The sequence below is a fragment of the Parapedobacter brassicae genome (assembly GCF_051400755.1).
Lineage (GTDB): Bacteria > Bacteroidota > Bacteroidia > Sphingobacteriales > Sphingobacteriaceae > Parapedobacter.
Genome location: NZ_JBLFFL010000005.1, coordinates 1 through 86,209 on the forward strand (window position 1 = coordinate 1; position 86,209 = coordinate 86,209).

Annotated in this window: 69 protein-coding genes; 36 read left to right on the forward strand and 33 right to left on the reverse strand. The window is 53.1% G+C overall.

What is annotated here, in order from left to right:
- The first annotated feature begins 227 nt into the window (after positions 1–227).
- On the forward strand, positions 228–998 hold the full coding sequence (locus ACMGDE_RS14135) for a hypothetical protein (protein WP_436833463.1): 771 nt from the start codon (positions 228–230) through the stop codon (positions 996–998).
- 11 nt (positions 999–1,009) lie between these two features.
- On the forward strand, positions 1,010–2,110 hold the full coding sequence (locus tag ACMGDE_RS14140; protein ID WP_436833464.1) for a formylglycine-generating enzyme family protein: 1,101 nt from the start codon (positions 1,010–1,012) through the stop codon (positions 2,108–2,110).
- A gap of 20 nt (positions 2,111–2,130) precedes the next feature.
- Here the strand turns inward: ACMGDE_RS14140 and cobA are convergent, their stop codons facing one another.
- The 3 genes from cobA to katG form a co-directional block, all read right to left on the reverse strand.
- On the reverse strand, positions 2,131–2,934 hold the full coding sequence (gene cobA / locus ACMGDE_RS14145; RefSeq protein ID WP_436833465.1) for a uroporphyrinogen-III C-methyltransferase: 804 nt from the start codon (positions 2,932–2,934) through the stop codon (positions 2,131–2,133).
- Between the two features lie 275 nt (positions 2,935–3,209).
- A complete protein-coding gene (locus ACMGDE_RS14150) occupies positions 3,210–3,941 on the reverse strand; it encodes a DUF2490 domain-containing protein (protein ID WP_436833466.1) in 732 nt (243 codons plus the stop codon).
- A 94-nt stretch (positions 3,942–4,035) separates the two neighbouring features.
- A complete protein-coding gene (katG, locus tag ACMGDE_RS14155) occupies positions 4,036–6,324 on the reverse strand; it encodes a catalase/peroxidase HPI (RefSeq protein ID WP_436833467.1) in 2,289 nt (762 codons plus the stop codon).
- A 418-nt stretch (positions 6,325–6,742) separates the two neighbouring features.
- On the opposite strand from katG, the gene ACMGDE_RS14160 reads away from it, so the two are divergent.
- The 3 genes from ACMGDE_RS14160 to ACMGDE_RS14170 are packed head-to-tail and all read left to right on the forward strand — an operon-like array spanning position 6,743 to position 12,321.
- Positions 6,743–8,551, forward strand: coding sequence for an alpha-L-fucosidase (locus ACMGDE_RS14160; RefSeq protein WP_436833468.1), 1,809 nt, complete (start codon positions 6,743–6,745; stop codon positions 8,549–8,551).
- 33 nt (positions 8,552–8,584) lie between these two features.
- Positions 8,585–10,903, forward strand: a complete 2,319-nt coding sequence (locus ACMGDE_RS14165) for a glycoside hydrolase family 95 protein (RefSeq protein WP_436833469.1) — start codon at positions 8,585–8,587, stop codon at positions 10,901–10,903.
- 26 nt (positions 10,904–10,929) lie between these two features.
- The gene (locus tag ACMGDE_RS14170) at positions 10,930–12,321 is read left to right on the forward strand and encodes an arylsulfatase B (protein WP_436833470.1); all 1,392 of its coding nucleotides are present in this window, start codon (positions 10,930–10,932) and stop codon (positions 12,319–12,321) included.
- Between the two features lie 2 nt (positions 12,322–12,323).
- Here the strand turns inward: ACMGDE_RS14170 and ACMGDE_RS14175 are convergent, their stop codons facing one another.
- From ACMGDE_RS14175 to ACMGDE_RS14195, 5 genes are all read right to left on the reverse strand, one after another.
- Positions 12,324–13,790, reverse strand: coding sequence for a glycine--tRNA ligase (locus ACMGDE_RS14175; RefSeq protein WP_436833471.1), 1,467 nt, complete (start codon positions 13,788–13,790; stop codon positions 12,324–12,326).
- A gap of 96 nt (positions 13,791–13,886) precedes the next feature.
- Positions 13,887–14,945, reverse strand: coding sequence for an AI-2E family transporter (locus ACMGDE_RS14180; protein ID WP_436833472.1), 1,059 nt, complete (start codon positions 14,943–14,945; stop codon positions 13,887–13,889).
- A gap of 37 nt (positions 14,946–14,982) precedes the next feature.
- Entirely contained in the window at positions 14,983–15,756 is a 774-nt protein-coding gene (locus ACMGDE_RS14185; RefSeq protein ID WP_436833473.1) for an enoyl-CoA hydratase/isomerase family protein, read from the reverse strand.
- A 9-nt stretch (positions 15,757–15,765) separates the two neighbouring features.
- A complete protein-coding gene (locus ACMGDE_RS14190) occupies positions 15,766–18,309 on the reverse strand; it encodes a DUF5686 and carboxypeptidase-like regulatory domain-containing protein (RefSeq protein WP_436833474.1) in 2,544 nt (847 codons plus the stop codon).
- Positions 18,310–18,402: 93 nt separating this feature from the next.
- Complete coding sequence (locus ACMGDE_RS14195) at positions 18,403–19,401, reverse strand: aldo/keto reductase (RefSeq protein WP_436833475.1); 999 nt, start codon at positions 19,399–19,401, stop codon at positions 18,403–18,405.
- Between the two features lie 127 nt (positions 19,402–19,528).
- On the opposite strand from ACMGDE_RS14195, the gene ACMGDE_RS14200 reads away from it, so the two are divergent.
- A complete protein-coding gene (locus tag ACMGDE_RS14200) occupies positions 19,529–19,885 on the forward strand; it encodes a winged helix-turn-helix transcriptional regulator (RefSeq protein WP_436833476.1) in 357 nt (118 codons plus the stop codon).
- 3 nt (positions 19,886–19,888) lie between these two features.
- Here ACMGDE_RS14200 and ACMGDE_RS14205 read toward each other — a convergent pair whose 3' ends face one another.
- Both ACMGDE_RS14205 and ACMGDE_RS14210 read right to left on the reverse strand, forming a co-directional pair.
- Positions 19,889–20,371, reverse strand: a complete 483-nt coding sequence (locus ACMGDE_RS14205; RefSeq protein WP_436833477.1) for a c-type cytochrome — start codon at positions 20,369–20,371, stop codon at positions 19,889–19,891.
- Complete coding sequence (locus ACMGDE_RS14210; RefSeq protein WP_436833478.1) at positions 20,358–21,635, reverse strand: PQQ-dependent sugar dehydrogenase; 1,278 nt, start codon at positions 21,633–21,635, stop codon at positions 20,358–20,360. Before ACMGDE_RS14210 ends, ACMGDE_RS14205 begins: the two co-directional genes overlap by 14 nt.
- Positions 21,636–21,828: 193 nt before the next feature.
- Between ACMGDE_RS14210 and ACMGDE_RS14215 the strand changes: the two genes are divergently transcribed.
- The 9 genes from ACMGDE_RS14215 to ACMGDE_RS14255 all read left to right on the forward strand — a co-directional run bounded on the left by ACMGDE_RS14215 (position 21,829) and on the right by ACMGDE_RS14255 (position 31,164).
- Positions 21,829–22,614: an NIPSNAP family protein gene (locus tag ACMGDE_RS14215; RefSeq protein WP_436833479.1), complete on the forward strand. Its 786-nt coding sequence runs from the start codon at positions 21,829–21,831 to the stop codon at positions 22,612–22,614.
- Between the two features lie 216 nt (positions 22,615–22,830).
- Positions 22,831–23,475, forward strand: coding sequence for a hypothetical protein (locus tag ACMGDE_RS14220; RefSeq protein WP_436833480.1), 645 nt, complete (start codon positions 22,831–22,833; stop codon positions 23,473–23,475).
- A 27-nt stretch (positions 23,476–23,502) separates the two neighbouring features.
- Positions 23,503–24,570: a sensor histidine kinase gene (locus ACMGDE_RS14225; protein WP_436833481.1), complete on the forward strand. Its 1,068-nt coding sequence runs from the start codon at positions 23,503–23,505 to the stop codon at positions 24,568–24,570.
- Positions 24,567–25,319, forward strand: coding sequence for a LytR/AlgR family response regulator transcription factor (locus tag ACMGDE_RS14230; RefSeq protein WP_436833482.1), 753 nt, complete (start codon positions 24,567–24,569; stop codon positions 25,317–25,319). Before ACMGDE_RS14225 ends, ACMGDE_RS14230 begins: the two co-directional genes overlap by 4 nt.
- 203 nt (positions 25,320–25,522) lie before the next feature.
- On the forward strand, positions 25,523–26,617 hold the full coding sequence (locus tag ACMGDE_RS14235; RefSeq protein WP_436833483.1) for a DUF4407 domain-containing protein: 1,095 nt from the start codon (positions 25,523–25,525) through the stop codon (positions 26,615–26,617).
- A gap of 45 nt (positions 26,618–26,662) precedes the next feature.
- A complete protein-coding gene (locus tag ACMGDE_RS14240; RefSeq protein WP_436833484.1) occupies positions 26,663–27,559 on the forward strand; it encodes a TlpA family protein disulfide reductase in 897 nt (298 codons plus the stop codon).
- 23 nt (positions 27,560–27,582) lie between these two features.
- Positions 27,583–28,992: a sensor histidine kinase gene (locus ACMGDE_RS14245; protein WP_436833485.1), complete on the forward strand. Its 1,410-nt coding sequence runs from the start codon at positions 27,583–27,585 to the stop codon at positions 28,990–28,992.
- Between the two features lie 19 nt (positions 28,993–29,011).
- Positions 29,012–29,701 carry a LytR/AlgR family response regulator transcription factor gene (locus ACMGDE_RS14250; protein WP_436833486.1) on the forward strand — a complete coding sequence of 230 codons (690 nt, stop codon included), beginning with the start codon at positions 29,012–29,014 and terminating at the stop codon, positions 29,699–29,701.
- A gap of 137 nt (positions 29,702–29,838) precedes the next feature.
- Entirely contained in the window at positions 29,839–31,164 is a 1,326-nt protein-coding gene (locus ACMGDE_RS14255; protein WP_436833487.1) for a TolC family protein, read from the forward strand.
- A gap of 20 nt (positions 31,165–31,184) precedes the next feature.
- Here ACMGDE_RS14255 and ACMGDE_RS14260 read toward each other — a convergent pair whose 3' ends face one another.
- The 6 genes from ACMGDE_RS14260 to porX form a co-directional block, all read right to left on the reverse strand.
- A complete protein-coding gene (locus ACMGDE_RS14260; RefSeq protein WP_436833488.1) occupies positions 31,185–32,240 on the reverse strand; it encodes an ABC transporter ATP-binding protein in 1,056 nt (351 codons plus the stop codon).
- Positions 32,241–32,302: 62 nt separating this feature from the next.
- Positions 32,303–33,217 carry an outer membrane beta-barrel protein gene (locus ACMGDE_RS14265; RefSeq protein WP_436833489.1) on the reverse strand — a complete coding sequence of 305 codons (915 nt, stop codon included), beginning with the start codon at positions 33,215–33,217 and terminating at the stop codon, positions 32,303–32,305.
- 21 nt (positions 33,218–33,238) lie between these two features.
- The gene (locus ACMGDE_RS14270; protein WP_436833490.1) at positions 33,239–34,045 is read right to left on the reverse strand and encodes a hypothetical protein; all 807 of its coding nucleotides are present in this window, start codon (positions 34,043–34,045) and stop codon (positions 33,239–33,241) included.
- Entirely contained in the window at positions 34,032–34,589 is a 558-nt protein-coding gene (locus tag ACMGDE_RS14275) for an RNA polymerase sigma factor (RefSeq protein ID WP_436833491.1), read from the reverse strand. The genes ACMGDE_RS14270 and ACMGDE_RS14275 overlap by 14 nt, the downstream gene beginning before the upstream one ends.
- 101 nt (positions 34,590–34,690) lie before the next feature.
- On the reverse strand, positions 34,691–35,110 hold the full coding sequence (gene tsaE / locus ACMGDE_RS14280) for a tRNA (adenosine(37)-N6)-threonylcarbamoyltransferase complex ATPase subunit type 1 TsaE (protein WP_436833492.1): 420 nt from the start codon (positions 35,108–35,110) through the stop codon (positions 34,691–34,693).
- Positions 35,111–35,131: 21 nt separating this feature from the next.
- Complete coding sequence (porX, locus tag ACMGDE_RS14285) at positions 35,132–36,685, reverse strand: T9SS response regulator signal transducer PorX (RefSeq protein ID WP_436833493.1); 1,554 nt, start codon at positions 36,683–36,685, stop codon at positions 35,132–35,134.
- 169 nt (positions 36,686–36,854) lie between these two features.
- Here porX and ACMGDE_RS14290 point away from each other — a divergent pair, with 169 nt between their 5' ends.
- The 7 genes from ACMGDE_RS14290 (at position 36,855) to ACMGDE_RS14320 (ending at position 43,432) form a co-directional block, all read left to right on the forward strand.
- Complete coding sequence (locus ACMGDE_RS14290; RefSeq protein ID WP_436833494.1) at positions 36,855–38,093, forward strand: HD domain-containing protein; 1,239 nt, start codon at positions 36,855–36,857, stop codon at positions 38,091–38,093.
- 64 nt (positions 38,094–38,157) lie between these two features.
- Positions 38,158–39,198, forward strand: a complete 1,041-nt coding sequence (gene lpxD / locus ACMGDE_RS14295) for a UDP-3-O-(3-hydroxymyristoyl)glucosamine N-acyltransferase (protein ID WP_436833495.1) — start codon at positions 38,158–38,160, stop codon at positions 39,196–39,198.
- A gap of 49 nt (positions 39,199–39,247) precedes the next feature.
- A complete protein-coding gene (locus tag ACMGDE_RS14300) occupies positions 39,248–40,657 on the forward strand; it encodes a bifunctional UDP-3-O-[3-hydroxymyristoyl] N-acetylglucosamine deacetylase/3-hydroxyacyl-ACP dehydratase (RefSeq protein ID WP_436833496.1) in 1,410 nt (469 codons plus the stop codon).
- Complete coding sequence (lpxA, locus tag ACMGDE_RS14305) at positions 40,654–41,448, forward strand: acyl-ACP--UDP-N-acetylglucosamine O-acyltransferase (protein ID WP_436833497.1); 795 nt, start codon at positions 40,654–40,656, stop codon at positions 41,446–41,448. Before ACMGDE_RS14300 ends, lpxA begins: the two co-directional genes overlap by 4 nt.
- Positions 41,448–42,068, forward strand: coding sequence for an ABC transporter ATP-binding protein (locus tag ACMGDE_RS14310; RefSeq protein WP_436833498.1), 621 nt, complete (start codon positions 41,448–41,450; stop codon positions 42,066–42,068). Before lpxA ends, ACMGDE_RS14310 begins: the two co-directional genes overlap by 1 nt.
- Positions 42,069–42,145: 77 nt before the next feature.
- Entirely contained in the window at positions 42,146–42,706 is a 561-nt protein-coding gene (efp, locus tag ACMGDE_RS14315) for an elongation factor P (protein WP_436833499.1), read from the forward strand.
- Between the two features lie 147 nt (positions 42,707–42,853).
- Positions 42,854–43,432, forward strand: a complete 579-nt coding sequence (locus tag ACMGDE_RS14320; RefSeq protein WP_436833500.1) for a 5-formyltetrahydrofolate cyclo-ligase — start codon at positions 42,854–42,856, stop codon at positions 43,430–43,432.
- Between the two features lie 8 nt (positions 43,433–43,440).
- On the opposite strand, the gene ACMGDE_RS14325 is transcribed toward ACMGDE_RS14320, so the two are convergent.
- Both ACMGDE_RS14325 and ACMGDE_RS14330 read right to left on the reverse strand, forming a co-directional pair.
- Entirely contained in the window at positions 43,441–44,733 is a 1,293-nt protein-coding gene (locus ACMGDE_RS14325) for an HAD-IB family phosphatase (RefSeq protein ID WP_436833501.1), read from the reverse strand.
- Positions 44,730–45,713, reverse strand: a complete 984-nt coding sequence (locus ACMGDE_RS14330) for an NAD-dependent epimerase/dehydratase family protein (RefSeq protein WP_436833502.1) — start codon at positions 45,711–45,713, stop codon at positions 44,730–44,732. Before ACMGDE_RS14330 ends, ACMGDE_RS14325 begins: the two co-directional genes overlap by 4 nt.
- 169 nt (positions 45,714–45,882) lie before the next feature.
- Between ACMGDE_RS14330 and ACMGDE_RS14335 the strand changes: the two genes are divergently transcribed.
- Positions 45,883–47,061, forward strand: a complete 1,179-nt coding sequence (locus ACMGDE_RS14335) for a formimidoylglutamase (protein ID WP_436833503.1) — start codon at positions 45,883–45,885, stop codon at positions 47,059–47,061.
- Positions 47,062–47,139: 78 nt separating this feature from the next.
- A complete protein-coding gene (locus tag ACMGDE_RS14340) occupies positions 47,140–48,504 on the forward strand; it encodes a DNA recombination protein RmuC (RefSeq protein ID WP_436833504.1) in 1,365 nt (454 codons plus the stop codon).
- 16 nt (positions 48,505–48,520) lie between these two features.
- Here the strand turns inward: ACMGDE_RS14340 and ACMGDE_RS14345 are convergent, their stop codons facing one another.
- The 10 genes from ACMGDE_RS14345 to ACMGDE_RS14390 form a co-directional block, all read right to left on the reverse strand.
- Positions 48,521–49,714: an AEC family transporter gene (locus ACMGDE_RS14345; RefSeq protein ID WP_436833505.1), complete on the reverse strand. Its 1,194-nt coding sequence runs from the start codon at positions 49,712–49,714 to the stop codon at positions 48,521–48,523.
- A 52-nt stretch (positions 49,715–49,766) separates the two neighbouring features.
- Positions 49,767–50,942, reverse strand: a complete 1,176-nt coding sequence (locus ACMGDE_RS14350; RefSeq protein WP_436833506.1) for a pyridoxal phosphate-dependent aminotransferase — start codon at positions 50,940–50,942, stop codon at positions 49,767–49,769.
- Positions 50,943–51,092: 150 nt separating this feature from the next.
- Entirely contained in the window at positions 51,093–53,030 is a 1,938-nt protein-coding gene (locus ACMGDE_RS14355) for an OmpA family protein (protein WP_436833507.1), read from the reverse strand.
- Between the two features lie 44 nt (positions 53,031–53,074).
- Positions 53,075–54,106 (reverse strand): PorP/SprF family type IX secretion system membrane protein, encoded by a 1,032-nt coding sequence (locus tag ACMGDE_RS14360; protein ID WP_436833508.1) that lies wholly within the window; start codon positions 54,104–54,106, stop codon positions 53,075–53,077.
- 128 nt (positions 54,107–54,234) lie between these two features.
- On the reverse strand, positions 54,235–55,788 hold the full coding sequence (locus tag ACMGDE_RS14365) for a T9SS type B sorting domain-containing protein (RefSeq protein ID WP_436833509.1): 1,554 nt from the start codon (positions 55,786–55,788) through the stop codon (positions 54,235–54,237).
- A gap of 7 nt (positions 55,789–55,795) precedes the next feature.
- A complete protein-coding gene (locus tag ACMGDE_RS14370) occupies positions 55,796–58,534 on the reverse strand; it encodes a DUF8696 domain-containing protein (RefSeq protein ID WP_436833510.1) in 2,739 nt (912 codons plus the stop codon).
- A gap of 10 nt (positions 58,535–58,544) precedes the next feature.
- Positions 58,545–62,270, reverse strand: coding sequence for a phage tail-like protein (locus tag ACMGDE_RS14375; RefSeq protein WP_436833511.1), 3,726 nt, complete (start codon positions 62,268–62,270; stop codon positions 58,545–58,547).
- A gap of 360 nt (positions 62,271–62,630) precedes the next feature.
- Complete coding sequence (gene fabF, locus ACMGDE_RS14380) at positions 62,631–63,869, reverse strand: beta-ketoacyl-ACP synthase II (RefSeq protein WP_436833512.1); 1,239 nt, start codon at positions 63,867–63,869, stop codon at positions 62,631–62,633.
- A 65-nt stretch (positions 63,870–63,934) separates the two neighbouring features.
- On the reverse strand, positions 63,935–66,619 hold the full coding sequence (locus ACMGDE_RS14385) for a carboxypeptidase-like regulatory domain-containing protein (RefSeq protein WP_436833513.1): 2,685 nt from the start codon (positions 66,617–66,619) through the stop codon (positions 63,935–63,937).
- Positions 66,620–66,634: 15 nt separating this feature from the next.
- A complete protein-coding gene (locus ACMGDE_RS14390) occupies positions 66,635–67,516 on the reverse strand; it encodes a GLPGLI family protein (RefSeq protein WP_436833514.1) in 882 nt (293 codons plus the stop codon).
- A gap of 287 nt (positions 67,517–67,803) precedes the next feature.
- Here ACMGDE_RS14390 and ACMGDE_RS14395 point away from each other — a divergent pair, with 287 nt between their 5' ends.
- The gene (locus ACMGDE_RS14395) at positions 67,804–69,120 is read left to right on the forward strand and encodes a MutS-related protein (RefSeq protein WP_436833515.1); all 1,317 of its coding nucleotides are present in this window, start codon (positions 67,804–67,806) and stop codon (positions 69,118–69,120) included.
- A gap of 1 nt (position 69,121) precedes the next feature.
- Here the strand turns inward: ACMGDE_RS14395 and ACMGDE_RS14400 are convergent, their stop codons facing one another.
- The 4 genes from ACMGDE_RS14400 to truA all read right to left on the reverse strand — a co-directional run bounded on the left by ACMGDE_RS14400 (position 69,122) and on the right by truA (position 74,100).
- On the reverse strand, positions 69,122–70,165 hold the full coding sequence (locus ACMGDE_RS14400; protein ID WP_436833516.1) for a hypothetical protein: 1,044 nt from the start codon (positions 70,163–70,165) through the stop codon (positions 69,122–69,124).
- A gap of 10 nt (positions 70,166–70,175) precedes the next feature.
- Positions 70,176–71,999 carry an ABC transporter ATP-binding protein gene (locus tag ACMGDE_RS14405; protein WP_436833517.1) on the reverse strand — a complete coding sequence of 608 codons (1,824 nt, stop codon included), beginning with the start codon at positions 71,997–71,999 and terminating at the stop codon, positions 70,176–70,178.
- Between the two features lie 70 nt (positions 72,000–72,069).
- Complete coding sequence (locus tag ACMGDE_RS14410) at positions 72,070–73,278, reverse strand: thioredoxin-like domain-containing protein (protein ID WP_436833518.1); 1,209 nt, start codon at positions 73,276–73,278, stop codon at positions 72,070–72,072.
- A 63-nt stretch (positions 73,279–73,341) separates the two neighbouring features.
- Positions 73,342–74,100 carry a tRNA pseudouridine(38-40) synthase TruA gene (truA, locus tag ACMGDE_RS14415; protein WP_436833519.1) on the reverse strand — a complete coding sequence of 253 codons (759 nt, stop codon included), beginning with the start codon at positions 74,098–74,100 and terminating at the stop codon, positions 73,342–73,344.
- Between the two features lie 623 nt (positions 74,101–74,723).
- On the opposite strand from truA, the gene ACMGDE_RS14420 reads away from it, so the two are divergent.
- From ACMGDE_RS14420 to ACMGDE_RS14455, 8 genes are all read left to right on the forward strand, one after another.
- Entirely contained in the window at positions 74,724–75,137 is a 414-nt protein-coding gene (locus ACMGDE_RS14420) for a 6-pyruvoyl trahydropterin synthase family protein (protein WP_436833520.1), read from the forward strand.
- A 29-nt stretch (positions 75,138–75,166) separates the two neighbouring features.
- Positions 75,167–75,799 (forward strand): GTP cyclohydrolase I FolE, encoded by a 633-nt coding sequence (gene folE, locus ACMGDE_RS14425; protein WP_436833521.1) that lies wholly within the window; start codon positions 75,167–75,169, stop codon positions 75,797–75,799.
- Positions 75,800–75,903: 104 nt separating this feature from the next.
- The gene (locus ACMGDE_RS14430) at positions 75,904–76,539 is read left to right on the forward strand and encodes an O-methyltransferase (protein WP_436833522.1); all 636 of its coding nucleotides are present in this window, start codon (positions 75,904–75,906) and stop codon (positions 76,537–76,539) included.
- Between the two features lie 22 nt (positions 76,540–76,561).
- The gene (locus ACMGDE_RS14435; RefSeq protein WP_436833523.1) at positions 76,562–77,245 is read left to right on the forward strand and encodes a glucosaminidase domain and LysM peptidoglycan-binding domain-containing protein; all 684 of its coding nucleotides are present in this window, start codon (positions 76,562–76,564) and stop codon (positions 77,243–77,245) included.
- Positions 77,246–78,130 (forward strand): glucosaminidase domain-containing protein, encoded by an 885-nt coding sequence (locus ACMGDE_RS14440; RefSeq protein ID WP_436833524.1) that lies wholly within the window; start codon positions 77,246–77,248, stop codon positions 78,128–78,130. It abuts the gene before it with no gap.
- 51 nt (positions 78,131–78,181) lie between these two features.
- Entirely contained in the window at positions 78,182–78,931 is a 750-nt protein-coding gene (locus ACMGDE_RS14445; protein ID WP_436833525.1) for a peptidase associated/transthyretin-like domain-containing protein, read from the forward strand.
- A 45-nt stretch (positions 78,932–78,976) separates the two neighbouring features.
- A complete protein-coding gene (locus ACMGDE_RS14450; protein ID WP_436833526.1) occupies positions 78,977–79,963 on the forward strand; it encodes a DUF3078 domain-containing protein in 987 nt (328 codons plus the stop codon).
- Between the two features lie 4 nt (positions 79,964–79,967).
- Entirely contained in the window at positions 79,968–80,852 is an 885-nt protein-coding gene (locus ACMGDE_RS14455; protein ID WP_436833527.1) for an N-acetylmuramoyl-L-alanine amidase, read from the forward strand.
- Positions 80,853–80,863: 11 nt separating this feature from the next.
- Here ACMGDE_RS14455 and ACMGDE_RS14460 read toward each other — a convergent pair whose 3' ends face one another.
- Positions 80,864–82,642, reverse strand: coding sequence for an AsmA family protein (locus ACMGDE_RS14460; protein WP_436833528.1), 1,779 nt, complete (start codon positions 82,640–82,642; stop codon positions 80,864–80,866).
- Between the two features lie 32 nt (positions 82,643–82,674).
- Between ACMGDE_RS14460 and ACMGDE_RS14465 the strand changes: the two genes are divergently transcribed.
- From ACMGDE_RS14465 to ACMGDE_RS14475, 3 genes are all read left to right on the forward strand, one after another.
- Positions 82,675–83,124: a hypothetical protein gene (locus ACMGDE_RS14465; RefSeq protein WP_436833529.1), complete on the forward strand. Its 450-nt coding sequence runs from the start codon at positions 82,675–82,677 to the stop codon at positions 83,122–83,124.
- Positions 83,125–83,305: 181 nt separating this feature from the next.
- Complete coding sequence (locus tag ACMGDE_RS14470) at positions 83,306–84,403, forward strand: vWA domain-containing protein (protein ID WP_436833530.1); 1,098 nt, start codon at positions 83,306–83,308, stop codon at positions 84,401–84,403.
- A 140-nt stretch (positions 84,404–84,543) separates the two neighbouring features.
- A complete protein-coding gene (locus ACMGDE_RS14475) occupies positions 84,544–86,025 on the forward strand; it encodes a sigma 54-interacting transcriptional regulator (RefSeq protein ID WP_436833531.1) in 1,482 nt (493 codons plus the stop codon).
- Positions 86,026–86,209: the final 184 nt, after the last annotated feature.

Sequence of the window (86,209 nt, forward strand, 5' to 3'; positions counted from 1 at the left end):
AGGCGTGAGAGTAGGTCGGCGCCGGATTTCACAGCGGCCCCGCTGCAGATGCAGCGGGGCTTTCTTGTTTACATGCAGCCCCCCATAGGGATGCCCGATTGCCGGGCATCCCTTTTTTGTTTGTTGTGATCGGCTATGACCGAAAGCGATATCGAATGGCAGCGACGATAGGATTGCATGCTTAAAACATTATATTTGTAAATGACCATCGGTATCAACGAGCAGAGATGAATAAAAAGAAGGCAATCGGACTGGCAGCGGCCTACCTAGGGGCACAGCTTGCTTTTTCTCAGACCACCCAGATCGTCATTCGGGCTAAGGCCAAGGACGCCAAATTTATTGGTACGGGCATCGGTGGCGCTTACGTCATCGTCCGAAAAAACACGACCGGCGAAATCTTGGACCAGGGATATACCACCGGAGCATCCGGCGATACGGAATTGATTATGAATACCCCAGCAGCAAGAGGCATGCGGCTGACCGATGATAATACTGCTAAGTTTGAAGCGAAGCTTGATATCCAGGAGCCCGTCTTGATCGATGTGGAAGTCGTTGCACCTGTTAATAGAAAGGCGGCGTCGGTCAAAGCCACTACCCAATTATGGGCGATTCCCGGCAAGCATGTGCTTGGGGACGGGGTGATATTGGAAATTCCGGGCTATATATTGGATATCAAATACCCGTCGACCCACCAGGCCATTTCCATGACCTCATTAACGCAAGGAAAATTGAAAGCAAAGGTGAATTTGGTCATGATGTGCGGATGTGTGATCAATAAAGGAGGAATATGGAACGCGGAGGACATTGAGGTAAAGGGACTCTTGCGACGGGATGGACAGGTGCTGGCTGAATTTCCATTTGATATCACAGAAGAGGACAATGTCTTCGAAGGGATATTACCCTTGACGGAAACCGGCAGTTTTGAACTGTTGGTATATGCTTTTGACGAGAAGACAGGTAATGCCGGGGTGGATAAAGTTAGCTTTGTGATTAAGTGAATTTGATTAGGATGAATACACGAATTATGTTGTTCGCGTTGTCGGCACAGGCGCTGTTGTCGGCATGTAATCCGCAAGCAGGTAAAGATGAGCAAAGAAGTGACGTATTGGAAAACGACAGTGCGGCATTTTGTGTGTCACATGGCATTCCCTCGCGAGCGGCTACGATAGCGGAGTCAAAGGCTGCACATAGCTTCCTTGGAGCGGACGATGCACAGATGGTCTATATTAAGGGTGGTACGTTTCAAATGGGGTCCGAGGGCTTTGCTGATGCAAGCCCGATTCATGAGGTAACCGTTGATGGTTTTTGGATGGATGAACACGAGGTCACCAACGCTCAGTTTGCCCGTTTCGTTGCGGCTACCGGTTATCAGACGGTAGCTGAACGGCCATTGGATCCCAAGGATTTCCCCGATGTACCGCTCGATGCGTTGCAGCCGGGATCAGCGGTCTTCACGCCGGCAAAACAAGAGGTGGGACTGCAAAATCATCTTCAATGGTGGCGATACGTCGTGGGCGCCAGTTGGCGTCAACCGGAGGGCCCAGGAAGTAGCATTAAAGGACATGAAGATGAACCTGTGGTACACATTGCTTATGAAGATGCTGAAGCCTTCGCAAAGTGGGCCGGTAAACGGCTACCCACGGAGGCTGAATGGGAGTATGCTGCACGCGGCGGGAAATCACGGACCTATTATTGGGGCGACGAGCTTAAACCTGGGGGAAAATGGGTGGCCAACGTGTATCAGGGAAAATTCCCAGTTCAGGACGTAGGCGAAGATGGATTTAAAGGCGTGGCGCCGGCCAAATCGTTTGCACCAAATCCATTTGGACTGTATGACATGGACGGCAACGTGTGGGAGTGGTGCTCGGACTATTACCGCCCAGACTATTACACGAATAAGCCGGCCACGAATCCAAAAGGTCCGGCAGACAGCCATGATCCGCAGGAGCCCGGTATGGTCAAACGGGTGCAGCGCGGGGGATCATTCCTGTGCAATGAACAGTATTGTGAACGGTATATTGCCGGTAGCCGCGGAAAAGGAGAGGTCAGTAGCGCAAGCAATAACCTCGGTTTTAGATGCGTGAGCGACGAGGCCCCAACGGGAGAATAATTAGGGGGTGCTTTGAGGAATTAATCCTCGCATTCGGGCAACCCAAAAAACTGTCGTATGTGCTGAAAATCATGGTGCAGTTCCACAGCAGACCCAAACACAAGCAGTACAGGTCCGGTGCTGTCAATCCCCTTTTCTTCAGCCACTTCAACAATGGTGTTGACCAGCCCGACAGCAATCTTTTCGTTGGCCATCGATCCGTTTTGGATGACAGCGGCGGGTAAGCCGCCCTTGCCCACCTGTTGGTATATGCCTGTAATTTCGGCCAACCGGTCTAATCCAAGGAGTACCACCACGGTAGCTTTGCTACGGGCGGCGTCTTCCAGCTCGGGAGACAGGTTGCCGCGGCTATCCGTGCCAGAGAGCACCCATAGGCTTTCGCTTAACCCCCTGTGCGTTACCGGAATGCCTTGCAGCCCGGGTACGGATATGGCGCTGGATATCCCGGGTACGATGGCGGTTTCAATGCTGTAAGATGCCGCATAATCTAATTCTTCATACCCACGACCGAAGACAAATAGGTCCCCCCCTTTGAGCCGTACCACATGGCCGAAATTCAAGGCGTAGTCTACCATCAGTTGGTTGACGATGTCTTGGGAAAAATTTTCATCACCTGAAGGATTGCCTACATAGACTTTGATGGATTCTTGAGGAGCATAATCCAATAGCCGCTCATCCACCAAGGCGTCGTATAACACGACATTGGCTTTCTTCAGGGCCTTTACCCCTTTTATACTGATTAAGTCGGGGTCGCCCGGTCCGGCACCTACGAGGGTGATTTTGGGGTCGACGTATTGTTTTTCAGTTGTTGCTTCTACAGCCATAGTGCCGCTGTTTTAAAATTGTCGTTTAATTAAGAAGCCCCTTCGGTTTCCGTTGTCGAAGAGGCTTTTCTGTGTCTTTGCAATCATCATAAAGCTTCTTCATTTGAGTCCGCGACCCATGGTCTTGGCATACATATACGTGTTATTCGCGATAGCCTTATATTGATTTATGATTTGCATGGGGACAAATATATACAAAGTCTACCAAATAAGTAGATTTTATTTATAATATTTTTAATATGTATTGTAACTGATTGATTTATAGCTAAATAATTTTATAGCCGGGTATAGCCAGCCAGTTGGAAAATATGGATTATGCCATTGGATGTGGTGTTTCTAAGCAAGAATTGATTCATATATCCAGCTTCCAAATCGTATTTTCCAGAAAACCGGAAACCGAGCGATGCATAAGCACGGTTTTGATCGAACAGCCTGCCGTTGAGCGCTTTTTGGTTGTGGATGTTGAAAAAGAGTTCATTCTGGAAGGACATATATACTCCTCGATGGAATGGTGCTTTCAGGGGTTGGCTTATCGGAATAATGCCGCGGATAAAATACCTTGCGCGTTTGGCAAATGCTGTCTCGTCGGGCCGTTTTAAGAATCGTTGTTCAAGTCGAAACCGATGTTGTACTGGGATGCTCAGCACCGGGCTATTGATAACGTATTGCTGCCAAATGCGATGTTCTGTAATTCTGGGGCCGTTTGCCTGCAACTCATTTGTGACCAACGTGGTGGCGTAACCCAGCGAGGCGGTCTGTTGCGTGTTGACATGGTAGTTGATGCCGGACCTCACCAGCAAGAGGGAGTTGGCACTCCAATCTCTTCCGCCACGAAACTGGATGTCATTGTTCATCCCCCACTTATCGTTAAATCGAACATTATTGAACCAGGCGGTCCAACTGCCAAATACATGGTCCTGGGCAAGGGAAAATTGAGGAAGGAATAGCACAAATAAAGTGAGCGCTGTCAGAAAGAGGCTCGCATAATTTAGTTGCAATGGTATCATTTTTTAGTATTGGATTGAAATGTTTACGGGCTCAATATATTAAAAAGAGGCGATCTACTAAAGAAACCGCCTCTTCGGACATCCGATAAGTTAATTAAGCCAAATCAAAACGATCAAGGTTCATTACCTTATTCCATGCCGCTATAAAATCTGTCACAAATTTTTCTTGAGCATCTGCGCTGCCATAGACCTCGGCCAACGCCCTAAGCTCCGAATTGGAGCCAAAAATCAGATCCGCACGGGTCGCAGTCCATTTCAGTTCTCCCGTAGTGCGATCATGTCCTTCAAACACTTCCTTTAATTCGGAGTTGGCTGTCCAGACCGTGCCCATATCAAGCAGGTTTACGAAGAAATCGTTGGTGAGCAATTCTGGGCGTTGGGTAAATACACCATGTTTCGATCCGTCAAAATTGGTGTCTAATACACGCATTCCTCCGATAAGCACCGTCAGCTCTGGAGCAGTAAGTGTCAACAATTGTGCCTTGTCAATCAACAGCTCCTCTGTCGATACGGTATACTTGGTTTTTAGGTAATTACGGAAACCATCGGCAACAGGCTCTAAGACAGCGAACGAATCTACATCGGTTTGCTCTTGTGAGGCATCCATGCGTCCAGGAGCGAACGGAACCGTGATCGCATGACCGGCATTTTTAGCGGCTTGCTCAACGCCCGCGCAGCCAGCCAATACAATGAGGTCGGCAAGGGATACCTTTTTTCCGTCAGATTGGGCATTGTTAAATGCTATTTGTATTCCTTCGAGTGTCTCCAATACAGTTGCCAACTGAGCCGGATTATTGACAGCCCAGTTTTTCTGCGGTTCCAACCGAATGCGCGCGCCATTGGCTCCCCCGCGTTTATCGGAACCACGGAAGGTTGAAGCTGAGGCCCAAGCGGTGGATACCAATTGTGCTACCGATAATCCCGAAGCCAGTATTTTGGCCTTTAATGCTGCGATGTCTTGTTCATTAATTAATGCATGATCCACCGCCGGAATCGGATCTTGCCAAATCAACTCTTCTTCAGGGACTTCAGGGCCAAGGTAACGTGCGCGAGGCCCCATGTCGCGATGTGTCAGTTTGAACCATGCGCGAGCAAACGCGTCTGCGAAAGCATCCGGGTTTTCGAAGAAATACCGTGAGATTTTTTCATAAACGGGGTCAGCCCGTAGCGCGATGTCTGTGGTCAGCATCGTCGGCAAGCGGCGTTTTGATGGGTCGTGGGCATCGGGAATGATAGCGTTGGCGCCCTTTGCTACCCACTGATGTGCACCAGCCGGGCTCTTGGTTAATTCCCAGTCGTATCCAAACAGGTTCCAAAAAAAGTTGTTGCTCCACTTCGTCGGTGTGGACGTCCAGGTCACTTCTAAGCCGCTGGTGATCGCATCGCCGCCCTTGCCTGTTCCATAGCTGCTTCGCCAACCGAGACCTTGTTCTTCGATGTCTGCGGCTTCGGGATCAGGCCCCACCAGCGCCGCATCTCCAGCGCCATGGGTTTTGCCAAAGGTATGACCGCCGGCAATCAGCGCAACCGTTTCTTCGTCATTCATCGCCATGCGTTTGAACGTCTCGCGGATGTCAAATGCGGCCGCGAGTGGATCCGGGTTGCCATCTGGACCTTCCGGATTGACGTAGATGAGTCCCATCTGTACGGCGGCAAGGGGGTTCTCCAAGTTACGCGTGTGTATCTTGCCATCAGCCGAGTCGTCTGCAGACAGCACTGCTCCCTCCTTCTCTACTCCTTCGGAACCTTGGGCATAGCGTACATCGCCGCCTAGCCAAGTGGTTTCTGAACCCCAGTAAACATCCTGCTCAGGCTCCCATACATCTTCACGCCCACCAGCGAAACCGAAGGTCTTGAAACCCATTGATTCGAGTGCAACGTTGCCCGTGAGAATCATCAGGTCCGCCCAGGATATTTTTCGACCATACTTTTGCTTGATCGGCCAAAGTAGTCTACGTGCCTTGTCGAGGCTAACGTTGTCGGGCCAACTATTGAGGGGAGCAAAACGCTGTTGTCCGGCGCCGGCTCCGCCACGACCGTCTCCTGTACGGTAGGTGCCTGCGCTATGCCATGCCATGCGGATGAACAACGGGCCGTAATGACCAAAGTCCGCCGGCCACCAGTCCTGCGAGTCGGTCATCAGCTTGTGCAGATCTTGTTTCACAGCCTCCAGATCGAGACTTTTGAACGCTTCTGCGTAGTTGAATTCCTCGCCCATCGGGTCAGATAATGATGAATGTTGGCGCAGAATGCTGACCTTTAATTGATTGGGCCACCAGTCGTGGTTACTTGTTCCCCGCCCGCCGACATTGTGTTTTTTTGGCGCCGTAGGCGCCCCGTTGTGAAAGGGGCACTTGCTGATGTCACTCGAGTTGTTTTCCATGATACATGATGCTTATTTGTGTGTAATTTAGTTTAGCTAATTTCCGTCTTTGTTCATCAAATTTAAGGGGGAACGCCGAATAAACAAAATCATAAAAAGCGATTAGCTATAGTTAAAATCTATAAATAGATAATTGGTTAATAGAATATCCGATTCTGTTTTCAAGACATTCGGGTCTGATAAGTAAAAAATAACAAACTATTCAGCTATTTTAGCAACGTTGTAGTTAGTTTACGGAAACGATTATCTTTAACCGCAAATAATCCCAATAAATATGATGTTTCGGAATACCCTGCGTTTACTTTCGGTTGCTTGCGTTGCCCTGTTAGTCAGCTGCGGTCCTTCGGGCAGCCAACTACGAAACGAACCAACCCCTTACGGTCCTCTCCCATCTGAAGCACAACTCAATTGGCATGAAATGGAGATGTATTGCCTTATTCATTTCACGCCCACCACTTTTCAAAATAAGGAATGGGGTTTTGGGGATGCACCTGCCGATTTGTTCAATCCCCAGCATTTTGATGCCCACCAAATTGCCGAAGCGGCCAGGTCTGCTGGCTTCAACGGATTGATAGCAGTGGCCAAGCACCACGATGGCTATTGCCTCTGGCCGACCAAAACGACCGATTATAACATTTCGCAGAGCCCCTGGCGTGAGGGAAAGGGAGATATGGTTAAGGAATTTATGGAGGCCGCACACCAGCAGGGCATGCAATTTGGCGTCTATGTGTCGGCATGGGATCGTAACCACCCAGACTATGGCAACGAGCGGTATGCCGAGGCTTATCGGGAGCAGTTGCGCGAATTGTATAGCCATTACGGTGAATTGTTTACCAGCTGGCATGATGGCGCAAATGGCGGTGATGGTTACTACGGCGGAGCCAACGAAATGAGGCGTATCGACCGGTCTACCTACTATGCGTGGGAGGAGAAGACCTGGCCCATCACACGGGAGATGCAGCCTAAAGCAGTAATTTTCAGTGATATCGGGCCAGATGTGCGCTGGATCGGGACAGAGGACGGGATGGCACCTGAAACCTCTTGGGCCACGTATACGCCTGTTGGTATCGATGGTACCAAGCCCGCTCCCGGCCATACGGATTATGCGTTTATTGGTACCGGCCAGCGCGATGGTCAATACTGGATCCCTGCGGAGTGTGATGTGCCGCACCGACCGGGCTGGTTTTATCATCCTGAACAAGATCATCAAGTAAAGACACCTGACGAGCTTTTTGAGATCTATCTCAGAAGCGTAGGAAAGGGTGCTGCATTCAATTTGGGACTCGCTCCCGATACCAACGGTGTCTTGCATGCCAACGATGTGGCGTCCCTGAGCGGTTTCGGTGAGAAGCTGTCAAAGACGTTCGATGAGAACTTCGCGAAAGGAAGCCAATTAGCGGCGTCAAATATCCGGGACGGCAATGAACGAAATTTTGGACCGGCTTATTTACTGGACGAGGACCGTTATAGTTATTGGGCTACCGACGACGAAGATACTTCACCGGAATTGGTGATTACATTGGAGGATGAGGTAACCTTTGACCTCATCCGTCTGCGGGAAAACATCAAATTGGGGCAACGAATAGACAGCATATGGGTGGATGTTTGGGAAAATGAATCCTGGAAACCCTTGGCCATGGCTACCAGTATCGGTTCGAGCCGGATTATCCCATTGGAGCGGCCGGTGATGGCCCAGCGCTTACGGTTGCGTTTGTTCGCTCCGGTAGCTGTGGCACTGAGTGATTTCGGGCTATTCAAGGAAGCTGAGGTAGAATACCGTGGGTCGGCTGTCGAACGGAAGGGAATCGATCGTTCGGGCTGGACAATTGTGGATAATGGCTTGCAGGGGGGCGATCCGACGCTTGCGGTGGATGGCGATAACGAAACGCTATGGTTGACCTCCGAAGTGGAGCTGCCTCAGTACGTTACAGTAGACATGGGCAAGACAGCGTCCATTACGGGCTTTGGCTACCTGCCAAGGCAGGACGGAAACACCGCAGGCCTGGTCAGCGGCTATCGGTTTGAAATCAGCGTGGATGGAAAAAATTGGGAGGTGGCAACCAAAGGGGAATTTGCTAACATCACGGCTAACCCTATTTTGCAGTACACAGGCTTTAGCAAGCAAGTGCAGGCGCGGTATTTCCGATTTACGGTAGCCGCCGTAGCCAATATGCGTGGCAACCGATCGGTGGTATCAATGGCCGAATTTGACGTGTATCAGGATTAATGAATCGAATGAGTGATGCCTTTTAATGAATCAATGAAATATCTATTGACGATCGTTTATGCAGGTATGTGTATAGCGGCTTCGGCTAAAGAACCCTTGCAGCTGTGGTACGATAAGCCTGCCGGAATCTGGGAAGAGACGTTGCCGCTGGGCAACGGACGCTTGGGCATGATGCCTGACGGCGGGATAAGCACTGAAAAGATCGTGCTGAATGAGATTACGCTTTGGTCAGGTAGTCCACAGGACCCTAATAATTATGAGGCCTATAACAGTGTGGCGGATATTCAGAAGCTGTTATTGGAAGGTCGCAACGATGAAGCCGAAAAATTGGTAAACGCCAATTTTGTATGTGTCGGCGAAGGGAGCGGCTTCGGTTCCGGCGCCAACGTGCCTTATGGGTGTTTCCAAACCTTGGGCGAATTGCGCATCCAATACCACAATAGGGAGGGAGAAGTACGCGGATACCGCAGGCAATTGGATCTGTCAACGGCGACAGCTGCTACTTCGTTTCAGATGGACGGAACACAGTACCATCGGGAATATTTTACGGCTTTCGACGGCGATGTAGGTATCATCCGGCTTACAGCCGACAGAAAAGGGGCCTTAGACTTTTCCGTCGCGTTGGCACGCGAAGACAACGGCAGGCTCCATATGGATGGTAACGAGTTGCAACTATCTGGAGCGCTTAACGATGGGCACGGAGGCACTGGAATGCGCTACATGGCGCGTGTGCGCATTCAACATAAGGGGGGTAAATTGGTCGCTGAAGGCAACACGCTGCGGTTGACAGGAGCTGATGAGGCCACCATATATTTGTCGGCCGCTACGGATTTCAGGGATAATGCCTTTGAGCAGCAATCGGCCGCGCTTATGGCCGAAGCCCTAACCCATCCCTATGGGAAACAGAAGAAAGCCCATATTACAGCTTTCCAACAACTGTTCAATCGGGTGTCTCTGGAGATCGAGGGACAAGAGACGGACCACATTCCTACGGATGAGCGGCTGAAGCGTTTTTTTGATGACCCGACGAGTGATAATGGGTTGGCTGCGCTATATTTTCAATACGGGCGCTACCTCAGTATCTGCAGCACCCGGCCAGGCCTGTTGCCACCCAACCTGCAGGGGCTGTGGGCGCACCAGGTACAAACACCTTGGAATGGCGACTATCATTTGAATATCAACGCGCAGATGAATCATTGGCCGGTGGAAGTGGGCAACTTGTCTGAATTGCACGGCCCATTCATCGATATGATCACGGCGATTGCGGAAGCCGGACGGAAAACGGCCAAAGCGTATTACAATGCGCCGGGATGGGTCGTTTATATGATGACGAATGTATGGGGCTATACTGCACCGGGGGAACAAGCGTCATGGGGTGCCAGTACGGCTTCGGGCTGGCTTTGCAACCACCTGTGGGAACATTACCTCTTTACGAAAGACACGGCGTATTTAGCGGAGGTTTTCCCGATATTGAAAGATGCTGCCCGCTTTTATCACCATACTCTCATTAAAGAACCACAGCACGGCTGGCTGATCACCGCGCCTTCGGTGTCACCCGAAAACGCTTTCGTGATGCCCAATGGCAAACGGGCTGCCGTAGTCATGGGGCCAACGATAGACAATCAAATCGTACGAGAGTTATACACCAATGTCATTGCTTCGGCGGAGGCATTGGGTATCCGCGATGCCTTTGTTGATACGTTGCGCAGCAGTTTGGCGCATCTACCGCCACCCGTGCAGATCGGCGGTGATGGCCGCGTGATGGAGTGGCTGGAGGAATATGAGGAGCCCGAGCCGCAACATCGTCACGTGTCGCACCTATATGGCTTGCATCCAGCGGCGTTCATCTCTCCGCAGACGACACCCGAGTGGGCCGAGGCTGCACGAAAAACCTTAAACACGAGGGGCGATGGCGGCACTGGGTGGAGCCGCGCTTGGAAAATCCTATTTTGGGCGAGGTTGCAGGATGGCAACCATGCCTTGGAAATCCTGCGGCAATTGCTGCAACCAGCAGTGGGCAATGAGACTAACTATGGCGGCGGCAACGCCGGCACATATCCCAACCTATTCTGCGCTCATCCGCCCTTTCAAATTGATGGCAATTTCGGTGGCGCTGCCGGCATCGCAGAGATGCTGCTCCAGAGCCATGCGGGATTCATTCATCTCCTGCCGGCATTGCCTAAAGCATGGGCAAGCGGTGAGGTAAAGGGCCTGAAGGCACGCGGCAACTACACCGTAGACATCAAATGGCGAGAGGGGAAAGTGGTGGATTACCGTATCCACTCACCCACAGGCGAACCTGTGGATGTGTTGGTGAACGGGGAGATGAGAAATCAAGGGGCTCAGGGATAGCTGATCGTCTGTTTAACGGATAAGGTATGGATATGAAAACAAGGGAATTTCAGGCACTGCTGCTATTATTCAGTCTATGGTTGCCTAGTTATGCACAACCCGTCGAGAAACCCAACATCGTCATCATCCTAGCGGATGATTTGGGATGGGGAGACGTGGGTTACCACGGAAGCGAAATCAAGACCCCCAATATCGATCGCTTAGCAAGGGAGGGAGTCATACTGGATCATTTTTATACTACCCCTATCTGTTCGCCCACTCGAGCTGGCCTGATGACGGGCCGATATCCCAACCGGTTTGGGCTGCGACAGACGGTGATCCCCCCGTGGAGTGATTTCGGGGTGGATACTTCAGCGGTATTTCTGCCGGAGATGCTGGCCCGGACAGGCTATCGGCATCGGGCGGCACTCGGCAAATGGCACCTTGGACATGCCAAGCGTGCATTTCTACCCTTGCAACGGGGGTTCACCCATTTCTATGGGCACTATAACGGAGCAATCGACTATTTTACCCATGAAAGAGAAGGGGAGCTCGATTGGCACCGTAATGAAGAGAGCTGCTACGATGAAGGGTATACCACCGACCTCATCACGCAGGAGGCGGTTTCCTGCATCAAGACCTATGCCCAAGCAGATGCCCCGTTTTTTCTGTATGTGGCTTACAATGCCCCTCATGCCCCCTTACAGGCTAAGCAGGAAGACCTATTAGCTAATGGCTATCAGGAAAACCAGTCCGCAGTTGCCACCAAACGGCAAACCTATGCAGCGATGGTTTCATCCATGGACGAAGGGATCGGCGACATCCTGTCGGCATTAGCGGAAATGGATATTGACACGAATACCCTCGTGTTGTTTTTCAGTGATAACGGTGCAGAAACTGCCCAGGGAGGGTCAAGTGGGGGACTTAGGGGAGCTAAATTTCTGGAATGGGAGGGCGGTACGCGGGCACCGGCAATCATCAAGTGGCCGGCCGGTTTTGTCGGTGGGCGAATCCTTAAACAGGTAACGGGTTATATTGACGTGGTACCGACCCTCCGGGAAATCGCCGGGTCGGATGAAAAACTGCCAGCCGCATTGGACGGCGTGAGCATATGGTCCGTGCTTTCAGGAGCGCGGGAAACCATCGATCGGGAGTTTTACTTGGGGTATGGCACGCTGGTGACGGGCAATCGGTGGAAGGTGGTCAAAGCCGACGCGGGAAACGCCAAGATGGACCACCCGGAGGACCTATTGTTTGACATTCAAGCGGACCCCCGTGAACAGCGGGACCTCAAGCAGGCTTATCCGGCCATCTACCGGAAGTTGTTGCAACGGGTCACCGAGGTTTATGATGAAATTCATCCCGGCTTCACGGTAGCGCCATTCGGACAGGGACGGGAAGGCTTTACCGCGCCGCCCGAATGGAAGATTAAGGAATAACCCTATAGGTCGGTAAGCAGGTTCTTCCAACCCACCAGGTTGCCAATGATGTTTTCCAGTTGCGAAGCCGCCACACGCTCCTGCTCCATGCTATCGCGGTGCCGGAGGGTCACGGTATCATCTTCCAACGATTGATAGTCAACGGTGATACAGAATGGCGTACCGATCGCATCTTGCCTACGGTAGCGCTTGCCGATAGAGTCCTTTTCGTCGTATTGGACATTGTAGTCGATCTTCAGCCGGTTGAGGATTTCCCTCGCTTTATCCGGCAAGCCATCTTTTTTCGTCAGGGGAAGCACGGCCGCTTTCACCGGCGCCAAGGTCGGGTGAAAATGCAGCACCGAACGCGAATCCTGTTTGTCGGCGGTACTGAGATCCTGCTCTTCAAAAGCATTGCAGAGCACCGTAAGGAACAGCCTGTCTAAGCCTATGGATGTTTCAATCACATAAGGCACGTAATTTTGGTTGATTTCCGGGTCGAAGTACTGAAGTTTCTTGCCCGAATATTTTTGGTGTTGGCTGAGGTCAAAATCGGTGCGTGAGTGGATACCTTCTACCTCTTTAAAACCGAAGGGAAAATCGTATTCGATATCCACTGCGGCGTTGGCGTAGTGGGCTAGCTTTACGTGGTCATGGTACCGGTACCTAGCCGCATCACCGCCGATCGCGAGGTGCCATTTTAGGCGGGTTTCTTTCCAATGGCGGTACCATTCGAGCTCGGTGCCGGGCCGCACGAAAAACTGCATTTCCATTTGTTCGAACTCGCGCATGCGCATAATGAATTGGCGGGCGATGACCTCATTGCGGAATGCCTTGCCGATCTGGGCGATACCGAAGGGGATTTTCATCCGGCCGCTCTTCTGCACGTTGAGGAAGTTGACGAATATCCCTTGCGCCGTTTCGGGCCGCAGGTATACCGTTTCGGCACCCTCGGCCGATGCGCCCATCTGGGTAGAAAACATCAGGTTGAACTGTCGCACATCTGTCCAGTTTCCTGTGCCGGAAAGGGGGCACACAATATGGTGGTTTTCAATAAGCGTTTTGAGTTTAGCCAAGTCATCGGCATTCAGTGCGGCATCAAGATCGGCCTGCAATTGGTGGGCCTCTTCGGCTTTGCCGTCGGCCTCATAACGCGCGATCTGGTCTTCGATCAGCTGGTCGGCCCGGTAGCGCTTCTTCGAATCTTTATTATCGATCATCGGGTCGTTGAAGCCATCTACGTGGCCGGAGGCCTTCCAGGTGGTCGGGTGCATGAAGATTGCCGCATCGATGCCCACGATATGCTCGTGAAGCTGTACCATCGCCTTCCACCAATAAGCCTTCAGGTTGTTTTTAAGCTCGGCGCCTAACTGACCGTAGTCATATACGGCGCTAAGCCCATCATATATTTCGCTGGAAGGGAACACAAAACCGTATTCCTTGGCATGTGAAATCACGTTTTTGAAGAAGTCGTCCGTCTGTTTGCTCATAAGACGGCAAACTTAGCTAAAATGCGCTGCATTCGCGAACACGGATTTAACAAAAATAGGAATGGCCGACAGCGGTATGAGCAGCGGCCAAAGCGGTCATGCCGGTGGCCGGTGGTCTTCTACCACGATTTCATTGTCTACGAGGTTCTGCCTTTTATTGGCCTCATAGATGCGCACCGTGATGAGAAAATAAGACAGCAAAAGCGGTCCGTACACCAATCCCATTAAGCCGAACAGCGGCAACCCGATAATAACACCCACGACGGTAATAATGGGGTGGATATCGCCGACCTTCTTCGCGATGACCAAGCGGAGGACATTGTCGATATTGATCACCACCGCAAATCCATAGACCAACAGGCCGATTGCCGCGAAATTATTGCCTTGCGTGAACGCAAAGATTGCCGCTGGCACGAAAACAAGCGGCGGACCTAACAGGGGGACGAAAGCTAGGATGGCGCAGATCACCCCCCAAAAAAGGGCGTCTTGGAAGCCGAATATCCAAAAACCCAAGGTAAGCACCCCTCCTTGAACGATGGCAATCAGCGTTTGGCCAATGACATTGGAATAGGTAATATTGCGCAATTCGCGCCCAAATCGTACGGCATTTTCGATCCGGAAAGGCGAATAACGGAGCAGTCCGCGTTCAAAACCTCGAAAGTTGGTCAGGATGAAATATAACAGGAAATACATAACGGCAATGTCAAGAAAGAGGCTCGCGGCTCCGCTGAGCAGCGACGTGAATAAACCACCAAGATAAGAGGCGCTTTTCTCCAATTGTTCCTGAATCAGATCCGGCCTGCCTAGTTTGTCTCCGGCAAATTCATTGATGGTGTTCACGATCCGCTGAATCCATTCGGGATTTCTGATCAAGCTGACGATCTTGTTAGTGAGCATCGTGCCGATACCCAAGAATGGCAAAATGATGATCAAAAATGAGCCGATGATGATGATGACAGCAACAATGGGCCGCCGCCACCGCAGCCGCTCCACCATCCACATATTCAGGGGTCTAAACAAGGTATACATGACCATGGTGCCCAGCAGCGCACCGATAATGTTCCGCACAGCATAGGCAATGATAGCCCCTAATATGATCAGGAGCACCAAAGTAATGGTATTTCGTTCCTTTTGGGAGAATATTGAACGGGACATATGCAAACGACTTAACACGCTATCCTTAAACGCTCAATCAGAAGTTTGGTTTTCGTTTCGCTAAAAAAGCGGCTACCCCCTCCTTAAAGTCGGGCGTATCAAAGCATTGACCGAATTCCTTGATTTCGGTTTCGAAGCCGTGTTGCGCCGCGCCGAGGCTGGCGTTTACGGCCCGGATGGCGGCGCCTATGGCATGCGGGGAGCGGGAAGCAATGCGGTTTAAAATGCTGATCGCTTTCTCCATCAGATCTGGTGGTGTCACGACATGATTAACGATGCCATAGGCCAACCCTTCTTCCGCCGTGATCATGTCTCCGGTGAGGATCATCTCCAGCGCCCTTCCCCGCCCTGCCAATTGGGTAAGCCGCTGGGTACCGCCATATCCGGGTATCAAACCCAGTGATACTTCCGGAAGCCCCAGTTTGGCGTGGCTGGCGGCTACACGCAGATGGCAGGCCAGGGCCAGTTCCAGGCCGCCCCCCAGCGCATATCCATTGATGGCTGCAACAATGGGTTTATGGGCCTGCTGGATCATATCGAATAGGCGATGCTGCCCTTCACGGGCCAGCCGTTCGCCCTGCTGGCTGTCAAATGAGGCAAACTCACTGATGTCTGCTCCGGCTACAAATGCTTTGTCCCCAGCGCCGGTAAGGACAATGCCCCGCACCGAAGCCGCGGCTAGCGCAGCGCTGATGGCATCATGCAGTGCTGCCAGGAGGAGTTTATTCAGCGCGTTGAGTTTGTTTTCGCGGTTAATGACGATATAGCGGATATTGCCCTCGTCATGGATCAACAAATGTTCGTATGTCATGGCCACTATTCAAAAATCTATCTTTGCACTGAAGCGTATCCCCCCTTTGTCAATATCGGGATGGTTAAGATACGACAATCGGCGAACATATTCTACCCGGAGCACATTCAAGATATTTTCCACCCCGACACTCGCTTCCATATACGGTCTGCGCGTCAAGGTAAACGTTGTCGCGTTTCCGTCCTGATCGGTTGGAAGCCGAAAAACGGATGGATTATTTTCAGGATGGTTTTCATCACGTATGCTGCCGTATAGCAATTTGAAACCAGCCAATTCGCGAATCTTCAATTTTTTCAGCAAAGGTATCTTATTGAGGATAAATCCGTGCGGCCGATACTCCATACTTAGCTTTATATACTGGTCACTCACGAATTCGAGATTGTTCATCAGGCTATATGAATCTGGTGTCATCACATACGTTTGGCTGGCGTTCGGGATGTCCAGCAGCGGGTAGGGCAGGGTTCCGAAGATATAGCCGGTCCCTATATTGACATCGGCCAACCCCAGCTGAGAAAGAAATACCCGTTTGAACACATTGAGCCTGAAGGCGTGATAGCTGTATTGCCCACCGAAAAGCCCTTTTATGCCCATGTTGTAGCGCACATTGAAAACAGGATATTCGTTAATTATCGGCGTACGCTCCAAGTTGCGCTGATAAAACTCTTCATTCGGTGCCCAGCGCAGATCAATGCCCAATTCCGATGTCTGCAACGTGCCTAAGGTATCCGTCACATTTCCCGCTTTGACGAAGTGCAGTCCGAGCGCGGGAGATTGTTGCAGCGACGAAAAAAAGGTCTGCAGCATCACGTGATTGCCAAATTCGATGATATGGTTAAGCCTAAAGGCATCGTGGTATAGCCATTTATCCTGGTTACCGCTGCGGAAGGAGCGCATAAAGCTGTCCCCATTGCGGAATCCCAGCAGTTGCCCCGGCTCCCGCGCATCCTGTTGGTACGTTGCATGGAGGTAATGCGAGGGGTATTCGCCCACCCGCCGCCCATTGAGCGTATAGGCGGCCCCACCGAAAAATTTAACCCGCGCATCCCGAAAGCCGTAGGCGACGTATGCTTCAGCATACAGTTTTTCAGAAAACTGCCGGGTTGTTCGTCCACTCAGCCTCGCCCGGCTGCCCTCAAGGTCGTTGAAGCTATACGAATATTCCAACGGACCAAATTCCACTGGCCCTGCGTTGAGGTAGCTTTGGGCGACGAGGTACCCTAGTTTCAATGTCCGCTTGAATTGGCGGTTCTGTTGCAGGCTATCGAGGTTGGTGTAGGTCTTGGCTTCTACCTCCCGCAGTTGCATGGGCCGTTCATGTTGCCAATAATCCACTGTTTGCTGGTCCGCATCCGCCGTTTTTACCAACGGTTGGCCGCCGAACACGCTCGTTGGAATGGTGGTTTTGGTGTCATAGTCGCTATAGACCAGCGTACGCTGCCCGAAAACCCCTCGTTTGCCCTCAAACAAGCCGAAATGGAGCTGCATATCAGAATAGGTAAGCAGGTAAACCCCACTGCTATGGCGGCTGAAGCGAAGCGCAATCTCCACTTTGCTTACCCAATTCACGTCGGCATGGCGGTCTATCCAGATGTCGGCGCGGCGGATACCATAATTGCCATCTAACGTGACTTGCAGTTTGCCTGCAAACAACCGGTCTTCCTCATTCCTCGGTACGAAGGTGAGCTCTACGAATTCTCCCTCGCTGCTCGATATGGTGTCCGTGATGAAAAACTTATAAAATAAGGGGGCCGCATCCGCCGTGGGGCTTAAGAAGGGTTTATTGAGGATGAGGATATTATTTTCATAAATATCCACATCGGTGTGGATGAATTTGAAATAGGCTTCGATATTTTCATTATTCACATAGCGCTTATCGAGCTCCGTTTTTTTGTGTGCCGTGACAATGGTTTTGTGCGCCGCCGGACTTAAGCGTTGATACCGATGTGAAAGATTTTCCTCCAAATAGACCGGCAGTAGGGAATGACCAGGCACTAACGTCGTATCGACATTTTCGAATGCAAACCGAAATCCTCGGGTCAATGGGCTATTGGTGACAAATTTCGGCGCATCACGCAGCGCCATCATGATCTTTTCATACGCATCGAACGATACATAATCAAAGCGGGCGAGGCGATTGACGCGCTTATGTTCGATCACCTGTTGGATGAGCGCCACCGCCGGATTGTCACGATTCCGGTATCGACCCTTGCCGCTCACCACCACTTCGTCGAGCGTTTGGAGGTCTTCTGCTAACGCCACGTCTATGGCCAAAGAGGTGTTTGGTCCGAGCGGTTTGGTGACAGTCCGATAGCCCAACGCGTTGAACTGGATATGGGTTGCCGTGGAATCGTAGGGTAGGGTATAATTTCCCGAGCTGTCCGTAGAGGTGCCGTGCGTTGTACGAAGCAGTGCCACGGTGGCGCCAGCGATACCTTCTCCCGACGCGGCATCGGTCACCCTCCCCTTAATGGCCGGCTGTGCAGATACCAGTGAAGAAGTGATTAACCCCGCCACGGCCAATATGCCCTTTAAAACCGCAAATCGTATTCTCATAGTAGCCCATTCCGTTTCGTACTTAACGTGAATAAACGTCCACAAGATACAATTTGTTGAGTAGGTTTAACATAAAAGTTGTTATTCACTCACCTACTTCACCAATTCCACCTTATCCAACTCGGCCGAAATCGCAGCCACCTCTGCCGGACTCAGACTGGCTTCCATTGTATTGGCATTTTGCGTGGCCTGTTCCACGTTCCTGGCACCAGCCAATGCGATGGTAATGCCCGGCTGCGCTAAGGTCCATAGCAAAACCAATTGGCCCAAGGAGATGCCTTTACCATCGGCTATGGGTTTGATGGTATCCAGAAAGGCATTCGTGCGGCGGAGGTTTTCATCGCTGAAGAAGTAGATCCCCGCACGATGGTCTCCTTCACTGAAGGCATGGCCTGGCTTCATCTTTCCGGTGAGCAGCCCCCTTTCCATGGGGCTATACGCCAATATGGATTTGCCTTCTGCGATACAATATGGCACTACTTCGGTTTCGATGCCCCGTTTGACCATGCTATAGGGCACCTGGTTGGATACCACATCTACAGAATTGGAAGCCTCAGCCAATTGCTCCACGTTGTAATTGCACACCCCCGCATACCTGACCTTGCCCTGCTGGATGAGCTGGGCTATCGCTTCCATGGATTCCTGGATGGGTGTGGTGCGCTCGGGCCAATGGATTTGGTAAAGATCAATATAGTCGGTACCTAATCGGCGTAGGCTATCTTCGCATTCCTTGATAATGCTCTCTTTACCCGCATATCGGTAGATATCGATCGCTTTTCCTGAATTATCTTTACTATGGGATGCAAACTCTCCCTTAGCCAGGTCCCAGCGCATGCCATATTTGGTCAGCACATATACCTTGTCACGCGGAATGCCCTTAATGGCTTCGCCAACAATTTCTTCACTGGTGCCCTGCCCGTAAATCGGTGCGGTATCAATAGCATTCACCCCTAGGTCGTACGAAGCTTTGATGGCTTCCACGGCATCCTTCCGTTCGGTGCCGCCCCACATCCAGCCCCCGGCAGCCCAAGCACCAAAGGTAATCACCGATAGGTTCATGTCTGTTCCCGCTATTTTTCTGTATTGCATCATGATCGAGTTTTTAAATGTAACATGTATCTTCGCTATATCGCCTTTCGGCGCCCACAAAATAAGACATCCCTAATTGCAACGACAATAACTACTAAAATAATGAGTTATTGATAAAGAAAGGACACCGATGAGAAAAGTAACATCCACTAACTATCAAAACCAGCTTTACCTCGAAGACAAATGCGCGTTGAATGAGCTCATCCACCTGCTCAGTAAGCGTTGGATGACGGACGTGCTATTCAGTATTGAAGAGGGTAATACCCGCTTTTCCGGCATCAAAGAAGACCTCAAACACATCAGCGACAATATATTAGCTGATCGGCTCCGGCTTCTTGAGCACCACCGTTTGATTTCGCGCCACGAGGACCTCGGGAGCGGACCCCTACGGGTAGCATACGCACTCACGGCAACCGGCGAAGCGTTAAGCGAACTGTTGGATCATCTTTGCCAGTTTGCCGAAGGCCGGATGGTTTTCCCCGATTAGCATTTACTTCAATGTATCCCTTATCTGGGCGACCTCTTCGGCCGTTAGGGTATCGGCGCGGTTTCCAAAGCTGTTTCGGATATATGACAATACCTGGGCGACCTCTTCATCCTTCAGGAAAACATGGGCTGGCATCGCGTTGCTGTAGACCATCCCATTGACTTCCAAACCTTCATTTGAGCCGTTGAGCACGATCCGGATAAGCCGTTCCTTATCCCCGGTCACATAATCCGTCTTGGTCAGCGGCGGGTTGAGGTTGGGCACGCCACTTCCGTTTTGCTGGTGGCACGTAGCGCAATATTGATCGTACACTACTTTTCCCGCTTTCATGCCCGGTGACAACTCCACCGGAGGTTCCGCTGCCGTTTCCATTTCCACTTTTGTCTGCTCTTCCGTTTGCTGGCCGCCGCAAGCGACGGCCAATGCTGATAGAAACGTTGCCGCAAATAGTCGGATGTGTATGCCTGGGCGGCTATTCACCCGCATAGACGATTCGATATATGGTGCCGTTCACATCGTCTGATACATACAAAGAACCATCAGGCCCTTGTGCCAATCCGCAAGGTCGATGTTTGGCGTCGCCGGGCGCAGCAATGGAGTCCACCTCCGCAAATCCATCGGCAAACACTTCCCAGTCGCCGCTAGGTTGGCCATTCTCAAAGGGTACGAAAGCAACCAGATAACCCTGCTGTTTAGGAGCCCTATTCCATGAGCCGTGGAACGCCACAAAGGCCCCATTTTTGTATCTGGCCGGAAATAAGTCTCCCGTGTAGAACAATAAGGCATTTGGCCCGATATGGCCGGGGAAAGCCACCACCGGATCCAGAATGCCGGCATCGCCTTCCTGCTTGCCGTCACCGCCATATTCCGGATTGACGATTTTTTTCTGTTGGTGATGATCATAATAGACATATGGCCACCCCGCATCGGCCCCTTCGCTCAATCGATACATCGCCTCAGCAGGCAGGTCGATGCCCGTCTCGCCGTCGTATTGTTCGGGGTAAAAATCGTGAAGGTTGTCGCGGCCATGCTGCATTACAAACAACGCTCCCGCTTGCTGATTCCAGTCGAGCCCCACCACATTGCGCAACCCGGTGGCGTAGCGCTGCCCATCGCCATAGCGTTGCTTGACCCCGTCTGCCCGAAAACGCCAGATGCCCCCGGCAGAATCCAATATAGGGCAGGGTCGCATACCCGGAGAGCTCGGTGTACGGTCTTTTTCCTGACATACGTTGGAATAAGCGCCGATATTGACATACAGGTTTCCGGCATCGTCCAACGCGATGGATTTGGAGTTGTGTTGGCGGCGGTCGATCAATCCGGTGACCACGGTATCAGGCGCATCGGGGTTGGCAACCCGCCCGTTTTCGTCCAGCGTGTAGCGAAACACCTCACTATTGGAAGAAGCGTAGAGGAAATTACCCTTGATAAAAATGCCCGTTCCGCCGTAGTCGCCAATTCCGGTGTGTTCCTCAGCTTTGCCGTCCCCGTCGGCATCGGACAGCATGATGATGCCTTGGCCGTCAACCGGCTGTTGCAGTTTGACAAAGATATCGCCGGCCGGATTGACGACAATATGCCGCGCCTCACCGATACTGTCGGCTACCTTCAGCGCACCGAAGCCTTCGGGTAGTGTGAGACCAGCGTTGTCCGCATCGGCGGCAATGCCAACCCCTTCCTGGCCGCAAGACGCGAAGGTGAGTGCGATAGCGCACGCGACGAGCCATTTGTTGTTTAATTGAGTTGCCATGTTTTTCATTCAGTTATGTCAGTAAGTTGCACTGTTCCATCTGATTACAGTACACAAAAATGGGTTTTTTGAATAGCATTTTCAATGACTTCTTAAATAATGAGTGGTTGAAAAAAAAGCAATATTACAGGATTGTTACCCAACGTTAACATAAATACGTTTACTTTGTGTGACCAAAGTAATACCATATTCAATGATGAACGCCAAAATACCCTCGCTTCTTGCAGTCGTTGTGCTGATGTCTTGTGCTACGTTTGCCACGGCTCGTGATTTTTATGAATTGAAGATTTATCAGCTAAAGAACGCCCAGCAGGTTGAGCAACTGGATGTTTTTCTGGAAAAGGCCTATCTTCCCGCCTTGCACCGGGCAGGAATCAGCAAGGTAGGCGTGTTCAAGCCAATCGCCAACGCCTCTGCCGAAGCAAGCGAAGGATTACGTGTCTATGTATTCATCCCCTATAAATCATATAAACAGTTTGCCGCGTTGGACAATCGGCTGCAGACGGACAACGTGTATCAAGAGGCTGGCAAGGCGTACCTGCTCGCTACCCATGAAAACCCACCGTATGACCGGATAGAGACCATCCTGTTGAATGCATTTGAGGGGAGTCCGCACATGGAAGCCCCTAACCTTACTTCTCCCAAGTCCGAGCGCGTATACGAACTCCGGAGCTATGAAGGGCCGACAGAGGCCCGCTACCGCAACAAAGTCGCGATGTTCAACAAAGGAGACGAAATCGGACTATTCAAGCGGCTTGGATTCAATGCCGTCTTCTATGGCGAAGTGATCGCCGGCAGCCGCATGCCTAATCTCATGTACCTCACGACATTCGAAAATAAGCAGTCGCGTGATGCACATTGGGATGCCTTTGGCAAAGACGCATATTGGAAAGAGCTTTCGGCCATGCCCGAATACCAGAATAATGTGTCGCGCAACCACCAGATTTTCTTGTACCCCACGGCATATTCGGATCTGTAAGCGACCGTTCGTCGGTCGTTTCCTACCGTTCGTCGGATAAGCCTTCGGTCTGCCATAGCAGGTAGCCATCTTTGCGTCATGAAACACATGACGACTCCTTCCGTACTGCTCATTTTAGCCCTACCCATCTGCTTTTCAGGCCAAACCACGTCGCATACCTGGCCCCGGTGCTCGGCGCGATCACGTTTATCCGTTAACTCTTAAATTCACACCATCATGAACAATTTCATCAAAACGGCCACCTTGCTCTTCCTCGTATGGGGCTTGCAGCAGACCGCCCGCGCGCAGGGAGCCTATGAAACCGCCATGGATACCGCCTTCCACGCACTGGGCGAAACCCATGAACCCGGTGCCTTTGCCACCTTGGCCAATCGCTTCGAACAGATCGGCAATGTAGCGGGCGATCACTGGGAGCCGCTTTATTATGCCGCTTACTGCCGCTTGATGGCCGGCATCATGCAGTCCGAACCTGCGCAAAAGGACCCTTTCTTCGACCAGGCCCTCAAGCTGGTGGAGGCGGCCGATGCCCGGCAGGCCGACAACAGCGAAATTCATGCGCTACAGGGTTATGTGCTATTGATGAAAATGACCGTCGACCCGCAGAACCGGTTCTACCTGATCGGCCAGGCCGAAGCGGTGCTTGAAGAAGCCATACAGCTGGATCCTGCCAACCCTCGGCCCGACTTCATTAAGGGGCAAAATACTTTCTATACACCCGAGCCTTTCGGTGGAGGCGCTAAGGCTGCCAAGCCGCTGTTGGAGCGGGCGAAGGAAAAATTCGATGCCTTCAAGGCCGATGGCAAATACGCGCCCAATTGGGGTCAGGACCGGTGCGAGTACCTGCTCGGGGAGGTTGAGTAAAACTTCGTATATTCGGACCAACGGTTTATGAAAACAGCAGCAGATTATACCCAAAGCCGTTACTACTGGCTATGGCTCAATTTGGCCTCCATCTTATTTGGCGTCTTCGTGTCGTTCGTCATCTCCACCTGCATTGCCCTCGTGAAGGGTAGCTGGCCGTTGCCCCAATACATGCTCCTCAGCTTGATGTTTGGCATCATCATTAGTCTTTGCATCGCCAATAGCATCCATATATTGGGGCTCTTCAGCAAGCGCAAGGCCGATTACGGTTGGGGGTTTTTGCTGATGTATTACGGGGTGAGCCTGGTGGGTATGGTCATCGGCGTAGAGCTTACCTATCTGTTGGCTTTCTGGCTGTTCGGCATGCCGTTCAAGCCGTTCCACTGGGCAGACCTCCAGTTCAGCGCCATCATCGTATTGATCATCTGCACGGCTATCTACATCTATTTCAGCATGCGCGAGCGGCAAAAGACAGTACTGCAGCAAAAGGAAATGGACATCATGCGCATGGGCAAGCTGAAAACAGAAGCCGAGCTGGCCGCTCTGCAATCGAAGATCAACCCTCATTTCCTGTACAATGCCCTCAACTCCATTGCCAGCCTCATCCCTTCCAACCCCGCCAAGGCTGAGGAGATGACCGTGAAGCTCTCCAGCCTGTTCAGACAAAGCATCAACCACGAACAGGGATATTGGGGTACGGTGGCCAGCGAAATGGACATCGTCAATACGTATATCGACATCGAACGGATCCGCTTCGGCGAGCGGATCCGTTTTTCGGTCAACGTCGCCGAACACTTGAAAGAGGCAAAAATCCCCCGCTTCCTCATCCAGCCCTTGGTAGAAAATGCCCTGAAACACGGACTAAAGGATGTCGTCAAAAACGGCCTGCTGGAGGTGCAGCTTATCCGGCAGGGCGGGCGCCTGCTAATCATCGTGGCCGATAACGGGCAGCCCTTCCCCGACGAGCTGAAGGCGGGCTATGGCCTGCAGAGTACGTACGACAAGCTGCAGCTGCTCTACGTCGACGATTACAAGGTCACCTTGGCCAACACACCACGCAAACAACTGACCATAACCATCCCCTTCGAAACATGACCATCACCTACAGCGCCCTGATCGTCGATGACGAACCCCTTGCCCGGCAGCGGCTTAGGCAGTTGCTGCACGCCCACCCGGCCATCCTAGTGGTGGGTGAAGCTGGTAACGGCGAAGAGGCCTTGGTGCTGATCAAGGCGCTACAGCCCGATCTGCTCTTCCTCGACATCGAAATGCCCGTATCCAACGGGTTCGAGCTGCTCAAACAACTGGAACAGCAGCCATGGGTGGTCTTTGTTACGGCGTACGACCAATATGCCCTCCAAGCCTTTGAACAGAATTCGGTCGACTACCTCCTCAAGCCCGTGGAGCCCGCCCGGCTGGAGAAAACCATCCGGAAACTCACCCAGGCTGCTACCCCGCCGGCATCGATCGATATTCAGCGCCTCCTCGATAGCATCCGCCCGCAGCAGGCCCTGGCCAGTCTCACCGTCAGGTTGGGCGATCGGATCCTACTCATCAAGGTGGATCAGCTAGTCGCCGTCGACGCCGAAGACAAGTACGTTCTTCTGCATACTGCGGATGGCAAGCGTCACCTGACCGATTATACGCTTGTCGACCTGGAAAACCAATTGCCGCATCAATTCCTCCGTATACACCGCAGCACGATCGTCAATACCGATCGCATCCGCGAGGTCCGCCGGGGGTTTAACGGTTCGTTTACCTTCGTAATGGACGCTGTGGATAACCCCCGATTCAAGTCGAGCCGATCGCATGGGGAGGCGATCAAAGCGCGGCTGGGGTGGTAAACCTGATGATGTACATGGCTATACTCCCGCTGCGGCGGTTGAAATGTCGGCAACATCAGCATTTCATTTCGTCACGCATTTAACCGCATTCGTCCCAGTTGGTACTGAATTTGTCACATAGACCGTAGCTTTGCGTGAATGATAGAAAGAATCTGTAACAATATGGTGTTCAAGCGGTCTTATAAACTGGATATCCAGCGGTAATGGAGAAAGTGACTCGATTTTTTTGGTGGTGCAGCGGTGTACACCAGGCGACTTTGGCGAAATACCCGGCCGAACATAACAAATATGTAGGTATCGGTGCGACCATTTTTTTCACGGGCCTGTTTGCTGCGTTGTCGGGTGGTTATGCGCTCTATTTCGTCTTCAGCGGGGGGCAATTGTCACTCTTATATGCACTCCTCTTTGGCTTGCTTTGGGGCCTGGCCATCTTCAATATGGACCGCTACATCGTATCAAGCATCAACAAAAACGCATCGGGATTCAGGCAGCTTCTGCAAGCCACGCCGCGCATCCTGCTGGCCATTCTCATCGGGATCGTCATTGCACGCCCATTGGAACTGAAGGTTTTCGATAAGGAAATACGTGAGCAGCTCCGGGTGACGTACCTCGACCGCCAGCGGGCCAATATTGATACGCTCAACAAGGCGTTTGAAAGCAAATACATCATCGAACTGGCGAAGGTGGCCGAACTGAAAGCCGAACGGGATTCGCTGGAAGCGACCATCAAAGCCGATCGCCTCAAACTTAAACTGGAGACCTTCGGCGAGAAGACCGTCGAAACCTCGGGTATCGTCGGTTACGGACCCTATGCTAAGCAACGGCAGGCCGACCTTGATAAACAAGAGCAATACCTCGATACGCTCCGTACCCGGGTTCAACAGCAGGAAGCGTTCATCCAGCAACGCAAACAATTTGACGGATTGTTGGATGAGCAATTGCTCACCGGCGCGCAGCTTGACAGTGCTGTCAACGTGGCTGGATTTGCCGACCGCAATGCGGCGCTGGGCGACCTGAAATATCATCCGGATGGTACCGTAAACAGCGCCAACTATTGGTCTATCACCTTTATCATGTTGCTTTTTATCTTCTTTGAATGCCTTCCGGTATTCGTCAAGCTGATGAGCGCCCGCGATGCCTATGATACGGATCTGAAAGACCGGCAAACCGCCGGCATCTACCGCTCGGGAAAGGATCGAGACGCCGACATCGCCGTCGAAGATGGCGTGCACGATACGCGCGTGCAGCAGGCCATCGAAAAGCGCAAAGCCCAGCTCTGGGAAGGCGAGGCGTTGTAGGTTTTATCGATTCATCACATAACTGCCCGGTTTCACCCCATTTTGTTGCCTGAGCTTTCGGAGACACCTATTATTGTCGAAGTTTTTATGTCGACTTATATGATTCAATCGAGAAATTTTTGGATAGCATCCGTTTTACTTGCTATTGTCCCGCTGCTGGCCGTTGATATCACCGAAAACCTGCTGGCTTGGCAGAAGGATGTAAGAGAGGAGTTGATCAACGTTGTACAGGACGTAGATAACGTTTTTGACCGACAACAGAAGGCCGTTATCTTGGATGAAGTGTTCGAGCGAAACCAGGAACTTTCCACATCGATTCTCCTGAACGCATTGGTCAGCGTCATGTTGTTGTTGGTCGCATGCTATTTTTTTAACCGTTACCGGAAAACAGGAAACGTTAAGCTCGTCAGCGCAGTTTTCATGTGCCTCGTCATGATTACCTTATTGATGGCGCTTAAAGTCTTTTCTGCATCGTTGTTCATAAAAAACCAAGGGATACAATTTGTCAATATCCCAAAAACAGATAGTACATTGCACGCATTGATTGGCACCCATTTTAGCGGTAAGGTCGTATATGTAGATTTCTGGGGGACGACTTGCGGGCCCTGTTTGACGGAGTTCCGCCATTTTACCAAGCCGCTGAAAAAAGCCTTCCCTATGGGAAGAGACGTGGAGTATCTGTATATCGCGAATGGCAATGAATACCTTTGGAAGAAGCAAATAGCCAAGTACGATGTCGAGGGGTATCACGTATTTTTGGATGATCGCCAATACGAGCAACTATATCGTCAATCCGTGCAAGATAAGAACGCACAGGTGCTCATGCCAACATATCTAATTGTGGGTAAACAGGGGGAAATTATGAAAACAAACGCCCATCGACCAAGTGAAAAAACAGCGCTTTATGCCCAATTGGAGCGCGTAATCCAATTAAACCGATAATCGCCTTTAAACAACTTATACATATGAAATTCCATCGTATCGAAAGCATTTTAGTAACGGGGATCTACCTTTTTATCCTGATTCTAATTTATGGCAACAAGGCTTCCTTTCTAAGTGTCCGGGAGGGGGTGGCATTGTTTGCCTACATCAGCGTCATCTATGGCGCATTCATGGTGTTTACGCAGTGGATTTCTCCGGTCTTATTCAGGCGTCAAAAAATTGAAAGCGGCATCCTGTTCACGTTGACCTTGTTTTTTGCTACATGGCTAGGGTTATCCCTCAGCATCTGGGTAAAAGAGCATCAGACCGTTCACATCCGTACATTTTGGGAATCCCTCCCTCAAATGGAATCGTTGGGCACCACACTACTGGTTTTCGCCATCGTCTTGATCTACGAAGGCATCAAACGGGTGATCCGCTATACGCAAGGCCAGCAAAAAACGCTGGCTACGCGAATTGCGCAGGAGAGCTTGGTGGTTCTGGGGGGTGGAACGCTGATTTTCCTGCTGCTGTTGGCCCTGGATGACGATTTAGCCGGACTTTGGCTCTCGGCTGTACCGTATGCCTATGTCTTGTTTGCCATCAATACCTATTGGTTGATTCCCGTGTGCGAAAAACACCGATATAACATCGCTAAATACCTGTTATTGGCCATCCCGCTGTCATTCATCTTGTTTATCCCCTTCGGGATTTTCTTTCTGGCGTTTACAAGATCCGACGAGCCGCTGTTTTTCTTGGAGTGGTTAGGCATTAGCTTGGCGGTGCTACCCTTTTCTTATTACTTGTACAGCCGTCAAAAGGTGCGCGGTGCTCAGTTGTTCAGCCTAAAGATGGAGCTTGGCCAAACATCGGCCGACCTGAGTTTCTTGCGTTCGCAGATCAACCCTCATTTCCTGTTTAATATCCTCAATACGTTGTATGGGACGGCACTGCAAGAGCATGCAGAACGCACATCGTCCGGCATCCAAAAACTGGGCGATATGATGCGCTTCATGCTCCACGAGAATAATCAGGACCGCATCTTGCTGGCGCGCGAGATCGAATACCTCAGCAATTACATCGACCTGCAATTGTTGCGTACGGCCACTTCTCCAGCCATTACGGTAGAGCGCGATATCAAGGATGTAATGGACGGCACGTATATCGCCCCCATGTTGCTCATCCCTTTTGTGGAGAATGCTTTTAAACATGGGATCAGCCTGCAAGATAAATCCTGGATAAAGATCAGCCTGAATGAGTCCGAAGGAGAGCTGTATTTCGATGTGCACAACAGCATCCACCGCAAAGCCGAATCGGATCCCGAACGGCGCCATTCAGGTGTCGGACTGGAAAATGTCAAGCAGCGGCTGGCAATGCTGTATCCCGGCCGGCATGAATTGGTGATACGGGAGACGACCCAAGAGTTTTTTGTGCACCTAACAATCCGATTGTAATGGCTATATTCGTGTCATAATGATGACCGCCATCGCCATAGACGACGAACCCATTGCACTTGAGGTCGTGAGAAGCCATGCATCCAGGGTGCCTTTCCTGGATTTGCGGGCCGCCTATACCAATGCATTTGAGGCATTGGAAGATTTGCAGCGGCAGCCGGTTGACCTGCTCTTTCTCGATATCAAAATGCCAGATATTTCGGGCATCGAGTTTTTCAGGAGCCTCAGCAAAAAACCGCTCGTCGTTTTTACTACCGCTTATTCCGAACATGCCGTGGCCGGTTTCGAATTGGATGCTGTGGACTACCTGCTCAAGCCGTTTTCGCTTCCGCGGTTTCTGAAGGCCTGCAACAAAGCGCAGGAATGGCTGCTCCTGCGCAATGCCAACGGGATAAAATCGGATTACGTATTTGTCAAGACGGGATATGACCAGGTCAAGATCGCCTTCAACGATATCGACTACCTCGAGGCTACGGGCAATTATGTCAACTTCGTGCTTGGTGACCGCCAGGTGCTCAGCCGGATGACCATCTCCGAATGCGAAGAGCTGTTGCCCGCTCATCGCTTCGTGCGGATACACCGGTCGTTTATCACCTCGGTTGAGAAGGTTCAGAAGGTCGAGCGCCATCAGCTTACCGTCAATGGGAGCATCCTGCCGATCGGCGCGTCCTATATGACGGTGGTCAGGCGGTTTTCGACCAACGCCTAAACTGTCCGTTTTCGGACACTTACTGCACGATATCGAACAAGGACTGTCAGAAAGCTATCTATAATTTATTTGTAATCTTTGAGTTATGAGTTTGGCGCAAACTATGTATATCCTTATGCCAAAAATGAAGCAACGAAATGTTTAACCGTATCCGTTATATCATTGGTTTGGCGGTGGCGCTCAATTTTGCCACCCAAGCTACCCAAGCACAGGACACATTGACCCTTGAACAGTGTATAGCACTGGCGCTGGAGAATAACCTCGACGCCCAGCAGGGCCAAATCCGCACACAAGTTGAGGGTGTCAATTTGCGGCAGGCCAAACAGAATCTATTGCCCGATCTGACGGGCCGTTTAAACCACACGTTTGAAGTAGGCCGTGCCATCGACCCCGAAACAAATCAATATCTGAATAACGTAACCAATCGATATGGAAATCAAAGCTTGAGCAGTTCCATGGTCCTGTTTGACGGGCTGCGCATGTTTCGTAACATTACCCAGCAGGCGTATGCATATCGGGCGACGCAATTTGATGAACAGAATATAAAAGAGCAGGTGGCACTCAACGTGACGTCGGCATATATCCAAGCACTCACGGCGAAGGATATGGTAGCCCAGGCAGACAGTCAAGCTGCCGTCACCTACCGGCAAGTACAGCGGAATACGCTGCTTCATGAACAGGGCGCCATCGCACCGGGTGATTTTTATGATTTGAAGGGGCAATATGCCAATGATCTGAATAGCCTTAACCAAGCCAGGAATGACTTTTACGAGGCGCTGGTTTCGTTGTTCCAACTGATTAACCTTCCTTATAACGAGTCGGTTAGCCTTACGGCATTACAGGAACTTCCGTTGAGTGATACGGGTGAGTTGACCGGCGAACAACTCTATCAAACGGCTGTGGAACGGCTGAGTTTGATTAAAGCGGCAGACAGTTGGCAAAAGCAAGCGCTGTTTAGTTTGAAAGCCGCGCGTTCATCTTATCTCCCATCATTATCTGTTGGGGCCGGCCTATCCAGTAGTTATATACATGGCAACGGCGCGTATATCGATCAGATCCGAGACCGTGTTGGGCAGAATCTGGGGTTCACATTAGCCATACCAATTTTCAACAAATTCCAAACGCGAAACAATGTGGCATTGGCCAAGCTCAGCTTATTGGATGCCGAGAACGTCGCCAAGACGCGCAGAAACGGGCTACAGCAAGCCACTAATCAGGCATTGTTCAACTTGGATGCGGCAAAGGAGCGTTATAAAAATTTGATTGAGCAGGTTGCTAACTATGCCGAGTCATTTCGGGTAGCCGAGATACAATTCAATGCTGGCGCCATCAATTCCGTTGAATTCCTGATTGCCAAAAACAAAATGGACAATGCCAACGCCAACTTGGTCATCGCCCGCTACCAATGGCACCTCCGCCAACGGGTCGTAGACTACTACAATGGGCAAATGCAAGTGGAGTAAACTGACCGCGGAATAACTCGTTACCCCAGCGGATGGAAATGGGTGGCTTGGATGCTAACGGGTGTGTGCAGCGGGAATGCCCCCATCCGTTGATTGATCACGTGGATGTGTATGGCATCGTTTCCCACGGTCAGCTCTTCATAAAACCCTTTGAATCGGGTGGCCAATACCGCAAAGGGGGAGTCCGCATCTTCGCGGAGGACAAACCACTCGGGGTGGATCGCTACCGCCGAGTTCGTTTTGATGCCGAGCAACGTCAACACGTCGGCTTCACTCAGAATATTACTTTTAGCAAGCAGCCGCGCGGTATAGGCATCGGGCGGTTGCCGATACAGCTGTGCAGGCTTGCCCGCCGCGACCAACTGTCCACGCCGCAATACCATCAGCGCGTCCGCCATCGCGAGCACTTCGGCCGGGTCATGCGACACCAGCACTACGGTGAGTCCGGTTTCTTTCACGATGGTGTGGATGTCCCGTTGCAGGGTTTCCCTGAATGAGGCATCCACTTGGTTGAATGGCTCATCCATCAACAATACCAGCGGGTCATTGACCAGTGCTCTCGCGATAGCTACCCGTTGTTTCTCGCCGCCGCTCACGTCAGCAATGCGCTGCTTCGCCAAGTGGTCGATACGCATGCGTTGTAAGATGCGTTCGGTTTTCTGGAATTTGGCATCCAGGTCGGTATTGGGCAGCTGGGATGCCACATTGTCCCATACGTTGGCATAGGTGTTCAGGTCATCGAAGCCTTGCGATACCATCCGCATCGCCTCGTGGCCGGGGATGAGCCGTTCCCTTGGTCCGGGCACCCGCCATCCCTGGAATCGCACTTCGCCACGATCGGGTTCTAGCAGCCCATAAATGAGCCGCAGCAAGGTGCTCTTGCCACTCCCGCTTTCACCGATGATGGCCGTGATCTCGCCGCTATTAATTCCGAAGGTCACGCCGCTCACCGCCACGATCGACTCTTTCCGCCGGAAAGAGCGACTCACATTTTCGCCGTGTATAAACGGGAGGCCCGCCCGCTGCACATCATTCGGTACCGAGCAGGACGGGGCATTTGGAGAAGCGATTGCCATAAAAAAAACCGTCCCGGTATATCGGGACGGCTCAAAATTACGAAAAATATATGGATAACGGGCTAGAAGCCAAGCATCAGCCCGAAGGTAAAGTTTTGTAAACCGGCTTGATCAGGGCTGTTTTCAAAGATATCATTGAAATAGTACTTGGCATAGATACCAAACGGACCGACACCGAACCGTGCAAACGCACCGTAGCGAAACTGGGTGAAGTTGTAGTCGTCTTTAAACTTCTGCCGACCCAGCTCCTCACTTTTGAAGCGCTGTGTCCCTTTTAGTAAAAATCCACCTTCCGGCCCGAAGGCAAACCGCATGCGCCCAAGCGCCCCATGGTGTTTGCTTCTTAATTCAAAGGTGAGGGGCAAACGGAGGTACGTGGCAGTCAGGCGGTTTTTGGAATAATCAACATCCGATAGTGCCCAGGTCAAGGGGGTAGTATCTTCCAGAAAGTCGATATCTTCCCTCAGCCGGATATAGGTCCAGTCAAACCCGCCCGATAGAAATACGCGGAAATGATCGTTGAATCGATACCCCGCCTGCAGCAGGTCAAAACCAAAGTTGACGGTTTTCCCCGGGCGATATTTGAAATCCCGATTCGGATCAGAGAGCGTGAAGCTTCCATTGTCCACCAACTTGACCAATCCAAGGTCAATCCGAGAAAACGTGACGCCGTATATGGGATATGATTTTCTTGGGTGATCGGTCGTTATCTTCACATCATGCCCCTTCCGGTGATCCTTGTCGTCCGAATCATACTCGTAGGTCTTCTCCGATTTTTCAATGGTGATCATGCCCTCGTCTTTCCCGGGTATGATGATGCGCACTTTGCGTTTCTCCCCAGTTTTTACGTCTTCCATAATGACGGTATCTGCCGGGATTCCACCGCTCCTCCGGAGGCTGTCTGTTCGTTTTTTTTCCTGTGCAGATGCAGTGAGTATCACCGCACACGCAACGATTGTTAGGCTAATGTATTTCATGTTATGGCGTAGTTAAAGGATTTATTTTAATTTCTTCTTTCGGTTTTTAGCCAAGCTAAAGTTAAAGTCCAGTTTCAGCGAGCCTTCATCATCATTGGTGAAGGTGACTAACTTTTCCTCGCGCGGGTCTACAGCGCCCACGACGTAGTTGAGGATATTGCTGACCCCAAAGGGTTGTTTTTTCGCTTCTGTTGATGCCAGTAAGGTTTCCTCTTCTTCCTCCAATGTGACCAACGGCTGCACGTCTGGCACGCTAGCCAGTGCCTCCTGAGGGGCCATTGCAGGGTCCACCGCGCTGTCGGCAGCCAGGGTTTCGGCCTTTTCCACATCTCCGGTTGCCCGCTGGTCGTTGGCCGCCAGCGTTGGTACAGGTGGCCTGCGGGCTGGGGTCACGGACGGGTTGTGAGCCAGGGTGTTCTGCTGTGCGGGGGCGTCAGCTGCTTTCCGCCTTTTTTTCGAAAACACTCTTTTCAGCCCCTCCACATCCAAGGGTTCGGGCGCGGGTGTGTGCGCTTCTTCCTGATCGATTGTAGGGTTATCCGGCATTTCCTCACGGGCGGTTGTACGGCCTTGCAAATAGGTCACTTCCACCGGTCGGCTGTACCAGTAAGTGACTCCACACACCACCAACAAGGCCGCGGCTACCGACATCCACCAGGTAGATAGCCGCTTTTTCCTTATCGTTACGACCGCGCTTTCTTCGCCACCCGCTTGCGCCTCGAGCTGCGAGGCGATCTTATCCCATAGGTCCACGGGGACCTTCGGGTTAAAATCCTCCAGCTTCTGCCGCAACTGCCTGTCAAATTCGTTCTTTTCATGTGGACTCATACGTTCCTCCTTCCAGTTGTTTTATTTTTTCCTTGAGCCAGCTCCTCGCCCGCGATAATTGGGACTTGGAGGCTCCTTCGGTGATTCCTAGCGCCGATGCTATCTCTTTGTGCGAGTAGCCTTCCAGAGCATACATGTTGAACACCAGGCGATAGCCGTCGGGAAGTGCTTGGATGATTTCCAATAGGTCCTTGCACTCCAAGCTATCCATTGAAAAGGTGTGTTGCACGTCGTCATCTACCGTGTCTATGTCCACCTGATGGCCGTTGCGCACATTGCGGCGGTAGGTTTCGATGGCCGTATTGACCATAATGCGCCGTATCCAACCCTCGAACGACCCCTCCCCGCGGTAGCTTTCCATGCTGCCAAAGACCTTTATAAATCCCGTTTGAAGCATGTCCTCCGCTTCAAACGTGCTCTTGGCATAACGCATACACACCCCTAACATTTTGGACGCCACGGTCTGATACAGCTTTTCTTGCGCTGGTCGGCTGCCTCGTTTACAGCCTTCGTACAAGCTTTCTATTGTATCGGTTCGTCCCAACTCGCGGTGTGTTTACTACTATGATGAAGGTTTTAATAAAAAGGTTGCACCTAGGTGATTATTTTTTCTGAAGCCGGCGCCGGGGTGATCATGCTTGTCCATCAGCGGGGCACCTGTACGTCAATACGCCGTTTACCGTCGGGCAGTACCTGCAAGTGCAGCACTACTGCATCGCCCGGCAACAATCCGGCGATCTTATCCGGCCATTCAACGAAACAGTAACGGCCCGAATAGAAATAATCTTCATAGCCTAGGTCAAAGGCTTCCCGCTCGGATCTGATGCGGTAAAAATCGAAGTGATAGACCGTCCCCGCCGCGGAGGCATACTCGTTCACGATGGCAAAGGTAGGGCTTGATGTGGCGTCGGTGACGCCCAGCTGCTGGCAAATCGACTTGATGAGGGTGGTCTTTCCCGCCCCCATGTCGCCGTAAAATAGAAAGATACGATGCCCGCCGGCAGCAGCCAATACCTGCGCTGCGGCATCGGGCAGTGCTGCCAAGTTTGCAACCTCGATGACCATACCGCAAAAATACGGTTTTTGCTATTTGGTCGTGTACGTCGCGAAGGGGATGATCATCTCTTCCATCGATATACCCCCATGTTGGAAGGTCTCATTGAAATAATTGACGAAATGATTGTAATTGTTGGGGTATACAAAATACGTGTCTTCCTTGGCAAAAATGAAGCTGGAACTCACATGGAGTTTTGGCAGCTGCGCATCATGCGGGTTTTTGATATGGAATACGTCTTTGGCGATATAGTTGAGGTTTTTTCCCTGCTTATACCGCAAATTAGTATTGGTGTTCCGGTCGCCGATGACCTTGCTGGCATGTTTCACCCGGATGGTGCCATGGTCGGTCGTGATGATCACCCGCACCGGTTTTTGCGAAAGCCACCTCAGCGTTTCTAACAGCGGCGAGTGCTCAAACCATGAAAGCGTGAGCGACCGGTAGGCGGCTTCATCATTGGCCAGTTCACGGATCATCGCCATGTCCGTACGCGCATGCGAGAGCATATCCACAAAATTGTACACCAGCACGTTGAGGTCATTCCCCATCAGGTTGCTCAGGTTGTCGGCCACATCCCTCCCCTGTTCAAGGGTCAGCACTTTGGTGTACGAATGCTTGCACTCTTTTCGGTACAGGCGCTTGATCTGGTCGGCAATGAATTTGTCTTCATGCAGATTTTTGCCGCCCTCATCCTCGTCGTTCTGCCAGAGGCCGGGGTACTGCTTTTCCATTTCCAGCGGCATCAATCCGCTGAAGATCGCATTTCGTGCGTACTGCGTGGCAGTGGGCAGGATACTATAATAACTTTCCTCCTCTTCGAGCCGAAAATAGTTGGTGATGACTTCATTGACGACACGCCATTGATCATAGCGCAGGTTATCAATCAGGAAAAAGAAGGTAGGCCGGTTCTCTTGCAGGATTGGGAATACCTTTTTGCGAAATAACTGGTGCGACATGATGGGTCCCTTTTCAGGTTCTTTCACCCACTTGAGGTAATTTTTCTCCATAAATTTAGAGAACTGCATATTCGCCTCCGCCTTTTGCAGGGTGAGCACCTCGTGCATGCCGGCATCTTCCAGTTTTTCGAGCGAAAGCTCCCAGTAGATGAGTTTTTTGTATACATCCGCCCACTGCTCATGATCCAAGTTGTCATTCAGGATCATGCCCAGGTTTCTGAAATCCTGCTGATAAGCCATCGATGTCTTTTCGCTGATCAGCCGCTTGTTTTCGGTCAGTTTCTTGATCGTCAGCAAAATCTGCTTGGGGTTTACAGGCTTGATGAGGTAGTCGTCTATTTTGGAGCCAATGGCATCCTCCATCAAGTGTTCTTCTTCGTTTTTGGTCACCAACACCATCGGCACCGCGGGGTTGATGTTTTTCAATTCGGAGAGTGTTTCAAGCCCCGTGAGGCCGGGCATGTTTTCATCCAGAAAAACCAGGTCAAAAAAACCTTTTTTGAATGCGTCCACCGCATCGTTTCCATTGGTCACCGTCTTCACGCTATAGCCCTTGTCGTTGAGCAGCATGATATGGGGTTTCAGCAAATCAATCTCATCGTCAGCCCATAGTATATTCGTCTCTTGCATTCCAGTTCCTCAGTTATGTGTGTGCGTTGCGATCATTCGCTAATACAATCGCGAACATAGCGAAAAGTTTGCCGGAGGCTGACATTTTTAACAAAAATTAACAGGCGTGTGCTGTATCTTTGCGCCGTAACACTTGTGGTTGGCGGTGTCGCCACCTTGAATACAGGCATTGAATAAAAAGAAGATCATCAACGACCCTGTTTATGGATTTATCTCCATCCCATCCGGTTTCATTTTTGACCTGATACAGCACCCGTATTTTCAGCGGCTGCGGTATATCAAACAGGTAAGTATGACGCACTTGGTTTACCCAGGCGCATTGCATACCCGTTTTCAGCATGCATTGGGGGCGATGCATTTGATGGCGCAGGCCATCGAAACGCTGCGCGGCAAAGATATCGCCATCACGGTAGCGGAGGAAGAAGCAGCGTTGGCCGCTATTTTGTTGCATGATATCGGCCACGGTCCGTTTTCGCATTCCTTGGAGCAGACGCTGGTCGAAGGGGTATCGCATGAGTTACTTTCGGCGCTGATGATGGACGAGCTCAATGAGACCTTCAACGGACGGTTGGATCTGGCCATCACGATTTTCAACAATCGCCACCCCAAGCGATTCCTCTATCAACTGGTTTCTGGGCAGCTCGATATCGACCGCATGGATTACCTCAGCCGCGACAGCTTTTTTACAGGAGTGGCCGAGGGGGTCATTAGTTTTGATCGCATCATCAAGATGCTTCATGTGGTAGACAACGAACTCGTGATTGAACAAAAGGGGATTTATTCCATCGAAAAGTTTCTCATCGCGCGTCGCCTGATGTATTGGCAGGTCTACCTGCACAAAACCGTACTCAGCGCCGAGCAGATGCTGCTCAAGATCCTGCAGCGGGCGAAGGAGCTGTACCAAAAGGGCACACCGCTTTTCGCGTCTCCCTCCTTGGAACATTTTTTGCGTAATAAAATAACCCGAGAGAATTTCACCGAAAATGTGTCACATTTAACGCATTTTTCGCGTCTTGATGATACGGACATCCTGTCTGCCGTAAAGACTTGGGCATTTCATGATGATCAGATATTACGGATGCTGTGTTCACGGCTTATGGCTCGGTCATTGTACCATACCGAATTGCATGGCTCCGCCCCGAGCGAACAGTTCATCGATGATTTGAGAGATCGGGCAGTGAGGTTTTTTGGTATAGATAAGATCCATGTGGATTATTATGTATGGACGCAGGCGATTGAGAATAGCGCGTATGAACTCAACAATAGCAGTATCAGAATTTTAATGAAAGACGGTACCATTCAGGATATTGCCGAAGCATCGGACTTATCCAACTTGGAAACCCTGTCGAGGAAAGTTCAGAAATTTGCCATTTCGTTTCCGAAAGAATTGCTAATTGCCTCTACGTAACTCAATTGACTGATAGCCAGTAATAAAATATTTGTTAATACTATTATAACTCATACATTTGCAGATGCAATTTTCCGCACATCAAATAGCAAGGCTCGTTGATGGTTCCCTTGAGGGAAGCCCAGATGTGATGGTGGAGCAATTGGCCAAGATCGAAGAAGCGTCAAGCGGCAGCTTGTCCTTTTTGTCCAACCCCAAGTACGAACAATACCTGTATACCACGAAGGCCTCGGTGATCATCGTCAATGATGACCTGAAGCTGGACCGTCCGGTCGCAAATACCCTTATTCGGGTAAAGAACGCCTATTCGGCTTTTTCCACCTTATTGGACCTGTTCAATAAAATGCGCTTGGATAAAACCGGTATCGAAGCCCCTGTGTTTATCCATCCGTCTGCCAAGATCGGTAAAAATGTCTATGTCGGCGCCTTTGCTTACATCGATAAGGATGTCGTCATTGGCGACAATTGTAAGATATACCCGCATGTTTACATTGGCGACAATGCCAAGATCGGCAAGGATACGACTTTGTTTCCGGGCGTATCGGTTTATTTCGACTGCGTCATCGGCGAGCACGTGGTCGTCCATTCGGGTACCGTTATCGGCAGCGACGGCTTTGGTTTCGCACCACTGGAAGACGGCACCTATAATAAGATCAGCCAGATCGGCAATGTGGTTATCGAAGACCAAGTAGAGATCGGGGCAAATGCGGTTATTGACCGGGCAACCATGGGTTCCACCATTATCCGCAAAGGGGTGAAGCTGGATAACCTGATCCAGGTAGCGCACAACGTCGAGATCGGCAAGAATACCGTCATCGCGGCGCAATCGGGGATTTCCGGAAGCACTAAGATCGGCGAACGTGCCGTGATCGGGGGGCAGGTCGGCATTGTGGGGCACATCGCCATTGCCAACGGCAGCCAGATACAGGCACAATCAGGTGTCAACCGCACCATCGCCGAAGAGGGCAAGAAATGGGCGGGCAGTCCCGCCACCGCGTATAGCGCGCAGATGCGTTCGCAGGTGGTTTATTCGCGCCTGCCCGAGTTGGAGCGCCGTATCGAGGAGCTGGAACAATTACTATTAACGAAAGAGCTATCTAAATAAAACCAAGTGCTTTGAGTCCGCCGAACCGCGGATAAGCCAATAAACAACGATGAACGTAAAACAACGAACAATCAAATCAGAAATTGTTATTTCAGGGGTAGGACTTCATACCGGTAAGCCTGTCACCATGACGTTAAAGCCTGCACCAGAGCACCATTGGTATCGATTCAGGCGTGTCGACCTTCAAAACCAACCGACCATTTTGGTCGATGCCGACAACGTATCGGATACTTCGCGGGGCACGACCATTTCTCAAAACGGGGCGAGCGTAAGCACCATCGAGCATCTGATGGCCGCATTGGTCGGGTTGCAGATCGATAATGTCCTCATCGATATTGACGGGCCTGAGGTGCCGATCATGGATGGCAGTTCAGACCCCTTTGTAAAAGCCATTGAAGAAGCCGGCTACGTAGACCAGGCGGCCGACCGTGATTACTACGAAATTCCGCATAATATTCATCACACCGAGCCGGAGCGAAAAGTGGAGATGGTGGCGATGCCGTTGGATGGGTATCGCTTTACGTGTATGATTGATTTCAATTCTCCGGTGTTGGGTAGCCAACACGCATCTATCAGTGGGATAGATGAGTTCTCTAAGGATATTGCCTCATCACGCACATTCTGTTTCCTGCATGAGCTGGAGATGCTGCTGCAAAACGACCTGATAAAAGGAGGGGACCTCAACAATGCGATCGTGGTAGTCGACAAGGAGGTGAGCAAAGATGAGTTGCGGCACCTGGCAAAGCTATTCAACAGGGAAGATATCGACGTGGCCAAAGAAGGTATATTGGACAATATCGAGCTTCGCCATCAGAATGAGCCCGCGCGTCACAAGCTGCTCGATATGATCGGCGACCTTGCATTGGTGGGGCGACCCATCAAAGGCCATATCATGGCTGCCCGGCCGGGTCACGCCGCTAACGTGTCATTTGCCAAAAAAATCAAGGCGCAGATTAAAAAAGAGAAAGGCCGGAAGTATATCAAAATCTATGACCCCAACATACCTCCTTTGTATGATACGATACAGATCATGAAGATCCTGCCCCACCGGCAGCCCTTCCTGATGGTCGATAAAATCCTGGAGCTGACCAAGAGCCATGTGGTCGGGTTGAAAAACGTGACGATGAACGAAGACCTGTTCATGGGCCATTTTCCGGGAGCGCCTGTGTTTCCGGGCGTATTGCAGATCGAGGCCATGGCGCAAACCGGCGGAATATTAGTGCTGAGTACCGTGCCAGACCCCGAAAACTACCTTACCCTGTTTCTCAAGATTGAAAATGCCCGGTTTAAAGCACAGGTCAATCCGGGCGATACCATCATCTTCCGCTGTGATTTATTGGAACCCATCCGCCGGGGGATTGCGCAGATGAAGGGTGTGGGCATGGTCGGCGAGAAAGTGGTTGTAGAAGCGGAACTGATGGCGCAGATTGTAAAAGTTAAAGAGGGCCAGGTATCATGATACAGCCGTTAGCATATATACATCCACAGGCCAAGATCGCCGGCAATGTGGTGATCGAACCTTTTGTCACTATCCATAAGGATGTCGTGATAGAAGAAGGCACGTGGATCGGATCCAACGTCACCATCATGGATGGCGCCCGTATCGGCAAGAATTGCCGGATATTTCCGGGGGCAGTCGTTTCGGGCATCCCCCAAGACCTCAAGTTTGATGGGGAGGAAACCACCGCCGAAATCGGCGATAACACGACCATCCGGGAGTGCGTCACGGTAAACCGGGGCACTAAGGATAAATGGAAGACCGTGATTGGCAAAAACTGTCTTATCCAAGCGTATAGCCACATCGCGCACGACTGCATCGTGGGGGATAACTGTATCTTTTCGAATAGCAGCACCCTGGCCGGCCACATCACCGTAGGCGACTATGTGGTACTCGCGGGGATGGTTGCGGTGCACCAGTTTTGCCATATTGGCTCGCATGCGTTTATTGCCGGGGGCTCATTGGTCCGTAAAGACGTGCCTCCCTTCGTCAAAGCCGCTCGCGAACCCTTGGCTTATGTAGGCATCAATTCCGTCGGTCTGCGTCGAAGAGGCTTTTCTTCCGATCAGATCAATGAAATTCAGAATATTTACCGGGTGCTGTTTGTCAAGAATAACAACCTGACGAAAGCATTGGACATCATTGAAGCCGAATACCAGCCAACGGAGATACGTGACGAAATACTAGACTTCGTCCGAAGTTCAAACCGTGGTGTGATGAAGGGTTTCGGCCAAAGCAAAGGAATATTGTAGTGGAGATCACCTTAGCGGATATCGGTAGACGATTCAATCGGGATTGGATATTCCGACAGTTGAATTACCGGTTCGCTGCGGGCCAACGTTATGCCATACTGGGGCCGAACGGCTCCGGCAAATCCACGTTGCTCCAGGTGATCGCCTCAAGCCTTACGCCTTCGGTTGGCCATATCCGTTATGCCATTGACGGGCGGACCATCGAGCCCGAGCAGATCTACCGATACCTTTCACTCACCGCACCGTACATGGAACTGATTGAGGAGTTTACCTTGATCGAGCAGATTCGTTTCCATTTTACGCACAAGCGATACCTGAGCGGTTATGATGAGCATCGGCTCATGGAGCTACTCGGCTTGCCGCATGCGCGAGACAAACAGATCCGGCATTTTTCATCCGGCATGAAGCAACGGGTCAAGCTGGCGCTGGCTTGCTGTGCAGATGTGCCCATTGTACTGCTGGACGAACCCACGACTAATTTGGATCAGCACGGTGTCGACTGGTATTTGGACCTCGTGAGGCAAACCGCCGGGGGGCGTTTATTGTTGGTCTGTTCTAACCAGGAGAAGGAATACGGGTTTTGTGATCACCTCGTCAACATTACCGAATATAAGGAGTAGCGGGCCGTTTCTTGTAAATCGTTTGCCCGTTTTGTACCTTTGCACGTAAATTAAGACACTGTAGTTAAATTTAAATCATGTCCAAAGCTTCAGAAGTAAAAACCGGCAACATCCTCCGCTTCAACGGCGAGTTGGTGTCTGTTGAAGAATTCATCCATCGCACTCCCGGCAACCTTCGCGCATTTTACCAGGCCAGAATGCGCAATGTAAAAAGCGGCAAACTCGTAGAATACCGTTTCCGTACAGACGAAGAAGTAGAAATCGCACGCGTAGAAACCAGCGATTATCAATATTTATATGAAGACGGCGATGCATTCGTGGTCATGGATAACAGCACCTTTGAGCAGTTCAATATACCCAAGCATCTTTTTGGTAGTTCGGCACGCTTTTTGAAAGAAGGAATGCAGGTGCTTGTAGCAATGGAAAGCGATGAACCGATCATGGCCCAGGCTCCCACAACCGTAGAATTAGAAATAACATATACAGAACCTGCGGTAAAAGGCGATACGTCGACCAACGCGTTGAAAAGCGCTACCGTCGAAACAGGGGTGGAGATACGCGTGCCACTCTTTGTGAACCAAGGAGATAAAGTAAAAGTTGATACCCGCTCGGGAGATTACATCGAGCGTGTGAAATAGAAAATATTCAAATTTTTAGGTTTAGGTTGATTATTCGGTCTTGGGGCTCCCCGCTTCAAGGCCGATTTTTTTGAAAGGTTTTTTGATTTTTCATGGTTAGCCAAGCCATCTGGTGTACCTTTGTCAACTGGTTTTGTAAACGCGACTATGCATCCGACCACCAAACATGAATTGCGCAAACTATACCGGGAGAAGCGGATAACCCTTTTGCCGGATCAATTTCAGCGCTTGAACGAGCAGCTGTTGACGCAGCTCCAGGAGGTCGATTTTGGCCCTTTTTCAACCATCCATCTATTTCTGCCTATTGAGGGCAACCGCGAGCCGGACACGCATGCTATTGCCGATTGGCTGAGGCAGCGCTACCCCCACGTTCGCCTGGTCTTATCAAGAAGCGATAAGGCAACCTATCGCATGCAACATGTTGTTTGGGATGAAGATACCAAGCTAAGTAACAACCACTGGGGCATCCCCGAGCCGGAGGGGGGCGTTTCCGTACTGCCCGAAGAATTGGACATTGTCTTCGTGCCCCTCCTCGCGTTCGATATACACGGAAACCGGGTAGGGTACGGCAAAGGGTTTTACGATCGTTTCTTGAGTGCGTGCCGCCCGGATGTGCTGAAGGTCGGACTGTCATTGTTCGAGCCGACGGGGACCATCCTTGATGCAGACCAGTATGATGTACCGCTGAGCATGTGCATCACGCCGCATTCCATCTGGCGGTTTTAGTCGCGCAGCTAATACAATACCCTGAACTTGATGGTATTATCGATCTGCCGGAGTTGCTTGAGCAATTGCTTGTCGTATTGCGTATCCACATCCGTCACCGCGTAGCCAATGTTGCCCTTAGTCATCAGAAACTGGGCAACGATATTGATCCGGTTTTCGGCAAATACCTGGTTGATCTGCGCCATCACGCCCGGCACATTGCGGTGGATATGAAGCATCCGGTGCGCTCGTTCGATTTGCGGCAACGGCAGCTTGGGAAAATTCCGGCTCATATAGGTGTCGCCCTTGTTGATAAAATCAGCCATACGCCGCGGGATATACTCGCTATTCCGCTTCTTCTCTTTTTTGTCATCAAACAGCACAATTCCTTTTTCGTTGCAGATGTCGCGGTTCACACGGTGCTTGCTGTCGCCCAGGTAACCAATGGTCTTGAGCTTGTCGGCTTTGGCCAGTTGGTCGTCATCCAGGGTCACATCCTTGCCCAATAACAGCATACCCACGTCTTTTACATATTTTTCCTCAAAGGTCTGTTTCACCCGGACGGAGAAGCCATCGCGTTTGAGGATATGCGCGGATAACTCGGGTACTTCTCCTACAATCAGACAAAGGATCCGGTTCTTCGGATAGGAGATTGCCCGCGGAAGATCGTTTACATACAGAAATTCATCAAAGCTGGGCGTCACGTGGTCGGCTTTTTCGGATACGCTTTTGCGCTCGATGTTTTCGGTAAAGGCAAAGAAACGCTCGATGAGGCCCGACTCCTTCAGTTGAAAATCAGAATACCCATCGCCGATGCCATAGATTTTGCCGGGCAGCTGCAACTGTTGCAGCAGCTTCACCTTGCCGCCCTCTTCCGATAGCGGATTGCCTTCATCATATCCCGTGATATTGCCCTGCTCGTCAAACGTAAACGTATTGGCATAGACGTTCTCCTTCTTGATATGGTACGGGATGACCACCGGAAAGATAAACTCCTTGAAGCCGCCGGAAACGATCAGTACACTGTCGGCATTTTTCCTGAAAAACTCCTTGTTTCGCGAAAAGGACAGCGACACTTTCTTTTTCAGCACCCAGATCAGTTGGGCAAGGTGCTCCCGATTGGCTTCTAAGAGCTTGACACGTCCGGCGAGGCTCTCGCGGAATGACAATTGCCCATTCATGGACATGTTCGTCAGCCGGTCGATTTCTTCGTAGATCAGTTCCTTTGCAGGGTGGTTGGCCAGCGAGATACGCGCCAGCTCGTCCAACGCCTCCACTTGCGTGAAGGTACTATCAAAGTCGATAATGTAATAGTTGCTCAAGGTATGACGTTTTTAACAGTTGTACATATTTCACGCAAGGTATCATCGATCGGCTTGAAGGTCATGCCCGTCGCCGTTACCACCTTCTTGTTCGAAAAACACATGCGTTGGGTCGCCGCCTTCGCGGTTTCCCGGGTAATGAGGGGGCGCTTACCGGTAAACAGGGAGGCGATCTTGGCCGCACGCCAGGCGAAGCTCAGCATCAGGGGCGTAGCCTTGAATTTCGGTGCGGGTCTTCCTAGGTATGCGCTGCACCGTTCCAGCAGCTCCCGGTGTGCCATGTTCACATTGCTCAGCAAAAACCGTTGCGCCTTTATCGCCGGATTTTCCATCAACAATACCATGGCTTTGGCCACGTCTTCTACATCGACGAGGCCCACGGCGCCGTCCGTATAAAAATTAAGGCCATCGCGAAGCAGGGCAAAGATGGTGCCGCTGGCACCGCTATCGGCCGTTCTCGCCGTCGGCCCGATGATCAGTGCCGGATTTACGATCACCGCATCCAGCCCTTCGGCAATCCCCCGCCATACCTCCATCTCGGCCTCATATTTGGCGATGGCATAGCCCGGCTGGTCGGGGCTGTACTCCCAAAGGTCACTTTCGGTGATTTCCTTATCCGCCCTGGCGCGCCCCACGGCGGCAATGGAGCTGACATGCAATAGGCGCACCCGCCGCTCCAGCGCCAGCGTGACCACGTTGGCCGTGCCTTGCACGTTTACGGCCGTCAGCCGTTTACGATCCGCAGTATGGTAGGAGATAAGCCCCGCACAGTGATACACGTTGGTTACCCCATCAAACGCATCTTCCAAAGCAAAAAAATCATTGATATCGGCCTCTACCCACTGCACCGGAAGCCCCGCTAATTCCGGCGGGGTGATTGATGTCTTCCGCTTCGTCGCACGGATAGGAGTACCCGCAGCGGTCAACTGCCTGATGAGTATGGAGCCAAGAAAACCAGTACCGCCTGTTACTAAAATCACCGTATTAGATAGCTGATCATAATGCTTCCAAAAGTAAGGGAATAAATGGAAAAATGAGAAAGCAAATCACAGCAAAGACCCCCTCTTCGGCTTACGCGCAAAAAAGCATTTGCCCTATGCTTATTTTGCGTAAGTTTGTGCGATATTTGCCGAACAACGTACAACAATCATGTCCCTATCCGTTTTTTTTTCTGCCATTTCCCCTCAGGATTTTACGCCGCCCGTTGGTTTTTACGGCTCACAGCTCGGGGCGACGATGCGGATTCACGATAGCGCGTTCCCGGATCTGGAGGATGATAAGCCGGACCTGGCCTTGTTCGGTGTGCTGGACGATCGGATGGCGATCAATAATAAGGGGTGTGCGGAGGCTGCCAACACCATACGGAAACAGCTGTATACCCTCTATCAGGGAGAATACCAATTGCGGCTGGCGGATTTGGGCAATATAAGGGCCGGTGAAACCGTGGCAGATACCTATGCGGCGGTAAAAACGGTCTGTGGCGAACTCATGCAGTCGGGCATTATTCCCATCATCGTCGGTGGCGGACAGGACATCACCTATGCGCAGTACCTCGCCTATGAAAAGCTCGAGCAGAAGGTGGAGGTCGCTGTGGTGGATGCCCGGTTTGATCTCGATCAGGACAACACCGAAAACGCACCGCTCAATTCGCAGTCGTACCTCAACCACATCGTTTTGCATGAACCGGATTACTTATTTAACCTAAGCAATCTGGCCTACCAAACCTATTTGGTGAGCAAAGAGTCCATCGCCATGTATGACAAGCTTTATTTCAATGCCATGCGCCTTGGTCTCCTCTCGGGCAAGGTCGATCAGGTCGAACCCATTATCCGCGCCGTGGATATGATGAGCTTCGATACCAGTGCGATACGGTTTTCCGATGCGCCGGGCAGTGCATTTGCTACACCCAATGGGTTGTTTGGTGATGAGGCTTGCCAAATCTGCCGGTATGCCGGTATGAGCGATAAGCTCACGTCGATTGGCTTCTACGAATATAACCCCGCGCTGGACACGCGTGAGCAAACGGCCACACTCCTAGCGGAGATGATTTGGTATTTCATCGATGGGTTTTACAGCCGGAAACACGATGCCCCCCTGATTCCGAAGTCCGCCTACATTACTTATCGCACCACCGTGCACGATGCGTATGAGTTGATATTTGTCAAGAGCAAAAAATCCGACCGCTGGTGGATGCAGGTGCCCTACGCCGGTTCCAAATCGGCGAATGAGCGCTACCACCTTGTCCCTTGCCGTTATGAAGACTATCAAACGGCGGTTTCCGGAGAGATGCCTGACCTGTGGTGGAAAACGCACCAGAAGTTGGTGTAAGGGAGTAAGGTTTCGTTTGCCGCTGTTTGAATGGGTTGTGTTGGGATGGGTGGCGGTTGGTTTTTAGTTGTTTTGGTTATGGATATATACCCGATTATTATTGCCATCGTGATCCTCCTCATCGCGGTCGTCTTGTTTGTCAAAAAACCGCGGCAGGCGCTTCATACCAATGAAGTAGAAGCGCTGCGCAAGGAAAAAGAACGCTTGTCCATCCAATTGGCCCGCGCCGAACAACAGGTCGAAAACCTGACCGCCGAAAAAGAGCGCATCATGACCATGCTTCGTGAGGAGCAGCAGCGGCTGCTGAGCGAATTACAACAGGAGCGCGAGCGCTTGGCGCAAGCCGATCGATCGCTGGAAAGCGCACGGGCTTATTATCAATCCCAACAGGAAAAATTGCAGGAGCAGAAAACCGAGATCGAAACCATCAAGCGGCAGTTCAACACCGAGTTTCAGGTCATCGCCAATCGGATATTGGAAGAAAAGACACAAAAGTTTACCGAGACCAACAGCAAGTCGCTCGATCAGATTCTCAACCCGCTCAAAGAACGGATCAAGACGTTCGAAGAAAAGGTGGAGAAGACCTACCAAACGGAGGCCGCAGAACGCAATACGCTCAAAGGGGTGGTCGAACAGCTGATGGAGCAGAGCCTGCGCATCAAGGACGAAGCCAATAGCCTGACCCGGGCGCTCCGGGGTGATAGCAAGAAGCAGGGCAACTGGGGCGAGGTCATCCTCGAGCGCGTGCTGGAGCGTTCGGGATTGGTCAGGGATCAGGAATACCGGTTGCAGGCGGCCATGGCTGATGAGGAGGGCAGGCGGCTGCAACCCGATGCCATCATCGACCTGCCCGACGAAAAACACTTGGTGGTCGACTCGAAGGTCTCCTTACTGGCTTACGAACAATGGGTCAATGCCGATACCGATGAGGAGCGCGAACGCTTTGCTAAGCAGCATGTCCAATCGGTGGAAAACCATGTCAAGGGCCTTTCGGCAAAGAATTATCACGACCTGTATCAGATCAACTCGCCGGACTTCGTGCTGCTGTTTATGCCCATCGAATCAGCTTTCAGTATGTCCATTACGTATAAGGCCGACCTCTTCAGTGATGCGTGGGACCGCAAGGTGGTCATCGTGAGCCCTTCAACCTTGCTGGCCACGCTGCGCACCATCGCCAGCATGTGGAAACAGGAGCGGCAGACACGCCATGTACTGGAGATCGCCAAAGAGGCCGGCGCGCTTTATGACAAGTTCGTGGGTTTCCTGCAAGACATGGAGAAGGTGGGCAAGCAGCTGGACGGTGCCGTGCGTGCACACGAAGATGCCACCAAAAAGCTCGGCACGGGTCCGGGCAACGTCATCAATAAAGTAGAGAAGCTGAAGAAACTGGGCGCGAGGGCAAGCAAGCAGATCGATAGCAACTTGCTTGATGACGGAGAATAACGGTTTTCCGCATGCGCTAAAGGATGATCCGCTCTTCCTGGCTTGTTGTGCTAAGGGCTTCTTCGTGGCTTCGCTTGGGCTGCCATTTGGCCATGTGCATGCGATGGAGCAATACCGGGATGATGGCCATGGCGAGTAATAAGCCGCCTACCATAAACAGGTTGGGCACTTCCATGAAAAACCCGTCCGTACTGAATACCGCCAAGGCAATCGTCGCCGAAAAGGGGAGTGATAAGGCCAGCACGTTCAAAGCCAATTGCGGGTTGAAAGTGGGCGAAGGGAGGGTTGCCGCATGTTGTTTTTCCATGGCAGACACGGTCGAAATGTGCGCCAGCGGCCAGAAACTTACGGCACTTTGAGGAAAAACGATCGCCACGATAGCCATCGCAGGGGATAGGTTGGGCAGCCACCATAGGCATAGCCCGCTCAGGAGGAAGGTGATGCCTGCACGGAACAGCAGCAGGCTGACGATGACCCGGAATTGCCGCCACTTGAACCGCACGGTGATGCCGATAAAGAGCAAGATGATGGGCGTCATCAACGCGCTCAGCATGGTGACCGGATCGCTTATGAATGCCGGAAGGTCCTGAAAGTGCATATTGAAACCCAGCAGCAGCAAGGCCATGAAGATAGCGAGGTTTACCGGCTCTTTCACCAACGTGATGAGCAATGCTTTAAGTCGCTGCGGTCCGCGTACCGTCGGTGTGGCGGCTTGCTTAAAATACCAGTTCATGGCCAATAGGTAGCAGAAGATCAATACATACACCTTGTTTCCCAGATCGGCTATACTACCCAGTGCAACGGCCTCTTTACCCACATATTCGAGTAAAAAGGGGAAGCACGACATCCCCGGGGCCAGCGAAGGGATCAGCAGCGACAATGTACGCATGTCGGTGCCGCCGCTGCGGATCCCATAAAGGCTCGGCAGCACCACCCACGTGACCCCCAATAACGCAAAGTTAAACGCCAGCGCCAATAACGGCAACCACACCAAGTCGGCGTTCATCTGTGTATTCATCAGCGCCACAAAGATGATGGCGGGCAGCGCTAAGTTTAAGATGAGGATCTTGAGGGCCTGGTGGTGTTCCGCCTTGTGGAGGACCCTGCGGAGCAAAAGCCCTACCGCAATGAGCAGCAAAAGCGATATGGTCTTGGCGATGGCAGCATTCATGCGCAACTCGTCTGTGTTTATTGCCTGATAAGCCAGCATGATCAACCCGCCCGTAAACAGCGGGGCGGGTTGATCATGCTGGTCTTAGACGTTAAACCGTAATCTTTTTCAACACGTTGGTAAACAGCTCCATCTCGGGCATGGTGCCCATGCTGACCCTGCACCAGGGTTTCTCATCGATTTCAAACATGCGTACGCTCACACCGCCTTCCCGCAGTGCTGCCTGAAAGGTGTTGGCCTCACCCTTGATCGGGAAAATGACAAAGTTGGTGAGCGAAGGGATATAGGAATACCCCATGGCTTTGAGCTCATCGCACAGGTATGATCGGCATTCCGTATTGAGTTTGCGGCTACTGTCCTGAAAGGCCAGATCTTGCATACTGGCAATGGCTCCGCTAAGCGAGGTGACACAAAGGCCCATGGTACCCCGTACGATGGAGGTAAGCGTTTTCACGCGTTCCGGCTGCGCAATGATATAACCGATACGCAATCCGGCCATGGAATGTATTTTCGAGAAGGTACGCGCCACGATGACGTCCTTGCCTTGCATGATCAATCCGGCCATGGTATTTTCCTCCGGATTGGGCAAAAACTCCAGGTAGGCTTCATCGATGAAGACAGGCACCTTGGTAGAGGCCGCTGCGCAAAACTGTTTGAGCGCCGCTGCCGGCGTGAGCGAGCCCAATGGGTTATTCGGGTTGCAAACGTAAACCAGGCGGGTTTGCCCATCGATGGCCGATGCCATGGCCTCTACATCGTGTGCATAATCCGCGGTGAGCGGCACGGGTTTCCAGGTACCGCCGATGGCACGCGTGGTATTGATCATCGACATGTAGGAAGGATCCGCCGAGACAATGTTTCCGCCTTTGAGGAAAAGCGATATAGCCGTCTTTTCCAGCAGATCGGTAGACCCCGGGCCTAGCATAATATGATCCGGGGTTACCCCTTCTTTCTTCGCGATCAGGTCAATCAGACGGGCAGCATCTTCGTGACCATATCGGTTGCCAAAGCCGATCGCATCGGATATCGCCTTGCGCACGGTCTCCGACGGTCCGTAGGGATTTTCGTTGGCTGATAGGCGAGCTTGCGCCGCCGGCGCACCTGCGTCCCAAGGCTGCGTGATGTCTTTCAATATACTTTTGCCCGAAGGGACGGTAGTAGCGCCGCTGCCCTTGGCAAGGGACAATGATGGGGCCAATGCTATGCCGCCTGCGGCCAGCAAACTGGATTTAATCCAGGTTCTTCTGTTTGTCGTTGTTTTGGTCATGACGTGAAATCATTGCGTTTTCATAAAAAAACCAGCCAAAACTCAATATCGGTATTAAAAAGCGGTTAGCTTACGCAATATTATGGATTTATTTCGGACAAATCAAGGTGTTTTCGTCGTTTTTTTGGTAACTTAACTGCTACGGTGATATTAATACGCCAATATGGCGATCACCGTTCGCCTATTAGCCTGATGATCTGCAGATGAGCACGGTATTCCGTCGTCACAGTGGTTTGCCAGGCGTGATTCGCCATAGCCTTGAGCGACCATCCGGTCGCGCGCAATGCCACGGCTCGCTAAGTAGTCCACCGCTGACTGTGCCCGTCGCTGCGAGAGCGCCATATTATACGTGTCGCTGCCCCGGCTGTCGGTATGGCTGGCCAGTTCAATACGCAAGGTCGGATTGTCGCGCATCGTCCGCACGAGTTCATCCAGCACGGCCGCCGCATCCGACCGGATTTCGTGCCTGTCAAAATCGTAATAAATGTTTTCCAGCTCAAACGTTTTGCCCACTTCTGATATCGGCTCTAATAGTAAGGCCACCCTGAGGGTATCCGATTGGCGGATGCCCGCGGTACTTACCGCCGCCGAATCCGCATGGTAACCCTCCCTGCGACCCAGTACCGTGTAAGACTGTTCCGGCTCCAGCGCAAAGGTGAAAAGCCCGGTTTCATCGCTGTATTGCTGGGCGACGATCTCGCGGGCGCCGTCATAGAGGGTCACCGCGGCCGGCAGTCGCTCGCCGGTGGACTTGTCTGATGTCGTACCTGCCAGCATGAGGATCGTCACCGGCTGCTCCCAGGTGAAGGAGTAGATGTCATCGCTCCCTACGCCCCCCTTCCGGTTGGAAGAAAGATAACCCGCTATACCGTCCGTTTCCGTGTTGGCGATGTACGCAAAATCATCCCCCGGGGAGTTTATCGGATACCGCAGGTTCACCGGCTTGCTCCAGTCGACCATCGCGCCGTTGCTTTGGAAAATATCCAGGTCACCCATGCCCGGCAGGCCGTCGCTCGAATAATACAGCGTGCCGTCCGCTCCGATACTGGGGAAGAGCTCGTTGCCGGGTGTATTGATAGTTGGTCCCGCGTGGGTATACGGGCCCCAGGTATCGTCGGCCTGCCGCTGGCAATACCAGATGTCGGTACCCCCTTGTCCGCCCGGCATGTCGCTTACGAAGTATATCGTATTGCCATCGGGACTGGGTGCCGCGTGGCCCACCGAATAGGCGTCTTTATTATTGTGTAAAAACGGGGTGATCTCCCATTGCCCATCCCGTTGTTGGTAAATATACAGCTCCAGTTTGTTCGTGCTGAACCGTTGCCCGTCCTCCTTCGTCCGTTGCCCGTCACGGCCAGGGTACGTGCGCGTCACGTACAGGGTCTGGCCTGCATCAGCCACCGCTACCGGTCCGGTGTGGTATACACCGCCATTGATGCTGTCTCCGGCAAGCAAACCCGCGCTCAGCCCATTGTCGCCACCACGTCTGGCGGTGTATACCCGCAGGAAGGCGTTGCCCGTCCAGCCATACGCCCCTTGCCCGGCGAGGGCTTCCGGTTCGCCGGTGTAGTACACCGTTTCCCCTTGCGGCGACACCGAAAATTCCGAACGCGCGGTATTGACCCCGTGTTCATTGCGCAGCTGATGCAAGGTAGGATCGGCCATCCACACCATCGCAGAGTCACATCCTGCGAGTTCCACTGCCACACGTTCCCGGTTTCCAGTCGCGCTTGCGTACGCTTCCAGCTGCGCCTTTGCTTCCCTGTATTTTCCGTTGGCCTTCAATACCGCCCCATACCGTAGCAGGTTTTCCGGGTCGCTGTCCGGGTGTTGGACCACCCGTGCAAACCAGTTTTCGGCGGCCTCATAGTCGTTCATCATCTGATAGCACGCTGCCAGCCGTTCCAGGTCGTACAGCCGCGGGTTTCGGGCCTCAGCCAGTTTCATATAGAGCGTTGCGGCGTTGGCATACTCATACTTGTTATAGCGGGCGTCAGCCCGGTCCCGCAGGTTCGGTTGCTCTTGTGCATGAGCCGTTATGATACCCAGCAGCAACGCTACCATGATATACAGGTATTGCTTGATCATTGTTTATTTTCCCTTGTTTGCATTTGGTAGCAGACTTTTCTTCATTAAAAAAACCGGGGACTCAATAAGCGTTGTTGGCGCTGTCCGAAAGTCACACCCAGCGTCACCTCATGCGATCCGTTCTGCACGCTGCTCAACCGGCTCACCACATGATCATACGAATAGCCGATACGCAGCCTGTCTGTCGCATAGAGCTGTGTCACCACCGAAAAGGAATTCCGCTGGCTAAGGCTATTCCCGCTCACCCGTTGGTATTCCCGCTCAAATACGGTCACGCCAGTCCGCCATCCGCCACCTATCCAAAAGCGATTGTCAAAGATCAGCATTGCATTCACATCCAGGCTCGTCGGTCCCCTGAAATCCTCTTTCACCAACAGGCTCGGCCGTAGCTTCAGCCCGCTGTCGAAATCAATCAACGCCCCGCCGATGAAATACACATGCCGCCTGCGGCGGATGTTATCTGTCGTCGTATTATCCCACCGAAAAATGTTATTGCTCTGATCGCCCGAAAGCAGGTCCATCACCGATAGCCCGGCATACCATTTAAGGTTGTAATAATATACGCCAAAACGAACATCCGGCACGAAATTGCTGATCCGGTTGGGCGGTACGCGGGGGTCATCCGGCGAAATAGGGTCCAACATCGTCCCGTCCAGGCTATACTGGGTTACCCCGGCACCGATGCCGAAACTCAGCCGTTGGGTATCTTCCTCATTCAGCCGCAGCCGAAACGCGTAGTTTGCATAGGCCGACGTGGCGGACTGGGGCCCCAGTCGGTCAGCGGTGAGCTGCACGCCGAATCCATGCAGCTTGCGGCCTTGGGGGTCCAGCAACCCATCAATAGACAGCAACCCCGTTTGCGGCGCTCCCTCCAGTCCCGCCCACTGGCTGCGCAGCCCCAGTTGACCAAACCATTCCTCCTTATAGCCCGCATAAGCGGGGTTGACGCTCATCGAGTTGAAGATGTATTGCGTGAATTGGATGTTTTGCTGCGCCCGAAGCACATTTGGCATGCCCATGAGCGTCATCAACAGCGCGAGAACCGCTATTGCCCATATGTTATTGCTATCCTTCATTGCTTTTACACCTTTTTTTTCGTTATTGCCCAACCCCATCACCCATCACCCATCACCGGCCACCAACCGCCCATCACCAACCACCCATCACCAACCACCGGCCACCCATCACCGTCCCCAAACCGCCATCACAGTCGTTTAATCAACACCCATCCATTATATCGCTGTTGCTCATTTCCCTTATAGGTTACGATCTGATAATAATAGGTCCCCTCGTTGAGGTTTCCTCCTCCCCAATCATTCCGGTAGTCGGTATTGCGGAACACCTCATTGCCCCATCGGTTTACGACGGTCAGCTCAATGCGGTCGAACCCTTCGATGCCTTCGATCTCGAACACGTCATTCTTGCCGTCCCCGTCGGGCGTAAATACATTCGGGATGCGCAGCGGCCTTGGAGTCACGGTGATCGTTACGGTGGCCACGGCCGTGAGGCCATATTCGTCCGTGATTTCATAGTCAAACGAATCAGTACCCACAAAGCCGTCATTTGCCGTGTACGTGATGCTGCCATCGGCATTTACGATTACCGTGCCGTTGGCCGGTTGCCGCACGATGCGTACGCTGCCCACCACGATAGGCGTGCTGCCAGGTTGGTCATTCTCCAGCACCAGCACCTGAACGGACTCCCCGGATTCGACGGTTCCGGTATCGTCACCAGCCTCCGGCCCTACCGGTTCGTTCAGCTTCGTCAGCCAGCTGCCATCGGCTTCCGACCCGGTAGCGGTGAGGATATCTGCCCGCGTATGGATGCCCTCGGCTTCGACGACCGTGACATCCCCGATCCAGTTGCCGCTGCCCGCATACTGTACGATCTGGGCCGTCGCATCCACATAGGCGTTGCCATTGGTGATGCTATTGTGCTGCAGGGTATACGTCATCGTCACGCCCTCATCGGCATAGATATGCCATATGCGGTCCATGCCCCGCTCCGGTTCGGGCAATTCAATTCCCGCCGCCTCGTAGTCTTGCACCCCTACATATAACCTGGCCGCCGCTGCGGGTGCCAGCGTGGCGGGGGTATAGTCGGCCTCGGCGATACCGATAGGGAATACAAATGGTTGCCCGTCGGCGTATTGTTTGACGACGTGGCCAGCCACGCTGTTGCCTGTCACGATCATCCGGCTGCTATTGTAACCTTCCAGGCGGGCCTCCTCACCCATACCCAGGTTATGCCCGCCCAATATGATGTCACCATCGTCCACCGCAAACTGCAATAGATTGCCAATGTTCAACGCTGCCGCCTCTTCGCCCGCAGGGTTGCTGGTGCCGTAGAGGGGGTCTTCCATGTCCTGGAGAACCAGGTTATTCGGGTTGCGGAGTTCGAGGGCCACCCCAATGAATTCACCCCCGTTGCCGTCGATCGCCGTCGGCGAGGAGGTCATACCTTCGTGGAAGGGGTTGGTCCCCGGATCGTGGATGATGATACGTCCCGTACCGCTGAAGGTCGCCGTTGGCGCGATCCAGATGCGCTTGCTCCAGATTTCCAGAGTGCCGTTGATCTCCCAATGCGTATTCGGCCCGAAGTAAGAAGCCTCGGAATACCGTAGCTCCACAGTGCCGGGCGCGATCGTCACGATGGAATTGTCGGCCGTATAGCTACCGGTCCCGTCATTGGTCTGGGCAACGGCAAGACGGGTCAAGCAGCACAGGCTTCCAAATATGTACGGTAGTAGATGCTTCATCGGGTTCTCATTGCTTATTTGTTGATGGCAGTGTCGGATTGGTGATGGATATATTCGACTCACACGCGGTTACCGTGATGACCGATTCATTCGAGGCGGCCTCGCAATCGCGCACCGGATCCATATAACTGTAATGTGCCATACGCCGATAGCGGGTGTCGACGCTTGTTGCCGGGGGTTGGTAGCTCGCCCCAGTAGCGCCTTCCACTGCCGTCCAGCTGGTGCCGCCGTTGGTCGACATCTCCCACCGGTAGGAAATGCCCGCCGGGTCATTCGTCCCCCCCGGGGCAGCGGCCGCTGTGGAGGTGATCTCCGCAGGGATATTTCCCGCACAGCTTTCCTGTGAACCGAGGATACTGCCCGGATTCGGTCCCATCACGATGACGTCTATGGACGCTAGGTCGCTCTCGCAGCCATCCATCGTCAAGCCCACATAGTAGGTGATCGTATCGATGCTATTGGTCGGCGGGGTAAACGGGATCTGCGAGGGAACGCCGCCCTCGCTGTGGTACCAAGTGATCACGCCGCCCTCCGGTACCGTGTAATCCGGATCGAGCTGCAGGGGTGAGGCCAGCTCATTCAGGCAGTAGTAGACCGGACCAGCCACCTCTGGCGGATCGGGATGGATAGACAGGCGTACCGTATCGATGTTATTTTCAAAATTGATCCCCGGAACCAAATCGCCGCTATATCCGTCATCGGTGCCGTCCGGCAACAAGTAGTGCGCCCAGGTAATGTCGTCGTAGTGTGTCGCGGTGTCCGGCGGGGTGATCGTATAATGGATGTGTAGCGGCAGGCCGCCCGTGATGGAATAGGGTTGCATAACCGTGGCGTCGTTGTTGTTGATCATGGGCCCCCGGGCGATGTAGGTGTACTTGGTATAGCCCCCATAGCCCCAATCAGACAGGAGGTTGTTGGGATCAAAGCCCGGCGCATTGGGATCCCGGATGGGCTCCGGTCCATCGTTGGCAGACATCGGGATGGGCTCCACGATCCGTATCCATCCGGAGCGCGGAGCGTAATATTGTCCGTCGGTCACGGCCTCATCATAGTCTTTAAAATTATCCGCCCATCCATTTTTTGGGGTCGCGCTGTCATCATAGCCATAGCCCGGAGGGATGCGCTTGATAACCAACACGCGTCGGTTATTGTAATTGCTCGTGGGTGAAGTGAGGTTTGGGTTCGCGGGGGTTTGATAAGGAAGCGGGTCCGTCCCGTTTGAATATACATTGACGACAAAGTTGTTTCGGCTGAGGCAGGTGGCATCGGTAGAAACCTGCACGCCGAGGTCTATACCCTCGGTGATTACCGGGGTTTGCACCGTATGTGTATTATTGCCCAGGTCGGGATCGATGATCTCGGTGGGGTCGGGGGTGGCCGTGGCGCTGTTGTAAACGAGGTTCCTGGGCGGCAGGCCAAGTAGGCGCCCGGTGATGGTGATGTAGCCGGTGGCGTCGGGTGCCAAAGCAAGGGTGCCCGTAACCTGGTTGCTACCCAAGGGGAAAGCCGTGGGTAGGTTTGCTGCGGTAAATCCGGTGGCCGTGATATTGGTCACCTGAAACAAGTCCGTATCCAATGTGTTGCCCGCACCATCAGTGACATGGTCTTCAAAGCTGATGTTGGTGAGGGGGCCGTGGGTGGCATTGACCACCTCGACCGTGTAGGTTACTTCGTTTTCGATTTCGGCCGTGGTTTCCTCATTGTCCACGATGTGGAGTACTTCTTTGTCAACAAACTTATTGAGCCGGAGGTTACCAGGCGTCGTGATGAGCACGTTGCGGATGTCGTGGTTATTGATCGCGCCGGCCGTGGATCCGGAAAAACCCACCTTCAGGAAAGGGGCGGGAGGTACCGATGTCGTGTAGGTAAACAGCGTGTCATAAGGCGCTGTAGGGTCATTCACTTTTTTCCACATGACCTTACCGGCATACAATCCGCCCGCGATGGGTTCCAGCTCCACTACGACCCGGCGGTAAAACTGATCGTCATCGGGTCGGGGGCCATAAGGCAGGGTGTTATAATCGATCTCGTTGCGCGTGCGGATCTGCTCGGACGTGCCGGTCCGATTGCCCAGCTTCACACCCGCCATGAACCGGTGGGTGGGAGGTACTCCGCCCACCGTTTGCCCGGTATTGTTGGTGGTTTCCCGTCCGCGCAGGATGACGGTATTGGGCACCACCTCCTCGCCGTTGGCGTCTCGTTGGATGCCACCCCAGCGTCCTTCGCCCTGCACGCCGAAATACCCGTATTCGTCAAAGCCCAGTCCGATATACCCCCCCGCCAGGCCGGGAGCATCGACTGCCGCATTGGGTGCATATCCGAGGCCGCCCCCATACCCTCCGATCTGGAAAGGCACCGAAGCATCAAAAAGGAATACGCTGAACCCGTCCCCTCCGTGGAAGACGCCATGGTTCCAGCTGTGCTGCGGTTCGTCGTTCGAAACACTGCGCCAGGTTTTGTATTCAAAATCGATGATCAGGCCCAAGGTAGAGGGGAAGGCCTCATCCAGGTAGGTATATCCTTCCTCGTTGGCATTATCAGCGGTAAGGCGCAGCCATCCCGCATTCAGGGGATCATCCCGGCCGGAGGTCAGGTAGGCGCTCCCCCCCATATGGAAGCCGGGTGCCGCACTGCTCTTAAAGTCATTGTATACCACAAATTGGGCCATCGCCATCCGAACCGTGAGTAGCGGGATGGCCACGCACAGCAAATACTTGGATACACACGTTAAAGTAATCGGTCTCATGAGCATGTGGCTATGGGGTGGCGGTGCTTTTGACGACAAGTACAATGTTCATGTACGAAAACGGTTTGGAGGTATTGATCACCGAATAGGTGAGCACGCCGCCCGACGTAATCGCGTTTTCTATGGAGAAAACCTCCGTGTCATAATAGGTGATGTAATATTCCAGATCATCCCGGTCCCATACGGGGATGCCGTCGGTAGCGCCCTCGCTGCTCACAACCGGGTTGCTAAATTGATCCAGGTATTCTTGATACAAGTCGCGCGTACCATTGGTTACGCTACTAGTGGTCTCAAAGGTGACCGACGGCATATAGAAGAATTTGGGCAATACCGCTCGGGCTTGCTGGAGCGTGCCATCGGGCGCCACCATCATGACACTGGGATTGTTGGCGTTGATCACGCTTCCCGTCATCTGCGGTGTGGCCGTTTGCAGCCCCGTTACTGCCAACGTATTGGTGGCATCTGTCGTGATTTCGGTGGGTTGGGTGAGCGCCCCTCCCAATTGGACGTTACCGTCGGTCTTTGTCAGGGCGTTGTCGGCCGTCACGGCGCTATTTATGGCACTGCTCAGGTCCAGGGGTGTAGTGGCCACCCCGTTGACCGTGCCGACCAGTTCACCCGCTTCGTTGAATGTAAGGGTATTGGCATTGATGATGGGGGCAGTGGCCGCCGTTCCGTTTACGGTGGATGTCATCGTGTTGGTGGCGCTGGCCAAGGTATTCGGGATGGACAAGCTTTCCAGCAAAGTAGCCACCGGTATGCTGACGGTATTGCCGTTTTCAATACTGATTTCGAGGTTTTCCCCGTTGATCTGGAAGTTCTGTAGTTGTTGTTCGTCGGTGTCGTTATCGGTAGACGATACCACATACGGATCGGCAACCGTGCCGCTTCCCGTGATGGTGACATTGGTTCCGGCCGAGGTGACCCCGCCTACGCCATCTGTTCCGTCGGCTCCGTTTGCTCCCGCTGGTCCCTGTGGACCAGTGAGGTCGGATGTGGTGGTGCTGGAACCATCAGAAAGGTCAATGGTTAAGGTGCCGTCGGGGTTATGTGTCACCGAAGTGATGCTGATGCCATCCGCACCTGCGGGGCCTGCTACGCCCTGGGGTCCTGTAGGGCCAGCAGGCCCCGTTGCTCCCGTTTCCCCAACGGGTCCCTGAGGCCCTGCCTCTCCCTGTGGTCCGATAGCCCCAGCAGGTCCAGCCGGGCCGGGTAGCCCTTGTTCGCCCTGTATTCCCTGAGCCCCTGCAACCCCGGTCTCCCCTTGTGGGCCCGTCAATCCCTGTTCTCCTTGAGGTCCCTGCGGACCGGTGGCTCCGGTTTCCCCTTGCGGACCTGTAGGCCCCGCGGGGCCGGTAAGGTCGCTGGTGGTATAACTGGTATTGTCCGACAGCACGATGGTAAAGGTGCCATCCCCATTGTCGACGATAGAGGTGATGCCCACGCCATCTGCACCTGTTGCCCCCTGTGGTCCAGCCGCGCCCGGTGGCCCGGCCGGGCCTTCCACGCCATTGATGCCGTCTACAGCCCCCACGTCGACAACAAATTCATAAGAAGATCCATTCCAGACGTATACATAGCCGTTTTCTTCGTCACCGGTATCACCAGTGGAAATGATCACGAAATCACCTACTTCGAGTCCTTCGGAAGATCCCGGTGCGTTGAGGGCGTCCGGTGAGTCGAATACGCGCTCGATAGTGAAGTCACGGCCCCGGTCGCCCTGGGGCCCTTGTGGTCCGGCTGGCCCTTGTGGTCCGGTGGGACCCTCCGGTCCGGTGGCCCCTGTAGGCCCTGTTGCCCCTGTCTCTCCCTGTGGTCCCACCGGGCCTGCCGGACCTATGGGACCCGCGGGTCCCGTAGGTCCGATTTCACCCTGCGACCCCTGTGGTCCTGCTGGCCCTATCAATCCTTGCTCGCCCTGAGGCCCCTGTATACCTTGGGGCCCTGTCGACCCCACCTCACCCTGTGGTCCTGTGGCTCCTGTAGGTCCCGCTGGCCCTGTTTCCCCCTGTGGTCCCACAGGCCCCTGCGCACCGGCAGGGCCTTGCGGCCCCACTTCACCCTGTGGTCCTGTGGCACCTGTAGGTCCAGCCGGTCCCGTTTCCCCCTGCGGTCCCTGGGGTCCGGTCGCCCCGGCAGCCCCTGCTGGACCCGCTGGTCCGGTGGTACCCTGTTCTCCTTGTGGTCCTGTTGTTCCCTGTAATCCGGTTTCCCCCTGCGGCCCGATGGGTCCTGCGGGTCCTGTTGCTCCCTGTGGTCCAGCTGGCCCTGTTGACCCCTGTTCCCCTTGAAGGCCCTGCGGCCCCTGCGGCCCCGGCTCCCCTTGCGGGCCTTGCGGCCCGGGCAGTCCGGTGATACCGTCAATGGCCGCTACGTCGACGACGGGTTCATACCCTGTGCCGGTCCAGACAAATACTTCCCCGTTTTCGGGGTCGGCGGTACTGCCAGTGGAGATGATGACGAAATCACCCACTTCCAGCCCCTCAGCCGAATCGGGTACGTTGAGGTCATCCAGCGAGCCGAAGACCTTCTCCAAATTGAAACCCCGGCCCTGTTCCCCCTGCGGCCCTATGCCCCCAGCCGGTCCCGCTGCCCCCTCGGCGCCCTGCGGCCCGAGTTGTCCCTGTGGCCCCTCTGCGCCCGTCGGTCCAGCTGGTCCGGCGGCCCCCTGTGGTCCGGTAGGTCCAGCCGGTCCCGCTACCCCTTCGGTGCCCTGCGGTCCGGGTTGCCCCTGTGGGCCCTCCGCGCCAGTCGGCCCCTCCGGTCCAGGCTCCCCTTGCGGACCCGCGGGACCGGAAGGGCCATTAGCCCCCTGCGGCCCCGCGGGGCCTACCGCCCCTTGGGCACCCGGTGGCCCTTCCGGTCCCGCTACCCCCTGTGCACCTTGACCCCCAGCCGGTCCCGTAGCCCCTTGCGATCCAGCAGGCCCGGTAATGCCCTGTGGCCCTGGCAGTCCGGGGATACCCTGTTCCCCTTGTGGTCCCACTGGCCCTTGCGGCCCCGGCTCTCCCTGCGGACCACGTAGGTCTCCTAAGTCGATGACCTGTTGATTGCCGGCTTCATCCACGTACGTAAAGCTGTCGCCGTCATAATATACATTGCCGCCCACATACGTGTTTTGCAGGGCATTGATCACTTGGTTCAATACACCTTCGTCACCGATGATGTCCGTGAAATTGCTGATGACAGAGGCGGGGATATCGATGGTCACACCCGTTCCCGGAATGAGATTGCCCTCGTTATCCACTTCGGATTCATTGTGATACGTATAAGTGCCATCGGTGTTATCCGTCAGCAGGGTGATCGTCTCCGTCTCCCGGACGACCTCCTCCAGGTTAATGGTCTGCGTGTCACCCTCCTGATCGATATACGTGATTACATGATCACCGGCGTTGTAGGTGATACCCGAGCCTGTGCCGGTAGCCTCTAGCAACACCCATTTTGAACCATCGTTGTAATAAAGCCCGGGCATCACGTCACTTACCGTAGCCATGTTATATATGACCATTCCAGCGATATGCTGGCTAAGCGGTGCAGGTTGTGCCGTGCTGGTCAAAAGTATCCGCGTGAGCAGCAATCCCTTGTTGGTACTTTCGAGCTCCAGGATGGCTCCATCCCGAGGGGGCAAAATGCCATTTTGCGCCGTGTTGTCTGCAATTTTCTGTTGGGCCCGTACCGTGGTGACGGCAAAAAGAGGCAGGATGAGTAGGAGCGAAAAAAAAGGTGAGATTTTCATGGCCAGGGATTATTATACATGTGAAGCGTGCGCTGACTTTATTAGGTTAGTAGTAGCTAGTAATCCAGTTAGTTTTATTTGCTGATTAAACACGATCCAGCACAAATATGTTTGCGCCGTCGATCAAAAAAAACAATAGCAGAATTAAGTAATGCTCAACAAGTTATGTTTTCTGAATATGATAGATGAACGGTCGAGATGAGGCTATACGGCACACTATTCATAACAGGTCAAAACGGTAGCGTACTTCGACTAGCAGCTAAGTTCTATAAAACAGTTGAAATAAACAAGCCCTTTTTCTTACTAATTAAGCAGAAAAAGGGCTTGTGATGTCGAAGTAGTCAAAAAATCGGGCCGCCGTTAGATCTTTTTGAAGACCACACAGGCGTTATGCCCTCCAAAACCAAACGCATTGCTCATCGCCACATCGACTTTCTGTGCCTGGGCCTCGTTGGTGACGATCCGGATGCCTTCGGGAATGGCATCATCAAGGTGTTCCACGTTGATGGTGGGCGGGATTACCTGATCATTGATCGCTTTTATGGCGATAATGGCTTCCACCGCGCCAGCGGCTCCCAAGAGGTGCCCTGTCATGGATTTCGTAGCGCTGATGCGGAGGTTTTCGGTATGGCCGAACGCTTTAATCACCGCGCGCAGTTCGCCGATATCCCCGATGGGCGTAGAGGTAGCATGCGGGTTGAGGTAATCCACCGCAGTGGGATCCAAGCCGGCTTCTTTCAAGGCCAATTCCATCGCTTTCGCCGCCCCGATCCCATCGGGATGCGGAGCCGTCATGTGATAGGCATCAGCGGTCATCGCTGCACCGACCAGCTCGGCATAGATATGCGCACCGCGCTTCCGGGCATGTTCATATTCTTCCAAGATCAGGGCACCAGCCCCTTCAGCCATTACAAATCCATCGCGTGCTTGGTCATAGGGCCTGCTAGCATGCAAGGGGTCGTCGTTGCGTGTAGACATCGCTTTCATAGCCGAAAATCCGCCGATGGAGGCCGGTGTAATGGGGGCTTCCGAACCGCCGGTTACGAAAACCTTCGCCTTACCCATCTTGATGTAGTTAAAAGCATCCATGATTGCGGTATTGGAGGTGGCACAAGCTGATACCGCAGTATAGTTGATGCCGCGCAGCCCAAATTTCATCGATATCATCCCCGAGGCGAGGTTCACAATCAGCCGGGGAACAAAAAACGGACTGAAACGCGGCACGTATCCACCGGCCACATAGCTGGTCACCTCCTCTTCGAAGGTTTCCATTCCCCCTTGCCCCACGCCCCAGATGACGCCGATGTCAAACGGGTCTATGGCCGCCAGGTCCAGGCCGGCATCTTCCATGGCTTCCGAGGCCGCAAACAGGGCATATTGGGTAAAACGGTCACTCCGTTTGATCTCGTTGCGGTCGAGGTATTTTTCTGGTGAGAAATCCTTCACTTCACAGGCAATCCGGGTCCTGAACTGCGCCGCATCGAAGCGGGTGATCGGTCCTGCGCCGTTTGCACCGCGGACAATGTTTTGCCAAAAGGTCTTTGCGTCGTTGCCTAGGGGCGTAACGGCCCCCATTCCGGTGATGACCACTCTTGTCATAGTTTCCTGTTTTGCTGCAAAAGTAGTCAAATTACCGTTCGGTATAATTTTAAATGAAGGGAAGCTTACAAGTTGAATGTAAACTTCAATACCGCCATGCGGCTGCGCAATTGATAATGACTATACCCCAATTGATTGGCCGATAGCGAAAAGGTTTCATAAGACGTGACATTGGCAAGGTTGGTGAGATCAAGCTCCATATCGGTCCGCCATTTGGCAAGCTTGTAGCGCACGTTGGCGTCGGCAAACAAATAGCGCACCGTTGCCATGGTCGGCTGGCTGATGTATTGATGCCTGCCGGATAATCGCAAAAAGATGTTTTTAAACGGCGAATACGTGAGGCCCACGGTTTGATCAACTTGCAGGATCCGGCGGTCGTCCACCTGAGCAGTGGCCTCACCCTGCACCAGGCGGCTGGTCGACCACGTCCCCGACCCGTCGTAGGTGATGCTTACCCGGTCGAAAAGTCGAGCTTCTGCACCGGGGTTGAGTGTAAACGATCGATTGTTAAAGGGCAGGGTCTCTCCGTTGAGCAGCTGGTTGAAGCGGCTGGTGCTCCACGATGCCTTGAGGCTTGCCGTCGCACCGAGGGTGAAGATAAACTTGCTGACGCCGCCGTTGACGGCGAGGCTGCTCACGTCATTGTCAAACGGGAGGAACACCGTGCGGGCGATGTTGTCGGTGACCACGCTGGAAGCAATGGTGTTGGCAGTCGATTTCGTGTACGTGATGCCCGCATTCATAAACAGCATGCTGATGGCTCGTTGGAAGTTGTATCGCATCCCAAGCGTATGGTTATCCCGCTCCTGCAATTGTGCGTCGTTGGCGCGGATGCTCCGGTAGTTGACCAATATGGCTCCGCGGAAAACGCCGTTGATATTACCCATTTGGTTGGCATAGTTATAATTGAATGACAGGTAGTCCTCGGAGGTGGTCATCAGTTTCACCCTGAGCGAGGGGTTGAACAACAGGCGCTGTTCCGAATCGTCAAGCGCGAAAGTATCGTCCCGGTAGGCAATGCGTTGTGCGGCGAGGGGTAGCGTGAGGGCGGACTCCCAGCGTCCTCGCTTGTACTCGTAGGTGCCGTCTACAAACACTTGGTGACGATCCCAATGGAGGCCGTTGTCGTCGCTTGCCACATAGGGTATTTCCTGCCCGTTGGCTTGGGCAAGCCGCAAGGCCGAGCGGAGCTGCTGCCATTCGTTGATCACCCCTAGGCGATAGTGCTGCATGATTCTGCCCTTGGGGAGCCGGTAGGCCACCGATGCGCGGTTAAACCAGGCGGGCGTTTCACCGAATTGGCGTATGCCGCTGAACGGTTCCCCGCCGTTGAGCACATCTTGGTTGATACCCGGTGCGATGGTGAGTGTCTGAGGCTGATTGTAGTGGTTGACGTACCAATACACGTTGACCACGTCCCCGTTTTTCATTGCTGGCGTATACTCCAAGGTGTTAGAAAAATCACGGATGCGGTTGCGCAGCCGCTGGTGCATATCCAGGTCGTTGCTCAGCAACGAAGAAGTCGCCGTCTCGCCGGAATAGGCTAGTTTCAGCAGGTTGTTGAAATAATAATCATCTTCATTAGCCATCGCCGTAAGGCTCACCTCGGTAAGGAACGGATTTTTGCCGATGTCCTGCCGCTCGGTATACCGGATGGTATCGCTGCCGAGGTAAAGTTCGCTCAGCGTGTTGTACACCATGTCGTTGTGGTCGAGCAAGGCATTGACGTTCGCCTTGAGTTGCAGTCCGCTTTTCAGGTTCACAAGGTTATTCGCATTGATCGATCCGGAGTTATTGATATAATATCGCTGTTTGGGCAAGGCCGGGTTGCCTGCGGTGCCGGAGGCAAGCAGGGCTTGGGGGCGGGAGTTGCCCGCGCCGGAGAGCATATCCGAAAAACTGAATGCCGTGAAATCAGCCGCTAGATCGTCGCCCACATTGTTGCCCTTGGCCACATTGAGCATTTTGTATTTTTTGTTGAAGAGGATGGTATTCAGTTCGCCGTCGTACTGGTGGGGCAGGCCAGCTCCCAGCTTGGCCTGTCCGCTGAGCTTGAGCTTAGCATCATCCTTGATGACCAGGTTGACGGCTATCCGATCGCTCAATATTTTGTTTTTGAGCACTTTCAACGGCTCATGGTTCTGAAGAACCTCTAGCTTCTGCACCATTGCATGGGGAATGGTTTTCGTGCCGATGCTGTATTTATCATTGAGCAGGTCATCGCCATCAATGTAGAAGTTGGAGATATGCTGCCCATTGTATTTGATCTGCCCGCTTTCGCTTACCTCCATGCCCGGCATCCGTCGCAGTACATCGCCGATGCTGCGGTCCTCAGCCTTGGCAAACGAGCCAACGTCATAGCTAAGCGTATCGCCCCGCGCATCGATACGCGGGCGGCTTTTGACTGCTACCTCGGAAAGGTCGATGGCCTTTTCCTCCATCGTGATGTTGTACTGCGCTTTGAAGGGAGCGAGTGGCAGGTCCACCTTGGCATAGCCCAAGTGGTTGATCTGCAGGCGCAGACTGTCCGGCTGAGTAACGGCAGGCAGCACAATCGCAAAGCTCCCCGAGGTGTCGCTGGCCTTGAATGCGACGATGCGTCCCTGCGCGTTGCGGATGGTCACGCTGGCGTGCGGCACCGGCTTACCATCCTTGGTCTTCAATGTCCCTTCGATCCGCTGCTGTGCACAGACGGTCGACATGCTGATCATCATGCTTAGTAATAGGCAGCACATTGCATACTTCACCATGTGATCCGTGCGGGATTACTTGTTTTCCAGTTCCAGCGGATTATTGGTGACAGCTGAGGTTTGGGCCGTGTCCTTTTTTACATGGATGCTTTTGATGCGTGAAGGGTCCATGTTATTACCGTTGCCGATGCCGCCGACGCGAATGGTGGACCCACTTTCACCGCTACGCGGTGCCCCCGCCTGTGCCCGTGCGTTCATCGCCGCTTGCGGGTTTTTCTTATAAGCCTCCATCAGCTTGTCGAGGGCTTTTTTAGTCGTGGCAATCGCATTTTCAGGAGGTGATACGGTTGCCTCCCCTTCGTCGAGTGTCTCAAATCCGGCGTAGCGAAAGGCCACCTCATTGCGGCTATCCGTTGCTTCGAGGATTAAGCCCGGCAGGCCCTGCAACTTCCAAGGTCCGGCAAGGAAAGGCACGTCGCTGGTAAACCAAGCAGTGTAGTCACGGCCCTTGAACCGACCGGTGGCTTTTTGCGCCGTATACCCGCCGATGTTTTTGGTTTCGTCGGCTATTTGCCAATCGATGCGCGGGTAATCCACGTCGACGAGGTATCGCTCGCCTGCGACGCTGGATAATTGCTGCAATACCTGATCCGCTGGCTTGGTGTAATACGACTCCTGCGTCGTGCGGCCGCTTCCGGTGATGGTCAGGTTGCCGTCAAACGCCGGATCTTCCATCTGCTTTTTGATCTGCTGGTTTACGCGTTCGCTGGCATACGTGCCGTATAGCGATGCGTATCGCCCGATATAAAGCACCATTTCCTCTTGATGCGGTTTGTCCCGCTGCAAGGTGTCGTTGACGTGCGTAAATTTGTAGATTACACGGGCTAGGGCCGGTTCAGGCTCCTGAGCGTAGGCAGCCGTTGCCGCAAACCATCCGGTAAGCAATAAAAAAGCCATCTGTTTCATGCCATTTCGATTTTTCAATAATTCTACGAAATTATAGTAATTATCCGAAATAACCGAATTTATTTACGAAGTTTTCGTTTTTTTAAGTAAACGACATGCACGCGATTATGCGGTGCATGCCAATGGGGTGAGCGACTGGTGCAATTCCGGGCGCCTCATCGTCTGGTCATGCATTTGCCCGCTCCGCGACGCCAGTCCAGCGCGGGCTTTTGGTCATCCAATCGCTGATGCTGCCAGCGGCTTCGATGGGAGTAGGATGTTTGGTGTATATTTGTGAGATGGGCGACTTCTATATTGACAAACAGACCATCGTGGATCTGCAGCTCCTTGATGAAGGGTCGGGCAGCGTATTTGCGTGTTTCAACCAAACGATTACCTATGGCGGTGTAGACGCCTTGCGTGACCTGTTTCGCAAGCCGCTTGCTGACCGTGAGCAGCTCCAGCGCCGCACGGCCACCATCAAATTCTTGATGGACAATGTGGAAGAACTCACGTTTGACAAGACGACGCTGGACTTTGTCGATTACTACCTGAAGCGGCCCGATCGGCCGACATCGTTTTCCGTTTATAAAGGCATCCGTAATGCTGTCAAGCATTTTTTTTCGCCAAACCAGGTATTTTATGCCAAGCGGCGCGGTGTGGCAGAGCTGTTCGATACCTTGGCGTTCATCAAGCTACTGGGCGAAACCTATCCGGCGGGAACGGACACGCCATTGTTGGCCGGACTACGCGATGCGCTCGAAAGGTTAACGAAGCACCCGTTGATTGCCCGTTATGTCGATGCGCCGCCGAGGCGCTTCAAGCGCTATGCGATTGAGCGGATAGATTTCCTGTTGCGCAAGCAATACTATGAAGAGGCGCTCGCGCTGCTCGAACAGGTGTATGAATTGGATGCCTACTATGCGGTCGCTAGGGCTTCCAAAACCATGGGGCTTACATTTCCTGAATTTCAGGATAGCGAAATTTTGGCGTTGGAAGGGGTTTTCCATCCCTCGCTTCCGGAGGCGGTACGGAATCGCGTCGTATTGGATCCTTCCCAACGCGTCAGCCTCATCACCGGTGCTAACATGTCGGGCAAATCTACGTTAATGAAGGCGGTAGGTATTGCGGTATATCTTGCGCACCTGGGGTTTCCGGTACCTGCCACCCGGATGAAAACAGCTGTTCTTGATGGGCTCGTGACCACCATTAACCTTGCGGACAATATCCACGAAGGTTATAGCCATTTTTATAGCGAGGTGAAGCGCGTCAAGCTGGTGGCCGAACAGCTCCAACAATCAGACCGGCTGCTGGTCATCTTCGATGAATTGTTCCGCGGCACGAATGTCAAGGATGCTTATGATGGTTCACTCCGCATTGTACAGGCGTTTTCAGCACTTAACAAGGGGTTTTTCATCATCTCCACTCATATTGTCGAAATCGCCCATGCCCTGCAAGCAAACGAAAAAATAGCATTTAACTGCTTACCTACTCGAATGGAGTCGGGTAAGCCCGTATTCGACTATCACTTACGCGAGGGTGTCACGGATGATCGCATCGGCTTGTGGATATTGGAGCGTGAAGGGGTATTTGAGTTACTATTACCTAAGCACTGAGTTACTGATACTGAATATAAATCGGTTTCGGCGTCAATGCCAGCACTTCTTCCAAGGTCATCATGCGGTGGGGAGGCCTCATCACGTCATTCTTATAGAAGAATTTGAAACCGGTGAATTGGATAGGTTCCAGGTATACATAGCTTCGGTAGGTGTCCGTCTTCAGGGCTGGCGCTCCCCATCCGTCCATGTCGATGACGAGTTGCACTTCCGGCCGCAGCTTGATTTGTTTGTAATCCTTGATCATCCCTTGCGTAAAGCGGTGCACCACCAGCACTTTCGGAGGCAAGTTATGCGCGCGGACCAGTTCCGCTAGATGGGCCGACGCCTTATTGATGTCATCTGCCGTAAAATGGCCTATGCGCTTGCCCGGGGGCAAATGATCTTTCATCGAAAACTCTGGATCGATGCCGAAATGCACATGCGGCATCCGCAGAAAGGTGTCTAAGCGCGGCAGTTCATCGGCCACAGTGCTGAATCCGACCTGAATATCCAAAAATACCAGGGCATCTCGTTTTTCCGCGATGCGCAGCACTGAGTCGATCTGGCTGAACGGCATGCGGGCCCGGTATTTGCCATCGCTGCCGGCGCTTCCCTGGGCGGTCACGGCAATGTAGTGAAGGGCCGGTATTGCTTTGGTGCTCGTATCGGCGGCGTTCCAGGCGGCCACTTCCGCATCCAATCGGCTCAGCATCTGCTCGGGAGGAAGCTCCCCCAAGATGCCCATTTTCGTTGAATATAGGTTTCCATAATAGGCCACAATGCGGTGGTCAGGCAAAACCGCGCCCGCTAAGGGTACAGGCTGGTCGGCCACCGGCCAACGCCCGGTGGTATCCCCATTGGCGAGTGCCAGTAATTTGGCGCGATAATCCGCCGAGTCAATGGCCGTGGCCGCTTCCTGCGCGGTCGGTAACGGCTCCGTCGCCTCCGCTGCGGTATCCGTTATCGGGTGGGCCTCCGCTTCAGTTACATAACCCCCCTTGCCTGTTGATTGGCATGCGGTGACAAACAGCAATAGGCCTAGGCCGAGCAAATACAGTCTCATGTGTGTAAATTTATATCCCTACCGAATTGAATTGCAAGTCGTACAGCCGCTTATAATACCCGTTCATGCGAAGCAGCTCCTGATGGCTGCCCATTTCTTTCATTTCGCCCTTGTCGAGCACAATGATCTTGTCGGCCTTTTGGATCGTCGAAAGGCGATGGGCGATGACGATGGAGGTGCGCCCCTTCATGAGTGTGTCGATGGCGCGTTGGATGAGTTCCTCGGTCTCCGTATCAACGGAAGAGGTCGCCTCATCCAGCACCAATATTTTGGGGTCATGTACCATGGCGCGGATGAACGCGATCAGCTGCGCCTGCCCCGAAGAGAGGGTCGCGCCCCGTTCCTGTACCCCATAGTCATAGCCGCCGGGCAGCCGCATGATGAAATCGTGCGCGCCGACCTGCTTCGCTGCGGCGATGATCTGTTCGCGTGTGATCGCCGGATCATTGAGGCTGATGTTGTTGGCCACCGAGTCGGCAAACAGGAAGACATCCTGCAATACCGTGGCGATGGTACGGCGCAGGTAATTGAGCTCATATTGGCGGATGTCTAGGCCATCCAACAGGATCGCGCCCTGATTGACTTCATAGAAACGGCTGAGGATATTGATGGTAGAGGATTTGCCAGCACCCGTAGCCCCCACCAGTGCCAGTGTCTCGCCGGGCTTGATGGAGAAGTTGATGTCTTTCAGTACCCACTTTCTGTCGGCAGTAGCGGCTTGTCCATCAGCAAGGGGGCGACCCTCCGGCGAGGGGGCAGTTTCGTCGTCGTAGGTAAACCATACCTTATCGAAGATGATCTCGCCGCGGATATGCGCGGGTTGCAGGGTGCCTGTGTTGGGGGTTTGCTCTTGGGTATCCAGCACGGCAAAAATCCGCTCAGCGCTCACCATACCCATTTGCAGCGTGTTGAATTTATCCACGAGCTCCCGTATCGGGCGGAAAATCATGTTGATGTACATGATGAATGCCACGATGACGCCCGGCGACAGCTGATCTGCCAATACCTGCTTGGAACCATACCATACCAGTAAGCCCAGGGCGATGGCCATGATGACTTCGATGACCGGAAAGAAGATGGAGAAATACCAGTTGGCCCGGATATGGGCATTGCGATGTTCGGCGTTGGTGGACCTGAATTTGCGCATTTCCTGCTCCTCCCGGGCGAAGTATTGGATGAGGCTGACGCCGGAAATATGCTCCTGCAGGAACGTATTGAGGTTGGATACCCATTTGCGCACATCCTGGAATGCGGATTTCATTGCCTCCTTGAAAATGTAGGTCGCACCGATCATCAGGGGCATCGGGATCAATACAATGAGTGTCAGCCTCCAGTCGGTGTACAGCATCACGCCGAGGATCACCACCAGTTGGAGGATATCGCCGATGATTTGAATGAGCCCTTCGGAAAAAATGTTGGCGATGGTCTCCAGATCAGAGATGGTACGGGTGATGAGCCTGCCGATGGGGGTACGGTCAAAGTATTTAAGGCGGAGGCCGGTGATGTGGTTAAACACGCCGATGCGCAGGTCACGGATGACCGATTGCCCCAGGGTGCTGGTCATCAGCGTATGGAAATAACGGATGACGGTCTGCAGCAGGAGCAACCCCAGCATCAGTCCCAGCATCAGGTGGAGACCATCCACATCGCTTTGGAGGATAAATCGGTCGAGGGTATACTCCACCAGCATCGGCAGGGCCGGTGCCACACCCGCCATGAGGATCGTGAGCAATACCGAAACGATGAAAATAGCCCGATAGGGTCTTACGTAGCGCATCATCCGGCGAAGCAGTTGCGCATCATACGTCTTGCCTGAAATCTGGGGTTCGCTCATGGGTACGTGCAAAAATACAACTTTGCCCGATAACTTTGTCCATTGATTTATCAAACCGGCTGGCCCTGATCTACTCCACATGCCGCAGCAAATCCGGCAGTTCAGCAGTAGTCACGTCGGCGTCAATCACCGTACCATCGGGCTGGATGAGCACCTGCCGGGGCAGCGCCGTCATATACAGCGAGTCGATCAGGGATTGCTGCACCTCATTGCGCAGCTTGTAGTTATGCTGTAGATTCAAGGGTTGGCTCATTTTTTTCCAATGACTCAGCTTGCTGTCCACCGAGAGGTAGATGACAGCCGTTTTTTGCGCTTCCAGCGCCGAAGCCTCCGTCTCAAGCCGCTTGACGTCGTCCTGGACCGTATGGTCCGTGGTGCTCCAGAAGGAAAGCAGGAGGTATCGATAGTCATCGAACGCTGCCCAATCGAGGGGTTTCAGTCCGCCGTCTACTGCCTGTAGCTGGGTGGCTGGATGCAGCTGCTTAATAGGGTGCAGAATACGGTCCAGGCGTTGGCTTAGATCGATGCCATATTTAGTCCGGCGTGCATCGTCGGGTACGGCATCATATAACGCGGCATAATCGGCAGTATAGTCCCGGTGATCGTTGGCGGTATAAGCCAGAAACAAGGAGGCTACCAAGGGTTTCTTTTGTTGGATAAAACGTTGGGTTACGCCCAATTTGTCGGCAGATGCTGTTCCGTTACCACCATCGGGCACCTTCACCGAGCCACCGCCGCCAGGGGTATAATGGGTCAGCCGCCCTTCCTCCTCCGCCTGTTCATCATTCAGCGCCAGCTGCCAGTCGTTCAGCAACTGCTGCTCCTCGCTGCCGCCAGCAATAGAAAACGTTGCCTTGCTGATGGACCCCGGATGGTCGAAAACCTGCTGGTGGAGGTGAAGCTCTCCGGTCTTTTCGAGGTAGACAGGCACATACTCCGTCCAATCCAGCCCGCTGGTCCCCCGCTTGGTAGAGGTTCCGCTGATTTCCAGAAAATACACTTCCTGTACGGGTACCTGATCGACAGTTAGCGTAAACGTACCGTTGTCGGGTGTTGCCGCGGCCAGCGAATCAATCCGTTTGTCATTCAGCAGCTTTACGGCCGTCATTTCCGGATTACGCACATCGCTCGCGATGCGGAGTGTTCCGAGTAAGGGATTGTAGGTGTGTTTTTTCGCTTCAACGCGGTCGGTTTTGTCGTCGGTGGAAGACGAATGACAGGCAGCAAAGAGAAACAGCAGTACGAGGATAAGCGAGCAAGCGGTGGACAGTGATTTCATGATCAACGGGTTCATCAGCTCAAACCTACGAAAAAAATAAAAATGCCGCTAAGGTTTTCCACCTCAGAGATACGGATATTTTACCTCCGTGAGGTACAGGCCGCATGCGGGTACAGAGGTTCCGGCCACGGAGCGATCCTTGCTGTTGATGACGGTGTGCATGTATTCGGAAGCGTGCTCTCCCCGCCCGATTTCCATCAGGGTGCCCACGATGGCGCGCACCATGTTTCGGAGGAACCGATTGGCTGAGATGTGGAAGACCAGGTGGCGATCGTCCGCCCACAGCCATTCAGCCCGCGTGATGTGGCAGATGTGGGTATGCACCTGGGTATTGGATTTGCTGAAACAGGCGAAATCATCGTATTGCCGCAAAATGCTCGCTGCCTCATTCATTGCGGCCACATCAGGGACATCGCGCAACCGCCAGGAGCGGTCGTGCAGGAAGGGGTCTTTTTCGAAATGGGTATGGTATTCATAGGCGCGCTGCACGGCATCAAACCGGGCATGTGCATCGGGCGCCACCGAAAGGAGGCGCTTGGCGGCGATGTCATGTGGGAGGAGTGCGTTGACACGGTGCAGCAAGCGATCAGCGCTGTCCGCTATGTCGCCCGTTACGTCGAAATGGGCGTACAGCTGTTTGGCGTGCACGCCGGTATCCGTGCGGCCGCATCCTACTGTGGCGATGGGTTGGCGCAGGGCTGTGCTCAAGGCGCCGTCCAACAACGCCTGTACGGTTACTGCGTTTGGTTGGATTTGCCAGCCATGGTAGGCGCTGCCGTCGAAGGCGATCTCGATAAAATAGCGGTTGCCGGTGTCTGCCACGGATGCAAAGGTAAGGAAAATTAGTGGTCGGTGATTCGGGCGGTTGCGTCTCGACGGGGATCCGGTTCGCTTCGCTTCCGTCTCCAAGGTCTCGCCTGCAAACCGCCCGAATCGGGTTGGGGTTGGTGGGGATGGATGAGGCGGTTGCGTCTCGACGGGGATCCGGTGCGCTTCGCTTCCGTCTCCTAGGTCTCGTCTGCAACTGCCTGAATCGGGGGTTGGGGTTGGTGGGGATGGATGAGGCGGTTGCTCCGAAACTGGAATCGGTTCGCTTTGCTCCCAATTCCTAGGTTTCGTCTGCAAGCCGCCTGCATCCACTGAGACGAGTGGCAGAAAACCTCCGTACCGTCAACGTGCCGCCTTGGTCAGCTGCGGTAAGCAGTGGGAGGCACTACCAAACCTTAGCAGCTGGGCACAGCGGCGAGTTTTGGATACTTTTGCGGTCAAAAGTATCAAAGCCCTGTCGCGGCAGCGATGGAAAGTCTGAGCGCAATAACCAAAAAAGTCTCAGCGGCTTGAGCAGAAAGTACCGAGCCCGCCCGGCGGCGAGGGCGGAAAGCCTGTCGCGGCAGCGACAAAAAAACGAATTAACAAATTACCAAATTAACGTATCTTTGCACGCTATGATATATGTTACACGGCGCGAACGGTTTAACGCGGCGCATAAATTATACCGCGATGAGTGGACATTGGAGCAAAATGAGTCGGTATTCGGCAAATGCTCCAATCCGAATTGGCATGGGCATAACTATGAGCTTTTTGTGACGGTCAAGGGTGAGGTTGATCCCAAGACCGGTTTTGTCATTGATTTGAAGGAACTGAAAAAGATCATCATGGCTTATGTCGTGGATAAGGTTGACCATCGCAACATCAATCTGGATGTGGATTTCATGCGGGATAAAATGGCGTCTACTGAGGTGCTCGCGGTGGAGATATACCGCCAGCTGAAGTCGCCCGTCGAAGCGCATGGCGTGTTGCTGCATTCCGTACGGTTGGTCGAGACCGAAAACAACTCCGTAGAATATTTCGGTGACTAGCAGACGCCGACTCATTAATGGATACGACTATGGAAAATCATTTCCCGCTCAACGAAGAAGAAATTGACGGCTACGTCAAAATCGACCGCTATAATCCGGAAAAGGTGGCTCGCATTGCGGCGCACTATGCAGATATTCTGGAGCTGTTGGGCGAAGATCCGTCCCGCGGGGGACTGCTGAAGACGCCCGAACGTGTGGCCAAGGCGTTGCAGTTTCTCACCCATGGCTACGACCTGAATGCGGCGGAGGTGCTGCGCGGTGCCATGTTTGAAGAAGAATACAGCCAAATGGTGGTGGTGAAGGATATCGAGGTGTACTCCATGTGCGAGCACCATATGCTGCCCTTCTTCGGCAAGGCCCATGTGGCGTATATCCCGAATGGCCACATTGTTGGGCTGAGCAAGATTCCGCGGGTGGTCGATATTTTTGCCCGCCGCTTGCAGGTGCAGGAGCGCCTGACTAATGAGATCCGCGACTGCATACACGAGACGCTGCAACCTGCCGGGGTAGCGGTGGTGATCGAATGCAAGCACCTCTGCATGTGTATGCGGGGGGTGCAAAAACAAAATTCGGTGACCACCACGTCTGCCTTCACGGGCGAGTTTGCGCATGAGCGCACGCGCAACGAATTCCTGCGGCTGATCACGGCTTCGCTGGGTTGAGCGGCTACCTTGCCAGCCGTTTGTGGTTTATAAACGGCAAATACACAGCGAATTATACAAAAGGTGTTCGCAAATACCGCGCATTTTATATAAGTTTGCAGCCGATGGACATGTTCGATGACATGCTGACAAGCTATCTGGAGCAGACCAGTGATGCCGAACCGACATTGCTACGGCGCATCAATAGGGAAACCCATCTCAAGGAGACAAAGCCCCACATGCTATCGGGGCATTACCAGGGGCGGGTGCTGGCGTTGCTCAGTAAGCTCATGTCGCCTGCCCGGATCCTGGAGGTGGGTACGTTCACCGGCTATTCGACGCTGTGCTTGGCCGAAGGCCTGGCTGCCGGTGGCGAACTGCATACCATCGACAACAATGCGGAATTGGGGGAGCGGGTACGGGGTTATTTCGAGCAGTCGGCGTGGGGTCATGCCATCCATTATCACCTTGGAGACGCTGCCGCGGTCGTTCCTGAATTACCCGGCCCTTTTGACCTCGTTTTCATTGATGCGGATAAAAAAAACAATTACCTGTATTATGAACTGGCACTCGAAAAAAGCCGCGCAGGCAGCTTGATTTTGATTGACAATGTCTTGTGGAAAGGCAAGGTGATTGCCGATGCCACGGATGCGCAGACCCAGCAAATCGTTTCGATGAACGAACAGCTTGCTGCTGATAAACGCGTAGATAAATTGATTCTCCCCATTCGTGATGGGCTGTTTGTGTTGCGGAAGCGGTGAGGGGAGCCAAAATACCATAATGATGAAAGGAATACACCAAATTGCCGGAATCATCCTATGCCTTATGATGTTCATCGCCGCTTCGCCGCTTCGCACCTCGGCGCAAAGTTTGTCGGCTACTGCCTATATCGAGCAGCATAAAGACGCGGCCATCCAGTACATGAAAGAATATGGTTGCCCGGCGAGCATCATCCTGGCCATCGCCATGCATGAAAGCGCCAATGGCAATAGCAAGATTGCTCGGTACCTCAATAATCATTTCGGGATCAAGGGCCGCAATAATAGCAAGGCGATCCGTTCGGCGTATAAAGGCTACGCCTCCGTGGAAGCCTCTTATGCGGATTTTGTGGGACTGCTGACGCGCCGCAAGAGTACGCAAAAGCTTTTCGAGCGCTACGAACCGCACGAATACCAAAAATGGGTGCAGGGCATTGCCCAGTCAGGCTATGCACAGAGCCCTTCGTGGCCATCCAAGGTGATCAACATGATCGAGAAATACGACCTCGATGAGTTGGATGAGCAGCCGGAGGGCGGGGCTGTGTTGGCCACTGTAGCCGAGCCGGACGATGCGGACTCGTATACCGTGCGGCAGGGTGATACGCTCTATGATCTCGCCCGCAAATACGGTACAACCGTGAAAGCCATTCAGCGCAGCAATGGATTGACCACCTCGCGACTGCGCATCGGACAACAATTGATTCTGTAAATGAGCGGACGTATATACGCGTTATTAGCCATCTTGTTATTGACGTCTTGCCTTTCGAAGCATGAGGTGCTCCAAAATCCGCATGTGCGTCAGCGACCAGTGCCTACGCGAAAACCGCAAGCAGCGCGCCCGGTCCCACCCACCTCACCCACCCCACCCACCCCTAAGTCTTATACGAGTACATCGGGATATGCTTACATCGAGCAGTATAAGGACATCGCCATCGCCGAGATGGAGCGGTATGGCATTCCGGCAAGCATCAAGCTTGCCCAGGCGCTGCTTGAATCCGGCAACGGCAACAGTACGCTCGCCCGCGAAGCAAATAATCATTTTGGCATCAAGTGCACCCCCGAGTGGGTCGGGGGCCAAACCTTTCAGGATGACGATCGCCGCAACGATTGCTTCCGCGTGTATGAACGGGCCGAAGAATCGTTCAAAGACCACTCTCAGTTTCTCCTGCGAAAACGGTATGCCGCGCTCTTTGAGCTCGACAAAGACGATTACAAGGGGTGGGCAAGGGGACTCAAGTCGGCGGGCTATGCGACCAATCCGCGATACGCAGACTTGCTGATCGACCTCATCGAGCGGTATCAGCTGCATCAGTTTGACCAGCCGGAAAGCCGCGCGGAGAAGGTCAAGCGTGAGGAGGTCGTCCAGACCGAGATCGTTGAAAATAAACCGGCGGAACAGCAGGTCGCCGAGGCGGAGGAAAAGGCTCCGGTACGGATCGACATCCACGAAGTGAAACAGGGTGATACGCTGGCAGCCATCGCCCGCAAATACGGGATGTCCTCAGCGGCACTGATGGATTTAAACGGCCTCAAAACCGAATCGCTGTTTATCGGGCAGCTGATCCTGGTCTCGCAGGCACCGGCCGAGCGTTAAAATGATGTTAAAATTTTCGTCAACCGCAAACTTAACCGTAGTTTTATCGCAGTGAAATATCTTGGTCGTCTCTTCGCGGGGTTGCTTTTCAGCATGGGGTTATCGGGCGTTGCGATGGCACAAACAGCTATCGAAGGCATTGTATTTGACAAGGACACCAAGCAACGGGTGTCCCAGGTGTATGTGTATAATACCGCCAATGATGACGGCGGATATAACAACACCCGCGGCGAATTTGCGATCCGCGCGTCCCCGGGCGATATCCTGATCGCCGCCGCGAAAGGCTACTATCCTGACACGCTGGTCCTATCGGATAAGAAGGTGGTCACGTTCTATATGGAGCGATCCACGATATGGTTAGATGAGATATCGGTTATCGCCAGGCGCAGTCCGGAGGAGCGGCTGGAAGCAAATAAACGCGAATACAGCAGGGCATATAGCCGGGGAGATCCGGGGTCCATCTTTTCGGCGGGGCCTTCGGGTGCGGGCGTGAGCATCGATGCGCTGTATAAGCTGATCAGCCGGGAGGGCAAAAATGCACGCCGACTTCAGGAAATCATCGAGCTGGATTACCGGGAGTCGGTGATTGATTATCGCTTTACGCCGGACTTTGTGAGTGGGCTCACGGGGCTCCGGGGCGAGACCTTGGCAGACTTCATGCGGCAGTACCGGCCATCCTACTATTTCATCCTCAGTGCCAACGATTATAATCTGGCCTTTTACATCCGTTCGTCGCTGGCGCAGTACCGCCAAAATCCGTCGGCCCGGCGATTGCCACCGCTTCCTGTGAAGCAGAAATAGCGTAACCAATAAAAAACAGCACGATATTTGTTAATTTAGCCGCGTATGAGATCACTGTTTTACTTTTTAATGGCATTCCTGCTGTTTGGGACATCAACAGCGAGTGCCCAGATCTATAATTTGGATGAACTTCGGCGTAAGCCGGACACCAATAGCCTGAAGGTAGAAACACCGGAACCCGGCATTCGCCAAGTGAAATTGCCGGTATCCGCCTTGGACCTGCGGGTCATCTATTGGCGTCATTGGTCATCTTTCGGTATCAACGCTAACCAGTCGTCTTTTAGCGACAATTGGCAATCCGGGGGGGTCAACTCCATATCCGTGGGCTTGCTGCTCAATCACAAGTCCGACTATACACGCAACAACACTAACTTCGTCACCGAGCTGAACCTGCAATACGGCAAGCAGAAAAACCGGGATCAGCTGCCCCGCAAGAATAGCGACCGTATTTTTTGGGATAACAAGCTCTCCCTGAAAATTGCGCAATCTTGGTCGGTGTTTACGTCGCTGACATTCGAGAGCCAGTTTGATGTGGGGTATAATTATGAGCTGAGCAGTACGGGCCGCGATAGCATAGCGAGTGTCAGATCCAACTTCATGGCGCCGGGCTACCTCACGGAGTCGCTGGGTATTGAGTATAAGCCGGACAATACGTTTTCCGTCCGCATCGGTACGGGTACGGCTAGGCAGACTTTTGTGTGGGACGATGAGGTGGTGCCCTCTGCGGATGGTTTGCGGTACGGCGTGGAGCCGGACAAGAACTTCCGCAATGACCTGGCCTTCCAGCTGACGGCCAATCTGGACCGCAATCTTGGTAATAATCTCAACATCAAGAGCCGGTACAACATGTTTGCCAACTATGAGGAGCTCGGCGATCCGTCCCACCGGCTTGATGCGACGCTCACTGCCTCGGTCACGCGCTTGATCAACGTGTCGTTGAGCGGCATCCTGTTGTATGACAGCCGGCAGCATGAAGACATCCAGACAAGCCAAACGCTGGCGCTGGGCCTGCTCTATAAAATACCCCGATAATCCCATGGCTAAAAGCAATATGCATCTTCTACGTACCATCGGCTCCCTGATGTTGGTGGCCCTTGCCTTGTCGGCTTGCCGCACCAACCGCTATGCCGAAACCAACAAGCTGTATAAGCAACAGGTAAAGGCGCTCGCGGAGGAAATCCAGGCGCCCCTGCCGTACGCGACGCCACGCCTCACCGCCACGGTTGATACCGCTGGCATAGCCGTGGTGACAGCGGAGCCGCAGACCAAGCAGGATGCCCATTGGGTAGGCGCCATCCACTTCAACCTCCGTAAGCCCAATTATGTCGTCATCCACCATACGGCACAGGACAGCTTGGAGCAGACCTTGCGCACCTTTACCGTACCGCATTCGGAGGTAAGCGCCCACTATGTCATCGGCGATGACGGCGAGGTATACCAGATGCTGAACGATTACGTGCGCGGGTGGCATGCCGGTGCGGGCAAGTGGGGCAGCCTCACCGACCTGAATTCGATCTCCCTGGGGATCGAGCTGGACAATAATGGCAGCGAGCCTTTTTCGGAGCCGCAGATCCATGCCCTGCTCACCCTATTGGACACGCTGAAAACGAAATACAACATCCCTGCCGCCAACTTTATCGCCCATTCGGATATCGCGCCTACCCGCAAGGTAGACCCCAGCGCACTATTCCCCTGGAAGCGATTGGCCGAGCGCGGCTTCGGCCTTTGGCCGGATGAAACACTGGACACACCGCCCGAAGATTTCAACCCCATAGATGCCCTGCGGATCATCGGATACGATACCAGCAATCGCGAGGCAGTCATCAAGGCATTCAAGCTGCACTACATCCAGCAAGATGTGAGTCCGCAGCTGACCGATCACGACCTGCGCGTATTGTACAGCCTGTATCGGCAGCGATAATGCATCGGGGATTAATTTTCGCCCTTATCACGATCTCGTTTGCGAAATACCCGCTTAAAGAAGCTGTCTGTTTTTTTCGATGCTTCTTTCGCCTCCTCGGCGGTCTGGAGGAGGCGGCGCTCCCGTTCGGGACTGACGCCTGCACAGGTTTTAATGCCCTGCAGCAGGCTTTGCCAGAGCATCCGGAAAAATGAATCCCCCCGCGCCCGCGCATAGTTGACGCGTGCCGAATGGTACACCCCGTTGGCATCCGGGTTACTGTCATTGATGATGAAACTGTTGGCCAGAAACGACGCCACCCGCATAGACGAACGCTTGGCCGCCGGTTCTGTCGTCAACAGCTTCAGCTGCATCTTGTTGTAGTCGAACCGCATCGACCCCCGCGCGCGGTGATCATCGGCTTGCATGTCAAAGCGCAGTCCTTTAATGTTCGCACTGGCGAGTTCCGCATTCAGCAGTGGTTTGATAATGCTGTTGAGCGGTCGCCCGTTCATCGGTCCCAACGAACCCTTGTAAGTATAGCTGCCCTGCGGATCCAACAGGTCAAACGCAAATCCGATCTGCAGCTTGCCCGTGCTCATCAGGTAGGCCGTCACGTCTGCTGTCATCACCTGATTTTGAGCCAAGGTGAGGCTGTCGTTCGTCACGTTGCGGAAGATGCCCTGTACGTCGTCGAAGAAAATTTTTCCTTCCTTGCCATATTTACGGCCCACCTCGGCGTAGCTGATGTGAATGTTGTTGAGCAATACGGAGTCGATTATCAGGGGTTGTTTCATCCGGAGCAGCTGCTGGTGCGGCGATTTGCCGACTTTGTCCGTCACCTTTTTCGGATACCGCAGGTCGTTCGAAATGGCCACCGTCCCGCTGTCGATGTGTAGGCTGCCGGCGTGGATCTGCTGGCGTTCCACAAATCGATGCAGGTCTATGTCTTCCAGCCGGATCGTCGGAAACGCGATGACGGCCATGTCCTTGGCCGCCTTTTGGCGTTTATAAAACTCCGCCTTGCTCATCCGGGGCGCATATTTCAGTCCGGTCAGCTCCACCTGCCGGTATGCCGTCGCGATTTTCAAGCGGTCAAAACTCACATAATAGAAGCTATCGGCGGTTTCATGCCGAAATCCCGGTACGTCTACCTCAATGGCCCGCGTATAGTAAAACCGCGTGGTATCCAACTGTGAAACCGAGTCGATCATGATGTCACTTACCTTCACGTTGAGGTCGTTTAAGACGGTCTCGTTTAAGGTAGAATCGGTCTTTTTCGAAAATTTAAATTGGATGTCGGTAAAATTCAGGTTGGAAACACTCACTTCCTTCAGGATGTGCGCGATCCGTTGATAAAGCGTTCGATCATCTCGCGGCCTCGTCACCGTATCGTTATACGCGTGATGGTTGTTGATGACGTGGACTGAGGGCGTATCGATGATGATGTCATCGATGTGGAGCCTGCGTTCGCGCAGGATGCGGCGGGGATAGAATCGCCTCACCTCCAAGTTGGCAATGTGGATGTTGTAGGTGTTGTTAGGCGCCCTTTTCTGCAAATGCATGTTCGCGTACCTGGTGGTATCTGCCGATAACCGCAGGTTTTTGATGGAGGCATGGCCGGTGATGAGGTTGAAGTTGAGCTCGTCATAGGAGATGCGGTATAGACTATCCGTCGCATTGATGACGGCTTGCTTGATCTGCGTATCCAAAAGGGGTTTCCAGTGCTTGCTCAAGTACCAAGCACCCCCCATGATCGCCGTCAGCAGGATGACTACGATGCCAATGATCCATTTCCAGATTGATCTCATTCGTGCATAACAATAATTGGTTATTGAATGTTTTGGATAAAGATAGTGATTTGTTTGTTGCTAGCCGCAACTGGGGTTTTGGCTTCTATGCCAGCCAGGGTTTGCCCTCACCGAGCAGGAGTTTGCCCTCACCGGGCAGGAGTTTGCCCTCACCGCCGGGCGGGGTTCGCTCTATCGCCGCGAAGGCGACCAGCTTTTGCTTGATCAAAAGCTGGGCAAAAATCAAGGCTGTGGAGGCTACGTTGCAGCCGGTTTGCAAAGCATTTACGGCGCGTATTGCAGCCGCTTCGCTTCCTCAATCCGCTTGTTTGCTGCCCAATCGAACGGTTTCTGCCCATGCTTTGCTGCTCGCTGCTGCCGCATCCTCCAAGGCCGGTCCGGCTCCGACCGTGATTTCGTACGGGCTGCGCCCGTCTACTGTCCGCAGGAACTCTGCGTACCGCTCAATATGCCGCCTTGGTCAGCTGCGGGTAGCAGGTTGAGGCACTAACAACCGTAGCAGCTGGGCACAGCGGCGAGTTTTGGACACTTTTGCGGTCAAAAGTGTCAAAGCCCCGTCGCTGCAAGCGACAGAAGGGCACGATAACTCCAATGTAAAAAAAGCGCGGGTGATTAGCACGGTCGCAAAAAAACAACTACCTTAGACCTATTGTTACATACCATATGCGTGGCTACCATTTTTCACAATATATCCCCAACGCGTTGCCCAAAGGTGGTTTTGATGAACTGCTGAAGCTCTTCACGCAGCTGCTCCAATACACTGCTGGCGATGCCATGGAGGCGCTTGCCTGGCTCAATGAGTTGGATAAGCAATACAACCTCACGTCCGACGATTACGGCATGGGTGATTTTATCCAAGAGCTCAAGGATAAGGGTTACCTGAGTGATGATCCGGGATCGGGCGAACTGCGCATTACTGCCAAAAGCGAGCAGACCATCCGTCAATCAGCCTTGGAGGAGATCTTCGGCAAGCTGCGCAAAAGCGGCAGGGGCAATCACAACAGCAACCTCTCCGGATTGGGTGAAGAAAAGAACGCCGATCGCCGCGAATACCAGTATGGCGATAGCCTCGACCAGATCGACATGACCTCGTCCATCCACAATGCGCAGGTCAATCATGGCATTGGCAATTTCACGCTTACGGAACGGGATCTGGAGGTCGAGGAGCGGGATTACAAGACGCTGACATCCACTGTCCTGATGATCGATATTTCCCACAGCATGATCCTCTATGGCGAAGACCGCATCACGCCGGCCAAGAAAGTTGCCATGGCACTGGCTGAGCTCATCCAGACCCGCTATCCGAAGGATACCTTGGACATCGTGGTATTTGGCAATGATGCCTGGCCGATCAGCGTCAAGGACCTGCCTTACCTGCAAGTGGGTCCCTATCATACCAATACACTGGCCGGACTCGAGCTGGCGACTGACCTGCTGCGGCGGCGCAAGACACACAATAAACAGATTTTCATGATCACCGATGGCAAACCGACATGCCTCAAGGAAAATGGCCGTTATTATAAGAACAGTGTGGGGCTCGACCGCAAGGTGATCAACAAAACCCTGAACATGGCGGCGCAATGCAAGCGGCTCAACATTCCGATCACCACCTTCATGATCGCCCGCGACCCTTACCTGCAGCAGTTCGTCCGCCAATTTACGGAGACCAACGGCGGCAAGGCATTCTACAGCTCGCTCGAGGGCTTAGGCGAGTATATTTTTGAAGACTACATCCGCAACCGGAGGAAGTCGGTTCGGTAAGGTGGCGTTTCATGCGGTTGCTCCTCAACTGGATCCGGTGCGCTTCACTGCCGTCTCCAAGGTTTCGTCTGCAGTCCGCATGAAACACATGTCGTTAGGAAAAAAACAGCTATTCAATTAGTAATACACATACACAAACAATGAATCAAATTCAAACCATAGGCGAACTCAAAGCATCCAATTATCAATACCGTACCGTAAAAGACGAACTCAGGGCCAATCTCATTAAGCAACTGCAAGACCACAAAGCCGAATTTCAAGGCATCATCGGCTATGATGATACGGTGATCCCGGAGTTGCAGACGGCCATTCTTTCCCGGCACAATATCCTGTTGCTCGGACTGCGGGGCCAGGCGAAAACCCGCATCGCGCGCCTGATGGTGCACCTGCTCGATGAATATGTGCCTTACGTGGCTGGGAGTGAACTCTTCGACGACCCCTTGCATCCGATTTCGTGGTTTGCACGGCATGAAATTGAAACCAAGGGAGACGATACGCCCATCGCTTGGCTGCACCGCTCCGCGCGATACACCGAGAAGCTGGCCACACCCGACGTCACTGTAGCCGACCTTGTGGGTGATGTGGATCCCATCAAAGCGGCGACACTCAAGCTTACCTACAACGATGAGCGGGTCATCCACTTCGGCCTCATTCCGCGGGCGCACCGCGGCATATTTGTGATCAATGAGCTGCCCGATTTGCAGGCGCGCATACAGGTGGCCCTGTTCAATATGCTGCAAGAGAAAGATATCCAGATAAGGGGATTCAAACTGCGGCTGCCGCTGGACATCCAGTTTGTCTTTACCGCCAACCCGGAAGACTATACCAACCGGGGTGCTATCGTCACACCCCTGAAAGATCGTATCGAAAGCCAGATCTTGACGCATTACCCCAAGAGCATCGACATTTCACGCAAGATCACCTTCCAGGAAGCCCGCTTGGCGCCAGTGCAGCAGACCGCCGTGGAGGTCGATGGCCTGTTGAAGGATCTGGTAGAGCAAGTGGCCTTCGAGGCACGCAAGAGTGAATTCATCGATCAAAAGTCGGGCGTCTCCGCACGCCTGACCATCTCGGCGTTTGAAAACCTGGTGAGCGCTGCCGAGCGAAGGATGCTCACGGCGGGGCAACCGCAGACCGTGGCCCGCCTATCGGATTTCGCGGGCGTCATTCCCGCCATCACCGGCAAGATCGAATTGGTGTACGAAGGGGAGCTGGAAGGGCCGGTGCATGTGGCGCACCGCCTCATCGGCTCAGCCGTGAAGACGCTGTTTACCCAATATTTCCTTCATCCGGAGAAAGCTAAGAAGTCAAAAACCGATAACCCGTATGCGCCCATCGTCGATTGGTTTACATTGGGCAATCGGCTGGAACTCACGGACGACCTGTCCGATAGTCAATATAAAAAGGCCTTGATGCGTGTGCCCGGACTCCATCCGCTGGTGAAAAAACTGCATCCTAAGCTCGCTGAAAGCCAACAGCTGCTGCTGATGGAATTTGTGCTTCACGGATTGGCGGAGCATTCGCAGCTCAGCAAAAGTTACCTCGATGGCGGCATCGCGTTTGCGGATATGCTGGGCAGTCTCTTTGACGGGGATTTTGATGATGAAGAGTTTGGGGGGTAGTGGTCCAGGGGCTGCTCCTCAACTGGATCCGGTTCGCTTCGCTGCCGTCTCCTAGGTTTCGTCTGCAGCCCCCGGACCAGGTGGGGTTTGGAAAGGGTTGATGGGCGTCCGTTGACTGCTCCTCAACTGGATCCGGTTCGCTTCGCTGCCGTCTCCTAGGTTTCGTCTGCAGCCCCCGGACCAG

Coding starts and splice junctions, on each gene's coding strand:
- ACMGDE_RS14150 (WP_436833466.1), bottom strand. CDS start 3,941: ATGATACCATTGCAACTAAATTATGCGAGCCTCTTTCTGACAGCGCTC.
- ACMGDE_RS14215 (WP_436833479.1), top strand. CDS start 21,829: ATGATGAACGCCAAAATACCCTCGCTTCTTGCAGTCGTTGTGCTGATG.
- ACMGDE_RS14405 (WP_436833517.1), bottom strand. CDS start 71,999: ATGAGCGAACCCCAGATTTCAGGCAAGACGTATGATGCGCAACTGCTT.
- ACMGDE_RS14370 (WP_436833510.1), bottom strand. CDS start 58,534: ATGAGACCGATTACTTTAACGTGTGTATCCAAGTATTTGCTGTGCGTG.
- ACMGDE_RS14205 (WP_436833477.1), bottom strand. CDS start 20,371: ATGCGGGTGAATAGCCGCCCAGGCATACACATCCGACTATTTGCGGCA.
- ACMGDE_RS14410 (WP_436833518.1), bottom strand. CDS start 73,278: ATGAAATCACTGTCCACCGCTTGCTCGCTTATCCTCGTACTGCTGTTT.
- ACMGDE_RS14250 (WP_436833486.1), top strand. CDS start 29,012: ATGATGACCGCCATCGCCATAGACGACGAACCCATTGCACTTGAGGTC.
- ACMGDE_RS14230 (WP_436833482.1), top strand. CDS start 24,567: ATGACCATCACCTACAGCGCCCTGATCGTCGATGACGAACCCCTTGCC.
- ACMGDE_RS14160 (WP_436833468.1), top strand. CDS start 6,743: ATGGAGATGTATTGCCTTATTCATTTCACGCCCACCACTTTTCAAAAT.
- ACMGDE_RS14420 (WP_436833520.1), top strand. CDS start 74,724: ATGATATATGTTACACGGCGCGAACGGTTTAACGCGGCGCATAAATTA.
- ACMGDE_RS14335 (WP_436833503.1), top strand. CDS start 45,883: ATGTCCCTATCCGTTTTTTTTTCTGCCATTTCCCCTCAGGATTTTACG.
- ACMGDE_RS14400 (WP_436833516.1), bottom strand. CDS start 70,165: ATGAGACTGTATTTGCTCGGCCTAGGCCTATTGCTGTTTGTCACCGCA.
- ACMGDE_RS14140 (WP_436833464.1), top strand. CDS start 1,010: ATGAATACACGAATTATGTTGTTCGCGTTGTCGGCACAGGCGCTGTTG.
- ACMGDE_RS14185 (WP_436833473.1), bottom strand. CDS start 15,756: ATGACATACGAACATTTGTTGATCCATGACGAGGGCAATATCCGCTAT.
- ACMGDE_RS14430 (WP_436833522.1), top strand. CDS start 75,904: ATGGACATGTTCGATGACATGCTGACAAGCTATCTGGAGCAGACCAGT.
- ACMGDE_RS14350 (WP_436833506.1), bottom strand. CDS start 50,942: ATGACCAAAACAACGACAAACAGAAGAACCTGGATTAAATCCAGTTTG.
- ACMGDE_RS14450 (WP_436833526.1), top strand. CDS start 78,977: ATGAGATCACTGTTTTACTTTTTAATGGCATTCCTGCTGTTTGGGACA.
- tsaE (WP_436833492.1), bottom strand. CDS start 35,110: ATGGTCATCGAGGTTGCAAACTTGGCAGCACTGCCCGATGCCGCAGCG.
- ACMGDE_RS14345 (WP_436833505.1), bottom strand. CDS start 49,714: ATGCTGGCTTATCAGGCAATAAACACAGACGAGTTGCGCATGAATGCT.
- lpxD (WP_436833495.1), top strand. CDS start 38,158: ATGCAATTTTCCGCACATCAAATAGCAAGGCTCGTTGATGGTTCCCTT.
- ACMGDE_RS14180 (WP_436833472.1), bottom strand. CDS start 14,945: ATGTCCCGTTCAATATTCTCCCAAAAGGAACGAAATACCATTACTTTG.
- ACMGDE_RS14135 (WP_436833463.1), top strand. CDS start 228: ATGAATAAAAAGAAGGCAATCGGACTGGCAGCGGCCTACCTAGGGGCA.
- ACMGDE_RS14300 (WP_436833496.1), top strand. CDS start 39,248: ATGAACGTAAAACAACGAACAATCAAATCAGAAATTGTTATTTCAGGG.
- ACMGDE_RS14170 (WP_436833470.1), top strand. CDS start 10,930: ATGGATATGAAAACAAGGGAATTTCAGGCACTGCTGCTATTATTCAGT.
- ACMGDE_RS14245 (WP_436833485.1), top strand. CDS start 27,583: ATGAAATTCCATCGTATCGAAAGCATTTTAGTAACGGGGATCTACCTT.
- folE (WP_436833521.1), top strand. CDS start 75,167: ATGGAAAATCATTTCCCGCTCAACGAAGAAGAAATTGACGGCTACGTC.
- ACMGDE_RS14455 (WP_436833527.1), top strand. CDS start 79,968: ATGGCTAAAAGCAATATGCATCTTCTACGTACCATCGGCTCCCTGATG.
- ACMGDE_RS14190 (WP_436833474.1), bottom strand. CDS start 18,309: ATGAGAATACGATTTGCGGTTTTAAAGGGCATATTGGCCGTGGCGGGG.
- ACMGDE_RS14355 (WP_436833507.1), bottom strand. CDS start 53,030: ATGATCAAGCAATACCTGTATATCATGGTAGCGTTGCTGCTGGGTATC.
- ACMGDE_RS14475 (WP_436833531.1), top strand. CDS start 84,544: ATGAATCAAATTCAAACCATAGGCGAACTCAAAGCATCCAATTATCAA.
- ACMGDE_RS14375 (WP_436833511.1), bottom strand. CDS start 62,270: ATGAAAATCTCACCTTTTTTTTCGCTCCTACTCATCCTGCCTCTTTTT.
- katG (WP_436833467.1), bottom strand. CDS start 6,324: ATGGAAAACAACTCGAGTGACATCAGCAAGTGCCCCTTTCACAACGGG.
- cobA (WP_436833465.1), bottom strand. CDS start 2,934: ATGGCTGTAGAAGCAACAACTGAAAAACAATACGTCGACCCCAAAATC.
- efp (WP_436833499.1), top strand. CDS start 42,146: ATGTCCAAAGCTTCAGAAGTAAAAACCGGCAACATCCTCCGCTTCAAC.
- ACMGDE_RS14340 (WP_436833504.1), top strand. CDS start 47,140: ATGGATATATACCCGATTATTATTGCCATCGTGATCCTCCTCATCGCG.
- ACMGDE_RS14440 (WP_436833524.1), top strand. CDS start 77,246: ATGAGCGGACGTATATACGCGTTATTAGCCATCTTGTTATTGACGTCT.
- ACMGDE_RS14360 (WP_436833508.1), bottom strand. CDS start 54,106: ATGAAGGATAGCAATAACATATGGGCAATAGCGGTTCTCGCGCTGTTG.
- porX (WP_436833493.1), bottom strand. CDS start 36,685: ATGCAAGAGACGAATATACTATGGGCTGACGATGAGATTGATTTGCTG.
- fabF (WP_436833512.1), bottom strand. CDS start 63,869: ATGACAAGAGTGGTCATCACCGGAATGGGGGCCGTTACGCCCCTAGGC.
- ACMGDE_RS14260 (WP_436833488.1), bottom strand. CDS start 32,240: ATGGCAATCGCTTCTCCAAATGCCCCGTCCTGCTCGGTACCGAATGAT.
- ACMGDE_RS14270 (WP_436833490.1), bottom strand. CDS start 34,045: ATGAGTCCACATGAAAAGAACGAATTTGACAGGCAGTTGCGGCAGAAG.
- ACMGDE_RS14460 (WP_436833528.1), bottom strand. CDS start 82,642: ATGAGATCAATCTGGAAATGGATCATTGGCATCGTAGTCATCCTGCTG.
- ACMGDE_RS14390 (WP_436833514.1), bottom strand. CDS start 67,516: ATGGCTTTTTTATTGCTTACCGGATGGTTTGCGGCAACGGCTGCCTAC.
- ACMGDE_RS14210 (WP_436833478.1), bottom strand. CDS start 21,635: ATGGCAACTCAATTAAACAACAAATGGCTCGTCGCGTGCGCTATCGCA.
- ACMGDE_RS14395 (WP_436833515.1), top strand. CDS start 67,804: ATGGGCGACTTCTATATTGACAAACAGACCATCGTGGATCTGCAGCTC.
- ACMGDE_RS14165 (WP_436833469.1), top strand. CDS start 8,585: ATGAAATATCTATTGACGATCGTTTATGCAGGTATGTGTATAGCGGCT.
- ACMGDE_RS14220 (WP_436833480.1), top strand. CDS start 22,831: ATGAACAATTTCATCAAAACGGCCACCTTGCTCTTCCTCGTATGGGGC.
- ACMGDE_RS14470 (WP_436833530.1), top strand. CDS start 83,306: ATGCGTGGCTACCATTTTTCACAATATATCCCCAACGCGTTGCCCAAA.
- lpxA (WP_436833497.1), top strand. CDS start 40,654: ATGATACAGCCGTTAGCATATATACATCCACAGGCCAAGATCGCCGGC.
- ACMGDE_RS14235 (WP_436833483.1), top strand. CDS start 25,523: ATGGAGAAAGTGACTCGATTTTTTTGGTGGTGCAGCGGTGTACACCAG.
- ACMGDE_RS14175 (WP_436833471.1), bottom strand. CDS start 13,790: ATGAGCAAACAGACGGACGACTTCTTCAAAAACGTGATTTCACATGCC.
- ACMGDE_RS14200 (WP_436833476.1), top strand. CDS start 19,529: ATGAGAAAAGTAACATCCACTAACTATCAAAACCAGCTTTACCTCGAA.
- ACMGDE_RS14385 (WP_436833513.1), bottom strand. CDS start 66,619: ATGGTGAAGTATGCAATGTGCTGCCTATTACTAAGCATGATGATCAGC.
- ACMGDE_RS14320 (WP_436833500.1), top strand. CDS start 42,854: ATGCATCCGACCACCAAACATGAATTGCGCAAACTATACCGGGAGAAG.
- ACMGDE_RS14225 (WP_436833481.1), top strand. CDS start 23,503: ATGAAAACAGCAGCAGATTATACCCAAAGCCGTTACTACTGGCTATGG.
- ACMGDE_RS14195 (WP_436833475.1), bottom strand. CDS start 19,401: ATGATGCAATACAGAAAAATAGCGGGAACAGACATGAACCTATCGGTG.
- ACMGDE_RS14435 (WP_436833523.1), top strand. CDS start 76,562: ATGAAAGGAATACACCAAATTGCCGGAATCATCCTATGCCTTATGATG.
- ACMGDE_RS14265 (WP_436833489.1), bottom strand. CDS start 33,217: ATGAAATACATTAGCCTAACAATCGTTGCGTGTGCGGTGATACTCACT.
- ACMGDE_RS14365 (WP_436833509.1), bottom strand. CDS start 55,788: ATGAAGCATCTACTACCGTACATATTTGGAAGCCTGTGCTGCTTGACC.
- ACMGDE_RS14255 (WP_436833487.1), top strand. CDS start 29,839: ATGTTTAACCGTATCCGTTATATCATTGGTTTGGCGGTGGCGCTCAAT.